General features: G+C 46.4%; 112 protein-coding genes and 2 tRNA genes (2 of these 114 only partly in view). 61 read left to right on the forward strand and 53 right to left on the reverse strand.

All coding sequences use genetic code 11. The annotated features are described in order from the left end of the window. A protein-coding gene (locus ACYQ2L_RS05690; protein ID WP_460052354.1) for an adenylate/guanylate cyclase domain-containing protein crosses the window boundary here: on the reverse strand, window positions 1–737 show its beginning. Its footprint begins 1,126 nt before the window's first position; 737 of the gene's 1,863 nt are visible here — the first part of the coding sequence; its start codon is at window positions 735–737; the stop codon falls past the left edge of the window. A 246-nt stretch (window positions 738–983) separates the two neighbouring features. Here ACYQ2L_RS05690 and ACYQ2L_RS05695 point away from each other — a divergent pair, with 246 nt between their 5' ends. After that, complete coding sequence (locus ACYQ2L_RS05695) at window positions 984–1,649, forward strand: hypothetical protein (RefSeq protein ID WP_460052356.1); 666 nt, start codon at window positions 984–986, stop codon at window positions 1,647–1,649. A 17-nt stretch (window positions 1,650–1,666) separates the two neighbouring features. Continuing rightward, complete coding sequence (locus ACYQ2L_RS05700) at window positions 1,667–2,062, forward strand: hypothetical protein (protein WP_460052361.1); 396 nt, start codon at window positions 1,667–1,669, stop codon at window positions 2,060–2,062. On the opposite strand, the gene ACYQ2L_RS05705 is transcribed toward ACYQ2L_RS05700, so the two are convergent. Continuing rightward, window positions 2,025–2,876 carry an Rpn family recombination-promoting nuclease/putative transposase gene (locus tag ACYQ2L_RS05705; RefSeq protein WP_460052365.1) on the reverse strand — a complete coding sequence of 284 codons (852 nt, stop codon included), beginning with the start codon at window positions 2,874–2,876 and terminating at the stop codon, window positions 2,025–2,027. The two genes, ACYQ2L_RS05700 and ACYQ2L_RS05705, sit on opposite strands and share 38 nt — an antisense overlap. Before the next feature lie 499 nt (window positions 2,877–3,375). Further along, window positions 3,376–3,825 carry an integrase core domain-containing protein gene (locus tag ACYQ2L_RS05710; protein WP_460052368.1) on the reverse strand — a complete coding sequence of 150 codons (450 nt, stop codon included), beginning with the start codon at window positions 3,823–3,825 and terminating at the stop codon, window positions 3,376–3,378. 164 nt (window positions 3,826–3,989) lie between these two features. On the opposite strand from ACYQ2L_RS05710, the gene ACYQ2L_RS05715 reads away from it, so the two are divergent. From ACYQ2L_RS05715 to ACYQ2L_RS05730, 4 genes are all read left to right on the forward strand, one after another. Beyond that, window positions 3,990–4,130, forward strand: coding sequence for a hypothetical protein (locus tag ACYQ2L_RS05715; RefSeq protein ID WP_460052371.1), 141 nt, complete (start codon window positions 3,990–3,992; stop codon window positions 4,128–4,130). Between the two features lie 304 nt (window positions 4,131–4,434). After that, on the forward strand, window positions 4,435–4,518 hold the full coding sequence (locus tag ACYQ2L_RS05720; protein ID WP_460053213.1) for a hypothetical protein: 84 nt from the start codon (window positions 4,435–4,437) through the stop codon (window positions 4,516–4,518). 188 nt (window positions 4,519–4,706) lie between these two features. Continuing rightward, on the forward strand, window positions 4,707–5,054 hold the full coding sequence (locus tag ACYQ2L_RS05725) for a type II toxin-antitoxin system RelE/ParE family toxin (RefSeq protein ID WP_460052373.1): 348 nt from the start codon (window positions 4,707–4,709) through the stop codon (window positions 5,052–5,054). A 15-nt stretch (window positions 5,055–5,069) separates the two neighbouring features. After that, window positions 5,070–5,387 (forward strand): helix-turn-helix domain-containing protein, encoded by a 318-nt coding sequence (locus tag ACYQ2L_RS05730; RefSeq protein ID WP_460052377.1) that lies wholly within the window; start codon window positions 5,070–5,072, stop codon window positions 5,385–5,387. Window positions 5,388–5,583: 196 nt separating this feature from the next. Here ACYQ2L_RS05730 and ACYQ2L_RS05735 read toward each other — a convergent pair whose 3' ends face one another. From ACYQ2L_RS05735 to ACYQ2L_RS05755, 5 genes are all read right to left on the reverse strand, one after another. Next, window positions 5,584–6,369 (reverse strand): Rpn family recombination-promoting nuclease/putative transposase, encoded by a 786-nt coding sequence (locus ACYQ2L_RS05735; protein ID WP_460053218.1) that lies wholly within the window; start codon window positions 6,367–6,369, stop codon window positions 5,584–5,586. Between the two features lie 386 nt (window positions 6,370–6,755). Next, window positions 6,756–7,937, reverse strand: a complete 1,182-nt coding sequence (locus ACYQ2L_RS05740; protein ID WP_460052381.1) for a GAF domain-containing protein — start codon at window positions 7,935–7,937, stop codon at window positions 6,756–6,758. Window position 7,938: 1 nt separating this feature from the next. Then, complete coding sequence (locus tag ACYQ2L_RS05745; RefSeq protein WP_460052384.1) at window positions 7,939–8,622, reverse strand: hypothetical protein; 684 nt, start codon at window positions 8,620–8,622, stop codon at window positions 7,939–7,941. Further along, window positions 8,619–9,386, reverse strand: coding sequence for an energy-coupling factor ABC transporter ATP-binding protein (locus tag ACYQ2L_RS05750; protein WP_460052386.1), 768 nt, complete (start codon window positions 9,384–9,386; stop codon window positions 8,619–8,621). Before ACYQ2L_RS05750 ends, ACYQ2L_RS05745 begins: the two co-directional genes overlap by 4 nt. A gap of 5 nt (window positions 9,387–9,391) precedes the next feature. Then, complete coding sequence (locus ACYQ2L_RS05755) at window positions 9,392–9,982, reverse strand: biotin transporter BioY (protein WP_460052390.1); 591 nt, start codon at window positions 9,980–9,982, stop codon at window positions 9,392–9,394. 72 nt (window positions 9,983–10,054) lie between these two features. On the opposite strand from ACYQ2L_RS05755, the gene ACYQ2L_RS05760 reads away from it, so the two are divergent. Then, on the forward strand, window positions 10,055–11,386 hold the full coding sequence (locus tag ACYQ2L_RS05760; protein ID WP_460052392.1) for a D-alanyl-D-alanine carboxypeptidase family protein: 1,332 nt from the start codon (window positions 10,055–10,057) through the stop codon (window positions 11,384–11,386). Between the two features lie 21 nt (window positions 11,387–11,407). Here the strand turns inward: ACYQ2L_RS05760 and ribA are convergent, their stop codons facing one another. From ribA to ACYQ2L_RS05775, 3 genes are all read right to left on the reverse strand, one after another. Next, window positions 11,408–12,010 carry a GTP cyclohydrolase II gene (gene ribA / locus ACYQ2L_RS05765; RefSeq protein WP_460052395.1) on the reverse strand — a complete coding sequence of 201 codons (603 nt, stop codon included), beginning with the start codon at window positions 12,008–12,010 and terminating at the stop codon, window positions 11,408–11,410. Window positions 12,011–12,087: 77 nt separating this feature from the next. Beyond that, the gene (locus ACYQ2L_RS05770; protein ID WP_460052397.1) at window positions 12,088–14,085 is read right to left on the reverse strand and encodes an ATP-dependent helicase; all 1,998 of its coding nucleotides are present in this window, start codon (window positions 14,083–14,085) and stop codon (window positions 12,088–12,090) included. A 32-nt stretch (window positions 14,086–14,117) separates the two neighbouring features. Next, complete coding sequence (locus ACYQ2L_RS05775; RefSeq protein ID WP_460052400.1) at window positions 14,118–14,966, reverse strand: RsmB/NOP family class I SAM-dependent RNA methyltransferase; 849 nt, start codon at window positions 14,964–14,966, stop codon at window positions 14,118–14,120. A gap of 31 nt (window positions 14,967–14,997) precedes the next feature. Here ACYQ2L_RS05775 and ACYQ2L_RS05780 point away from each other — a divergent pair, with 31 nt between their 5' ends. Continuing rightward, complete coding sequence (locus ACYQ2L_RS05780; RefSeq protein ID WP_460052404.1) at window positions 14,998–16,815, forward strand: phospho-sugar mutase; 1,818 nt, start codon at window positions 14,998–15,000, stop codon at window positions 16,813–16,815. 2 nt (window positions 16,816–16,817) lie between these two features. Then, window positions 16,818–17,384: a 3'-5' exonuclease gene (locus ACYQ2L_RS05785; protein ID WP_460052407.1), complete on the forward strand. Its 567-nt coding sequence runs from the start codon at window positions 16,818–16,820 to the stop codon at window positions 17,382–17,384. A 9-nt stretch (window positions 17,385–17,393) separates the two neighbouring features. On the opposite strand, the gene ACYQ2L_RS05790 is transcribed toward ACYQ2L_RS05785, so the two are convergent. After that, window positions 17,394–19,529: a hypothetical protein gene (locus ACYQ2L_RS05790; protein ID WP_460052411.1), complete on the reverse strand. Its 2,136-nt coding sequence runs from the start codon at window positions 19,527–19,529 to the stop codon at window positions 17,394–17,396. 93 nt (window positions 19,530–19,622) lie between these two features. Between ACYQ2L_RS05790 and ACYQ2L_RS05795 the strand changes: the two genes are divergently transcribed. Genes ACYQ2L_RS05795 through ACYQ2L_RS05805 form a run of 3 tightly spaced genes read left to right on the forward strand, consistent with a single transcriptional unit; the run spans window position 19,623 to window position 21,774 of the window. Beyond that, window positions 19,623–20,216: a hypothetical protein gene (locus tag ACYQ2L_RS05795; RefSeq protein ID WP_460052415.1), complete on the forward strand. Its 594-nt coding sequence runs from the start codon at window positions 19,623–19,625 to the stop codon at window positions 20,214–20,216. Between the two features lie 33 nt (window positions 20,217–20,249). Then, the gene (locus ACYQ2L_RS05800; protein WP_460052418.1) at window positions 20,250–20,975 is read left to right on the forward strand and encodes a hypothetical protein; all 726 of its coding nucleotides are present in this window, start codon (window positions 20,250–20,252) and stop codon (window positions 20,973–20,975) included. A 28-nt stretch (window positions 20,976–21,003) separates the two neighbouring features. Then, window positions 21,004–21,774 (forward strand): SanA/YdcF family protein, encoded by a 771-nt coding sequence (locus ACYQ2L_RS05805; protein WP_460052420.1) that lies wholly within the window; start codon window positions 21,004–21,006, stop codon window positions 21,772–21,774. An 18-nt stretch (window positions 21,775–21,792) separates the two neighbouring features. Here the strand turns inward: ACYQ2L_RS05805 and dgcA are convergent, their stop codons facing one another. After that, window positions 21,793–22,848: a diguanylate cyclase DgcA gene (gene dgcA / locus ACYQ2L_RS05810; protein ID WP_460052423.1), complete on the reverse strand. Its 1,056-nt coding sequence runs from the start codon at window positions 22,846–22,848 to the stop codon at window positions 21,793–21,795. Window positions 22,849–22,939: 91 nt separating this feature from the next. On the opposite strand from dgcA, the gene ACYQ2L_RS05815 reads away from it, so the two are divergent. The 4 genes from ACYQ2L_RS05815 (at window position 22,940) to ACYQ2L_RS05830 (ending at window position 26,233) form a co-directional block, all read left to right on the forward strand. After that, window positions 22,940–24,517 (forward strand): methyl-accepting chemotaxis protein, encoded by a 1,578-nt coding sequence (locus ACYQ2L_RS05815; RefSeq protein WP_460052426.1) that lies wholly within the window; start codon window positions 22,940–22,942, stop codon window positions 24,515–24,517. 29 nt (window positions 24,518–24,546) lie between these two features. Then, window positions 24,547–24,618, forward strand: a tRNA-Gly gene (locus ACYQ2L_RS05820). A 132-nt stretch (window positions 24,619–24,750) separates the two neighbouring features. Beyond that, window positions 24,751–24,999 (forward strand): hypothetical protein, encoded by a 249-nt coding sequence (locus tag ACYQ2L_RS05825; protein WP_460052430.1) that lies wholly within the window; start codon window positions 24,751–24,753, stop codon window positions 24,997–24,999. A gap of 1 nt (window position 25,000) precedes the next feature. Beyond that, on the forward strand, window positions 25,001–26,233 hold the full coding sequence (locus tag ACYQ2L_RS05830; RefSeq protein WP_460052434.1) for a tyrosine-type recombinase/integrase: 1,233 nt from the start codon (window positions 25,001–25,003) through the stop codon (window positions 26,231–26,233). 209 nt (window positions 26,234–26,442) lie between these two features. Here ACYQ2L_RS05830 and ACYQ2L_RS05835 read toward each other — a convergent pair whose 3' ends face one another. From ACYQ2L_RS05835 to ACYQ2L_RS05865, 7 genes are all read right to left on the reverse strand, one after another. After that, a complete protein-coding gene (locus ACYQ2L_RS05835) occupies window positions 26,443–27,288 on the reverse strand; it encodes a phage major capsid protein (RefSeq protein ID WP_460052437.1) in 846 nt (281 codons plus the stop codon). A 2-nt stretch (window positions 27,289–27,290) separates the two neighbouring features. After that, on the reverse strand, window positions 27,291–27,812 hold the full coding sequence (locus ACYQ2L_RS05840) for a capsid assembly scaffolding protein Gp46 family protein (RefSeq protein ID WP_460052441.1): 522 nt from the start codon (window positions 27,810–27,812) through the stop codon (window positions 27,291–27,293). 2 nt (window positions 27,813–27,814) lie between these two features. After that, the gene (locus ACYQ2L_RS05845) at window positions 27,815–28,009 is read right to left on the reverse strand and encodes a hypothetical protein (RefSeq protein ID WP_460052443.1); all 195 of its coding nucleotides are present in this window, start codon (window positions 28,007–28,009) and stop codon (window positions 27,815–27,817) included. Further along, on the reverse strand, window positions 28,006–28,284 hold the full coding sequence (locus ACYQ2L_RS05850) for a hypothetical protein (protein ID WP_460052448.1): 279 nt from the start codon (window positions 28,282–28,284) through the stop codon (window positions 28,006–28,008). Before ACYQ2L_RS05850 ends, ACYQ2L_RS05845 begins: the two co-directional genes overlap by 4 nt. 1,045 nt (window positions 28,285–29,329) lie before the next feature. Then, window positions 29,330–29,515, reverse strand: coding sequence for a hypothetical protein (locus tag ACYQ2L_RS05855; RefSeq protein WP_460052451.1), 186 nt, complete (start codon window positions 29,513–29,515; stop codon window positions 29,330–29,332). Window positions 29,516–29,663: 148 nt separating this feature from the next. Further along, window positions 29,664–31,688, reverse strand: a complete 2,025-nt coding sequence (locus ACYQ2L_RS05860) for an AAA family ATPase (protein ID WP_460052456.1) — start codon at window positions 31,686–31,688, stop codon at window positions 29,664–29,666. Then, complete coding sequence (locus ACYQ2L_RS05865; RefSeq protein WP_460052459.1) at window positions 31,681–31,878, reverse strand: helix-turn-helix domain-containing protein; 198 nt, start codon at window positions 31,876–31,878, stop codon at window positions 31,681–31,683. Before ACYQ2L_RS05865 ends, ACYQ2L_RS05860 begins: the two co-directional genes overlap by 8 nt. 329 nt (window positions 31,879–32,207) lie before the next feature. On the opposite strand from ACYQ2L_RS05865, the gene ACYQ2L_RS05870 reads away from it, so the two are divergent. From ACYQ2L_RS05870 to ACYQ2L_RS05880, 3 genes are all read left to right on the forward strand, one after another. Next, a tRNA-Gly gene (locus tag ACYQ2L_RS05870) sits at window positions 32,208–32,301 on the forward strand. 145 nt (window positions 32,302–32,446) lie between these two features. Next, window positions 32,447–32,638, forward strand: coding sequence for a YjfB family protein (locus ACYQ2L_RS05875; protein WP_460052464.1), 192 nt, complete (start codon window positions 32,447–32,449; stop codon window positions 32,636–32,638). A 197-nt stretch (window positions 32,639–32,835) separates the two neighbouring features. Further along, complete coding sequence (locus tag ACYQ2L_RS05880) at window positions 32,836–36,339, forward strand: PPi-type phosphoenolpyruvate carboxykinase family protein (RefSeq protein ID WP_460052467.1); 3,504 nt, start codon at window positions 32,836–32,838, stop codon at window positions 36,337–36,339. 17 nt (window positions 36,340–36,356) lie between these two features. Here the strand turns inward: ACYQ2L_RS05880 and ACYQ2L_RS05885 are convergent, their stop codons facing one another. Next, window positions 36,357–37,469, reverse strand: a complete 1,113-nt coding sequence (locus ACYQ2L_RS05885; RefSeq protein ID WP_460052470.1) for a CobW family GTP-binding protein — start codon at window positions 37,467–37,469, stop codon at window positions 36,357–36,359. Between the two features lie 85 nt (window positions 37,470–37,554). Between ACYQ2L_RS05885 and cyaB the strand changes: the two genes are divergently transcribed. After that, a complete protein-coding gene (gene cyaB / locus ACYQ2L_RS05890) occupies window positions 37,555–38,076 on the forward strand; it encodes a class IV adenylate cyclase (RefSeq protein ID WP_460052473.1) in 522 nt (173 codons plus the stop codon). Window positions 38,077–38,081: 5 nt separating this feature from the next. Here cyaB and ACYQ2L_RS05895 read toward each other — a convergent pair whose 3' ends face one another. Then, entirely contained in the window at window positions 38,082–39,059 is a 978-nt protein-coding gene (locus ACYQ2L_RS05895; RefSeq protein ID WP_460052476.1) for a DUF6765 family protein, read from the reverse strand. A 62-nt stretch (window positions 39,060–39,121) separates the two neighbouring features. Between ACYQ2L_RS05895 and ACYQ2L_RS05900 the strand changes: the two genes are divergently transcribed. Continuing rightward, window positions 39,122–39,709: a MarC family protein gene (locus tag ACYQ2L_RS05900; protein WP_460052479.1), complete on the forward strand. Its 588-nt coding sequence runs from the start codon at window positions 39,122–39,124 to the stop codon at window positions 39,707–39,709. Here the strand turns inward: ACYQ2L_RS05900 and ACYQ2L_RS05905 are convergent. Together ACYQ2L_RS05905 and ACYQ2L_RS05910 are read right to left on the reverse strand one after the other, a co-directional pair. Beyond that, window positions 39,694–41,739, reverse strand: a complete 2,046-nt coding sequence (locus ACYQ2L_RS05905; RefSeq protein ID WP_460052483.1) for a putative bifunctional diguanylate cyclase/phosphodiesterase — start codon at window positions 41,737–41,739, stop codon at window positions 39,694–39,696. The genes ACYQ2L_RS05900 and ACYQ2L_RS05905 overlap by 16 nt on opposite strands. A 50-nt stretch (window positions 41,740–41,789) precedes the next feature. After that, a complete protein-coding gene (locus ACYQ2L_RS05910; RefSeq protein WP_460052486.1) occupies window positions 41,790–43,556 on the reverse strand; it encodes a DUF255 domain-containing protein in 1,767 nt (588 codons plus the stop codon). Window positions 43,557–43,689: 133 nt separating this feature from the next. Here ACYQ2L_RS05910 and ACYQ2L_RS05915 point away from each other — a divergent pair, with 133 nt between their 5' ends. The 4 genes from ACYQ2L_RS05915 to ACYQ2L_RS05930 all read left to right on the forward strand — a co-directional run bounded on the left by ACYQ2L_RS05915 (window position 43,690) and on the right by ACYQ2L_RS05930 (window position 46,825). After that, a complete protein-coding gene (locus tag ACYQ2L_RS05915; protein WP_460052489.1) occupies window positions 43,690–44,199 on the forward strand; it encodes a hypothetical protein in 510 nt (169 codons plus the stop codon). 105 nt (window positions 44,200–44,304) lie between these two features. Further along, window positions 44,305–45,708 carry an MFS transporter gene (locus tag ACYQ2L_RS05920; RefSeq protein ID WP_460052493.1) on the forward strand — a complete coding sequence of 468 codons (1,404 nt, stop codon included), beginning with the start codon at window positions 44,305–44,307 and terminating at the stop codon, window positions 45,706–45,708. Beyond that, window positions 45,705–46,286 (forward strand): macro domain-containing protein, encoded by a 582-nt coding sequence (locus tag ACYQ2L_RS05925; protein WP_460052496.1) that lies wholly within the window; start codon window positions 45,705–45,707, stop codon window positions 46,284–46,286. Before ACYQ2L_RS05920 ends, ACYQ2L_RS05925 begins: the two co-directional genes overlap by 4 nt. 77 nt (window positions 46,287–46,363) lie before the next feature. Then, window positions 46,364–46,825 (forward strand): chemotaxis protein CheX, encoded by a 462-nt coding sequence (locus ACYQ2L_RS05930; protein ID WP_460052499.1) that lies wholly within the window; start codon window positions 46,364–46,366, stop codon window positions 46,823–46,825. 24 nt (window positions 46,826–46,849) lie between these two features. Here ACYQ2L_RS05930 and ACYQ2L_RS05935 read toward each other — a convergent pair whose 3' ends face one another. Continuing rightward, window positions 46,850–47,869 carry an OmpA family protein gene (locus ACYQ2L_RS05935; RefSeq protein WP_460052503.1) on the reverse strand — a complete coding sequence of 340 codons (1,020 nt, stop codon included), beginning with the start codon at window positions 47,867–47,869 and terminating at the stop codon, window positions 46,850–46,852. A 79-nt stretch (window positions 47,870–47,948) separates the two neighbouring features. Beyond that, on the reverse strand, window positions 47,949–48,449 hold the full coding sequence (locus ACYQ2L_RS05940) for an asparaginase domain-containing protein (RefSeq protein WP_460052507.1): 501 nt from the start codon (window positions 48,447–48,449) through the stop codon (window positions 47,949–47,951). Between the two features lie 107 nt (window positions 48,450–48,556). Here ACYQ2L_RS05940 and ACYQ2L_RS05945 point away from each other — a divergent pair, with 107 nt between their 5' ends. The 9 genes from ACYQ2L_RS05945 (at window position 48,557) to ACYQ2L_RS05985 (ending at window position 56,556) form a co-directional block, all read left to right on the forward strand. Continuing rightward, window positions 48,557–49,165, forward strand: coding sequence for a hypothetical protein (locus tag ACYQ2L_RS05945; protein WP_460052511.1), 609 nt, complete (start codon window positions 48,557–48,559; stop codon window positions 49,163–49,165). 23 nt (window positions 49,166–49,188) lie between these two features. Further along, window positions 49,189–50,169, forward strand: a complete 981-nt coding sequence (locus ACYQ2L_RS05950) for a lactonase family protein (RefSeq protein ID WP_460052515.1) — start codon at window positions 49,189–49,191, stop codon at window positions 50,167–50,169. A gap of 89 nt (window positions 50,170–50,258) precedes the next feature. Beyond that, the gene (locus tag ACYQ2L_RS05955; RefSeq protein WP_460052518.1) at window positions 50,259–51,065 is read left to right on the forward strand and encodes an ABC transporter substrate-binding protein; all 807 of its coding nucleotides are present in this window, start codon (window positions 50,259–50,261) and stop codon (window positions 51,063–51,065) included. Between the two features lie 19 nt (window positions 51,066–51,084). Beyond that, window positions 51,085–51,756: an amino acid ABC transporter permease gene (locus ACYQ2L_RS05960; protein ID WP_460052521.1), complete on the forward strand. Its 672-nt coding sequence runs from the start codon at window positions 51,085–51,087 to the stop codon at window positions 51,754–51,756. Continuing rightward, the gene (locus ACYQ2L_RS05965; RefSeq protein WP_460052526.1) at window positions 51,749–52,471 is read left to right on the forward strand and encodes an amino acid ABC transporter ATP-binding protein; all 723 of its coding nucleotides are present in this window, start codon (window positions 51,749–51,751) and stop codon (window positions 52,469–52,471) included. Before ACYQ2L_RS05960 ends, ACYQ2L_RS05965 begins: the two co-directional genes overlap by 8 nt. Further along, entirely contained in the window at window positions 52,471–53,595 is a 1,125-nt protein-coding gene (gene iadA, locus ACYQ2L_RS05970; RefSeq protein ID WP_460052529.1) for a beta-aspartyl-peptidase, read from the forward strand. The genes ACYQ2L_RS05965 and iadA overlap by 1 nt, the downstream gene beginning before the upstream one ends. A 51-nt stretch (window positions 53,596–53,646) precedes the next feature. Then, window positions 53,647–55,131 carry an NfeD family protein gene (locus ACYQ2L_RS05975; RefSeq protein ID WP_460052533.1) on the forward strand — a complete coding sequence of 495 codons (1,485 nt, stop codon included), beginning with the start codon at window positions 53,647–53,649 and terminating at the stop codon, window positions 55,129–55,131. Between the two features lie 25 nt (window positions 55,132–55,156). Then, a complete protein-coding gene (floA, locus tag ACYQ2L_RS05980) occupies window positions 55,157–56,155 on the forward strand; it encodes a flotillin-like protein FloA (protein WP_460052535.1) in 999 nt (332 codons plus the stop codon). Then, window positions 56,152–56,556 carry a hypothetical protein gene (locus ACYQ2L_RS05985; protein WP_460052537.1) on the forward strand — a complete coding sequence of 135 codons (405 nt, stop codon included), beginning with the start codon at window positions 56,152–56,154 and terminating at the stop codon, window positions 56,554–56,556. The genes floA and ACYQ2L_RS05985 overlap by 4 nt, the downstream gene beginning before the upstream one ends. A 20-nt stretch (window positions 56,557–56,576) precedes the next feature. On the opposite strand, the gene ACYQ2L_RS05990 is transcribed toward ACYQ2L_RS05985, so the two are convergent. Genes ACYQ2L_RS05990 through ACYQ2L_RS06010 form a run of 5 tightly spaced genes read right to left on the reverse strand, consistent with a single transcriptional unit; the run spans window position 56,577 to window position 62,043 of the window. Next, window positions 56,577–58,946, reverse strand: coding sequence for an ATP-binding protein (locus tag ACYQ2L_RS05990; RefSeq protein WP_460052539.1), 2,370 nt, complete (start codon window positions 58,944–58,946; stop codon window positions 56,577–56,579). After that, entirely contained in the window at window positions 58,943–60,067 is a 1,125-nt protein-coding gene (locus tag ACYQ2L_RS05995) for a metallophosphoesterase family protein (protein ID WP_460052542.1), read from the reverse strand. Before ACYQ2L_RS05995 ends, ACYQ2L_RS05990 begins: the two co-directional genes overlap by 4 nt. A 7-nt stretch (window positions 60,068–60,074) precedes the next feature. Further along, window positions 60,075–60,515, reverse strand: coding sequence for a hypothetical protein (locus tag ACYQ2L_RS06000; protein ID WP_460052544.1), 441 nt, complete (start codon window positions 60,513–60,515; stop codon window positions 60,075–60,077). A gap of 23 nt (window positions 60,516–60,538) precedes the next feature. Then, complete coding sequence (locus ACYQ2L_RS06005) at window positions 60,539–61,567, reverse strand: FecR domain-containing protein (RefSeq protein ID WP_460052547.1); 1,029 nt, start codon at window positions 61,565–61,567, stop codon at window positions 60,539–60,541. An 11-nt stretch (window positions 61,568–61,578) separates the two neighbouring features. After that, window positions 61,579–62,043 carry a hypothetical protein gene (locus ACYQ2L_RS06010; protein WP_460052551.1) on the reverse strand — a complete coding sequence of 155 codons (465 nt, stop codon included), beginning with the start codon at window positions 62,041–62,043 and terminating at the stop codon, window positions 61,579–61,581. A gap of 105 nt (window positions 62,044–62,148) precedes the next feature. On the opposite strand from ACYQ2L_RS06010, the gene def reads away from it, so the two are divergent. The 3 genes from def to ACYQ2L_RS06025 are packed head-to-tail and all read left to right on the forward strand — an operon-like array spanning window position 62,149 to window position 64,672. Continuing rightward, entirely contained in the window at window positions 62,149–62,637 is a 489-nt protein-coding gene (gene def / locus ACYQ2L_RS06015; RefSeq protein WP_460052556.1) for a peptide deformylase, read from the forward strand. Then, the gene (fmt, locus tag ACYQ2L_RS06020; RefSeq protein ID WP_460052559.1) at window positions 62,637–63,593 is read left to right on the forward strand and encodes a methionyl-tRNA formyltransferase; all 957 of its coding nucleotides are present in this window, start codon (window positions 62,637–62,639) and stop codon (window positions 63,591–63,593) included. Before def ends, fmt begins: the two co-directional genes overlap by 1 nt. Then, complete coding sequence (locus ACYQ2L_RS06025; protein WP_460052562.1) at window positions 63,590–64,672, forward strand: PASTA domain-containing protein; 1,083 nt, start codon at window positions 63,590–63,592, stop codon at window positions 64,670–64,672. Before fmt ends, ACYQ2L_RS06025 begins: the two co-directional genes overlap by 4 nt. Before the next feature lie 28 nt (window positions 64,673–64,700). Here ACYQ2L_RS06025 and ACYQ2L_RS06030 read toward each other — a convergent pair whose 3' ends face one another. Both ACYQ2L_RS06030 and ACYQ2L_RS06035 read right to left on the reverse strand, forming a co-directional pair. Next, a complete protein-coding gene (locus tag ACYQ2L_RS06030) occupies window positions 64,701–65,852 on the reverse strand; it encodes an FAD/NAD(P)-binding protein (RefSeq protein ID WP_460052564.1) in 1,152 nt (383 codons plus the stop codon). A gap of 2 nt (window positions 65,853–65,854) precedes the next feature. Continuing rightward, window positions 65,855–67,681 carry a hypothetical protein gene (locus tag ACYQ2L_RS06035; RefSeq protein ID WP_460052571.1) on the reverse strand — a complete coding sequence of 609 codons (1,827 nt, stop codon included), beginning with the start codon at window positions 67,679–67,681 and terminating at the stop codon, window positions 65,855–65,857. Window positions 67,682–67,730: 49 nt separating this feature from the next. Here ACYQ2L_RS06035 and ACYQ2L_RS06040 point away from each other — a divergent pair, with 49 nt between their 5' ends. Beyond that, the gene (locus tag ACYQ2L_RS06040) at window positions 67,731–68,771 is read left to right on the forward strand and encodes a metallophosphoesterase family protein (protein ID WP_460052578.1); all 1,041 of its coding nucleotides are present in this window, start codon (window positions 67,731–67,733) and stop codon (window positions 68,769–68,771) included. Between the two features lie 9 nt (window positions 68,772–68,780). On the opposite strand, the gene ACYQ2L_RS06045 is transcribed toward ACYQ2L_RS06040, so the two are convergent. Further along, entirely contained in the window at window positions 68,781–69,653 is an 873-nt protein-coding gene (locus ACYQ2L_RS06045) for a M14 family zinc carboxypeptidase (RefSeq protein WP_460052585.1), read from the reverse strand. 105 nt (window positions 69,654–69,758) lie between these two features. On the opposite strand from ACYQ2L_RS06045, the gene ACYQ2L_RS06050 reads away from it, so the two are divergent. Together ACYQ2L_RS06050 and ACYQ2L_RS06055 are read left to right on the forward strand one after the other, a co-directional pair. Beyond that, a complete protein-coding gene (locus ACYQ2L_RS06050; protein ID WP_460052591.1) occupies window positions 69,759–70,739 on the forward strand; it encodes a metallophosphoesterase in 981 nt (326 codons plus the stop codon). A gap of 9 nt (window positions 70,740–70,748) precedes the next feature. Further along, a complete protein-coding gene (locus tag ACYQ2L_RS06055) occupies window positions 70,749–71,189 on the forward strand; it encodes a DUF3592 domain-containing protein (protein WP_460052594.1) in 441 nt (146 codons plus the stop codon). Here ACYQ2L_RS06055 and ACYQ2L_RS06060 read toward each other — a convergent pair. From ACYQ2L_RS06060 to ACYQ2L_RS06085, 6 genes are all read right to left on the reverse strand, one after another. After that, complete coding sequence (locus ACYQ2L_RS06060; protein ID WP_460052598.1) at window positions 71,148–72,293, reverse strand: aminotransferase class I/II-fold pyridoxal phosphate-dependent enzyme; 1,146 nt, start codon at window positions 72,291–72,293, stop codon at window positions 71,148–71,150. The genes ACYQ2L_RS06055 and ACYQ2L_RS06060 overlap by 42 nt on opposite strands. Beyond that, a complete protein-coding gene (locus ACYQ2L_RS06065) occupies window positions 72,253–74,184 on the reverse strand; it encodes a two-component system response regulator (protein WP_460052604.1) in 1,932 nt (643 codons plus the stop codon). Before ACYQ2L_RS06065 ends, ACYQ2L_RS06060 begins: the two co-directional genes overlap by 41 nt. 61 nt (window positions 74,185–74,245) lie before the next feature. Then, window positions 74,246–75,691 carry a nicotinate phosphoribosyltransferase gene (locus tag ACYQ2L_RS06070; protein WP_460052609.1) on the reverse strand — a complete coding sequence of 482 codons (1,446 nt, stop codon included), beginning with the start codon at window positions 75,689–75,691 and terminating at the stop codon, window positions 74,246–74,248. Further along, window positions 75,688–76,326: a bifunctional nicotinamidase/pyrazinamidase gene (gene pncA, locus ACYQ2L_RS06075; RefSeq protein WP_460052616.1), complete on the reverse strand. Its 639-nt coding sequence runs from the start codon at window positions 76,324–76,326 to the stop codon at window positions 75,688–75,690. Before pncA ends, ACYQ2L_RS06070 begins: the two co-directional genes overlap by 4 nt. 70 nt (window positions 76,327–76,396) lie before the next feature. Then, a complete protein-coding gene (locus tag ACYQ2L_RS06080) occupies window positions 76,397–77,755 on the reverse strand; it encodes a PFL family protein (protein WP_460052619.1) in 1,359 nt (452 codons plus the stop codon). A gap of 11 nt (window positions 77,756–77,766) precedes the next feature. Beyond that, on the reverse strand, window positions 77,767–78,036 hold the full coding sequence (locus ACYQ2L_RS06085) for an ACT domain-containing protein (RefSeq protein WP_460052624.1): 270 nt from the start codon (window positions 78,034–78,036) through the stop codon (window positions 77,767–77,769). A 72-nt stretch (window positions 78,037–78,108) separates the two neighbouring features. Here ACYQ2L_RS06085 and mnmL point away from each other — a divergent pair, with 72 nt between their 5' ends. From mnmL to cmoB, 5 genes are all read left to right on the forward strand, one after another. Beyond that, window positions 78,109–79,041, forward strand: coding sequence for a tRNA modification radical SAM protein MnmL/YtqA (mnmL, locus tag ACYQ2L_RS06090; protein WP_460052628.1), 933 nt, complete (start codon window positions 78,109–78,111; stop codon window positions 79,039–79,041). Between the two features lie 69 nt (window positions 79,042–79,110). Continuing rightward, window positions 79,111–81,597, forward strand: coding sequence for a cation:proton antiporter domain-containing protein (locus ACYQ2L_RS06095; protein WP_460052632.1), 2,487 nt, complete (start codon window positions 79,111–79,113; stop codon window positions 81,595–81,597). Continuing rightward, entirely contained in the window at window positions 81,581–82,528 is a 948-nt protein-coding gene (locus ACYQ2L_RS06100) for an alpha/beta fold hydrolase (RefSeq protein ID WP_460052637.1), read from the forward strand. Before ACYQ2L_RS06095 ends, ACYQ2L_RS06100 begins: the two co-directional genes overlap by 17 nt. Next, a complete protein-coding gene (cmoA, locus tag ACYQ2L_RS06105; RefSeq protein WP_460052643.1) occupies window positions 82,525–83,265 on the forward strand; it encodes a carboxy-S-adenosyl-L-methionine synthase CmoA in 741 nt (246 codons plus the stop codon). Before ACYQ2L_RS06100 ends, cmoA begins: the two co-directional genes overlap by 4 nt. Next, window positions 83,262–84,296 carry a tRNA 5-methoxyuridine(34)/uridine 5-oxyacetic acid(34) synthase CmoB gene (cmoB, locus tag ACYQ2L_RS06110; protein ID WP_460052646.1) on the forward strand — a complete coding sequence of 345 codons (1,035 nt, stop codon included), beginning with the start codon at window positions 83,262–83,264 and terminating at the stop codon, window positions 84,294–84,296. Before cmoA ends, cmoB begins: the two co-directional genes overlap by 4 nt. Here the strand turns inward: cmoB and ACYQ2L_RS06115 are convergent. Continuing rightward, the gene (locus tag ACYQ2L_RS06115) at window positions 84,274–85,275 is read right to left on the reverse strand and encodes a tRNA dihydrouridine synthase (protein ID WP_460052649.1); all 1,002 of its coding nucleotides are present in this window, start codon (window positions 85,273–85,275) and stop codon (window positions 84,274–84,276) included. The genes cmoB and ACYQ2L_RS06115 overlap by 23 nt on opposite strands. A gap of 111 nt (window positions 85,276–85,386) precedes the next feature. Between ACYQ2L_RS06115 and radC the strand changes: the two genes are divergently transcribed. Next, window positions 85,387–86,070: a RadC family protein gene (gene radC, locus ACYQ2L_RS06120; protein WP_460052653.1), complete on the forward strand. Its 684-nt coding sequence runs from the start codon at window positions 85,387–85,389 to the stop codon at window positions 86,068–86,070. A 4-nt stretch (window positions 86,071–86,074) separates the two neighbouring features. Here the strand turns inward: radC and ACYQ2L_RS06125 are convergent, their stop codons facing one another. Beyond that, on the reverse strand, window positions 86,075–86,452 hold the full coding sequence (locus tag ACYQ2L_RS06125) for a response regulator (protein ID WP_460052657.1): 378 nt from the start codon (window positions 86,450–86,452) through the stop codon (window positions 86,075–86,077). 538 nt (window positions 86,453–86,990) lie between these two features. On the opposite strand from ACYQ2L_RS06125, the gene ACYQ2L_RS06130 reads away from it, so the two are divergent. Then, entirely contained in the window at window positions 86,991–88,667 is a 1,677-nt protein-coding gene (locus tag ACYQ2L_RS06130; protein WP_460052661.1) for a glutamine--tRNA ligase/YqeY domain fusion protein, read from the forward strand. Window positions 88,668–88,782: 115 nt separating this feature from the next. On the opposite strand, the gene ACYQ2L_RS06135 is transcribed toward ACYQ2L_RS06130, so the two are convergent. After that, window positions 88,783–89,454: an MBL fold metallo-hydrolase gene (locus ACYQ2L_RS06135; protein WP_460052666.1), complete on the reverse strand. Its 672-nt coding sequence runs from the start codon at window positions 89,452–89,454 to the stop codon at window positions 88,783–88,785. Between the two features lie 49 nt (window positions 89,455–89,503). Between ACYQ2L_RS06135 and ACYQ2L_RS06140 the strand changes: the two genes are divergently transcribed. Continuing rightward, entirely contained in the window at window positions 89,504–90,595 is a 1,092-nt protein-coding gene (locus tag ACYQ2L_RS06140; RefSeq protein ID WP_460052669.1) for a hypothetical protein, read from the forward strand. Here ACYQ2L_RS06140 and ACYQ2L_RS06145 read toward each other — a convergent pair. The 10 genes from ACYQ2L_RS06145 to ACYQ2L_RS06190 all read right to left on the reverse strand — a co-directional run bounded on the left by ACYQ2L_RS06145 (window position 90,559) and on the right by ACYQ2L_RS06190 (window position 101,635). Beyond that, window positions 90,559–91,053 (reverse strand): metal-dependent transcriptional regulator, encoded by a 495-nt coding sequence (locus ACYQ2L_RS06145; RefSeq protein WP_460052672.1) that lies wholly within the window; start codon window positions 91,051–91,053, stop codon window positions 90,559–90,561. The two genes, ACYQ2L_RS06140 and ACYQ2L_RS06145, sit on opposite strands and share 37 nt — an antisense overlap. Further along, window positions 91,050–91,460: a response regulator gene (locus tag ACYQ2L_RS06150; protein WP_460052675.1), complete on the reverse strand. Its 411-nt coding sequence runs from the start codon at window positions 91,458–91,460 to the stop codon at window positions 91,050–91,052. Before ACYQ2L_RS06150 ends, ACYQ2L_RS06145 begins: the two co-directional genes overlap by 4 nt. 58 nt (window positions 91,461–91,518) lie before the next feature. Further along, window positions 91,519–93,510 carry a DNA topoisomerase IV subunit A gene (locus tag ACYQ2L_RS06155; protein ID WP_460052678.1) on the reverse strand — a complete coding sequence of 664 codons (1,992 nt, stop codon included), beginning with the start codon at window positions 93,508–93,510 and terminating at the stop codon, window positions 91,519–91,521. Beyond that, a complete protein-coding gene (locus tag ACYQ2L_RS06160; protein ID WP_460052682.1) occupies window positions 93,510–95,336 on the reverse strand; it encodes a toprim domain-containing protein in 1,827 nt (608 codons plus the stop codon). The genes ACYQ2L_RS06155 and ACYQ2L_RS06160 overlap by 1 nt, the downstream gene beginning before the upstream one ends. Before the next feature lie 42 nt (window positions 95,337–95,378). Beyond that, window positions 95,379–96,554, reverse strand: a complete 1,176-nt coding sequence (argE, locus tag ACYQ2L_RS06165) for an acetylornithine deacetylase (protein ID WP_460052686.1) — start codon at window positions 96,552–96,554, stop codon at window positions 95,379–95,381. Between the two features lie 2 nt (window positions 96,555–96,556). Continuing rightward, window positions 96,557–97,627 (reverse strand): 3-deoxy-7-phosphoheptulonate synthase, encoded by a 1,071-nt coding sequence (locus ACYQ2L_RS06170; protein ID WP_460052690.1) that lies wholly within the window; start codon window positions 97,625–97,627, stop codon window positions 96,557–96,559. Further along, window positions 97,617–98,453: a metallophosphoesterase family protein gene (locus ACYQ2L_RS06175; RefSeq protein ID WP_460052694.1), complete on the reverse strand. Its 837-nt coding sequence runs from the start codon at window positions 98,451–98,453 to the stop codon at window positions 97,617–97,619. The genes ACYQ2L_RS06170 and ACYQ2L_RS06175 overlap by 11 nt, the downstream gene beginning before the upstream one ends. Continuing rightward, window positions 98,450–99,574 carry a glutamate 5-kinase gene (gene proB / locus ACYQ2L_RS06180; protein ID WP_460052698.1) on the reverse strand — a complete coding sequence of 375 codons (1,125 nt, stop codon included), beginning with the start codon at window positions 99,572–99,574 and terminating at the stop codon, window positions 98,450–98,452. The genes ACYQ2L_RS06175 and proB overlap by 4 nt, the downstream gene beginning before the upstream one ends. Continuing rightward, window positions 99,571–100,884, reverse strand: coding sequence for a glutamate-5-semialdehyde dehydrogenase (locus ACYQ2L_RS06185; protein ID WP_460052703.1), 1,314 nt, complete (start codon window positions 100,882–100,884; stop codon window positions 99,571–99,573). Before ACYQ2L_RS06185 ends, proB begins: the two co-directional genes overlap by 4 nt. A 142-nt stretch (window positions 100,885–101,026) precedes the next feature. Continuing rightward, window positions 101,027–101,635, reverse strand: coding sequence for a DbpA RNA binding domain-containing protein (locus ACYQ2L_RS06190; protein WP_460052708.1), 609 nt, complete (start codon window positions 101,633–101,635; stop codon window positions 101,027–101,029). A 362-nt stretch (window positions 101,636–101,997) separates the two neighbouring features. Between ACYQ2L_RS06190 and ACYQ2L_RS06195 the strand changes: the two genes are divergently transcribed. The 13 genes from ACYQ2L_RS06195 to ACYQ2L_RS06255 all read left to right on the forward strand — a co-directional run. After that, window positions 101,998–103,239 carry an OmpA family protein gene (locus ACYQ2L_RS06195; RefSeq protein ID WP_460052711.1) on the forward strand — a complete coding sequence of 414 codons (1,242 nt, stop codon included), beginning with the start codon at window positions 101,998–102,000 and terminating at the stop codon, window positions 103,237–103,239. Window positions 103,240–103,398: 159 nt separating this feature from the next. Next, complete coding sequence (cysK, locus tag ACYQ2L_RS06200; protein WP_460052715.1) at window positions 103,399–104,322, forward strand: cysteine synthase A; 924 nt, start codon at window positions 103,399–103,401, stop codon at window positions 104,320–104,322. A gap of 56 nt (window positions 104,323–104,378) precedes the next feature. Then, window positions 104,379–105,665 carry an O-acetylhomoserine aminocarboxypropyltransferase/cysteine synthase family protein gene (locus tag ACYQ2L_RS06205; RefSeq protein WP_460052720.1) on the forward strand — a complete coding sequence of 429 codons (1,287 nt, stop codon included), beginning with the start codon at window positions 104,379–104,381 and terminating at the stop codon, window positions 105,663–105,665. 142 nt (window positions 105,666–105,807) lie between these two features. Next, complete coding sequence (locus ACYQ2L_RS06210) at window positions 105,808–106,371, forward strand: TetR/AcrR family transcriptional regulator (protein ID WP_460052725.1); 564 nt, start codon at window positions 105,808–105,810, stop codon at window positions 106,369–106,371. A gap of 7 nt (window positions 106,372–106,378) precedes the next feature. Then, window positions 106,379–107,143, forward strand: a complete 765-nt coding sequence (locus ACYQ2L_RS06215; RefSeq protein ID WP_460052728.1) for a 16S rRNA (uracil(1498)-N(3))-methyltransferase — start codon at window positions 106,379–106,381, stop codon at window positions 107,141–107,143. Between the two features lie 20 nt (window positions 107,144–107,163). Continuing rightward, the gene (gene glgX, locus ACYQ2L_RS06220) at window positions 107,164–109,314 is read left to right on the forward strand and encodes a glycogen debranching protein GlgX (RefSeq protein WP_460052733.1); all 2,151 of its coding nucleotides are present in this window, start codon (window positions 107,164–107,166) and stop codon (window positions 109,312–109,314) included. Between the two features lie 69 nt (window positions 109,315–109,383). Beyond that, window positions 109,384–110,409: an aldo/keto reductase gene (locus tag ACYQ2L_RS06225; RefSeq protein ID WP_460052737.1), complete on the forward strand. Its 1,026-nt coding sequence runs from the start codon at window positions 109,384–109,386 to the stop codon at window positions 110,407–110,409. After that, the gene (locus ACYQ2L_RS06230; protein WP_460052741.1) at window positions 110,409–110,831 is read left to right on the forward strand and encodes an OsmC family protein; all 423 of its coding nucleotides are present in this window, start codon (window positions 110,409–110,411) and stop codon (window positions 110,829–110,831) included. The genes ACYQ2L_RS06225 and ACYQ2L_RS06230 overlap by 1 nt, the downstream gene beginning before the upstream one ends. A 41-nt stretch (window positions 110,832–110,872) precedes the next feature. Next, entirely contained in the window at window positions 110,873–111,139 is a 267-nt protein-coding gene (locus tag ACYQ2L_RS06235) for a ribbon-helix-helix domain-containing protein (RefSeq protein ID WP_460052746.1), read from the forward strand. Then, window positions 111,129–111,905 carry an ABC transporter permease gene (locus ACYQ2L_RS06240; RefSeq protein ID WP_460052750.1) on the forward strand — a complete coding sequence of 259 codons (777 nt, stop codon included), beginning with the start codon at window positions 111,129–111,131 and terminating at the stop codon, window positions 111,903–111,905. The genes ACYQ2L_RS06235 and ACYQ2L_RS06240 overlap by 11 nt, the downstream gene beginning before the upstream one ends. After that, window positions 111,905–112,648 carry an ABC transporter ATP-binding protein gene (locus ACYQ2L_RS06245; RefSeq protein WP_460052754.1) on the forward strand — a complete coding sequence of 248 codons (744 nt, stop codon included), beginning with the start codon at window positions 111,905–111,907 and terminating at the stop codon, window positions 112,646–112,648. Before ACYQ2L_RS06240 ends, ACYQ2L_RS06245 begins: the two co-directional genes overlap by 1 nt. Further along, on the forward strand, window positions 112,645–113,688 hold the full coding sequence (locus tag ACYQ2L_RS06250) for an MlaD family protein (protein WP_460052760.1): 1,044 nt from the start codon (window positions 112,645–112,647) through the stop codon (window positions 113,686–113,688). The genes ACYQ2L_RS06245 and ACYQ2L_RS06250 overlap by 4 nt, the downstream gene beginning before the upstream one ends. Further along, on the forward strand, window positions 113,675–114,016 hold the 5' portion of the coding sequence (locus ACYQ2L_RS06255; RefSeq protein WP_460052767.1) for a tetratricopeptide repeat protein. It continues 537 nt past the right edge of the window; only the first 342 of its 879 coding nucleotides appear in the window; its start codon is at window positions 113,675–113,677; the stop codon falls past the right edge of the window. The genes ACYQ2L_RS06250 and ACYQ2L_RS06255 overlap by 14 nt, the downstream gene beginning before the upstream one ends.

A 114,016-nucleotide genomic window follows, 5' to 3' on the forward strand; every position in this document is an offset into this window, starting at 1 on the left:
CCCATGAGCATGGTCCGAAAACTGATGATTACACAGAACAGACTGAAAAACAGCGCGCTTTTTTCCTTGTTTCGCAGCATGAAAATCATGAAATGATACAGACCGATTATGCCGAGTATGCCGACGGTAATCATCTCTGCCATAATACGGCGCTCGCGAAGCTCTCCAATCTGCCCGGCCCGTCCGATAAGCAGCGGTTCGGCGAGACCGCCTTTGCTGTGTTCGTAGTTTGACATGCGCAGGGTAAAAAGAACCTCGGGACTATCCGACTGGAAATATACCGCCTGCGGCAGATATTGCGCCCTCGCCGCATTTGACTCGCTGGAAACGATTCCATTGGAAGCGATCAGCTCCCCATTCGCATAGAGTTCGTAGGCGGTATAGACATGAGTGATTCGCAGGCCAAGGACCTTTCCGACAGCAGCTTCCGGCAGCAGAACACGCAGCTGCTGGCTGGCATACCCGATACCTCCAAAGTCCTGCCCCGGTATCCGGTTCCATATCTGGGGCTGTTCCGTTAGCTGTCCCGCACGGAACACATAAGGATCCACCAGCTCGTTCCAGTGGAACGACCACTCACCATTCAGCTCCACAGCCCCGTCTACGGTAAAATCCCGGTCACGGAGATCAAGTACAGCTCCAAGGGCACGCACAGACCCGGAAGCAGAAAGTACAGCCGGCAACAGTAGAAACAGCAGCAAGCTGGTAAGAATGGTGGAACATCGTGTTGGTCTCATGTAGAACTCCGGTCAAATTATAGTCTGAAACAGCGGAAAATAACAGTCTTTTCCAGATGTCTGAGCCTGGATAGCGCTGGTTGGGGGATTTCTACTGGATGGACTATACTCTCCCGAAACATAAGGAGGTTTTAAGTAGAGCCGTGGGCTCAGGAATTTAATGCTTGTATGTATTATGCGACAAGTGGCAGAACTGAAAAACATGTAGTACAGTAGAAATCAAGTCAGTATGGTAATGGAGAAAAAATGATTAAAAGTGTATTTATATGTGTTTTGCTAAGCATTGGTCTAGCCGCTTGCGCCAGCCTTCCGGAGACCGCCAGTCGAATCGACATGATTATTGATGACCAGCAGGTGAGGGTTATTGATGACTCAGCTAATACCGGCACGTGTCTGGAGCAGACTATTGCTGCTGATGACCTGTATGGAACCTGGCAGATAGTAATCCATGAGGTTTATGACCGACGGGCTGCTAACACCTATGATTTGGTATTTTTAGATCAGAATGAACGTTCGCGCAGATCTACCAAGCAATGGAAAAGTCAGGGGTTCCAACCTATCGTTACTTCGGTTGAGCATCTGAAAACAATGGAGTTCAAGGAAGATGGTACCATGTTGGTAGCAATGCAACTGTTGGTTGATGGGGAACCAGCAAGCCAGACACACACACCCGACTGGCCATGGACATGGGAACACTCCGATGATAACACCCGCGTTCTGGAATTTCGCTACCAGCTGTCTGAGAAAGGGCTGGAGGTCAAACCTGTATCGGCTATCGGCTTTTATCCCCGACTTCACACCAGTAACGAAAACGACAGCGAATTCTATACCCAACGCCTGTGTTATCGGCAGTACCGTGGTGAAACCTACCTGTACATCGGTGGATACGGATTGCTGTCTCGCCCTGAATAAATCGACATAATGATTGCATGGCAGCAGAGAGACTGGGTGTATTAAGTACTGAGGATTATATGAGTATTTGGAAATTCCTGAATGCTTTTGTGTTCATCGTAGCGATTGCGATTCTGGCATCATGTATGACTGCGTCGCAACAACTTCACAAACAGGTATTTCTGAGGATGCGAGCAGCGAATCCTTATGTTTTTCCGGGAGAGCTGCCGCTTCAGCAGCTGGTTTTCAGCAAGCAGCATAAAAAATGCTGCTTTGCGCCGGGAGCGGGACAGGGAGAAGAACAACAGAAAACGGATGAATACACTACAGAAGAACCCATACATATTGGTTATCGTAATGCACTGCTGGCAGGTACGGCAAGAGTCCGGGAGGCTTTTACAGGTCGCGGATTTCTTCCTCGCTCAAGCCGGTGATGTCAGCAATGTCTTCGATAGAAAAGCCGCGATCCCGCATTTTTCGGGCATCCTCTATCCGAGCTTGTTGTATGCCTTCTAATTTTGCATTATGCAGTCGAGAGTCTACATCCCGGCGCCACTTTTCTCGGGCTTCAGCCATATCCATAAGTTCATCGTTTGCGGTGAAGTCCTTATAGACTCTGTGGGCCTTTCCGATTGCCGGATTATCTTTTAACAGTACAGTCATTTGATCCTCCTCTATGTTCCCTTCATTTTCAAAATAAAAAATCCACCCATCCAGTTTGTCTTTTACATCACTGGCATGTTCCCGATGGTTTTTGGGCACCTCAATAAAGTGAATCTGGAGGTGCTCGGTTAATACAAACTCCGGTGCATCCTGTTCGGTAATATGGAAACAACTGTGGTAGCCAGGTAGTTGCGGAAAGATCTCGAAATTCAGCAGATTAATGCAGATGGTTGGAGCAAGTTCCCGATAGAAGTTTCCCGATTTGAGCTGATCGGCATAGTTTTTGGCCCAGTAATACAGGCTGCGGTTGGCAAAGCTGCCATTATCATCGACCTGTACTTCCACATTGATCCATCGGCCGGTCGTGTCTTTCGCCTTTACATCGAGAATGCTCTCCTTGTCGCCCCGTACTACTGCCAGATTAAAAGGATTCCTGATCTCCAGTTCAACCACAATCTCATGACCTTTCTGCACAAAGACGGCATTAATAAAATCAATGAGAATATCCTTGTTTTCTTCCGACCCCAGCAGATAACGAACAAAAATATCTGCCATGGGATTCAACGGACGGTCTTTGGTGCTCATAAGTAGATTGTACTCCTATTCATCTGCTGAATCAACTGAGAACAATGGGCCAATAATGCGAAACCACGATAAGGACACGGGTTGCGCGACGGATCGCAGTGGAAAGCCCGCAGTCCGGGGCAATCGTCCGGGCGTAGGTGACGAAGCCCGAGAGCCGATTGCCACTCCATACCGGTAATCCTTGCAGGGGAACCGGTACATACTGCTCTGTCTGAACAGCCCGAGCGAGGACTTGCAGCGGAGAGCCGGGTACCGGCAGGGATCGACTCCCGTGCTACCACAAAACTCATAACCCGTGCATTATCCGGCAAATGAGTGTAGTTGTCACAGTATTTTTGTAAAATATTTGTTCTTTTACAATATCAGAGAAGGAGACCTTTGGTCATATTGCAGTGAATCAGACTAATTTCGGGTTTTTTCTTGATCTGAGAATACAGCAAGGTCATGGATTATTTTGATGCACGGTGAGGAGCTGTAACTATCAAGGAAGTTATTTAGCTCAGCCAGCTTTCCGGTAGTAGTTATGGTACAGACCGAAGAGTACCGGTTCGCTGTGGATTTCTCCATGAGCTTGTGGTGGTGCTCTATTTGGACACTGGTTCCCGATTCCCTGATGCGGCCGGTGAGTGTTATACCAGCTGACATATTCGGATATTACAGTATGCAACTGACGGCGGCTGAAGATAAGCATCTTGTTGAGGATTTCTCGACGGATAGAGCCAATAAAGCGTTCAGCAAATGCATTCATATTCGGTGAATGAGGTGTAATAGCTACATCCGAAATTCCCAGTTTCTCGTAATCAGTCCATTTTAACTCACCTGAGTTGTCGTGAACAAGCCATGTAGTTTCACCACAACGGTCATACATGAATCCCTTGAGCTGGTTCTGGACAAAGGCCATGTTCGGGGTGGTAGTTATACCGAACTGTTTGATTGATCTCGTTTTCAATTCGAGAATGAAGAATACATACATGCGCTTGAAGCAAAGCGTGTCTACTGTAAAGTAATCGCAGGCCAAAGGAAATTGCACTTACTATTGCAATTTCCTTCTCGCATAGGTGGGGAATTGTTAATTAGTTTTATAAAACAACTTAACAATTTATGATCTTGCGAATGCTCTTGCAGAATGTAATTTTGCAAGAAGCTCAGCAGGCTATTATAGTGCAGTTCAAGAAAGCGCTTCCAGCTGCCGGTTGGCTTGAGGTCACCGGTTTTGTAGCCGTCGTTCAGAATTCTGCGTATTGTTTCGTCTGAGACATCGATCGCCAGTTTCTGCAATTCTCCGGAAATGCGCAGAGAGCCACAGGATGGATTTCTGGATTTGATGTCCAGAATAAGTGATCGTATTTTTTTGGATACTGGAGGTCGTCCGGGGGTAATCTTGCGGGGATGTGTCCAGTGTTTTTTCAGTTGATTCTTCCATAGTTTCAGCACAGTATTTGGACTGACAATGGTCAGGTGCTTTTTAAGACCGGGAAAGCATTGCAACAACTTCACAAACAGGTATTTCTGAGGATGCGAGTGCGAATTCTTACGCCATTTCTGCGCGACACACCTGTTGGAAGCCGAGGCTGACGTGCGCACCGTCTCGGAGCTCCTGGGTCATTCCTCGATTAAAACCACGCCCGTTACACCCACGTGAGCTCCGAAGGCTTGAAAATACAGTTCAAGCGTTACCAACCGAGAGAAAACGAACTGTACCGGGAAACCAGCGAAGAGTACCAAACAGCGGTGGCCAATCTTAAGGAAGCATTGTTGTGGAAATGGCGGCTTTGGTAAAACAAGAACTATTAGCTTGAAGGTATATTACATAGAGGTTATATTATGTCAATGGGAGCAGTAGTAGAAAGTACGAGAGAATACCTGGACTGGTTCATAGCTCAAGAGTCGCCGGTACAGGAGGCCGTCCGGGCCTATGTGAAGCTGCTGCTTGAGAAAGGGCCGTCATTGGGGCGTCCCTATGTGGATACGCTGAAAGGCAGTAAGTACCCGAATTTAAAGGAACTGCGGGTCCAGGCAGGCGGGAGAAAGTACCGGATTGTGTTTATCTTTACCGGTGAACGTGTTTGCCTGCTCTTAATTGGTGATGTAAAAGGCGGAGCTGAAGATAAACGGTTCTATAAGAAATTGATAGCGCGTGCGGAAGCGTTGTATGAAGAATATTTGGCCTCACGGTAATTGGAGGAGGATGATATGGCAATTATAAAAGATGCGATGAAAGCGATGGAAAGCGTGATGTCCGAAGATTCTATCGCTCGTTCCAATGAGTTATTTGAACGGGAATTGTTGATGCTCAATCTTGCTGAACTGCGGGAGAAGTACAACATAAAGCAGGCGGATATGAAAGGGTTCTCTCAACCGGCAATCTCCCGGATTGAAGGACGTACTGACATAAAGTTGTCTACTCTGATAAAATATCTAAGCCAGATGGATCTTGAAATGGAAATAAAAGTACGTCCCCGGCATCCTAAACACGGAACCCCTTCGGAAGTGATGCTTTTGCATACCTAAGACTAAGGAGTAGCTGTTATATTAAACGATTAGGTCTTTTACCTTACTCACCATCTTTATGGTAAATGCGTGTAGTTGTCACAGTGATTTTTGGGAGAAGAACAACAGAAAACGGATGAATACACTGCAGAAGAACCCAGACATACTGGATACCGTAATGCACTGCAGGCAGGTACGGCAAGAGTCCGGGAGGTTGTTATAGCTCGCGGATTTCTTCTTCGCTCAAGCCGGTGATACGAGAGATCAATGCTATTTCCAGTCCTTCATCCCGCATTTTTCGGGCATCCTCATGCGCTTTTTGTTGTATGCCTTGTTGCATGCCCCGCTGTTCTCCCCGCTGTTCAATCTTGTCTACTACTTCTGCTAACATAGTCTTAACCTCCGTTAATTGCTGTACCTTGTCGATTTCGCTGTTTCCGAGTGAGCCGCGGAACATCCGGTTGATCCAGTGACTGAACTGACGCAGCTGCTCGGGTTGTTCCTCAGCGATCATGTCGATGGCTGTGTCTATTGTCTGCCGTAATTCTTCATCATCATTCTGCTGCTCCAGATACATGATCGCTGCTACCAGCCCCTTGATACGCTGCAACTTTTCCGATGGTATGTCGCGCTCAATGATGGGGTAGTACTCAAAGCTTGGGATGTACTTTGCCGGGATTTCAGGGGCAATCAGTTTGCTGATGTTACCTGGCACGGTCCAGTTACGGCTGCCGTTATACAGGAGAACCGGACACACTGCCGGCAGTACTCCCTTGGTGCTGCTGCGAAACAGCTGGTCATACAGCTGCAGGATGTACAAAAGCATGCGGACCGGAATGGTTTTTCCCGGGGTGGACTGGAACTCCAACAACACATAGACATACACCTCACGGCCAGGCAGATCGATTTTGTAGATAACATCACTCTCGCGATCCAGAAGCTCGTCGCTGACAAAGCTCTTGTCCACCAGCTCGACATCCTCAACACGTAGGCGCTGTCCCAGGACTTTCGTTCAACCATGATAGATAAGAATACAGCTTTTCAGGTGTTGAAACAATGAATAATGGTGCAAAGCTAACGAGTTGCGCGACGGATCGCAGCGGATAGCCCGCAGTCCGGGGGCAAGCGGCAGGGCGAAGGTGACGAAGCCCGAGAGCCGATTGCCACTCCATACCGGTAATCCTTGCAAGGGAACCAATGAATGATGGTGACTCCGAACAGCCCGGACGAGGACTTGCAGCGGAGAGCCGGGTACCGGCATGGAGTCGTTCAGTTGGAATAGCTGAGAAAGGTACTTCAGGCGCACGACCTCGGTTTGCCGGTACGCGCCAGCAAAGATAGATACACTGGTCCTGACATTATTATTTGACCCGTCAGTCCTGACAGCTGTTATTGATTCCTGACACTATCCATCGCAATTGCGGCCTGGTTGGCAAAGGCTTTGAGAATCTGGAATTCCTCGTCGTCGATTGCTTCCTGGCTCCGGTCTATTCCCAGAACGCCGACCGTCCGGCCTCTTAATACGAGCGGAGCAATCGCAAAGGGATTCAGACCGATTTTTTTGGCCAGTTCTCTGTTAATCAGCTCGGATTCTTCAGGTTTCTTGATGTTATAAGCTTCCTGTTCAAGGGCGACTCTGGCGGTCAGTCCGGCATCAAGGCGGAGCGGAATGCTCAGGCTCACACTGTTGTCGGTTTTTCCTCCACGTGTACGCACCATCATCAATCGCAGCTCACGGTTTGCTTCGTTCAGATACAGCAGGGCGCGGTCCAGATTCAGGAAGCTCATCAGCTCATCCAGAATGTATTCTGCTATCTCATCTATATTGGTATGCTGATTCATGGCCTCAGCTGTTCGGTAGAGTAGAAGCATCTTGCTGTTCTTGTCCCGGAGCATATGGACAGAGTCCTTCAGTTCCTGCTGGCGCTTATGGATAAGGCCGGTCAGGAATCCCGCCAGGGCTGCAAATGCATACATGGAACCTATAGTGAAGCCTATGGTCAGCAGGACATATGCCTGGTTATCAGCAATGCCGCTCATGGGGCTGAAGAAGGCCTGGTGTGGAATTATTCCCTGGTGTTCAAGTATCACCATTGCAGCAAACAGCAGTGATGAAATAGTTGCGGTCAGGTAGGCGGTGCGGGAGCTCACCAGCAGGGCACCGGAGAAAATCACAAAAAAGTACAGGAAAGAGAATGGACTGGTTATGACTCCGGTCTTGTATATGGTGAACGAGAAATGGACTACATCTATAAATAGCTGAAGCAGTACGAGTGGGCGGAGATCCTTCACTTTGCGTGATAAGACCAGATACAGAAGATTCAGAATGAGCATGATTCCCATATTGACTGCATTAATGTAGATGTCATCCATGGAGAAGTCGCTGCGGCTGGTCATGCCGAGGAATCCGGCAAGCATCATAATGGCAAGGATGCTGGGAGACACGAACCAGCGGATCCGGATAATCAGCTTCAGGTTGCTGCGGATTTCTTCCTGGGAGTCCCGGAAAACGATTCCTGCTGCAGAGAGGTCAAAGGGGTCAAAGCCAGCTGTTTTGTGTTCGGTGCTCATATCAGGCAGAATACAGGATCGCAATGAATATATCTACTGCGGAAATGAGTAAGAGGGGGAGCAAGGAAAGATGTCGTTGTCGGTCTCCGGATATTTCAGTCATGGTTTCAGGATTCCAGCCGCGGAGAATCAGGGAATCGGCTGTGGATAGGGCAAGTTCCGTCCCCAGGCGTGTCATGCTTCCGGCCCGATAGCGGACGCTGTGAATGCTGAATCTGCTGCAGCGCAGACTGACAGCCTGATTGGCAGACCGTGCAATTCCACGCAGGCGATTGAACAGGCTCAGTGCAACAGGAATAATTGAAATAAAAGCTGCAGTAAGACTCCCGGCGCGGTGTCCTGCGAGTTTTCCGGTAAGTTGGACTGGAGTCTGCAGTATAGCGCTCAATTCTGCAGAGGACATGCTGCGGCTAATCCATACCCCGAGGGATAACAACAGGAAGTAGCTGCTTCCGGTATCGATGGTTGAGGTCAACAGCTCTTTCAGACTTTGGTCTGCCGCAGGAAACACCCGTGCGGCAAGGATTATCAAACTGAAGAAAACTGCTATTTTCAGAGGAGGGCTGAGGTACTGTATCCGCAGTTTGCTTAGCTTGAAAAGAACCGGCAGATAGACAAGTGCGACCGCCTTGGCCGGCAGTGAAAGAAAAGCGATGCTTATGCTGAACAGCATGAACAGTATCACGGATATCTTCCTTTAATGTCCAGAAAGACCGGTTCCAGAAGCAGGTGTTCCGGATCTGTCTGCTGACTTGTCAGAAATTCATCGCGGCTGCCTTCAAAACGTTTTCCGTTTTTATGCATGACGATGCAGTGGTCAACGTGCCTGATTATCTTTCCCAGATCGTGAGTGCATACCACTAGTGTGTAACCGGCTTCTTTCAGTCTGAGCATGTGACGGATCAGACTGCAGGCTCCAGGGAAATCAAGCCCGGTGAATGGTTCGTCAAGCAGCAGGCAGCGCGCACCGGAGGCCAGCAGACCGGCTATGACCGTTCTTCGCTGCTCTCCGGATGACAGGCTGTAGGGGTCGCGGGATAGCAGTGTTTCAAGCTCCAGCATTTCTACTATTTCTCGGGATGCTTCGACCGCCTCTGTGTGGCTCTGCCCCTGGCTGCGCCGACTGAGTATAATGTCATCCAGGACAGTACGCTCTACCAGCTGGTACAGGGGATTCTGGAACAGGAAACCGACTTCCTTCCTGATCTGTCTGCCTGATTTTTCAAGCGGGTGTCCCCGATAGCTGCAGAGGCCCTTCCAGCTGCGTATGAGCCCGACCAGTGTCTTGAGCAGCAATGTTTTTCCGCTCCCGTTCGGACCGGTGAGCAGGGTAATGCCTCCCTCGGGAATAACTGCGCTGAACCCGGGTAGAATCTCTATACCATCCTCGTTGAAGATTCTGAGGTCGGAGATCCGGAAGAGTTCCTGCGTTGTCTGATCCAGGTTCATCGGCCCTATATGCTCCAGCGTTTGAGGATCGGCCGCATGAGAGCTGCGCATGATACTGCGGCAGCAATTTTCAGGGCGTCTCCGAGCAGGAATGGCATCATTCCGGCATTTACTGCCTGTGTCAATTCCATTCCGGTGACCTGTGCCAGCCGCAGAACTCCGCCTGTGTAGATTACTGCACTTGCAGCGATTCCGGCTGCTGTATTCTGCACTACAACAATACCTCGGGCTTTAGAAGGCTTGTCAGCTCCAATACTACTCAGCAGAGATGCCAGGATTGCTGCCGGGAGAAACGACAGAATGTAGCCGCCGGTAGGACCCAGCAGATGACCGATGCCACCGCTGCCGGCAGAAAAAACCGGGAGACCGATTGTTCCCATAAGCAGATAGGCGCTGAGTGCGGTCAGTGACCATAGCGGCTTGAGTATGAGTCCGCAGAGTATTACAAACATTGTTTGCAGGGTAAACGGTACCGGACCAAGCGGAATACTCATATATGAACCGGCCGCTATTGCGGCCGAGAAGAAGGCTGCCATTACAAGTCTGCGGATTCGAATATCCGCGGCTGCTTCACTCGAACTGAATGAGCTGTGCATAAAATCACTCCTTGAGAAAAATGGTTGCAGCATAGTACCAAAGCTCGCGTCTTTATGCTACAATCCGCTGCTATGCGATTCCTACAACATTTTGTGAGTACTGCAGCTGCGTTATTTTTACTCTGTGTTTCAATTATGCCGACAGTCGCGGATGCACCTGCAGCATTATCGGCACCATCACCATTACCAGCGACAGCCGCTCCTCTGAACTGGAGCAGCAGTGTTTTTCAGCCTGCACATGCCGAGGTCGATGCCAGGGCAGCTGTTCTCATGGATGCACAGACCGGTGCAGTACTCTATTCACATAACCCGGATGAAGTCCTTCCTCCTGCTTCAATCATTAAACTGATCAGCATGTATTTTCTGCTTGAGGAAGTTTCTGATGGCAGACTTGATCTGCATGGGGATATTCCGATTCCTGTTGCTGCCTGGGCGCGCAATGCTCCACCGCGATCCTCTTTAATGTTTCTTGGGCCTGGTCAGCGGGCAAGCCTGCATGATCTGCTTCTGGGGCTGGCTATACCCAGCGGCAATGACGCTGCTGTAGCTGCTGCTCTGTTGTTGGCCGATTCTGTAGATGAATACGTTGATCTTGCCAACCGCCGGCTTGCCGGGATGGGATTTGAACATACCCGCATGGTCGAACCCTCAGGCTACAGCAGGGACAATACAACCACCGCCATGGAAATGGCGCAATTTGCTTTTCTGTACGTTAACAGGCATCCGCAAGCGATCGCTTCCTATCATTCCATCCGGAATTACGGCTTTCCGCTGCAGGAGAATCTCCTTCCCGGGCATTTCGAAAATCCCATATATCAGCAGAATTACAATCGTCTGCTCTGGATTATGCCAGATGCCGATGGACTGAAGACCGGAACCACCCCTTCAGCTGGCTTCAATCTTGTTTCCACTGCCGAGCGCGGTGGCCGGCGTCTTATCGCCGTTGTACTGGGGGTTGAGGCACCGGATTCACGCAATGGTAATATCAAGCGGGCCGAGGTCAGTCGGGATCTGCTTGAGTATGGGTTCAATGAATTTACCAATGTAGAACTGGATATTCCTGATCCTGGTACCGTCAGGGTCTATGGTAGCCGTTCAGCTGAAATCCAGTTGTATGTAGATGCTGAGTGGGCGTCCTCCGGTACTGCAATCAGCCTTCCACAAATTAACATGGATGATGTTTCGGCTTCATTTCAGGTCGAGCGCAGGCTGCGTGGAGAGTTTGATGCCGGGACAGAGCTCGGGCGTCTGGTGTTTTATTCAGGGGAGCAGGAAATCTTCAGTGCCCCCCTACGTGCCTCTGACGCCGCTGAAAAAGCTCCCTGGTGGATCAGACTGCGGGACTGGTTGATTGTGCTTTGGGAGCAGATCCGTGGTATGGAAAAACCTTTGCTCCTGGACTAACTGGACTAATAGATAGTGGGACTAATACATGTGCCCCATGTGATCCCTCTTGGTTCCCAGGTAGCGCTCGTTATGACTGTTGGGAGCAATAACTATGGGGATCCTGCGGCTGATCTCGATACCCTCGGCTTTCAGCTTTTCGATCTTGTCGGGATTATTTGTCATGAGCGCTACTGATTCCACGCCCAACAGGCGCAGCATATCGGCTGCTACTCCATAATCGCGGGCTTCCGCAGGGAATCCAAGGTGAACATTTGCTTCAATGGTGTCCATGCCCTGATCCTGCAGCTCGTATGCCCGAATTTTATTCACCAGACCGATTCCCCGGCCTTCCTGTCGAAGATACAGTACTACACCGATTTCTTCAGCAGCAATGTATTCAAGCGATGCCTCAAGCTGTTCCCGACAGTCACAGCGCAGAGAGCCCCAGATATCACCGGTATGACATTCCGAATGAGCACGTACCGGGCAGTCCTTCGCCCCCTGGACATCTCCCTTTACAACTGCAGTGTGCTCCTTGCCGTTGGCATGGTCAGTAAAGCCGTATAATGTAAAAACTCCGAACTGGGTCGGGAAGTCGGCCTTTGCGCAAAGTTCTATATCGTTGATTCGTTTCTTTTCCATGAGATCGATAGTATAGCAGGCTGAGGTCGCAAGCTCAATCTGCCTGCAGGAAGTATTCAGGGACTTGCATGCTTTGCTCAGCGTGGAGTCCCGAGTTTCTTCCGCATGAGATCAAAATAATCCGTAGCCTCTTCGACCGCAATATCCGTTGCTTCCTGACTTTCCACTATCAGATGTGCCGGTAGTTCCTGAAGAAAGGGTGAAGGGGCACATTCCATGGTGTCTCTCATGATTTTTCTGGTCCGGCAGGAGGTCATGATCAGTCTCTGTTTGGCTCTGGTAATAGCAACATAGAACAGCCGGCGTTCTTCTTCGATGTTGGCCGGATCATCCTCAATCGCACGGGCATGCGGAATTATATGACTCTCGACTCCAGCCACAAAGACCACCTCATGCTCAAGACCCTTGGCTGAATGAATGGTCATGAGGTTCACCTTGCCCTCGTCGTCATCCGGCTCATCCTTGGTATTCAGGCTAATTCTGTTCAGATAGTTGAAGAGACTTGGATTCATGTTATCGGGGTGTTTCTCATAGTCTTCAATACTCTGAATAAATATTTCAATATTGCGCCATTTCCAGGTTGGAATTTTTTCGTCCCCGTCATGTTCATTCATGAGATATTCCCAGTAATCGATCGCTTTCATGAGTTCGGTCAGAGTAGGGGCGATTTTTCTGGGAGAGAGTATTTTGGGCCTGAAGGATTCAATCAAGGTCAGGAATGCCCGCAGATCTGTTTTTGCACGCTCGTTGAAGGGACTGTCAGTGGCATATACAGCCGCCTGAATCGCGGTATGCAGGCTCCAGTCATGCAGATCGGCTATCTTTCTCAACTGCTCAAGGGTCTTCGCTCCGATTCCTCTCCTGGGTACATTCATTATGCGCAGCAGGCTGACATCATCTTCGGGATTAGCCAGAATTCTCATATAACAGATTACGTCTTTTATTTCCTTGCGCTGATAAAAACTCGTTCCACCGCTCATCTTGTAGGGAATATTGTCAATCAGAAACATCTCTTCAATCGCCCTGGACAGGGTGTTCGTACGGATCAGAACTCCGAACTCACCGTACTTCACCTCGTCCCTCATGTGGATCGCCTTTATCTGCTCGGCAATGAATCTTGCTTCATCACGCTCGTTTTCAGGGTAGGCAATTTCGATTTTACTCAGACCCTTGGTACCGGTCCACAATTCCTTACCTTTCCGGTTGGTATTGTTGGCAATCAGGGTGTTTGCGGCCTCAAGTATGGTGTCTGTACTGCGGTAGTTCTGTTCCAGTTTGATTTCTACCAGTTCAGGATAATCCCGCTCGAAACTTATAATGTTCTCGTAATTCGCCCCGCGCCAGCTGTAGATAGACTGATCATCGTCTCCTACCACGCAAATGTTTCGGGAGCCATCTGCCAGCAGTTTCATGAATCGGTACTGCACCATGGATGTATCCTGAAACTCGTCAACCATTATGTAGCGGTAACGTTCGGTGTACTTGTTCAGAATTTCCGGGTTGTTGTCCAGAATCTGCATCGGCAGCACAATCAGGTCATCAAAATCAACAGCATTATAGAGCTTCAGATGCCTCTGATAGCTTACATACAGATCCTTGTAATAACTGGTGACCGAATCCCAGTCATTTCTGTTTGTCTTTATTCTCGAAAATATTCCGAGAATATCCTGGGTGTTTTCACCGTCCATATCAAAATCGATTTCGCGGGCTGATTCCTTCAGTAGCGATGCCTGGTCAACCGTGTCATAAATAGAGAAGTTTTCCTTGTAGCCGATTGAGGTAATCGTTTCGCGCAGAACCTTTACACCGAATGCATGAAAGGTTGAAACCGTGAGCTGCTGAAGTTTTTTTCCGGTCAGCTCCTTGACCCTTTCCTGCATCTCGCGGGCTGCCTTGTTGGTAAAGGTCAGAGCCAGAATCTGACTCTGATGTATCCCCTGATCCAGCATATGAGCTATTCTGAAGGTAATTACCCTTGTCTTTCCGGAACCAGCTCCGGCTATAATCAGCACGGGGCCTTCGATGGTTGATGCGGCTTTATATTGTCGTTGATTCAGTTCGGCTTTCAGATTCATGGGATCACCTTTATAAACGTTCGGAATGATTTCTACAAGGGCGACTTTCTCAGAAGACCCGCGAAAATAGGACCGGCACCATCACAACTGTCGGGCAGGATCTGTGCTCCGTATTGACTTGTCTCGATCCCGGGAATCCAGTGCGGAACAGAATCTTTCAGATTGATTATTTCTTCAGCCACAACTTCTCCCTTTCGGCGTTTCAGGACGCGTTCGATCACTCCATCATTTTCTGCTTTGTTTACCGAGCATGTGCTGTATAGAATCCATCCTCCAGGTGTAGCAGCATCGACAGCAGCCAGAAGAATAGCATAGGCCTGCTGAGCCAGTCGCTTTGCACGTGCAGGACTCCACCTTGCCAGGTGTTCCGGCGAATTTGCTACATGACGTTCGGAGGAGCAGGGGACATCGGCGATAATCAGATCATAACTGTTTTTCTCATGCAATCCCCAGCGGGATGCGTCGTGCCCGCTTATCCTGACCGATTCACGTACATCAGCGGGGAGATGCTGATCCATAACCGAATGCAGTCGCCGTCGCCGCTGTGAACTACGGTCATTTGCAGTCAGGTGGAAAGCTATGCCGGCAGCTGCCAATCGCTGAATCAGTACCAGTGATTTCCCTCCAGGTGCAGCGCAGAGGTCGAGAATGCGGCAGGCAGCCTGATTATTTTCGGGTAGTGGCAGCAATTCTGCAGCCCAGACAGAAGCTGGATCCAGAAAATAGCTTTGCCGCAGGCCTTCATGAAGATCAAAGTAGATATCATCCATGTTGAAAGCGGCTCGGATCGATGCCCAGCGCTCTGCCCATTGACTGATGTAAAAACTGTCAAAGTCCAGCTTCATTCCGGCATTTCCGGGAGATTTCTGTTTCTTTCCCATACCTGTAAGTGGTAGCAGAAATCAGCCTGAGATGATAGAGTTTTCTGAAGCAAACAACGACATGGAGGATATGGTGGACCATAACGCTATTCTGGCACGTGCCCGGGAATATATTGAACTTGAACAGAATGAAACCTTTCGCGCTGAGGTGGAAAAACTTGCTGCGGCTGGCATGAGTGACGAACTCTCGGATCGTTTTTATACCGACCTCGAATTCGGTACCGGTGGACTTCGAGGTGTTATCGGTGGTGGCTTTAACCGCATGAATACTCTGGTGCTCCGTAGAGCGACTGAGGGACTTGCCCGGTATGTGGAAGCAAATGCAGGAGTTCCTGCACCGAAAGCAGTGATCGGACATGATTCACGCAGATACAGCAGGGAATTCGCTCTTGAAGCAGCCCTGGTTTTTGCTGCTCATGGAATCAAGACCTATCTTTTCGAGGATTTGCGCCCGACTCCTCAGGTATCTTTTGCTGTACGTGAGCTGGGAGCAACTGTCGGAATCATGATTACTGCCAGTCACAATCCCCCTGAATATAACGGCTACAAGGTGTACTGGAATGATGGCGCCCAGGTGGTTGAACCGCATGACAAGGGAATTATCAGCGAGGTTCAGGCAGTAAAGGGAGCAGTTACCGTCCTCGACAGGGAAGAAGCTATCGAAAAGGGACTGCTGGAATACCTTGGTACAGATTTTGATGAACAGTTCTTTGAAATGGTACTTGAGAATGTTGTCTCTCCTGATCTGCTGAAAAAGCATGGCAAGGACCTGAAAATAGTATTCACACCTCTGCATGGAACCGGTGCCTACCCATCTGAATCAGTACTTGAAAAACTGCATGTTCCGGTCACCACAGTACCGGAGCAACGTGAACCAGACGGGGACTTCCCCACAGTGGAATCTCCGAATCCGGAGGAAGCAGCCGCACTGGACATGGCTGTTTCACTGGCAAAGAAAACCAATGCGGATATTGTCATGGGAACCGATCCCGATGCGGATCGCCTTGGTATTGCTGTTCCCGACGGAGATGACTGGGTACTTCTGAATGGAAACCAGCTTGGAACACTCCTTGTGGATTATGTATTCTCGGCCCATGCAGCTGCCGGAACCCTTCCGGAAAAACCAGTCTTTGCAAACACTGTTGTCACTACAGAACTACAGAATAAAATAGCTGAGTCTTATGGTGCGGATACCTATCGTACACTCACCGGATTTAAACATATTGCGGGACTGATCCGCGAACTTGAAAAGAATCCCGGCAGCGGAACATTTATTATGGGTGATGAGGAAAGCTACGGATTTATGTTCGGCACCAGGGTTCGTGACAAGGATGCAATCAGCGCCGTTGTCCTTACTGCAGAAATGGCCTTGTTCCACCGCGTGGCCGGCAAGTCTGTTATGCAGCGCTTGCGTGAAATTTATCGCGAGTATGGCTGGTACCGGGAGATTCTGGTTTCGAAATATTTCAAGGGTCAATCCGGCGTAGGCATAATGAACGGTCTCATGGAACGCCTGCGCAGCGAACCGCCGAAAAATCTTGGTGGAGCCGTGGTGACTAAAATGATCGATTACCGCAGCAGCGAGACCATTATTCCTGAAAGCGGCGAACGCGTGAAGAATATCGATTTACCATCCTCAAATGTACTGCAATTTTATGGAAGTGACGGTACCGTGGTCAGTGCCCGCCCATCAGGAACCGAGCCCAAAATCAAGTTTTATGCTTCTGTTCACACCGATTCCGGTGTGGATGACATTACCGCCGAGAAGCAGCTCGATGAGCTTGTCAGCAAACTTGAGTCAACTATCCAGGAATGGATTAGCGAAGCAGAATTATCTCAAACGGAGTAGAAATGGATTTACAGACACCTTTGGCAGACATCATGTGTACGGCTTTTGATTTTGAAACTACCGGCCTTCGGGCCGGTTCTGACAGAATCGTTGAATTCGGGGCGGTTCAGTTCAAGGACGGCCGCCAAACGGGCGTTTTCGAAGCGCTCTGCAATCCTGGTATGCCTATCCACCCGGATGCTGCCAGAGTAAGCGGAATAACGGACGACATGGTTTCCTCCGAGCCGCCGGTTCTTGAGGTATTACGGCAATTTATCGATTTTATCGGCGACAGCGTTCTGATTGCACATAATGCTTCTTTTGATATCGGATTTCTCAGAGCTGCACTGCTGGAGCATGGCCTGCCGGATATTCAGAACAAGGTCATTGATACCCAGAAACTTGCCCGCAAGGCCTTTCCCGGACAGAAAAGCTATTCCCTGCAGAATCTGATTGCATTTCTGAATATACCGCCGAATACCGCTCATCGAGCCAAAGATGATGCCTATATGTGTATGAAACTCTTCCTTGCGGCTGCTGAATCCATGAGCTTCATGGGAGATATCAGCATCGGTGAACTAATGGACTGAGACTCTGTCTCAGCCTTCTTTCAGATATTTTGTAATGGTCAGGGCTATGAAATCCTGTAGTGACTTCCTGTCACGAATGGTATCAAATACGTCCTGACCACTTATATTCTCTGCCAGGGCTATTATTCTTTCGACCGTTGGGGCACCGCTTCCGCGTTTCTGCAGGATCTTCCGTGCCTGATCCCTGGCAAGACTTTCAACATCTATGGTCAGATTTTTCCTGTTTTTTGGATCGATTATTGTATTCCACTTCTCGAGAGTTTTTGTGCGGGCTTCCTCAAGGCTGCTGTATCCGTCACTCAGGCGTGTTTCCAGTTTCTTGACTGCAGCCTGCATTCGTTCTTTGGATGATTGCTGTGCTCCGACTGTTTTCTGCACAACAGCTTTTTTTTCGGCGACAGCAGGCTTTTGTCTGGTTGGTTTGCTCTTCTGTACAGGTGTTTCTACCTGTACTGTTCTGGAAACAGGTGTTTCAACTGGTTCCGGTTCCCGTATAGAGGTCCTCTGTCTTCTCTGCTTTTTCTGATGCGTTAATGTAGTACTGCGGTTCTCCTCCAGCAGGCGCAGCCGTTCTGCTTCTTCATGTCGGTCTACTCCAATAAACATCTTTTGAAGAAATCGCAGCAGACCTGAAAGCCCGGGGATAGTTTTCCAGACCGGCAGAAGCAGTTTTGCATCAGCAAACATCCGTACCCGATCCAGGTCAAAAAATTCGTATAATGGTTTCAGTTCAAGTTTTTTGGGATCCAGTATTTTTCTCAGATCTGCTTTGGTCTGTTCGGTTACCGGTGCTTCCTGGCTGACGAGGTACAAGGTGCTGAAATCAAGCATTACAGCAAGCACCGGATCAAGCTGCTGCAGTTTCTGGTTGATCATCGCTTCAAAGGCATCCTGATTCTGCATCTCGAATAGTTTAACCCCGAGGTTCAGAGCAGTGCTCCACTCACTGATGATTTTCTTGCTGACTTTTTCTCCTGCCTCCCTGGCGTGCTGAAAAAAATACATAAGATATAAATCCTTACGGATATACTCCCTGTGGTTATTCCTGGTGTGTATTTTGATAAGCGAAGGAATACGCTCTGATCCTTGAGGAATCTCCTGTTGTTCAATGAATTTAATTATATCTTCCCTGCTGACCTTTTTGGTTATGAGAACACCTTTCTTGTCGGTAAACTCAAAAATATTCTGAAGAGTGAAGGCATAAGGAGCGGTGCGGAGCTTACGCTCAATTTCTTTTAATGCAGCGCTGCTGTCAGAATCTTTTTGGAGCAAAGCCTTCCTGTGCGCCAGGAGCATACCGAGGATTATAGCTGACTGGGTGTAATTCTGTTCATTTATGGTTTTTTCTTTTTTTTCACTATATTCCTTGCTGATACCACTGGTGAGCTGGATCCAGAAATAATAGGAAAACTCATTTGGCTTCCAGATATCCTCCAGAATTACCTCTGGTCTGCTCAGTATGGCCGTAAATGTTTCTTCAACCATTTTCTCTCGATGACGGAAAAGCCCCATCATTTTTTGCCGCATGTATGACTGGTTTCGCTCGTTGCGGAGGTAAAATCTGATCTTCTGCAGGCAGACAAGTGCAAGTTCACGGAACGAGTAATGATAGGGTATAAGTACTGGTTCAATATCCGGTGAAAAAATCAGTCTGATTACACGGTTATCATGTTCAGTAAATTCTTCTTCATTATTCTCACGGAAGGCTTCCTCTTTTTTTTCAAGAAAGGAGATTAATTCGTCTTTGGCGTTTATGACTGTCACCATTTTTTCCGGTATGTCCAGAACAAGAGTTGAAACAGTCGGCAGGGGAGTCTCCGGGTTCTTTCTGAGATCATGCATTCGCTGCTTTATCTTCCGGATATAGTATCCGGAAAAATTAACGCGTATTATGGCACTGCCTTCCCGGCTGAGAATAACTTCGCCGACTTTTTCTGCTTCAATCAGTAGTTTGAGTACCATTGACGGGACTGGTCTTAAATTGGGCTCAGGGAATCTTGCTGGATTATGACGGATATAGTTAATTACATTCTGAACCAGTGCTGTAGTCAGTATTACGGGGTTGTTTTCCTTCTCACTATGATTAAAAAGAACCTGCAGTATATCTTCAAGGAATAGTTCCACCCTTCCATCTTCAGATCTCATTTTCACCTTCCCGATACAGAATATCCTACAAGTCTTGACTCTGCAACAGCAGAGTTTGACAAGGGCTATAGCTAAGCGTACAATGCAGTCATAATGAAAAGCGAATTTAAAAAAAATACGAAAAGCGTTCTCATTACAGTTCTGTTGACCTGTATTCTGCTTCTGGCTTCCTGTGCCAGTGAAGCGGTTCCGGCTGGTAGCGAGATTGATGTAACTGGTCAGAATGTTGAGGCCGATCAGCCTTCCGATAAAGGGAAAATTACTGCTGATGAAGAACCTGTCGACAAGCCGGGAGAACCCGAAATCTACATTGTTGATGACGAAGTATATGAGCAGACCTTTGACGAGGTAGATGAGGTTATCCGGATTCTGAATGGACTGATTGCCCGGAGAAGCTATGCTGAGTGGCTTGAGTACCTGACCCCTGAATATATCGAAAGTATTCTTGAACCCGAGCATCTGGATGAATTGAACAAGTCTTCTATCCTTCAGCGCAACAACATAACAGTTGAAAACCTTGAAGATTATTTTGTTCATGTTGTTGTGCCCAGTAGATCGAATCTTCGACTTGATGATCTTGTTTTTATTGACGATAATACAGTACAGGTTATTATGTTTGTTCGGGACCGTCCGGTAATCCTGTATTTACTGCGGCGAATTGATGGTGAATGGCGTATCAGTGTGTAGAAACATGTCTGATATAAAAAGGAGATATTATATATGAATGCAAGAAATTTTTGCAGGACATTCGTGCTTGTACTTGCAGCCGCGCTGCTGCTGCCTCTTGTTGTAACCGCACAAAACAGCGGTCCTGCAACAATTGAGGAACTATATCTCAGTCAGGATATTGATCTGCAGGTTGCACGTAGTCAAGCTACTGCAGAGAGCCGTGAGATGAAGTTGCTGGCACTGCAGACTATCCGCAGTATGATAGACGAAGGTATGGCAAATACTGCAGGTAATGAGATATCTGCAATACTTGGAGTACTTGCTTCAGAAGGAACAATCCGTCAGGTGCGTACCGGGAATAACACAGTTGTCAATAACTTTCCCGATATCCGGAGACAGGCGGTTGAACTCATCTGGCAGGTAGGGGGGCCGGTTGCCGAGGAATCAATGAAAAACGTGCTCTCAAACGATCCGGAACCAATGGTACTAGCCGAGGCTGTCTATGGACTTGGAATGATAGAGCTTGAAAATCCTGCTGCAACTGCTGACCTGCTGTCCTTTCAGTTGCGCCGCTGGAACGCTGCGCCATCACCGGATAATAATCTTGCCTTTGCATCTTTGTTGACAATCGAAAGAATTGCAAACCGATATCCGGAAGTCGCAGCAAACCCTGAACTCCTTAATTCACTTCTGGGGATTGCAGCCGGAAACTACATCCGGGAAGTTCGTCTCAAATCTATAGATATAATTTCAAGTATACGAAACGTTGGACGCTGATTCGTTTTTGGTGTATATACATCTATAGATGAAGCTGCAAACGAAACGTTCACGACAGTCCGATAAAACGAAGGAGAAGCAAGCCGGCTGGTTTGCTTCTTTTTTACGGATCACAACTCTGACAGTCAAACTCGGGATTATATTTGCTGTTCTTTTTACCGCATATGCAAATCTGGATATGGCCAGGCGGGCAGACAGGCTTTTATACAACTCGATTCAGGATGTGCCTCCACACAAGGTCGGTATTGTCCTCGGTACGAGCTGGGCTTCCAGATCAGGCACGACCAATAGATTTTTCACCTATCGCATGCAGGCTGCTGCTGCATTGTATAAAGCAGGAAAAATAGAGTACATACTTGCCAGCGGGGACAACCAGTATCATTCCTATAATGAACCCCGAAGAATGAGGCGTGAACTTATAGATCTTGGGGTTCCACCTGAACACATCTATCTTGATTATGCCGGATTTTCCACACTGGACAGTATCTACAGAGCAAAATATATATTTCAGCTTGAGGACGTTCTTGTAATCAGTCAGGATTTTCAGAATGAAAGAGCTATATTTCTGGGATCTGCAATTGGCATGAATATTCACGGCTTCAATGCACGTTCAGTTGGCGGTTACGGCGGGATTATGGTCGGTCTACGGGAGTATTTTGCCAGATCAAAAGCATTTCTGGATGTTTACCTACTCAACACACAACCAAGATTTCTTGGGGATGTATTGTCGATTCCTGGAATTTACAGAGAATCTCCGGATATTGATTATAAAATACAGGAATCCGATGATGATACTTGATAATTCCTGCAAATGCGCTCAGACGGTAATGGTTACCTGATTTCTGCCGCTTCTTTTTGATATATACATTGCTTTATCTGCTCGTTCTATCAAAAGCTTGGTGGAGCTGTCTTCCTTGTTTTTGAGCATTGCTACACCCAGGCTGATAGTCGTTGTAATCACAGTCCCTTCATGATACAGCTCAATTTTCTCGGTGTTCTTTCGAATACGTTCAGCGATGTTTCTCGCTGTCTCTGTGTCCGTATTAGGAAGCATGATAATAAATTCTTCACCACCATAACGGGCAGCAACATCAGTCTGCCGAATACTGCTTGAAATCGTATTGGCAACGGCTTTCAGCATCTGATCACCGCACAGATGGCCATAGGTATCATTGAGGGGTTTAAACTTGTCTATATCGCACATAATGATTGCCAGAGGCTGTTGGTTGACATTGGCCTCGACTTTGGCTTCCAGCAGAGTAGACTGAAAGTAATGTCGAAGTTTCAGTCTTGTCATCATGTCGGTAGTAGTAATCTCATACAGAAATGCATTATGGACAGCAATACCAGCTAATATAGCAATATTCAGTAAATATTCTTTTTCTTCTTTAGAAAATTCCTGATCACCAATTCTATCTCCCAGAACAATTATTCCGTTAACTACGGTTTTAGCGCGTAATGGAATAATCAGCGAAGGATTCATTTTGGACAGTCCAGGGATATCATCTATGTCTCCAATAGAGTCTTTTATTTCATCGAAGGTATAACATGCGAAATTCGATGTCAGAAATGTAATCAGTCTGTGATTTCCCGGAATAAAATAGGACAATGATTGATCAAGTTCGAAGCCGATGTGACTGCGATGAAGACTGAGATCCGGTTCGTAAATGTCACGCCGTGTGAACAACCCGGCTTTCATTACCTGCATCTGCCCCATACAGGTGTACAGAATTGATTCGATCAGGGCATGGAAATCCAGCGTTGAGTTCAGACTTTTGCTGATCTCTATTAACTGTTTCAGATCGAATATCTGTTTTTCATATCCTGACACGAGATCCTGAATATGAATATCCTGTATTTCCTGTTTGTCCATGCGCTGATAGTACTCCAGTAGTAATAATTATCGGAAAGATAGTAACTAAGCTTGACGGTTCCGATTCTGCACTCGATAATACCAATATAGTATGAAGAAAGAATTCCTGTTTTTTACAACCACAGCTGTTATTTTATGTGCCTTATTTTTCGGCGCCACTGCATCAGCCCTTTATTCTGTACGTTTTGAACGTACTATGCAAGCTTTTTTTTCTGAAAATATTCAACAACTATCCGATTATCTTCATGACGCAGGATCGATTCTGGATTCAGGAACCTCAACCAATCGTGGTGAATTTCTGAACCGAACGAATATGCTGGCTAATAGGTTCCCGGATTATCCAGCTGTAGTACAGAATTTGAGACAATTCAATCAAAATCTTGTTTCAGCAGCGGCGGGCGACAATCTTGCCGCAAGCAGGTTACAGAGCAATCTTTCAGGAATAGAAAATTTTTTATCGCAGCAGCTTATGGAGGAAAGGGCTGCTGCAGCAAAGCTCAGACAGACAGAAACACGACTGATTATTCTGTTGTTGCTTGCTGCTGGTATTTGTTCTATCGGTATATTTCTGGCAGCCGGACGTTTCCGCAGAACCATAAGGGCTGTCAGCAAGGGAAGACTGACACCTGAACTGAGTGAGCTTCTGAATGCTGCTGAGGATTGTCTGCGGCTTTTAACAGAATCCTTCAGATCACTTGAATCAGACCCCTTACTCAGTTCGCTGCCAGATCAGGACATTTCCCCGGAAACTGCTTCGCTGCCGGATATCCAGAAATCTGAAGACAGTCCTGCCGAAGTGATCCGGGAACGACTTGATTACATTACTAATTCTATCACCAGACTGGAAAGTACTATTCGGGAACAGATGTCCAATCAGCAAATATCAAAGACAGAGTACTCATCAGCATCGGAAGCCTTGCAGAATGCAGTAACAGAGTCAATTGAACTTGAGCAAATGCTTCATGAGCTTTCATTCATGATGAAAAACGGCAGTACAGCAATTGTTCAGGAACTGGATGAAATCCGAAGTATTGAGCGTGAAATCAGGGGTATACTCGAGCTGATTCCAATTATCAATACGCTTGCAGAACGTACCGCACTTCTATCAATGAATGCATCAATCGAGAGTGCCCATGCTGCAGAACATGGACTTGGGTTTGCTGTTGTTGCGGAAGAAATTGGTAAACTTGCGGTTCAGGCCGGAGAAAGCACTGAGCATATCGGCAGTTTCTTGCAGAAAACCATAGAAAGGGTTGAGTCTGCCTTTGCATCCTGTGAACGCAATGCAGGCTTGTTTGATAATTTTCAATCCAGGGTTGATGAATTAGATACATTGTCTTCTGCAGTCTCAAATGAGCTTTCCGCCTCGCTTCACCAGGTGAGTAGTATTGATCAAAGAGATCATGAACTGTTTGACAGCCTGGAATCTATACAAAGACTGGTCTCTACACTTCAGACATCCGTCAGTACCATTAACAGACACCTGGAACGAACTGAGACTTCCATGGATGCAGATACCCTTCAGCAATTATGTCACATAATTGAAAGCAGCAATGAGTGCTTGTCTTCTGCACACAGAAAAGTCATTCAGAGAAATGTTGAACTGAGAGCTGTAAAATCAAGGGTAGCTGAAGTTATGAAAAATATACCTGATTCTCTTGACATATAATCCAGCCTCTGGTATTAATATGCGCAAGCGCGTCCGTCGTATAATGGTTATTACCCCAGCCTTCCAAGCTGGTGATGTCAGTTCGATTCTGATCGGACGCTTACTTGTAAGACTTTACGTTGTATAGACTTACAAGGCACAATCTGCCGAGTGAAGCCAATAAAACGGCTTAAACAAGGCATTTTGTCGCGAACAGTGTCGCAAGTTTCATATGCCACCTACAGGGGGCAATTATGGAATATCGCACACAACAACAAGAAATAACCGAATTATCGGAAATTTCTGTTCTGGCTTCGGTGGTTCTCACCTACGCACAACCAACCGACCAAGGTATTTTGATTAACGGCAGCGGCATTTATGCTTTGCATGAATTAGCTAAGCTGATTGAAAAGCGCCGTGAAAACAACGGCCTGCCATCAATAGCGTTAAATAATGCCGAGTTAATCAAGCTGCTTGAACGTGACTTACTGGCAGGGTATTAGAATGGCAGAAGCACGCTACCACCTAAATAAACGCCAACTCAAAGGTAAATCAATCTACTACGCTCGATTCATTGGTGATGAATTAGACGACCGCGGCAGACCGAAATACAAGCTGACACTATGCACCAACGCAACCCGAAAAAGTGAAGCAATCAAGATTGCTGAAAAATGGCTCCGTGATGGTACGGTGTCGGATTCACGTTCTGACATAATCCCATACCTGGCCGAGTTCTGGCAGCCTGATTCTGAATATATCCGCACCAAAGAAATAGATAGCGGACGCACAATCAGCCCTGAATATATCCGGCTGAATCATCGGCATCTGGAACGGTTTGTAATCCCTTGGCTTGAGCGTCACCATATACGGCAGCTCAACCAGCTGGACCATAATAAACTGCTCAAGTGGCGTAATGATCTAATAAGCGGCAAGATCAAAGGCGCTGAAAACCTGACCACCGTCAGCAAGAACAAAGTCAGGCAAGCGCTGTGGGTAGCCCTGAATTGGGCAGTTGAAACCGGCTTACTGGACAAACACCCCGGCGCGAGAATCAAGCGCGCAAATGAACACCAAGAGAATAAAGCCAGCGGTATGAAGCGCGCTCATGCTGTCCTGACGCTGCCTGAATTGGCTACACTATTCAAGCCTGAATATTGGCGTGATTCATACGGTGATTATTTTATATCTCGCGCATGTGCTTTGTTCTGCGTCAGTGTCGGCGCTCGGCAGGGTGAAGCCCGTGGGCTGGTGTTTGAGAATATCAATCTTGAAACCGGCATAGTGGACATACGCCAATCATGGCAGGACGGGCAAGGTATGAAACCGCCAAAGTGGGGTAGTGTGCGTGTAGGTCTGCCGCTTGGTGATCATGCACTTACTGCCATACATGAAATAGTCGACCGCTACCCATACGATGAAATAAACCCTGATAGTTTTGTATTCCCGAATCTGCATAACCCCGAAATACCCACCAACAAGCATACACTGAATAAAGCCTTGAAACGCGCATTGTCAGCGTCTGGGCTTGCCGACACGCGCCCTGCAGTGGGATTCCATGACCTACGCCATACATGGGCAAGCCATAGCGCCACGGCCTTGCCTGACGCTGTGAGAAAGTACGCGCTCGGCCATAGTGGGGGCGATACCACCGACATATACACCCATGTTACCGAACAGTATGCCGCTATGCTTCGGGAGTTCCAAAGTAACCTAATTCCAGCATACCCAGCTTTATAGGCTGGTGTACAATCATTATAAGCCGTTACATGGTAGGTACTTACTGCCCTGTACGGCTTTTTTTGTCGCTGATAGTGTCGCAAGTATAAAAAAACCGGTGGCCAAGAGAGTAACCACCGGAAACATAAGTTTTTTGCAGGGAGTGCCAAGGGGTGAATTAAGTCCCTCGGCTAATTCATGGCCGAAACAAGATGCAACGCATCTCGAATCTATTTAAGTTTTACAACTGCTTTGGCAAGTGATTCAGGTTCAATAACCTTACTGCCATACAGGAATAATCCGCGTACTGCAGAATGGAAACTACCTTCAAGGCGCAAACCTTCAATCTTTGCAATCTGTGAAGCAAAGGCGGTAGAATAATCATTACCGGCAAGTATTACATCTTCGCTGGTATCCTTCGGGCAGTTGTTTGATTTCAAAACATTGAAACCAGCGACACGGCCAACAACGCCATTGTCAAAGGTTGTGCTATTGCTGGTGTCCAGTAGTACGCGGTCAAGGACAAGCTGCCGATGAAACCAAGGTGGCACGATGATCCAGCGACCGCCTGCAGGGGCATTGGCTTCGTCCATCTGCTGACCAATCAAAGTGATAAGGTCGATGGTGTCGCCCTCGTCGATCTCGAGTGGTGCGGCTCCGGTTCCAAGTCCTGTGGTGATACCGGCTGCAGCATCCATAACGCCAGCAATATACTGATCAACCACATCGGCCATTGCATAGGCTGCGCGCTCGGTAGCTGGTCCAATCAATGCCGGCTCTGACTGTACTGCGTCAATGTCGGAAACCTTGAAACCGAAACTCTTAGACTGGTTGATTACCAAGTCCTGGGTGTCGCCGTCAAGATCCTCGTATGAAAGTGTGGTGGTTCCGTCTACATAATCGGAAACACTAATACTACCGGATAGCTTCGGGATTTTCACGGTGTCGCCCGATGATTTAATATTGCCCTCATAATTGGTATTTACTCGGCTACCGAAAACAAGTGCTTTGTCTAAGTGTCGCTGTAGAACGCCTGACCATAGTGCTGGAATGAAATCTGATACTGAATTACTCATTGTTATCTCCTAAGATTATAGTTTTTTTGAAAATCGGGATTGTCCCAATTCTTAGCAATGTCTGCCGCGCTCATCCGTCTTACGTCATAATCAGGCTTAGGATTCACCACGCCAGTGGTAGGCACGGCATTTCCTGCAGTCGCTGTTTTGACTGTCCGTATGTGGCTGTCGATTGCTGCAGCCAACTGGTTAGCTTTTGAAATGGTGGTATCTTCATCATCACCAAGGGCAAAATCTGCCAGTTCGCTTGGTAGCCCCCGTTTGCTTAAAAAGTCCTTTGCAAGTCCTTTCCGCTGTGCGGTTGCCTGTTCTGCTTTCATAGCTTCAATCTGTTTAGCAAGCTCGGCCTTTTCTGCATCCTCTGCAGTCGGCTCGGCTGCCGGTTGATTGAAACCATTTTCAGCGTATTTACTAAGTGCCGAATTCACCCGAAAATCTGCATACGATTCAGCCAGTTTGACCGCCCCGTCTGCGTCTCCGTTTGAAATCAACTCTTTAATTTTTTCTAATCTTTCATCTGCCATAATTAACCCCTTGGTACATCGTCTATAATGATTGGCTGATACATCTGGCCAACCTGTTCCAGTTCAAATAATCCGTCATGCTCTGGCTCAACAATTTTGTATAGTCCATCCTCTGCGGGCTCTACGATTGCAGGGCGTTCCTGTGGGCCAAGGCTTCGGCAGATTGATTCTATACGGCGCTTGGTGGTTACGGTCATTTCCTGCCCCTTAGATTGGATTCAATTTCATCAAGCCGCTTTTCAAGTTCAAAATCTTTTTCACTTTTCAGGTATGTATGATAGTTCTGGAATGAATACAGCATAGTTTTGAAAAACTGCTCGTCTATGTCACCAGCGGCAAACTTGCGGATCAGGCGCGCCAATGTACGGCGTGAAGCCTGTAAATCTTTCAGGTCAAGCCGTGGCAAATAGCCGCTTTTCTGCTCGCTCGGTGCGGTAATCTGTTCATCCTTTGTCACTGCTCTTAGTGCCATAACAACCAATCTCCTTAACACTTATTCAGTGTATGATTTATCATACACCTCAATATATGCGATGTCAAGGGGGTAATCCGGCCTAAACACTGCATATTGTGTAAATATAGGTATTTTGTCGGGGTGTCGGCGCTATATGTGTGGGTGTTCAAGGGTGTTGTGTTTTGTTGAAACCCCCACCAAGGTGGATAGTATCCACTAAGGGGGTGTTTATTTGACCACCCCTTACACCAAAGGGGGTGTATAGTATGAGCCCCCCTTAAGGGGTACGGAACTATCGTATACCCTTCATATTAGTAAGGGTGAATTATGGTGTCGGAATTACCGACCCCATGCCGACCGGAATACTGTTCCGGTCAGGCTGGTGCAAACATTGTTTGTATCAGGTGTTACTACTGGTTATATCTGACCCCTATACTATAGGTGTCAGGCTGGTATCAGTAATAATGAAGTCAGATATAGATACTATCTATATCTCTATTTCTTCTAACCGTGGTAATAACAGGGTGTCCACAAGACTGGACGCCCTAAGTTTTTTTTAGCTCGTCACCTATGTGCTTACTGAACACATAGCAAGATCATTAATAGTGACCTTGGCGACAAAATGTCGCTGACCACCGACAAAATGTCATAGGCGCAAAATCTGCGTTAGTAAGCGCATTTATTGCGTCCAGGCGAACACGGTTCGGCAGCTGGTGAATATAGTTCGGCATGGTGTATCTACTGCATATAGCATCTGCCTGTAACAATAATACAAGCAGGCTCTGCATATTATGCAGACCCCTGTGCATAATACGTGTATGTTACGGAAATACATTCCGCGACCACGGAACGGCGTTCCGCTACGGACAAAATGACCGCAAGACTTTTCACCAAAACGGGGGTAAAGTCTAACCCCAATAGTATTGGTATTACCACCATATGGTGAAAATTACCCATCTGCGACACTAACCGCGACAAATGACAAAAAAGCCCGTCATATATAATGACAGGCTATAGACTTAGCAATCATAAACACCAGCGTATGATGCTGGTGTAAGCTGTTTTAGTCTTTTTTTGCTGGTGTTTGAAACAATGGATTAGGACAATCAATCATAACATGCTCATCGCCAATATGGATCGTTTTCCAGCCTACTGGTGTAGGCAGCTCACCATTATTAACGGCCTCAATAACCGTATCCCAAAAATCTTTACCATCGTCTGCATCTAATAATTCCCGTAATGTTTTCATAATAATCTCCTTAATTTGTTCCTTGTACTGTACTCGGTACCTGTACCTTGTACCCCCTCTATAGAGGGGGGTACAACCGGTACATCGGTACAAACTCTGTACCAGTGATAAATCTGTACCGGTACAAGCCGGTACAACCGGTACAACCTTAGAATATTTCCAGTTCCTCCACCTCTGGTGTGTTTTGTACCGTTGGTGGCTGTTCGTAGTCGCTTAGGATGAAACCGCCCTCAACCTCTGCAATGTACCCTTTTTTGAATAGATCATCATGGCCATTGTAATACTTTGGCCGTGGGTAACCTTTATCAATCCATAGCTGGATTAGTTTTTCCTTGGTGGTTGGTGTTGCACCACGGATGATATGATCGGACAACGCCCCTGTTTTTTCTGCAGCCGATTCATTGAGTATATCAAGCAATCTCTGCCCGTCTGCCTTTGGTTTTGGCAGCTTTTTACCCTCTGGCTGTTCGTCAGTAGGCACAAGCACGGATTCAAAAAGCTCTTTGCCTTTTTCATCTTCACCAATCAGCACCTTGGTGAATTTCATATTGATAGTATCACCCTGGGTGCCGCGTGCTTTGTTCTTTAGGTTAGTCATGGTACAAACACCATTCTTTGCCATACTCACACTAAACCTATGATCGGCAGCCGCTTTCAACTCACTGCCGCCACGCTCGCGGCCTTTGTCGGCATGGCCGGTATGGTGGATACTAACCACGGTACAACCGACAACGCGCTTAATAGCTTCAACACCCCTAACATATAATCCCATTTGGCTATTAGGATCAGCCGATCCAAGCGCCCTTGCAACGGTATCTATTACAATCACCTTGGGCGGCTCCGGCATATTGCTAATGGTGTCGAGTATTAACTTCTCAACTTGTTTTTCGTTTGTTATTTCAGTAGCGCCAGGCAGTACATGATAAACAAGATCTGCAGGGTCGATGCCGTGGTGAATACAGTTTGCATATATACGCCGCCGGTAGCCTGCATCATCTTCTGGTACAACTGCCAGCACCGCGCCCTTTTGGGTAGGCTTGCCGTTGAACGGCAGCCCTGCAGCAATAGCAAAGGTCATAGATACCACTGCATGAGTTTTACCTTCAAATTGATCGGCGAATATAACACACTCCGATCTTGCGGAAAGTGTATCCTCTATCAATTCATCAATATGCAGTTTCATACCATCCATAAAGTGAACAATCTTTGCACCGCTTGCCCGCTGCTTTGCCTGCTCTATCTTTTCGTGTATTTCACGCTGCAGGCGTATAGGCTCATATTCAATGCGCGCTCGGTCGCGGGCTTCGGCTTTCATGCGTTCCAGCAATTCGGGATTGTCGGTGGTGTCCATTGGTCGACATACCACCCAGCCGGTGGCCGGTATCGCGTGTACTTCGTATTCATGCAGGGTGATGGTGTAGGTGTCGCCGGTTTGTTCATGTTCAGGTTTATTGATTACATAATCATAAGTATAGTCGTCGTCCGTTTTATCATCTTCTGGACGTTCAACGATTGTACCGGCTTCCGGTACGGTGCTACTGTACAATAACCAATCAACCACCTGTAAAGGGTAGTCATAATCATACGCCCCTTTTTCAGTTTGGATCCAACCAGCATAACCGCTTTCACGGTCGCAATGGATCGCCGCTGTATGGCTTTTTTCGTTAGGTTCGCCAACCTTAAAAAAGATTAGCCCCCTGTGCGCTGGTATAGCCTTTGGCTGCTCTGGCATTGGTTCAGGTACAAAATCAGCAAGCGCGCAACTACCATCATATATCTGGTTTATCGTTTCATTTATGCTGACACCTTTTGCGGTTCTGTACTCATAGATATATGATTTATCATAATCTGCCGGATCATCAATAGGGCGGTGCGGCCAAGCCCCTCGTATGATCTGACCACCAATCTTTACTGGGTCAAAAAAGTGCTTTGGTATGGTTCGGTCGGGGTCTACTTCTGGCAGATATTTCATAAGCTGCTCGGCGGTAATATCATTGGGCAGTATTGCAATATCGGCAGCCAGTTCTGCGCTTTGGTCAATGTGGATACCATCTACTTTCACGCTATTGATTGGCGCTGCATTATGGTGTATACTACTACCTATCGAGTTTAGCCGCTCGTCTTTTTCTTCGTAAACCCCGGTTGCCCCCGGGGCTTTTTTTTGCTCAGTCATGTTTAGCTCCTTGTGGTTCTACCTTCTGCGATTCAATCCAGTCATTTATTTCAGACTGCTTGAACAACAATGTTTTTCCGTTTACCTTATAAAAAGGTACCTGCTTGCGATGTGTCCAGCCGTACACTGTACTGGCTTGAACACCCAGCGAGTCAGCCAACTGGCCAACACTTAGAAAATCATTTCTCATAATCTTCTCCTTAATTTGGTGTCTACTTTAGTATACAGTAAAAATCTGTATAGTGCAAGTGTAAAACCAAAGAAAACCGAAAAAAACACTATTTACATGGGGCGTGTTCAGTAGACACCCCCATATATGGTGGTTTGTCTCAATTATGAGTATAAATTGCCGCATACACTGGGCTGGTGATAGTGGTTAGATCAAACCTGCATCACTATATATATAGGCTGGTGATGTTCAAGTGTCGCAAATAGTGTCGCAAACTGCGACACAAGAGGTGTAAAAGTGTCGCGAAACCTGTAAAAACGTGTTAGGCGGTATTGCAATAAATCTATACTGCATCTATAATTAGTGTTAAAAGGTGTATGAAACTGTAAACCTAATTCCCAGCCTTCCAAGCTGGTGATGTCAGTTCGATTCTGATCGGACGCTTATAAGCCCAGAGCATTTATGCCCTGGGCTTTTTTTATATAGCTCGGAATCGAACGTGACGAGCATGCGCTAAGACCTGGAGCGCTGAGGCGCAGGAATTTGCAGATCTGTAAGATTTATAGTATACTAAAGATCAGGAGGCAGTATGAATATTGCAGAAGCATCAACAGCTCTCCACCAGGCGAGGGTTCAGGAACAGGCTGGCATGCAGGTTCAACGTATGGCAATGGATCATGCAGAGCTTCATGCTGATGGTCTCGAGAAACTGTTGGAAGGTGCCGCCTTACAGCCATCAGATGCTCAGCATCTGGGGAACTCCATAAATATCCTGGCGTAATCTTCCTTTCAAAGCTTGTTATTTTGGGGCTGCCCCCTATCGGGCAGCTTTTTTTTCGTAATTTTTCCGACACGTTTAGAAGTTACACGCTATGATTCATTTCCTTGAATCAGCTTGACCAATGAAAACGCAATGACATACAATTAAAATGCATAATTATGCACGCGGTGCATTTCTTTCAAAAAAAAGGAGAAAAAATGGTAAAGACTCAACTCGATACCGGACTGGACAAGAATATTGCTGAGCCTGAGGAGCGTGCACGAATAGAGCGCTATATCAACCTGAAACTTGCGTCTCTTGGCCTTCCTGTGGCCGAGGCGATACAGTCGCAGGATCTTGAAATAGCTCATGACCTCATTGAACACTATATTGAAAAAAATCGACTTCTTGCAGGTTATCAATGCCCTGTCGATGCCCGAATTCAGGCATACCTTGATGATCTTCTTGATGGGGTTTTGTCGGAAAAACCGACGATTCCAACGCAGACTGTCATCCTCGATCGTTATGGAATTGCGCGCACACTTTCATTGCCGCCCGATAAAGATGAATATATTACAGATATAGTAGAAAGTTATCGAGTGAAACAGGGCGTTCTTCATAATCCTAAACATGACCGACGAACTACAAAAGGTTCGTTCCATGTTGCAGAAGGTGGACTACCTGTTCCTCCCGATAAAAAATCTGTTCCACTTGAGGCTTACGGTAGACTTCTGCATAAAGCTTTTGATCCTCCACATGACCTGATGGAACTTCCATTTACTTCCAATCAGGACAATTGTGCGCGGACGCTTGTTTCACTGCTGCTTAAGCCAATGGTAAGTCCTGAAGTTTCGGGTTATTCCAACCGGAAATATATGGAGGTAAGATTTATCGCACCTGGCAACCTTGTCAGTAATCTTGATTTTGTTGAATCCATTTTCGGGAATGCAGGGGATCCGTATCTCCCTGAAAATGATTCCGGAATTGATCCAGAGCACTGGACCGGTCATACCGGTATGGCGGTTCTGGCGCCTCATCTGCTTAAGATGACCAAGAAAGAACTGGGTCTGCCTCATATCAAGGACGCCAATGAACGACAGAAACGTGATGGTATGTGCTGGGAAAAGCCGGATGAGCTCTATAACGGGGGACAACCTTTCAAGATTACAAGCCGGGATGATCGAGGGGTAATTGTTACAATTATCGCCGATAACTATTTTGGGTACTCCAAAAAGGAAGTTAAGGCTCAGATAAGCTATTCTGCAAATCTCAGCGGCATGTATGAAGAAGAACATGCCGGGGGAGCACTGGCCTTCGCAAGCTACAATCTCGGTGTCCGTTTCCTGCCGGATAGTTTGACCAAGACTAATGGTCAGAGGTTCAAGGATGTAGTTCGGGTAATGGGTGACAATATAGACGTTTTTCCTGAGGGATATGCACAGGATAAACACTATCCAGGCGTGTTTTACCTGCCAGAGGATGCAAGGATATATCTGGATAGCCAGGAGGCTGTCTGGAAGCATAAAGGCAAGGAACAGCGTCTGAGGGTCCTTGCAGGGCATGTATATCTGCACCCAAGCGGGTATAAGGTCCGTCTTGAGAAACACCCGGCTACTCCTTCCTGGAGGCTGGTGGGTACTGATGCAGAAGGAGCACTGTGTCATAAACCCTGCACTGTCAGTGGTGGAGGGAAATCTGAAATTTCCAAATCTATATGGGATGCTATCCAGTTTGGACCCATGTTTATAGCCGATTTCGATTCAGATATGGAGCAGGTGGAAAAGATATTCAATTATGATTACACCAAGCGATTCGATCCCGAGACGGATCTTGGTTCTTTGCCTCCTGAAGCCTTTCCAAGGTTCCCCAATGCTGAGAAGGTATTGTCAAAACCCAATGGTCTACTGGATCCGTCAATCAGTCTTGGTTTTGTAATCAATCTTTTAAGTCCATCTTCAGCCTGGAGTGATGAATACAATCAATTTATTGCAACTATCCCGAATAACATTACTGCACTCGTTTTTCTGGTCAAACGCTTTTACCGCCAGAGCTGGGGTGATGACTGGAAAAGTCATTTCAGTGTAGACACAATCAACGGTGTGCCAGGACATGAGATACGCTATGCAGGCCGCAAGCTACAGGGTAGCTACCTGCGTATAGGAAGCAGGGAAGACGGCAGCGGTTGGACCTTTAAACTTCGACAGGACTGTATGCCGGCAGATAAGGTGCAGTGGGAGGATGATATTTCTGCGTCTATTGTGGTGCCTGCAAATCAGATTGAACATCTTAATCCGATATTTACAAATCAAAGCGTCAAATTCGTTGAGAATTGTGAATACCGACTTTTTCAGAGACCTGATGATGCTATACATCGCGGTTATGACAAGCAGACAGAATATGATATGTCCCGTAATGGAAACTTCATCTGTAATTTCGCTCCATTGAAGTCATCAGAAGCCAGGGATATGGTCGAAAATGCTGTTACGTTCACAGATTATACCTCACCAATGCAGAAGTTTATCAAAAAAGCTGCATCCGAGAAGGATGATCGATACTTTGTTGCCAGCAGTCACCCTAGAATCGTTGATGGTTTGCCAACCAAGAATCCACGCTATCTGCAGATGAACCCTAATCTTGTCCGTCCTCGGGATCGCTATCTGGCAGATGTTTCTGTACGACTTGCTCGTCTCGTGCCCTACAATAAACCAGTACATCATCCAGTAAACGCAGTACTGCCAGGCAGGAGGAATAATCCCGTTGATCATAAAGCTGGAATCCGTCCGCTGGCAGTGTATAACCCCATACATTTTCAGGAACTACCTGAGCTGTTTATGGATTTTGTAGCCAGCTTGACCGGAAAGAGTCCCTCTACAACGGGAGCAGGATCTGAAGGTCCTCTGACAAAGGGCCCTTTCAATGCCCTGGTTCCAACAAGTGATCTTAACAATGCTCTACTTAGCTATATCCTGACTGGGTACAATGCCTTTACAACGGCCGCCGGTTACATCGGCCACAAGTTCAAGGTAGACCATGACATCAGCTTGCTGATACCGGAAATCTGGTGCCGAATGACTCCCGATGAACTTGACCCGAAACGTCTTATCTCACTCGGGTACATGGAAGCAATTAGTGATTTTGAGCATAAGGGCAAGAAGGTTCCTGCCTCACGGCTCGGCTATAGAATCACACAGGATTTCTGTAATGCGTATCTTGGTCGTATTTTTGATCACCCGGAGACCGTTTTCAGTGAAGAAATGTTGAAACCCGAGTTGCAGAATCTTGATGATTATGTAGATGGTATTGCTAATATAGTTGAAGCACAGCAGAAAGTAGCACAAAGCTTTCTCGATGACGGTTCTGTAGAGGCTGCTATACCACCGCTCAAGGCTTTGCTCTATATTATGGCAACCGGCAGCTACGAAGGTAAAGATGAACATGATCCTGAGATCCGTAGACTTTTTGATCGTGATTACGTTATTTCTTCTGACTGGTATCAGAATAGACTGGAGCTGCAGCAGAAATCCCGTGTAGACATGTATAACAAACATATTGCATATCTCAAGGATTTTCTGAAACGTGAGCGCCATGAAGACGAGGTGTACAGACTGAAGATTCATGAAAGAATCAGGTTGGCCGAGCAACATCTTGCCCGGGTAAGCAGTTCTGACTTTCTTGATTCCATTCAGGGGACAATCGGACTGGATCCATTATACCGCGCTTAGTATAAAAAAAAAGCGGCTCATTTGAGCCGCTTTTTTTTACTTTTTAATTGTATAAGTTGTTTTCTGAGGGCCTCGTGCATCGGGTCATTCACTACGGGATCAGCGAAGCTGTCAGTCAGTAGAGTTTTGAGTTCACTGAAGATAGCCGCGGTATCAAGGTTTTCGCCTATAAATACCAGTTCCTGTTTACGATCACCGAATTCACCGCCTGCAGATATTATTTCCTCAATCACTGGATCTGCTGGTCTCTTATCCTCTGGAAGACTATGCCACCAGATGCCTTCTATGCCAATTTCAATATGCTTTTCTACGACATCAAAAACCAGAATATATTCAGGAAGAGTATCTATGTAGAAAAAGCCTTTGGCGCGTATAAGTCCAGGGGGAGGGTTTTCAGTAATCTCCTGAAGCCAGTTATAAATTTTCTCTGAATTAAATGGTTTTCTATCGTGAAACACAGCATGTTTCAGTGCAGGGATTTCAGAAGCTTTTACCTGGGCCGGGTTGATTTTCGGTATATGCGGCATAGACTGCAGCAGTTCGTTCAGAGAAATTCTTCCGTATCTTGTCGCGCGTATAGGTGCATCCGAACCGCAGTCGCGGATTAACCGTCTGGCATGCGCCTGCATTCCGCTTCGCTTCATGATCGGAACACGATCGATCTTGTTTAATAGCAGCAGATCAGATGAGCAGAGAGTCTCGCAGATTCCGGGTGTGAGATGATCACTTTCTTCAATCGAAAGCATGTGTCCGGCATCAAGAATCGTTATACTGCCTGCATATCGAAGTCCTTTGATTTCATGGATTCTGCTGTCTGCAATTACTGTACTTAACGGATACGCACCGCTACTCTCGACGATAATTGCATCAAAATGCTGTCTGTCAGTCAATTTTTTCAGGGCTTTGTATACAGAATCGGTTACTGGTTCTATCCATGGCTGTGGAACAGCATCCAGGGTTTCACCTCCCTGAAGGAGCCCCAGATCAATATTGGAATCTGCTAAATCCTGCACTGCTACACCAACTGATCCATGTTTTCTGGAATCAAGTAATGAAGCAATTGTCGTGCTCTTACCGGCCCCTAGAAGTCCGGAGACAAACACTACAGGGATTGTGACTACTGTACTCATAATACTGATCATAGTCGCAGTTTGATTTTCACACAAGGTAAAATTAACTATTGTTTTTATGCTACGCATTGTTTACGCTTGCTCTATGCTGGAAATCGAATTAAAAGCCAGAATAGATAGGCCTGAGCATCTGAATATGCTCCTTGAAACCAAAGCCGAATTTCTTCATTCCTACCGCAAAGAGGATCTGTACTTCAGAATTCAGGATGCTCCGGATATTCGTATTAGAGTGCTCAATGATGGAAGCGGTCTGCTTACACGCAAGACCAAGGAAATTATTGATGGTATCGAAACAAGTATTGAGGATGAAAGCAAGGTTGATAGACCTGAATTCTTTTTTCAGTTATGCAGGGATCTCGAGCTTGAGGTACACTACAGCAAAGTTAAAACCGGGAAAGCATATCGATACAAGGGAATGCTGCTTGAATTCAGTGAAATTCAAGATCTTGGTTGGTATCTGGAAATAGAATGGACCGGGGAGTGCAGTGACGATTCAGAGGTAGAGAGGCAGAGAACAGCGTTACAGATTGCTGCCTCTGACTTCGGAATCACGCCGGAGAATTACGAAAGTCGTCCGTATTCCGAGCTGCTTTTATCCAGAAAATAATTAACTCAGGAGCTTTTTATCATTTCCAGTACTACTGATCGGTGCGCTTTAGCCGCCTCATTCCATTTAAACCAGTGTGATTTGTAGAATCCCGGCGCTGCCTTTGCCTGCACCAGTTTTTGCTTACCGGCCGCGACCTGTATCTCTGTTCCGAACCACCGGATTTTTTCCTGAAGAGCTTCGGTTTTGTCGTTCATAGGGTTATCTAACTGCATGGCTTCATTTCTCCATCCATGCCTTTGACTAGGTGCTATGTCATAGGCTATCCGGTAATCCAGCAAACGCTCTTCAACTGGTTTTTCTCTTCCTGCCGCTCCGATTATTTCTTCGATTGTACTTCTAACCAGTGGCCATCTTTCCCAGTCATTCTTGTTATATGTACAGAGGTAACGGTAGATCATTTCGGCAGCTTCAAAAAAGCGCGATCGATTTGATATTCTGCGCTCAGGTTCAATCAAGCGCTTGTCCTCCCAGGTTTTGTCAAGAATATCAGGCAGCAGTCGATACTGGGCATGTCCAATAGCTGGCAGAACAGAGCCTTCCGGTAGCTGATTGGCTGAATGTCGGAAGGCGCTGAAGTTCTGATGTGCCCATGTATCGGCATAGGCATGCAGTGCGATACCGATGCGGTAGAGGTTGCGTGTTTTCAAGGCCTCAATGAACATTTTCTTTGCAAGGGGAGAGTGAGGAGTAACCGTCATGGGAGCCGGTTTTCCGTCAATCCGAACCTGTGTGGCTTTTTTAGAATCTCCAGGTACAAAGTGAAAGGGAGCCAGTATTTCCCGGTGTGCGTGCTCATTCCAGAATCCGAAATGGTGGGTGCTTATGCTTTTATAGACATTCTGTTCTGTTATCACCCGGATTTGCTGCAGATTTTCATCTGGATACTGAGATGCAATCGCAAGGATTTCAGATGATTCGGCAGAGAATCCGGCTTCAATAGCAAGTATATATATCCAGTAGTAATGGAATTCCCCATTCATTTCTTTACTCCGCAGCTACTATACGTCTTGAAATACAATAGATTCAAGTGTAAAAGGAATGCATGTTTATCAGCACTGCAATCAGCATGTTTTTTCTTCTGACTCCATTTTTTGTACTTTCTACTTTTCTGGCTATGACACAGGATTACATTGCCGGTCAGCGAAGGAAGCTGGCTATAGAGGTTATGATTGGAACAATGATTGTAGGCACCACTATTTTTCTGCTCGGGAATTATATTTTCGAGCTTTTTGGTATTAATCTGCATTCCTTTCGAATGGGAACAGGTATTCTATTGATGCTTTCGGCAATAAGTCTGGTGCAGGGCGGTGACAGTTCCAGAACCCGAGGGCTTGATCGTCAATCAATATCAGTCGTTCCGCTCTCAATTCCAATAACAGTCGGGCCTGCAACCATAGGTTACCTTATGGTTCTGGCAAGTGAATATACTACAACCCGTGAGGCATTAATTACTCTAACTGCATTCTGGCTGGCAGCATCTCTGGTAGGACTCATGTTGTTCGTATCTCCGTGGATAGAGAAAATGCTTGGAAAATCCGGTATCATAATTCTAAGCAAGATTACCGGGCTTATTCTTTCTGCCCTGGCGGCCCAGATGTTTATGCTTGGATTCACTCAATTTGCAGTGTAATATCTGTTTCCTACCGGTTCTGCATGATTCTTGACAAACAGAATAAAGTCCTCAGCCTGAAGAGGCTTACTGTAGAAATATCCTTGAATGCAGATCGGTGCGTTTGCATGCAGAAAACTGACCTGGCCTGCTGATTCAACACCTTCGGCAATCAACTTCATACCGAGACCCCCGACCATCGATATTATCCCGAGAACAAGTGATGCACTCTTGGAGTCATCAGGAAGCTCCAGGAAGAAACTGCGATCTATTTTTACATAATCAACGGGTAGTTCTTTAAGGTAGCTGAGACTTGAAAATCCCGTACCGAAATCATCTATTGCAATAGAGATTCCCAGGGAATGTATGCGATGCAGTATGGCAATAGCTGCTTCTGGATTATCCAGCACGCTGCTTTCTGTTATTTCTATGTGCAGTCTTGAGGGGTTCAACTCATAACGCTGCAGGCATGTGTGTATGTGAGGAACCAGGTCCTCCGATCTGAGCTGTTTGGCAGAGAGATTCACTGCGACCGGAAATTCGGGAAGTCCCAGGTGAGACCAGTAACGTGAAGCCGCACAAGCCTGTTCAATTACCCAATTACCGATGGGAATTATAGTATTGGATTCTTCTGCAATGGGAATAAACTCTACAGGACTTATGCTGCCCAGTTCCTGGTTGTTCCATCGAAGCAGTGCTTCAGCTCCTATAATATGGCCATCTGGGGAAATCTGCGGCTGATAGACGAGATGAAATTCCTGTTCCTTCATGGCCTGACGCAAATTTCTCAGGATTTTCATTCTGCGGATTGCTGTAAGCTGCATCTGTCGGGTATAGAAGCGGTATACACTGCGCTCACTTTTTGCCTCTGAAAGGGCGCTGTCCGCCCGGATCATGAGTTCATCAGCGGTATCTGCATCCTTGGGGTATATGCTGATGCCAATGGTACAACCTAAATACAGGGGATCCTTTTTAATGACGAAGGGCTCCTCCATGGATGCAAGTATTTTCTCTGCAACTACCGCTGCATCAATTGCCTGCTTCAGGTTATGCAGAATTACTGCAAACTCGTCACCTCCGGTACGGAAAAACGAATCCGTAGTACGAATTCTGCTTTTGATTCTTTCGGCAAAGGCCTTCAGGATACCGTCGCCGACATCATGACCGATACCGTCATTAATACGCTTGAAGTGGTCAAGATCGATAATAAGCAGGCCACAGCATTGATCGCTTTCTGATCTCCTGGTAATAGACACAGCTCTTTCGAGCCTTCCATTGAGTGCCTGTCTGTTCAGGAGTCCTGTCAGTTCATCATGGTAAACAAGGAAGCTTAATCGTTCCTGGGTCTTGTTAAGCTCTATATCCTTTCGGATAAACTCAAGTATCACAGCTGCTGCGCTGAAAAAAACCAGAATTGTAAGTGCGACAGGCAGCATACGTACAACTCCATATAGCTCAACAGAAAGACTCAGGCCAGTTAAACTATCTGATATATAAGCAGCAACTATACCTGCGATCCCTGTGAGTATCAGACCGATAAAAGCCCATCGATGTGAACTGGATAACTCCATTGCAAGCAGAAACAAGGCAGAGGTACTTGCAAGAATAACCAGGAAGCGGTCAAGCTGCCAGAGGATCCCTGTCTCGCCTGAAGACCACAGAAGATTGCTTTGTGTTAATGTCCCGATTACGATAATTCCAAGTAATAGTCCAGATGTGCTTAAGCAGAATTTACTGATTGTGCGCTGCCGCGAATCAGGACTCAGTACGTCGCTCACAAATAACAGTAAGAAAAAGATATTTACCGCCGAAATCAGTTTCTGAAAAATAAATATCTGCTCGTACATACCGGTGTTGCCATTTTCTAATATTATAGCGAGGAAAATCTCTGCTACTACATACATAAGAGTGCTTGCTGAAAGCAGTGTCAGCGAGAGGTAACACTTTCGTGATATACGTGTAGCCAGGTAGAGAGCAAGCACCAGACATATCACGCTTACAGACAAAGACATGTACAATGGCATTTCAGGTAATAAGAGCCGTAAACCCATGGGCTGAATTGTAATCCCAGCATCAGCTCACTGCAAGCTTTCTGCCCCGATTATATAGATTTTTCAGTTTTTCTGGCTGGAAGCACCATTGCATTCATTGGAATCCGCATTGTATCTATTTCATGATCAGAATAAATAGCAAGCAGACCGCCTCTGCGGATCATGCTGGAGATATTTATAAAATCCTGTTGAAGTCCTGGGTGATAAGGGCTGCTGCTGTCTAATCTGTTATGTCGTACTTCACGCCGGGCTTCAACCATTTCTATCAGGCCCAGGGTAGAAGGGTAGGGATGATCAAATGAGGATGCCGGCAATGGCAGAAAATCCGGTGAGGATGCTTCCATCCATTTTCTGTCACCTGAATAGAAAGGCATAAGAGTACTGAAGGCGGAGTTATAATACTGCTCCATTGCAAAGGACTGTTCAAATAAATAGTCGGCAAGCAGAGTAAAAGAGGCTGCATCGCGGGCGTAACGGCTGGGCATCAAATCGCTTGTTGAGCTGCTGCTGTGATACAGCCATGATCTCCTGTGCATGGTTCTTTCAAGTGAAAAAAAGATATCGAAAGCTCTGTTGGTCAAATAGGGTATTTTAAGATTCCTTGATGCGATGATAAAGGCAATACCTAAAATGGAATTAACATCTGTCAGAACTGTACTGTCAAGTTCGATTCTAGGTTTTCCCTGCTTAACCAGTCTCATGTGCTCTCTCAAAGCAGCCTGAGCTGAATTCCTGTTATGTAGATTTTTCTTTGCAGTAATGAGGTATCTGTCTATACCCTGGAGCGGGTTGGTAAATTTATATAAATCATTCAGCACAGTTCGCTGTTGATTGCTTATGTGTGCTGCAAGTTCGTCTGCCGACCAGAGTATCCTCCCACCTTCGATTCCTTCGGAAGATGCATCAATGCTGGTGCCGTAGCAGCTGCCAAGTCTGAATTGATTTTCCAGAGAGCGGATTACTCCGAATGCAACTGCTGCATAACCCCTACCCGGAAATCTTCGTTCTGCAAGGCTGTATATCCACAGATTCAGGGCCTGATCAATCAGAAGCTTTTCAAACTGTGGCTGCATCCATTCTCTATCGGTGCAGTACCTGAAAAAACCGCCGTTTATATGGTCATGCAGGCCCCCCATAGCCATTGCATCCAGTGTTTTTGTAAGTATGAAGTCAATTTCACGATCCTGTTTTTCCGGGCATAAATACAGCAGAAAGAGCAGAGTAGAATACGGCGGGTACTGCTGACCATAACCGAACCCACCATGAACCGGGTCGAAATCGCTTTTGATTGCAGCTACAGGATCCTGGCTCGTTTTTGCCTTATGTGAATCCCACTCAACGGTGAACCGGCTTAGCTCACTGCTTCTGAATTTATACAGGCGTAAAGTGTCCTGTATCATGTCAAGGATCTGCCTGGTATTTCTGCCTTCATCGGGACAGGTTTTGCAGAAGGCATGTACAGGTTTAATTTCCGGACTGAGAAACACATGATAGGGGTATGTAATATTTCCCGTACTGGCGAGGAGAAAATCTGCCAGATACTGATCGATATCCGGCCTTTGTTCACGGTCAATCAGAATACAGACACAATTGTTGTTGAGGACAGCCACAATGTCAGGGTCGGTGAATTCTGTAGCCAGTACTTCGTGGCATAGATGGCAGCTCGAATAACCGATAGTAGCGAATATCGGCTTGTTCTGCATTGCAGCAGTTTCTACGGCTTCAAGTGACCATTCCTGCCAGTGTAATGGCTGCCTGGAATGTTGCCTGAGAAAGCGGGATGCAGATGTCTCAAGTGTGTTTCGAGCAGTATCCATACAAACAGCATAAGCAATGCTATGTACAGACTGCAATAGTTAATTAGATGATTTTGTAATTATATACTTGATCCAATATAGAAAATATTATATATTGCACTCTATCCAAAAATATTTATATAGGAGTATTTATATGAAGCACGGAATCTCAATCGATCACGAGACTGCAAAAAGTGGTAATATATTGAGGATGTTGTCGGCTGGTATTGCCGCAGGTATGATAATGGGAGTGTTCGGCTTTTCATTTCATATATTGGGTTGGATGCAGAAGAGTGGAATGTTGATTAATGCCAGCATGGTGCTACCTTCACATCTACTGGATACAGCCTTGATGCCAATCGCAGGTATGACTGTACACATGGTTTTTTCTGCAGCGTTTGCCGTCGTATTCTATATCGGATTTGTTGTATACCGTTACCTTGCTCTACCGGGGAATATCTATCTGCTTGGGTTTCTATATGGCATAGTATTGTTCATTGTAAATGCCGGGATCATTGCTCCAGTAATGAATCTTCATGCACCATTCTGGCAAATGCCTGCTGCCGGAGTGTTGAGCTCGTTTGCCGCCCGTTTGATTTACAGCATGCTCACCGTTCTGTTCCTGCGAAAATGGGTGCTGTTTCCTGAGTTTGCGAAGAAATAACAATCCTGAATCGAAAACAGTAGCGATTGATGCGGGAGTATTCATAGAAGTTTCCAGCCGTAGAAGAGTAGTAGAGCATTCTGCGCTTATGATAACATGAGACACATGAACATCAAGTTTACAAAAAATAACTCAGGCATACCTAGAAATATTGTGTTTGCAGTTGGCATGGCTGGATTACTTATGACTATTCCGGGGCAGACTATTGGTGTCAGTGCTTTTATTGACTACCTCATTGATGCTGTGCAGATCAGCAGAGATCAGATAAGTCTGGCCTATCTTTTCGGCACACTGACTTCGGCTTTTTCACAACCCTATGCCGGAAAGCTCTATGATCGAATCGGAAGCAGAAAAACCGGCTTCATTGCTGCAACAGGACTCGGCCTCAGCCTGCTGACGCTTGTAACAATTCCGCAAATTACAGACGGACTGATATATTTAGGTATAGCCCCTGCTGTGTCAGTCATGATCTGTTTCTGGTTCGGTTTTTTTCTTATACGGTTTTTCGGTCAGGGTTTGTTGACAAACACAAGCCGGAATATGATTTTAAAGTGGTTCGATGATCGAAGGGGATTTGCGAATGCACTGTTAGGTATAGGGCTTCCTGTTGGATTTGCTGCTGCACCAACGGCATTGAATTTTTTGATTATGAATGCCGGCTGGCAAGGTGCCTGGTTCATTTTAGGATTGCTGCTGTTTCCGGTTTTTGCACTGATCGTACTTTTTCTCTATTCTGATCCTCCCGCAATAAACTCGCGGCATCCGGAAAATGACGCAGTTATGCAGGAAGAAATCAGGAATGAATCATACGGTGTAAATACCGCACCCATACCGCTGGTTCTGAAACCTATAGCTGTGTTTCTCAGAAGATTTGGTCTGAGCAGGACGCGGGAGGGTATGAGACCAAGAGTCGATATTTCATTAGCAGAGGCAAGGCGCAGTCTGAGTTTCTGGGTTTTCCTTGGCACCATAAGCCTCTCCAGTCTTCTGAGTACCGGCTTTACATTTCATGTTGTTGCCATTCTTGGTGAGGCAGGTATAGGAAGGGTCCAGGCTCTAGCAATATTTTTGCCGGTGTCTTTCATTCAGATCATCGTACACTCAATAGGCAGTATGGGGAGTGATTTTGCTAAACTGAAATATTTCCTCATAGCTCATTCATTTTCCATGCTTATGATACTGCTTTCCATAGCGTTTCTGAATATTTTGCCAGGTGCATACTGGATGCTGGTACTGTTTTCGGGAATCAGTATTGGTTTGTTTGGTATTAATTCAGCAGTTGTATGGCCGCGCTTCTATGGCCTGAAATACCTGGGGGAGATCAGCGGAATGGCAAGTGCCTGGGTTGTTGCCGGCAGTGCCCTGGGACCTTATCTATTCAGCATGATGTATACATTGAGCGGTAGTTTTCACACTGTGCTGTACGTACTTGGGCCGATCTCACTTATTCTTGGAATCCTGGGGTTCAAAGCTGACAATCCATCAGCCGGTCAGGATAAACAGCAATGAAGGTTGTATATCGTACAAGGTCTGTTTCAGGAGAATTAAAAATAGAACTTGAAGTAATACATACTGATATTTGTACTCTTGCTGTCGATGCTATAGTGAATGCTGCAAACAGTTCCCTTTTGGGGGGCAGCGGAGTAGATGGAGCTATCCACCGTGCTGCTGGTCCTGAACTTCAGGAAGAATGCAGAATGATCGGCGGATGTCCAGTAGGTGAGGCTCGACTCACCAGCGGATATCAATTACCGGCATCACATATTATTCACACGGTCGGCCCGGTCTGGCAGGGAGGCAGTCGGAATGAAGAATCCTTGTTGTATTCCTGTTACATATCCTGTCTTGAGCTCAGCCAGGAGCATAAATTCTTTTCTATTGCATTTCCGGCTATCAGCACTGGTGTTTACAGTTATCCGAAAGAGCTTGCTGCCCGTACAGCACTGACAGCGGTTTTAGACTTCTACAGCAATTACGGCAGGGAAGAAAAATCCACTGAAGATATATTTCCCGGAAAAATAATATTCTGCTCTTTTTCAAAAACAGACAAAGAAATTTTCAGCAGCCTACTTCTTGATTTGAGATGAATAAGTATTCCCGAAAATGATGTCATTTATGCTTGTTTGGTGACTACTCTTGGAGTATCATTGAACCCGGGGGACATATGCAGGCAAAAGCAATTAATCCATTTCTTACAGCAGCCATGAATCTTTTCAGTGAGTCGTTCGGAATAGAAGCCACTCCTGGCGATATCTATGTCGTTGGAGATCAAATCAATCATCGATGGGAAATTTCCGGGGTGTTAGGCGTAACCGGTGACCATCATGGAATTATAGCATTCAGACTTCCACGGGTCCTCGCAAACAAGGTGCTTGATAAATCGGGTGTACAAACCGGCAGTGATCAGGAACGTCGCGAGATGGTAAACGGCATGGTAGGCGAACTTACGAATATAATAGCCGGCAATGCAGCCAATTCTTTTAATGACGGGCATATTGATATTTCTCCCCCGATTGTAGTTCTCGGGGAGAATCATGAAATAAGCTGGCCCAAAATCGGCCCGGTACTGGGTATTCCCTTTCGAACAGCTCATGGGCCTTTCGAGATTGATGTCTGCCTTCAGTAGAGATCTTCTCATGTGTGCTTAAACTCAGTTTTCAGGTTCAGTGCTGATTTTTATTTCAACCCTACGGTTTTCATGCTGCCTTTCACGATCTCTGGTCACTGGATAGTTCGGACCATACCAGGCAGTATCGGCTTTTCCTTCCGGAGTCCATCCTGCATCAGTCAGAAATTCCAGGGTGTTGATAACTCTGAGACGGCTGATCTCAAGCTGTTCTTCGTAGTTTCCATAATCAGCTGTATGTCCCTCAGCGCTGATGCGCACCTGATCACTCTGCTGCAGTTTGTCCGCAAGTGATGTAAGAATTTCCTCGGCATCAGCTGTAATATATGTCTGATTCGGACTGAAATAGATTATATAGATATGATCAAAAACAGGTGCAGGACTAGCCTCCTCAACAATCCCGGATTGTGAATCTGGATCAGCCTCGTCTGTTGTGAGGGCTTGAGGGTCCTTAGGTTCTTCATGCGCTTCAGCGGGCCCTACGGGCTCTACGAGTACTTCCGGTTCAACCTGGCTTTCCTGTGCAGAGGGCCTTTCCTGCGCAGGCGGAGCATCCCTTGTTACTGCAGACTGCAATGCAACTGCGTACTCTGTGTTTCTTCTCATCGGTCTGCCGAGCCCCCGGAAAATTGCTGTTCCTCCTCCAATGAGGACAATGAGAAGCAGTACTGCTGCCAGCGGAATTAACCAGGGTACAGTCCTGTCAGGGCGGATGCTAAGCATGGCCGAGTCAAGTAACTGGTTCTGGTATAGTATATCGATTCTTGCATTTCTATACCCGTCATAGCGGCTTCGGATTGATAGCGATATAGCTTTATCCTGCTCGATGGGCAGGTTTTTCAGATGGAAATGATGCAGAATTTTCAGGGATCGGTATTCCAGATCTGCTGTTTTTCTGATCAGATGGATCTCAACATCAGCCTCTTTCTGGCCTGGGCTGAGAGTCATGAAATGACGTGTACGATCCTGGGCACGATTTAACAGAGACAGACGTGCATAATCATACCTGGGATGGGTAATTTTTACTCCAATACTTGTGTTCATACCAATAGACACAGTATAACCCGGATCGCCCTTTTATTTCCAATGTAAAATTACATGTTGCGCAACCTTAGTCATGCGCCTATGTCTCAGAACGGAACATACCGGCATTTAAATCCTTGTAGACCGATTCCCAGGTAAATGTCCGTCCGTTCATTGCAATATAAACACCAGGCGGGAGACAGTTAACAGCTGCAAAGGCCGAGCCTAAATTAAACAGGGCATCTGTACCGGTGAATTTATAGGGCACCATTGCTCCGGTGAGTACAATAACCTTGGGAATATGGTGCATCCCGAGATACCGGGCTGTTTCCGGCATTCTATCTGTTCCATGGGTAATAATTATTCTATTCTCAACAGCATTGCGGCAAGCAGTCAGAATATCCTCCCGGTGGCTGTCTGTCATACTGAGACTGTCAATCAGTTGAAGAAGCTGGAAATTCACTGCATCATGAATTCTCATGTGGGAGATTATATCCGGGAGATGGGAGTCCTTGAATGTTAATTCTCCCTTTAGTTCATCGTAATGCTTGTCAAATGTTCCGCCAGTAATTATCAGCCGTATCTCGGCACTCTCTTTCATCTTTCCAAATATAGAAAAAAAAGAGAAACTGGTACAGGACTTTTGATTTATACCGTACTTGAATGCTATATTGTTATCTGCCCAGAGGGAAAAAAGGAAATATCACAATGAAGAAATTATTGGTTGTGGCGTTAACACTTATGCTGCTGACGCCGGTTTCATTACTTTTTGCGGAAGAAACTCTTCCAGCGTATGTAGAGAATGCTAATGCATTAGGGGTTCAGGCAGGTGAAGTCAGCGGTATAGGGCTGTCGTATCACAGGTGGGGCAGTAATCTCGGAATTCAGGTAAGCGGAGGCGCGCTCTACCAGCCTATTGATGACGATTCCAGGTATAGAATCTGGGACAAGGTACTGGATTACAACATCGGTGTTGAATTACAGTGGGCTGTTTTCTCTAACAGTGTCAACCTGCTCGGTCATTTTCCTTTTGATGGACGCTTGTACATCGTGACTGGTCTCCTTCACAGGGGAATGATAGATGCCATTGAAGGTGAGTTTTCTGAAGAAACATGGTCCCACTCCTATACGATGGGGTCTTATGTTCCGGTATTTACGAGCGGATTTGGAATAGGCTTTGATTTTATCTTTTTTCGGCATTTTTCGATTCCGGTTGAATTTCTGTATGCCTTTTCCTGGGCCGGCGTTCAGGGTAGTCTTGCTGAGCAGTTCGCGATATCTCCAGCACCACAGATTGGTTTTCGTTATCGTTGGTAGCCTGCAAAGGACATGGATTTAGTATGACACAAAGATTTTATGCCGCTGGTTACAGCGGCGGTATCAGATTACTGGAACTGAGAGAATCAGAGACTCGAGATCACTCTTTACGTGAGCTATATCGTTTTGATCCCTGTTCGCAGCCAGGCTATCTGCTCTACGATAGCACACGGAAGCTTATGGTAGTGGCGAATGAAGATGCTGAGGATAGCCGGCTGATGCTCTTCGATGTTACTGATCAGCAAAAACCGGTTGAGCTTGCAAATATAGCATGTCAGGGTAGAGGTCCTTGTCATATAACCATGTCTGGTGATTCCTTGTGGCTTAGTCATTATGTCAGCGGCTCAGTCGAGATTTTCCATATTTCAGATCGAGGTCTCCAGCAGACGGGATATTTCCAGAACAGCGGTCAGGGTAGGTTTCCAGACAGACAGGAAGGTCCTCATATACATTCCTGCATATTCAGTCCCTGCGGTAGATTCAGCATTGCTGCTGATCTTGGTACAGATGAGCTGCTTGTATTCAGCACGGAAACGCATGATTTAGTACAGAGATTCGGATGCCCCCCAGGCAGCGGTCCCCGCAGTATGTGTTGGGCGGCCGGAATGCTTGCAGTAAGCTTTGAGCTTGGAAATGCATTCGGTCTATTCAGCTGGGAGGATGACCGTATAAGACAGCTGGTTTATTCGGCTGAATCAGGAAATACAGATAATAAGAGTATTCAGAACTTTCCTTCGGACATCGGGTTTCAGTACGGCAGGCTATATGTCGGCAATAGAGGCTGTAACTGTATTTCAGTTTTCAGAATGGAAGAAAACGAGGCGGTACGAGAGAAAGATATTCCAAGTCATTCTACATATCCACGTCAGATTATTATTCTTTCTGATAATTCTTTGCTTGTGGCTAACCAGGGTGGGGGACAAATCAGTTTTGTTTCCGGTGATTCATCTGCTTTGCTGGATCTACCCGATGCAGTGAGTATTACCGGACCACTTAATGTCTAAAAAAATACCGGTTTAAGAGTCTGCATACTTGTAATTGCCGTGTTATTAAAATACATTTTATCAGTATTTTTATTCATTCAGGAGATATTATGAAAACGAGAATGCTGATAGTTGTATTGGCAGCACTGATGCTGTCTTCATTTGGCTGTAGTTCACAAACTACTCTTTCCCGCATCGAAAAGAACGGAAAGCTTGTACTGGGAACGTCTGCCGATTACCCACCTTACGAATTTGTAATCATGCAGGATGGCAGAGCGACAATTGTCGGTTTCGATATTGAAATTGCCCGTCAGCTGGCCAGTGATATCGGTGAGCACCTTGGGCGCACTGTAACCCTGGATATACAGGACATTGGTTTTGACGGTCTTCTGCAGGCTCTTAACAGCGACAGGGTCGATATTGTAATTGCAGGCATGACCCCTTCAGAAGAACGGGCTAAAAGCGTTGATTTTTCTGATATATATTATGTTGCACAGCAGGGGATCATGGTACGGACAGAAGATGTTGAGCGCTTCACCAGCCTGGAATCTCTGGCCGGCCGCACTGTGGGCGCTCAGCTCTCCACTATTCAGGAAGAACTTGTAACTGAAGAGCTTCCGGACAGCCGTCTTGTAAGTCTTGGCAGAATACCTGACCTCATGCTTGAACTGAAGAATGGAATGATCGATGCACTGGTAGTCGAACTGCCCGTGGCAGAAGGCTATGCTCGTGCTAATGCTGACCTTGTAATCACAGATATTGCCATTGGTGATGCTGAAGGCGGTTCAGCAGTTGCCATCAAGAAAGGCAATGATGACCTGGTCAATCTTATTAATCAGAGTCTGCAGCGTATGATAGCTGACGGAACAATTGACAGATTTGTTGCAGAGGCTAATGAGCTGGTAGTCAACAACTAACAACTACGCGGAGGTCCTTTTGGATTTTTCATTTTTACTGGTTTACTGGCCGATTTTTCTCCGTGGAGCCGCCAACACAATAGTGTTGGCGTTTTTTACGGTTATTCTTGGAAGCATAATTGGAATGATAGTAGCTCTCCTGAAGCTCAGTCCCTCAAGACTATTCAGGTTTCTTGCCAGTGCATACATTGAAGTTGTCCGCGGCACACCACTGCTGGTACAAATTTTTATTATTTACTATGGGCTTCCTTTTAATATTCCATCGGCAGTGGTGCTTGGAGTTGATCTCTCGAGGTTTATTCCCGGGATTATCGCGTTATCCATAAATTCAGGGGCTTATGTTGCTGAAATAATCCGTGCTGGTATTCAAGCGGTGGACAAGGGGCAGATGGAAGCTGCACGCAGTCTTGGTTTTAATACATCCAAGGCTATGAAACTTGTTATTCTACCACAGGCTGTAAAGAATATTTTGCCAGCTCTGGGAAATGAATTCGTCGTCATTATCAAAGAATCGTCTATTGTTTCTGTAATTGGAATATCAGAACTCATGTACAATTCTTCTATCGTTCGGGGAGTTACATATCGGCCAATGGAGCCGTTACTGGTAGCAGCTTTGCTGTACTTTATTATGACTTTCTCCCTGTCAAAGGGACTCGGTATTGCAGAACGGAGGTTAAGAAGCGGTGATTGAGGTAAAAGGACTGGACAAATATTTCGGAGATCTGCATGTACTGAAGAATATAGATGTTACAATCGAACAGGGTGAGGTTGTGGTGGTGATCGGTCCGTCAGGATCCGGTAAATCGACTTTTCTGCGCTGTCTTAACCGACTGGAAGATCCAAGCGGTGGAAAAATAAATTTTGAAGGTGTAGATATTACCAGCTCGGATAATAATATCGATGCACAGCGACAGAAGATGGGAATGGTATTTCAGAATTTTAATCTATTTCCCCATATGAACGTACTTTCGAACCTGATGCTGGGCCCCTGCGAACTGAAGAAGATCTCAAAGGAGACGGCTGAGGCTGAGGCTCGTGTACTGCTCAGAAGGGTCGGTCTTGAAGACAAGGCGCTTGAATATCCTTCCAAATTGTCTGGAGGGCAGAAACAGCGTATTGCTATCGTCCGTGCTCTGGCCATGAATCCTGATGTTATGCTTTTTGATGAACCAACTAGTGCCCTTGATCCCGAAATGGTAGGTGAGGTTCTCGATGTCATGCGTGCTCTTGCCCGTGAGGGTATGACAATGGTTGTTGTCAGCCATGAAATGGGATTTGCACGTGAAGTAGGTAGCCGGATCCTTTTTATGGATGATGGCCAGATTCGCGAAGAAGGGAGTCCGGCAGATATATTCTCTTCACCCAAGCATCCGCGGCTGAAAGATTTCCTTGCCAAGGTTCTCTAATGAGCAATAAACCGTTTTTTACTCTGATCAGGAATGTCAGGCTCTGGAATCCCGAGAATTGCGGCATTTCCAATATTCTTTTTGCGGGTGATAGCATTGCAGCAACAGGGCCTGATCTTGATCCTGTGGGACTAGAAAATATCGAGTATGTCGAAGGCGACGGACTTCATCTCGTTCCCGGATTTGTTGATTCCCATATCCATCTTGCCGGCGGAGGGGGAGAAGGTGGCTTTTCAACACGAATCGCTCCAGCCAGTCCAGAACATGTCCGTCAGAATGGCGTATGTTCTGTAGTAGGATTGTTAGGTACAGATTCCATAACCAGGAGCCTGGAAGATCTTTTCGCATGCACCCAGGTTTTTTCCGAGGCTGGCTTATCGGCCTGGATGTACAGCGGAGCTTATCGGGTTCCCTGTCCTACAATTACCGGATCGATTCAGAAAGACATTGTACTCATTAAGCCTATTATTGGTATAGGTGAAATAGCAATCGGTGATCATAGGTCTTCACATCCTGATTTCGGTGAATTGCTGAGAATTATCTCGGACGCCAGAATCGGCGGCATGATCAGCGGAAAAGCAGGTATTACACACTTTCATCTGGGCAGCCATACGTCGGCTGCAGAGATGCTGCTGCGTATATTGAAGGAATCCGCCATTCCTGCATCCCAGCTCTATCCGACACACATTAATCGTAATCGGGATGTTCTGGAAAGCATGAAGACACTTGTGCGTGCAGGTATTCCACTGGATATTACCGCAGGATTTGGCAGTGACGATTCAGAACTGAATGCCGGAGATGTGCTGGAATATTTCATGGAACATGACCTGCCATTCCACCAGCTAAGTCTGAGTTCTGACAGTTATGGATCCATACCGGTGTTCAATAGTAAAGGCGAGCTCGAATGTATCCAGGCAGCAGGTCCTGAACTGCTGCTTGATGAACTACAGGCACTGATTGTTGCCGGTTACGATTTTGCCCGCATCCTTCCCCTTGTTACCAGTAATCCTGCGAGAATTCTCGGGCTGCCACGTGTAGGTATGCTTCGTCCCGGATATCTTGCTCATGCTGTTCTTTGTACCGAAAGTCTTGAAATCATTCGGGTATGGACATCGGGCCGCTGACAGACAATATTTTACCTTTATTTATCCAATTAGATGGCGTACACTAAAGGTATGAAGAGCATTATATTTGCCGTTCTGCTTCTCTTCTCCTTTCCCTACCATGCTGCCGGAGAGTCGGCACAAGTCTTTGTTATACCAATCAAGGGAGATATCGAGCCTTCTACCGCTATTTTCGTTCAGCGTCGCATTAACGAAGCCCTGGAACGAAATGCAGATATCCTGATATTCACAATTGATACATTCGGAGGCAGAGTTGATTCTGCTCTCCAGACAGCCGCAGCTATTGGAGCAGTCAGTCAGGCTGAAACCATTGCGTTTGTTACCTCTGGCTCCGGGAGCATGGGGGTTAGCTGGTCAGCAGGCGCATTAATTGCAATGGCAAGCTCAGCGATTTACATGTCTCCCGGTACTTCTATAGGGGCGGCTGCTCCGGTCATGGCATCACCGGACGGTACATCAACAATGGCCGATGAAAAAAGTGTCAGCGCAGTCAGGACACAGATGGCTGCGCTTGCCGAGAAAAATGGATATCCCGTTTCCCTTGCACTGGCAATGGTTGACAGTGATATAAAGCTCTTCGAAACAGAAATTGACGGTCGTGGATACGCATTACCGGAAGATGAAATGAATATCCTGCTCAGGCAACATGGAATGGAAGAAGATCAGCCTCGACTACTTATCGATTCCGGGAAACTCCTGTCCCTTACAGCAGGAGAAGCAGAACGTTTAGGTTTATCCTCAGGATCGGTATTCAGTATCGATGAACTGCTTCTCGCCAGAGACATACAAAGCAGTGTACTGGTTGAACTGCGTCCTGACACAGCCGATAGGGCTATCGTAATTCTGTCGTCTGCGGTAGTTCAGTCCTTGCTGATCCTTATCGCTCTGGTAGCTGTTTTTATGGAAGTTAATGCCCCTGGGTTCGGACTTCCTGGCGCAGTAGCCATAATCGCATTTTCACTTTTGTTTGGCACTTCAGCACTGATGGGTACTATGGGTTCCTTCGAGATTATCCTGTTCCTGCTCGGACTGTCCTTGCTGGTAATTGAGATATTCGTACTGCCAGGTTTTGGTATTGCCGGTATCGGTGGTCTTGCTCTGCTTTCTGCTTCCATTATTTTGTCCATGCAGGCTTTTGTAATTCCTGATACAGCATGGGAATGGGATATTCTGATTCGTAACTCCAGGACTGTAGGCATCGGACTCGGGCTTGGTTTTGCCGCTATTGCCCTGCTGGTAACTTTCGGGGCAAAACTTCGTCTCTTCGACCGACTGACACTCAAGACTTTCATCAGTGATACAGCCTCGGGAAGACAAAGTACAGAAGATCATGGTGTCGGAGAGTTTAGTGAAGAGGGACTCAAGAATGGCGATCAGGGAATTGCCATCAGTACCCTGCGCCCAGCCGGCACTGCCAGATTCGGCGGAAAAAATTACAGCGTGGAAAGCATCAGCGGTTTTCTGACTCAGGGTACTGCTGTTCGTGTTGCAGGTTTCCGGGGTTCGGTAATCTATGTTGAATCTCTGGAGGATTAATAAAACAGCATAAGGAGGCATACATATGTATTGGGTTGCGGCTTATACAGTAATGGGGCTGTTTGCTCTCGGCTTGCTCTTTCTATTCCTGAAGTTTTTCGGCTTATGGTTCAGGGCAATGCTTTCCGGTGCTTCTGTTGGTATGAGTAAGCTTATTGGAATGTGGCTGCGGCATGTCAAACCTGCGGTTATTGTGGATGCCCGGATCATGCTCTCAAAGGCGGGAATAGAGATCGATTCTGATCTTCTGGAAACTCATTTCCTTGCAAGAGGCAATGTAGCCCGGGTAAGTCAGGCTCTGGTCGCGGCGAACAAGGCTAGTATTCCCCTGCCGTTTCAGCGTGCGGCAGCGATAGATCTGGCTGGGAGAGATGTGCTGGAAGCAGTTAAAACCAGTGTAAATCCAAAAGTCATAGACTGTCCTGATCCCTCCAAAGGGAAATCAGCAATTGATGCAGTTGCCAAGGATGGAATACAGCTTCAGGTCAAGGCAAGGGTAACGGTTCGTGCCAATATCGAACGGCTTGTTGGCGGTGCTACTGAAGAGACAATAATAGCCAGGGTTGGAGAAGGGATCGTAACGACGATTGGTTCTTCTGAATCATACAAGGCAGTTCTGGAGAACCCGGATCTGATCTCCCGCAGGGTCCTTGAGAAAGGCCTGGATGCCGGAACGGCCTTCGAGATATTGTCCATTGATATAGCCGATATTGATGTAGGCGCGAATATCGGAGCAAAATTGCAGGCAGACCAAGCCGAAGCAGACAAGCGGAGATTTCAGGCTGAAGCTGAAAAACGACGGGCAGCTGCGCAGGCACAGGAACAGGAAATGTTGGCCAGGGTACAGGAAAATAGAGCTAAGGTTGTTCTGGCAGAGGCTGAGGTTCCGTTGGCTGTGGCAGAGGCTTTCAGGAAAGGGAATTTAGGCGTCATGGACTATTACAGGCTAAACAATATTCAAGCCGATACAGATATGAGGAGATCGATCGGCGGTGAGAATCAGGAGCCGGGTAGGGATCAATGAGTGACATTTTAGAGCTGATACTTGTGCTTGTTCCGGTTGCAGGAATCATATTCCTGCGTTTTTTTATCAAGCAACGTAAACCAGCTGAGGAAGAGACTGTAAAAAACATCAGCCCGCCGGTAAAGAAGGTATTCATTCCTGAGACGCGTGCTGTTTCCAGAATTCATAGCAGCGGAATTAATAAAGCGTCAGAAAAGTCGTCCAGTTATTTCAGGCAGTCACAGGATGCAAATCATCATTCTATTTCTGAGTCGGGTGCGGGAAGCGATTCCTTCGGTTCCCGGAAGCAGCTGATTCCGGAGAGACTTCGCCGTATGAGTGAATTGCAACGTGCAGTTATCATGTCCGAAATACTTGGTGCACCTAAGGCGCTCAGACATACACAGGAAGGTGGCCGATAGCAGTCCTCTGTATCACCGAATCAAGTCCTGGACAGGCAGTGACTCTGCATGCTCAGGCCATTGATTTCAGACGCAGCTGTGATGATTTCTGATGCCAATTCTGTATCCTTGGTGAAAAACAGGACTTGATGTCTCGTTTTTTCAAGAAATCTGAATAGTATGCGTACTGCCTGCCGGCTTCGTTCCGGATCCAGATATACACAGGGATCATCAAGAATAATGATACCCTCCGGTAGGTCTGACTCTGCAACCATAGCGAGGCGGGCTGCGAGATAAAATGCATCACGAGTGCCGCTGGACAGCTGTTCCACAGCCCTTGCTTCCCCCCGGGCATCTTGAATTCTAATCTGGCTGTGTTCGAAGCCCTGAAAATCAACGCTGCGGCTTACACCGAGAATGTCTCCGAACCAATCGGATACCTGTGCACTGAGCTGGCCAAGCTGTTCACCGGTATCTGAATGAAGTTCCTGGATTATTTCTGCAGCAGCAGCTGCTGCTGTACGCTGAAGCTCGAGCTCTGAAATATTCCTGTTTACCATCTGCAGCTCTGTTTCAAGCTCAAGAAAACGTCCTGGCAGGGAAGAAAATCTGCTTTCGTAACTGGTCCGGTTCTTTTCGAATGAAATCTGAAGCTGCTGCAGTTTATGCTGTAGCTCTTGGGCCTGCGAAACAGAATCCTTGAGTTTCTGCTCGGTTTTTCTACGCTGCAATTCACCGGGATCTTCTTCTTCTATCTGCTGATACAGACTATCCAGTTGTCGGTTGATTTCAATTTTAAGCAGTTCATTATTATCTATATCAAAGTGATATCGGGCTTTTTCGAGTCGGGATTCTATTTCCTGAAGCTGCTCACGTGACCGTTTATCTGACTGGAAAGCATTTTCCAGTTCACGGATGCTCTTCACTCCATATTTTTCAAGTACAGACTCAAGATTTCCTGACAGCTCAATCTTTTGGCTTGTTGCTGTTTCTATACGTATCCTGACATCCTGTATACGATTTTCTGTGCGTTGTATCTGCTCTTCACAGTTTTCTATCTGCTGCTGCAGTTTGAGCTCTCCTGTCTTCAGGGACTCGAGGCCTGAAATCAGGTTCAATGTGGCCTGTTTAAGCCCGGAGTTACTCATTGACTCGATTTGTCCTGGGTTTAGCTCAAGTTTCAAAGCAATTGCTGCTTCTCTGTGAAAGTCCTGTAGTTTTGCCTGTAATTCCAGTACCTTCTTTTGTGTATTCGATTGTAGATTTTTCTTCCGGTAGAGCTGGAATACCAGTAATGCGGCGGAAATAATAGACAGGCTGATACCACCAAATAAAAGAGGTAATCTCCACACACTCTGCTGAACGAGTGCTGATGCAGCGGCTGTACCCAAACCAAGCAGTATGGCTACAGAAATCAGGATAAGACCCGTAGACGCAAGTCCATTTCTCGTTCTTTCAGAACTTTCTTCAATTCGGGATAGAGTCGGCAGAATCTCCTGTACGCGTGTTAGCAGACTCTCTGCTACAGCCGATCTCTGGGAAGCGGCAACTTCATCTATTCTGAGATTCCCGAGCTTTTTTTGCTCCTGCGCCAGATCATCCTCAAGACCAGAGAGAAGTTCCCGTGAAAGCAGCAACTCCTGCTCACTTTTATGCAAAGCTGATTGTAGATTCTGGATCCCGGGAAAGTCTGACTCCTGTGGCACCTGCATTTGATTTCTGCTTTTACGCAGTTCTTCCTCTTTCTGTAAATCCAGCAGCCAGTTTCGCAGTCCCTCACGTTTTGAGATTGCATGGTACTGTTTTACCATTGATTCAAGTTTCTTTTTCCTGGTTTCTACTTCTGTAAGCTCCCCGTGCAGTCTTGAGATTTCGGATTCATCTTTCTGAGCCTGTTCAAGGGACTGGAGGCTTTCATTACGCTTGTACTCGAACTCGGCTAATTGCTGTTCAATTTCGTGCTTCCGTGCAGTCAACTCTTTCAGCTCTCTGTTGTGCTTCAGACTGCCTTTTCGGGAAGCCATCGTCTCCAGTCTCTCAAGTACAAGGCCTGGATTAATTCCACCCGCAAAAAGCTGATTTCGAATTTGAGCCATCCATCCATCTGCGGCCTCAAAGCGAGGAGCTTCTCTCAATGCAGAGATCGAACAGATATCCATAAAATCATTTTCATTGATCTCATAGGGATCAGCATCCCAGATTAGTTCTGATTCACGCATAGTCCCGTATCGGAACTGCATTATCTTTCCGTATCTGCCGCTGGCTTTTGGACGGCATAGAGCATCAAATAGTGCATCAAATATGGTGGTTTTTCCAGCCTCATTCGGTCCCTGGAAGACCGTCAGTCTGCCAAGCGGAAAGCCTGTATTCCTGAACTTACCAAATGACAACAGCTTTATTTCGCTGATCATGTCTGCCCCTGTAGTATCTGATAGATTTCCCGGAGAGCGATAATTCTGGCTTCCTGCAGTACCTCTATCTGTTTTTGTGCACCACTGATTCCGGATTCAAAATCGGCTTTCGCAGACAAGAGTTTCTCTGACCAGTTATTTTCAAAGCGCTCTACAAAACTGTTTGTCCGTATGCCTTTCAGCTCTAAAACATGCTTCTTCGCGACCGAAATTTTTCTCACATTGATCTGTTTCTGCAGATCTTCCAGATATTCAGAAACTGCATCCAGATTTTCTACAACACCATATAAATCAAGCTGTATCCAATCGGCAGGGTGTAAGCCGGAGATCTCAAATCCCGGGGGAAGACTGCATTGTCCATCAGTACCTACATGTACATTGACAGTTCTGAACTGACCTGCCGCTTGCAATACGATCCGATCATGCCGAATGCTGCCTTTAGTGATATCAAGCCGTAAACAGCCTCGAGTTCCTTCTTCATGCTTCCGCCAGACCCGTGCCGATCCCGGGAAACACATGAGAATATTGCGGTACCTCTGTTCTGCAGCTTTGTGTATATGACCGAGAGCTGCATAATCTGCCTGACAATGGGAAAACAGCTCAGGATCAAGAATGCTCCCGTTTTCCTCTTCCTCAGGTCCGAGAAAATGCATGCCGCTAACGGCTGCATGGGCCATAGCAATGCGCCATGTACCCCTACGGGGCGGGATCTCCCAGGATGCATAATCTCCGTAGTCAGCCTGGTGTGGTATGGCAATTATTTCACCATCCTCATGAGGTATAATCGAGAAGGGGAGCTGGTCAGCCAACATAATTGATCCCCAGTTACCAGCTACTGCCATAGATGCTCCTGCCGGAGCCCGCAGTTCCTCATGATTTCCCGGGAGCAGAATAATTTTGAGACTTCCGTCATTCATTCTCTCACCGCACATAGACTGCACGGTGGCACAGAAAGTCTCCCGGAGTTCTGTCATATCCTGAAATGAGTCAAAGGTATCGCCACAAAAGAGGACAGCGGAGCAGTTTTTGGTATTTTCCAGTAATTCAGTAAGAACTGACACTCCATAGTCCCGATCTTCACGGGACATATGGAGGTCAGCACAGTGTAGAATAGATGTCATTCAGCGATTATTGCAGAATATTCTGGCCACGAATGCTAATACTCAAGATCATGGCATCTCCATCGTCATTTAGTCTGGTATTAAAAACAATCGCAACACCGTCTTCATAGGTGCTAGTGGATGTAAGTGTTGCGGTAACTGTACTTCCTGATGCCTCGACATCACTCAATGCATAGCTGCCTGTTTCGCCTGTCGGAAAGGGAATATTCCAGAATTCAGCACCTTCCTCACCGATCTGATCATATGCACCTGCATCTTCATGTATATGCGCATCTCTTACTCCGGCCCGATTGGTCGAGTTCATTGCTGTAATAAAGCTCTCAGCCCTTTGCTGTGGGTTTACAGTGAAAAGACTGTCAAGCAGATCACAGCCTCCAAGTGCAAATAACAGCCCTGCTGCCAGAATACCGATTACCAAAAAGCGTGAAATACTGATTTTCCTGTTCATTGTGATTCTCCTTGTAGCTTGCATTAAATATCACCGTCCTGAAGACGGGGTACAATTCTTGATTCAAAGAACTGAACGAAATAGGCATGATCTTCCAGATAGTCGGCCCACTCACTGTCTGGGTCAAGCAGTGCACGTGCCTTGGCGTGAACATAAAGACTGCCGGCTACATGCCTGCGCATAGAGAGCGCAGAGAGGGCATAGTATCTGGTGTTCAGATACAGGTTGCCGGTATTAACCATAAGAGGGAAGACAATCTCATCACGGTATTCCCGGAAAGCATCTACATCTTCTTTCTGCAGTTCATACATATATGTTCTTGCAGCTTCCAGCTGTTCGCTGCTTTCCCGATAGCTCATGTATGTCCTTTCCATACTGGTAGCAAAGCGTGCCAGCTGATCAGTAAGGCCGTAAAGGCTTCCCTGTGGGTCCTGCAGGAATGCATCAAGACGCTCACCATTCCAGTCAGAAAAGTCCAGGGTGCGTCCCACCCAGCTTATTACTTCTCCGGGAGGTTCGTTCGGTGCTACCTGAACAGCCTGGTTTGCAAGCAGGGTAACGCTCTGTCCCATGCTTGCAACCTCCACTTCCCCTTTTTCAACCAGGTAGAAAGCTGATCCATCAGTGCCGGCAAACATTGTGAACTCTGTTCCCCGCACACCGGCAGCTGTAGTAGCAGTTCCAACTCTCCTCGAACCACCTGGCTGGGAGAAGCTGAAACCAACAGCTCCTCTTGATGCTGTCAACTGGCGTTCGGTTCGACCCTCGACAGCGATTTCCCGTACGGTAAAGACTGTGTCTGGGTGCACCCTGATGGTGTTGCCAGCTCCCTGCTCAAGATCAACAAGATCATATATGCCGGTGTAAATACTGTCTCCTCCCTGGAGTTCCGTACCAGGGAAGATAAATTCCGAGCGTGAACCCCTGCGAAGTTCCGGATCACCTTCGGAATAAATGACACGCTGATTCTCTGCTGGAAGAATGACAGGGAAGAGCAGGAGAATCATTGCTGCTGTAAGAAATCTGATTGTGCTGTTGTTATTCTTTTTCATTATTGCATTCATTATAGCGGCCCCTTCCAGCCGAACATAAGTGGCAGACTGTTTCGTCCTCCAATACGGTCAGCAAAAATAAAGCGATAGGTTTTATCTCCCGCTCTGATCTCGGCAACTGCAGCATCCTCAGAAAGGTAGCGTTCAAAAAATACCCGCACTTCCATAGTATCACCAAACAGCAGGTAACTGCTATCGGAGACCGGTTCAATACCTATGATCTCCGGTGAAGGGAAGCTGAAAGCCCTGGAACCCAGTAAGTTCCATAGCACTGCTATATCACTATGAGAATCAATAATCTCTGCATCAAGCAGGAACGGTGTTCTGCTATGCTGCAGGAGCTCGTCGGCTTGATGCTGCTCCAGCATCTGCAGAACAGTCAGTACCGAGTCTTCCTGTTGTGACGGTGGAATGCTTGCACAGGAAGCCAGCAGCATTGTTATCAAGGCAAAGGCTGCTAATCGTGGTTTGATCATCTCTGTCTCCTCGTAGGATAATAATAACACAATGAAAATACATTTCCCAGCATACGACAATGATTGGGTTGGCGAAAGCCTTTTTTTCGCTTACTATTAGGAAAAATGAAAAGTTTAGTATTGCTTCCAGATGACAGATTATTTGAACGTTCGGTTCCTGTTGACAGTATTAATGATGAAATTCGTGAGCTTGCTGATGAAATGATCGCTACGATGCGGGCCGCCAGAGGTATCGGGCTTGCTGGTGTGCAGGTAGGCGAGCTGCGGCGGCTTTTCGTCTGTCAGCTGCCGGACGAGGAACCAAGGGTGTTTATTAATCCCAGTATTATAGAAACCTCCATGGAGGAAATTAAATACGAAGAAGGCTGTCTGAGTATTCCCGGAGTCTATTCTGACGTCAAGCGACCAGCATCAATAAAGGTGCAGGCATGGAACGAACGCGGCAGAAGATTCAATCTTGATGCTGATGGCATGCTTGCCCGGGTGATTCTTCATGAATATGATCATCTGAATGGTGTAATATTTTTGAGCCATTTATCCGAGCGCAAACGGGACAGACTGCTCAAGCAGTATAATGCCCGGCGGAGTGAATAGTGAGAATACTTTTTGCGGGTACTCCGGAGTTTGCGCTGCCATCATTAAAAGCAGTTCTCGAATTGTGTTCCGGCAAGGAATACGAGCTGACAGCAGTTCTGACCGCACCTGCACGGCCCAGCGGACGCGGCAGACAGCCCAGACAATCACCTGTTGCACAGGCTGCAGCTGAGGCAGATGTCCCGATTATCTGTCCTGCCCGCCTGGGAAGTGATGCCCGCAGCCAGATTGAAAAATTTAAACCTGATCTACTGGTATGTGTTGCATACGGCAGAATATTCGGGCCCAAAATGCTGGCACTTTTTCCATATGGCGGAATCAATCTGCATCCGTCCTTGCTGCCTGCGCACAGAGGACCTGCCCCGGTACCTGCTGCCATTCTGAATGGTGATTCTGAAACAGGTCTGACCGTTCAGAAACTGGCCCTGGAAATGGATGCGGGAGATATCCTGATTCAGGAGCGCCGAATCCTGAATGAAAGCGAGACGAGCGCTGTCCTGAGCCAATGGGCTTCGGAACGGGGTGCAGAACTGCTGTGCAAAGCCATTGTCCAGATAGCTGAAGGACAGGTACATTCAATACCCCAGAACCATGATAAAGCCAGTTACTGTAGTTTGCTTAATAAGGAAGATGGTAGAATTGACTGGAATCGCTCAGCAATTGAGATTGACCGACAGATCCGTGCTTATAATCCCTATCCCGGTGCATTCACATACATGGATTCGCAGAAGCTGACAATCTGGAACAGCAGCGGTGTGTACAATGATGAATCAGAAAGTTTCAGGCCCGGTACTGTATTGAAGATGGACAGGGACAAAGGTATTCTGATACAAACAGGTTCAGGGCTTGTAGGTGTAATTGATCTGCAGCTTGCTCATAGAAAGTCACTGGATCACAGAACATTCTGTAATGGTTCAGGTGATTTGGGCGGTAAAGTCTTAGGAGAAATAGTATGAAGCATGTGTTACGAAATATTCTGGAATCGTCAAAAAGTTCGGTCAGGAAGACCAGGGAAATACTTCCTTCCAGGGATGATGAGCCGGAGAACCGTGTCTACAAGGTTATTTTTGTTACGGTGATTTGTACTATCATGCTCATGGTAGTAAGCGGATTGCTGGTATTCATGATCTCGCTGGAAGGTGATACCCAGACTCTGGTACCCGATGTAGTCGGAATCTCTCTGGTGGATGCTATGATGGAGCTTCAGGATAAGGACCTCAGACCCAGCATTCAGCAGCGTTATTCAAGTGATCCTGCCAGTAAAGGTCAGATACTGGAGCAGACTCCTGCCGCTGGCAGTCTGGTTCGTGCTGGACGCAGTGTCCAGCTGGTTGTGAGTCAAGGCGCGGTAGTTGACAGTGTGACGGATTTTATCGGTGAGGAACTCAATGATGTCCGTGCATATCTTCGGACTATATCTGCAACTTATGAGCCGCTTATGCGGATTGCTTCGATTTCCTATGTTTTCAGTGAGTCTGAACCCGGAACTGTTATTGAACAGTCACCCGAGCCAGGCACATCACTGACCGCATTTACTGACCTGAATCTTATTGTCAGCCGTGGTCCCGACATAGCAAGAGCTCCTGTGCCAAACTACATTGGAATGAATTATGCCGATGCCATGCAGATGATTATGAACCACGGCAGGGTATTCGAGTTTGAATTTGCAGATGCCGAGCCATCTGCTGCTAACCCCCCTGGTACTGTTGTCGCCCAGAATCCGCCTCCAGGTGAGGAAGCCGCTGAAAGAGGCCGAATTGTCATGAAGGTAATTCCCCCTGCTGATGATGCCGATGCGGAAACTGATCAGGATGAGTTTGTCCTGGATATGTTCAGGCGCACACTGCCGTTGTATCCTATTCGTGTGGAGCTCAGTCTGCAGAAAATCGGCAGCGATGGCAGTCTTGAGACCTTGGTGGAAGGGCCGCATGACGGAGGTGTTTTCTCGGTTCCATATTATAGCCGTCCTGGCGACACATTAATTCTGTCCAGAATGGGCACCGAGATCATACGGTATGTTGTATCACGCCGGTAAGTGAATCAGGCATCACTATCGTATGATTCTATTCTGCCTGATGGCAGAGTTTCATTCTTCGCGATGCCAGGTGAGCTCCGATAATATTAGGTGCCGCCGGACCAATTCCGGTCTGTGCGGCAGCCCCGGATACAAATAAACCCGGATTCCACTGGCATCTGTCGTCAAGCACCGGGAAACCCTGATTATCCACAAGCAGTTGACAATTCAGTGCAGTCTGTCTGATTATCTCCGGCAGTGAGTCCGAAGAATCGTGAAATCCGGAAGCAAAAACACATAAATCGTAATTACCTGTAAGCTCTGTCCTTCCTGCATCCTGTTGAATTAAGCGTATGCGTCCTGTTTCCAGTTGTGCGATCAGTTTTTCTGCTATCTCTGCTGGAATGCTACCTTTATTCCTGGCTGCAGAAATGGATTTCCTTTTTTCATTCTCATTCAGCTCGTGAAAGCGATCCAGCTTCTTGGGACCTACAAAACCCGGGTCAAAATCAAAGAGACATATGTTCAGATCATTCTTGTTGAATAAATCAACATGCAGAGCAGGGTAATTCTCTATTATTGAAAGGGCAAGGTTCACACCGCTTATTCCTCCTCCAATAACTGCTGTGTCTGTTTTTCCTGTTTCAGTCAATCTGTCTAGTTCGGTTTTTACATCCACATCGGGGTTGAGTACGTGAATATAGCGTGTTCTGCTATCACGATTACTGACCCATGAAGGCAACCGGGGAATACTTCTGCCTGGACAGAGAATAATATTACGTGCATACAAGGTTTCGGTACCGGTGCTGACACTATAGATGGTATCCTTGGTGATTCTCTCTGCTTTTACTTTCATGTGTATCTGTTCAAGGCGGTGTTGCAGGATATAGCTGCGCGAATACCGCATAAACAGGTCAAGACTTGGGCGCGAATACGGCTGGAGAAAATCTTCAGCTGAGCAGCCTGTCTTTTTGGCGAACATTCTCAGTGAGCGGAAGTCTGTATGCAGGCAATGGCTGCTGTTTGAGCGTAAATATGACATACCGCAGTTTCTGGTCTGCTGTGCCCACTGGCCGAGTAGATTATCGCCAGGATCCAGGATTTTGATAGAGCCTTCTGACAAGCCGCACTCGCGCAGCAGATAGCCTGCATGAAAAACGCCATGGATACCGCCTCCGATTATTAGAAAACTGTATATCACAATCAGTCCTTCAGGCTGTCTCCAAATTTTTTCCAGGCTTCTTCCTGCTCGTTGACATTGTAGGTGCGCTTTTTTGCTGGACTGCTCACCTTCTTGATGGCGCTCCGTCGTCCCTGAGCTGCTGATGTCCTGGACCTGGAAGCCTTGCTGCTATCCGCTCTCAGTGACAGTCTGTTTCTGTCCTGATTGTTACGTTTCATATTCGGTGCACCCTCATCAGTATTTACAGGCAAGAAGTCCTGTCTTGCTTTAAGCTCATCTTTCATAAGTCTTTTATAACTGGTAAAGGATCGTCCTATATATTTTTCTTCAAGAGCTCCGTAGCGTCCGGTTGCGCGTATAATTATCTGCCGCCATAAAGGAAGTCTTAAAAAACCGTTCTTGAATATTTCCCCAAGATTAAGATTGAAAATTTCGGCTAAAGGAAGAAACATAAGATTCCGGGCATGAAAAAAAACTATGAGATGTGCGCGTAGGTCGTCCGGTGACTGCACCTTTCTGCGCGTTTTCAGATAATGAACCATTGCTTCACTAATAATATTTGGACGTTCAAGACAGTCAGCTGCAAAAGGATCCATCGTTTTTACTGTACTCAGAATATCCTGCTCAAAATTTTCCTTGCTGAAAAATATCTCACTTCGGGCACGGTTTTTTCTGCGCAACTGAGTTTCCATCTGTTTTACATAATACTGCTGAAGCTGCGGTCTCAGGAGGTCGAGTCTTGAGCTGAACAACAAATGAAGGTTGTCGATATGCACCCATATGTTGCCGATACTGACCAGCTGAGGCAGACCATGGCTTGACTTCGTATAGCGGCTGAGAAACTCAGCCTTGAAATCAGGGAACTTCTTGCCATACTTGTCCTTCAAGCCGTCTATGATTGCTGTTAATTGATCATCAGAGAATGTCTTGCTGCTGTCATCCTTGACTGCCTGTACAATTGATTTCATGTCCAGGTCGCGGTCTTCCCGTTCTTGACGCTGCTCCTCTGCTAACTGCATCTGGGCTTCAACATATCGATAGATGAAACCACAGATCTGAAAGAAACGTTTACCTACGCGGATAGACCGGTTGTTCTTGATGGCCTCTTCTTCTGCGAGCAGTGAGGTTGTTAAATCCTTCCAGAAATCAGGATTCCTCGTATTCAGTCGTTGTTTGATTTCCAGCAGACTGGTGTTCTGTATCCTGGCCGCAAGTGCAAGATAATTCGGATTCGAGAAGAATGCCCGTAATTTACCGATTGCTGCATGAATAAGCCATCTGAGTGAGCTTGCTGAGGCCAGCAGCGCATCTCCGCCAAGCAGCTGTATTCGGTAAATACCGGACGCAATATTTTCCTTTTCTGCTGTCATCCGCAAAAGTTCGAGATATGTCAGGTTCAGGTACTCGGCAGAGCCGATATGCGGGTACTGTTTGCTGAGGTCACTCTCGAAAGGCAGTGGTTCAGCCAGACTCTCCTGAAGCCTTACGTAATATTCATCGATCATTCGGGCATAAAAAGCCGTACCGTCCTGTGAAGAGAGGGTAATAGATTCAGGTTTACGGATTCCTTCTTCTATCTTGAAGTTGAGGATAGCCATGCGCTGTTTCTGTAGTTTGGTTATCAGACTGTTCAGATCACCGGCTGCATTCTTGATGTCAAGATTGTGCAGAAAACGCTGGTATTTGATTTCCGGTTCCCACCTTTCACAAAGGCATCTGAATATAGTTCTTTCCTGAGGTGTGAAATTTCCTAACTGTGAAAGAAATTCTTCTCTTGCTAAATCATCTTTATGTATAAAATCCGGAGCCGGATATGTATATATTTCTTGTTTGTCCTTCTCACTCATTAATCATTTCCTAACCAATACATACTATTATGCACATAAGAGGTGCTAATTGAATAGCTTTAGTCTTCAAAATCTGGATGATTTATACAAGCGGACTGAATCAGAAGAGCTTCCTGGTAATCCAATTGTCATTTTCAGCGACTTTCACCTTGGTGACGGCAGCATCAAGGATGATTTTGCCCACAACTCAGAGCTGACAATGGCTGTGCTGGAAGAATATTTCCGTTTGGACTACATTCTGATTCTGAATGGAGATGTCGAAGAGCTTCAGAAATTTGAACTCGGAAAGATAATGAAGCGCTGGAAATCTCTGTATTCTATTTTTGATCGTTTTGAGAGAGCAGGAAGACTGATCCGACTTGTTGGTAACCATGATCTGGCCTTACTGTTAGGGGAAGGTTTTGGAATTCCGGTGCGTGAGAGTCTGTTGTATAAAAGAGGGAAGGACGAGATTTTTATTTTTCATGGTCATCAGGCTTCACGACGTTATGCAGTGTATAACGAGTATGTTGGATTGCTGTTAAAATATCTGGTTAGCCCTTTACCTGTTCGAAATATTTCGGTCAGCCATGACAACAGGAAGAGGAAAAAGCTTGAAGAGCGCGTGTACAGATATTCAAGCAACAAGGGCTTGCTATCAATAATCGGGCATACACACCGTCCGCTCTTTGAATCATTGTCGAAAACTGATTATGTAAAATATAACATTGAACGGCTTTGTCGTCAGTACGCATTGTCAGATGACCGTGAGCGCTCTTCAATTGAGTCGGAAATACATGATCTGAAGAAACATCTTGTTCGGACATTGCCTGACAAGAAGAAGGATTTTGGCAGTATCTATCATGAGGATTTTGTGGTGCCCTGTATGTTCAATTCAGGCTGTGTACTTGGAAAACGGGGAATAAGCTGTATTGAACTCAACCAGGAAAACATATCCCTTCAGTACTGGTTTGATAAGGATCGCTCGAAGCGATATCTCAGATACGACGGCTATGATACGAGTCAGCTTTCTGGCACCACTTTTTTTAATACCCTGATCAAAGATGAATCGCTTGACTATGTATTCAGTAGAATCCGCCTGCTTACATAAGTCCGACACTTATTCGGCAGCCATTTCCGGGAGCGCGTTGAATAATTCAATCATGCCTTTGTGAAAACGTTCAAAATGTTCTGCTCCTTCAGGATCTGCCGGTGATAAGCTGCCGGCCGTCGGAAATTCAACATCAAAAGCTATAATGTCATGTTTTGCAGCCCAATGAATGGCCTCTCCTGGTGTCTCATAACCACCAGGCCATGATTCGATCAGGATGAAGTCACCGGCTTCAGAAAAGAGACTTGCCGCTTCTAATGATTTCTCATGCAATACTTTAGTGCCATGAACGAAAAAATATGCTGGCTGTACAAGTCCCTGTTTGATTGTCGTTTTGGCATCTGGATCCATTCTGAGGGAATGAAGAAAGACCACGGTTAATTGATAATTGGTGTGGCTTTCCTGAACGGCAAGCATTAAATTTCTGGCTGCTACTGTTTCCGGTTCCGAAAAAGGTGCTGACCCACCTTCACCGCGCAGCAGGCTCCAGATGCCCACTACATCCTTTTTCCAGTCGGGAGTGTCCCAGTTTCTATTTAAATCAACCCGATTTGCGTTGTGCCGGGTTCCCAATATATTGCCATCCGGATTAAGATTAGGCACAAAATATATTGAAATATCAGGCTTATCAAAGCCGGTTTCAGGAAAAACCTGCTCCATGAAACCGGTGACAGCATCTATGGTGTTGGCTTCATATCCAGCATGTATTGCTCCGATCAGAAGCAGCGGGACATCGCCACTGCCTACCCGGTAACTTCGGATCGGCCGATCCTGGGTGCTTAATCCGATAGTGCCGGCTGAAAATGGACCTGGCAGGGAAAAGGGAACCAGTTGTAGAATACCGAGCAGCCAGAATGTACTGCGCAGCATGATGCGTTGCATGTTGCCTCCCGGAGTTTATGCAGCTATGCCGCATAGGTTAATATCTGATATGACCGGAGTCAATATCCTCACCGGTTTAATGCAGATTTTGAGGAAATACTTTAAATGATATATGACATAATTGGAGATGTTCACGGATATGCAGATGCTTTGTGCGCACTGCTTACGTATCTCGGGTACAAAAAAAAGCAATCAGGGTATACACACCCAGATAACCACCGGAAGGTTATTTATGTCGGAGATATCGTTGACCGTGGTCCTGATATTCCTGAATCACTAAGGATCGTGCGCAGCATGGTCGACGCAGGCTCTGCCGAGATAGTGCTGGGAAATCATGAGTATAATCTGCTGGCGTATACAACACGCGATAAATCAAATCCGGACAGATTTCTTAGAAGTCACAGCGATGTTCATGAACGACAGTCCCGTCAGACATTCAAGCAGTTTGAGTCCGACAATCGGATTCTGGATGATTATCTGTCCTGGTTCATGCAGATTCCTCTCTTTCTTGATTTACCGGAATTGAGGGTAGTGCACGCAGCCTGGCATCCTGAGGCAATCTCGGAAATCCGCAAGAAATCACCGGAAAAGAACTGTCTGACAGTTGAAATGCTGCAGGAGAGTGCCCGACCTGGCAGTCCAGCTTATAATGCAATAGAATACAGTTTGAAGGGTCTTGAAATACAACTGCCAAATGGCATGTCGTATGAGGACAAGGAAGGTTGTCGCAGGAGTCGAAGCAGAACTGCCTGGTGGTATTCTAAAGACACACAGGATCAGCATTCCCTGTACGATCTTGTATTTCCCGAAGGTCTGATTCCTGCTGAACTTGCCCGCACAATATTTCTTGATTCATCAAGTATCCGGCATCTACCTGGATATGCTGGTGATAAACCCGTGTTTGTCGGCCATTACTGGTTGAATGGAAAACCGGCATGTATTTCTCCTTCAATCGCTTGTGTTGATTACAGTATTGCAGCTGGGGGAAATCTTACCGCATACAGCTATGAATGCAGTCCGGGAAGTCCCTCGAAGCTGTATAACTCTGCTTTTATGCAGGTGGACGCATCTGGAATTCTTCAGTAAATTCAGGATATGAAAATTTCGCACAGTGTTGCTCGTATATTCTTTTATCTTTCTGCCGCTCTTTTCGTAGTAGCTGTTGTCACCGGGGCTTTTTCGCTGGCCTTTCATCTTCGAAGCAACCCGGCTACAGCTATTGTGAGTGGCTATGAAACCAGTGATCGGTCTATTCAGCTGGGAATTGCCCAGGATGGCGGAATCCACTATTTCCCTGTATTCACTTTTGCTGTTGAAGACGGGAGAAACGTTGAGTTCACCTCGGGACGTGGCCGAATGGTCCGCGAATACATAGAAGGAGAAGCTGTCCCGGTTCGTTACATACCGGATAATCCCGAAAATGCCCGTACAGCAACCCTAGGCGGCTTATATGGAACATCACTGGCCTGGACGGCAGTTGCCGCATTGTTTCTTCTATGTGCCCTGGTTTTTCGCTTTCGCTTCGATGAGAGATAGACGCATCCATGCTTTTTTCTGAAGTTCGAGAGGGACTATGAGTGAGATTACCCAGTGTGGGTATTTCCCCTGGCTGTGATCATCCATGCCATAAAGGTAGGCCGGCTGCACTGCCGTATCTGTCTGTTCCAGCCAGTGCAGTGAGCGTGTTTCATCGTCCTGATCACTTTGCCCGGCACGAATCATTGCATGTATTCCCCCTGAAGGGTGCAATATCTGGATATCTTCAGGAAGAAGAGATCCGAGAATATCCAGTACAATCGAGGTATGTTTCTTGACCTCAACGGCAGGGAAGCTCTGCATTTCGAACAATGCCGGAACACAGTGTTGAACAGGACTGCTGACCGTTAAAAAGAGATCGTTGATCAGCAGCATCCTTTCGAAGCATTCTCCTGTCTCTGAAGAGGACAGCCAGCCCAGTTTGAGTTCAGGAGCAAGGAAAGGCTTTGATATGCCTCCCAGAATATATAGAGGGATTCCTGCCTGTATGAATACCTGAGGTGTTGCAGCATCAATTGATTCATCTCTGTTGTATTCGGCAAAGACCTCATCCCAGATCAGGGATAAATTGAATTCTTTACAGGATGGTATCAGTTCCTCAAGTTCATATCTTGATGCCGTCCACCCAGTTGGATTATTGGGCGAAACAATGACAAGCAGCCGGCTTTCAGGTCCTAACACATCCTTTACAGATTCTACACAGAGCCGCCAGGTACAGGTGTTTTCATAATCGTAGCGGAGCTCATAGAATCTGGGAATGCGGCCATGCAGCCTGATAATATCCTCAAAGAGAGGATATGAGGGGAGGGGGAGGAGTACTTCCTGGCCTGGTTCGGTAGTCGCCAGGAGCACCAGTCTGAATGCTTCGCTCGTACCTGCTGTAAGAATAAAATTCTCAGCCGGCATATCCAGTTTTCTGTTTGCATAGTAGCGTGAAAGACATTCCCGTACTGCTTGATCTCCGGCAGGATCTGGGTTGTAGTCCGGGTTCTGGAGATATGACTGGAAACCGTTCTGGATCTGCTCAAGAGGAGGTCGCCAGCCGCAACCGACAAAACTGCTGTTACTCAGATCTATGAAAGATTCTTTCTTTTTGGCCTTCATGAAAGCCCGGGAGTATAAATTCATTTTGTATTACGCCTTCTTCTGTTTTAACAGATTTATGATGCGCTTTCAGTTTTTCGGCTAGCAGCTCAGGACTCAATGGGCGGTAGAAATAGAAGCCCTGACCGTTGATACAGCCCAACTCCTGCAGCAGGAGCACCTGGTCAGGAGTTTCAATGCCCTCAGCGATGGTATTGAGCTTTAATCCCCTCGAAAGGGTAATGATGCCTTCCAGTATAGTCCGGTGATTCACGTTCTGACTGGATTCATCATGCTCGGTAAGTCCGCATGACACACACTGATCGAGAAATGATTTGTCAATCTTTACACAATCAATAGGCAGGTCACTCAGGTAGCTGAAGGATGAATATCCGGTACCAAAATCATCAAGATGGATCATTACACCTGCTTTCCGGAGTTTTTGCAGCACATATATCGAGCGCTTGCGGTCTTCCATAAAAGCTGTCTCGGTTATTTCAAGTATTATTCTCGAGGGATGAATACCTTCAGCTTTAAGCAGCTTCAATACACTGTCGGCAAAATCTACCGGCACAAGCTGAACCGGGGATATGTTAATAGCTACTGGAGGAACACGGAGATTCTGATTATCCCAGCTGCGGATCTGTCTGCAGACCATGCTTATAATCAATTGTCCAAGCTCATGAATCATACCAGTCTGTTCTGCCAAGGGGATAAAAGCTGGGGGTGGCAGCAGGGTTTTACCATCCGGTTTCCATCGGAGCAGTGCTTCTGCGCCAATGATTTCTCTGGTGTTCAGATTCACTTTTGGCTGATAATCCAGGAACAGATCCTCGTTCAGAATAGCAGCCCGAAGGGCGTGAATTCTTTCTATGCGCTCTCTTGCATTTTGTGCCATGCTGTTCTGAAAGCGCTGCATCCGGTGACTTTGCTGGATATGTTTTTTTGCCTCGTTAACAGCCATTTGTGCACATTGCAGTAACTGTTCTTCATTACTGCTGTCATCCGGGAATATGGCGAATCCAATATTGGCGGGAAGATACATTTCTGTTTCCAGCAGCAGAAACGGTTCCTGCATTGCTGCCAGGAGGGCTTCACCTGCCTGTATGACCGAGGCTTCACCGTCAATCTCTTCAATCAGGACCACGAATTCATCTTCCCCGCATCGGTACAGCACGGAGGAATTAATGTCGAGGCTCCGCCATTCAATTATAACCTTGTTCAGCCTGTCTGCAGCAAGCTCTATAAGCTCATCTCCCGTGTGATGTCCAAAACTGCGGTTGATTTCTGCAAAATCATCCAGATCTATATAGAGTATAGCAGCGGATTGCCCTGGACTCTGGCTGGTTATTCTGGTTAGAGCTTCATGCATAGCGTGTCGGTTTGGCAGCTCCGTGAGGCTATCATGCATAGCCAGAAAATGAAGTTTTCTCTCGTTCTGCAGTATTTCCCTTGTTCTGTCGGCAACATGCTGTTCCAGCGTAGAACTCCATTCGGCCATTGTTGTGTGAGCCTGCTCCAGCTTTCGTCTGGTTTCCAGAAGGTTCAGCTGGGTCTGAATTCTTGCCAGTAATTCTTCGTTCTGATACGGCTTGGAAATATAATCGACTCCTCCACTCTGAAAGGCCTTGATTTTATATTTTACAGCGGTTTGTCTGCTCAGAAAAATCACCGGGGTACCGGCTGTCTCCGGATTTTTTTTCAGTATACTGCAAATTTCATAACCATCGGTTTCAGGCATGCTTGTGTAGAGAAGCAGCAGGTCAGGCTGAAAATCATGGACAGAATCAAATACGTCCTGCGACCTGCTGATGGATCTGGTTTCATATCCTTCAGCTTCGAGGAGGCTTGCGAGTTCTGCCAGGTCATCCAGGTTGTTATCAATCAGCAGAATTCTTTTTGCCGCAAGCATGAAATCATTGTAGCAGTAGTTTCAAATAAATGTAAACTGATTAATGAAACTACCTATTATATCATAAATCTTTCTGCATCTGAGTTTTCAGATCGCGGAGTTCAGCCGAGAAAGAGATCTTGTAGCGGTGAGGGTTCAGCAGCCTCTGATGACTGGGGTGCAGTTCTGCAAGGGAAGTACGAGTATATGACTGGATTTCTGTGATCTGAGGCAGATCACGGCTAATTCGGCCGTCTTCCATCCATGGCTCAAGCAGGGCTTTGCAGGTGGAGAATTCCGGTAGATCATAGTGACCTGTGGAAATTAAGGGGTGATACAGCCTCAGTTTTTGGTTTTCAGGCGCCTTTTCGGAATCCAGCGATATCATATCAGCGAGCATAATGCCCTGTCTGTCAAAAAAACGATATACCTGCTTGATGCCGGGATCGGTGGTTTTTTCCGGATTATTCGATAGTTTCATAACAGATGTAAAGCTGGACTGCCCTGGAAGCAGTTTCGCACATAGCTTATAGACACCTGTCAAACCTGGATCACCTTCGCCGCTTACCATGCGTGTTCCCACTCCCCATGCATCAATGGGGGCTTCGTCCGAAACCAGCTGTTGTATAATTTCTTCATTCAGCTCATTTGACACAACAATTTTTGCACTGTTATGGCCATGCTGATCGAGAGTTTTTCTGACTTCCTGGCTGAGGTATGAAAGGTCACCGCTGTCAAGCCGCACTCCCCAGGACTTACCCTTTCTGCTGAGTGTCGCGCCGACGCTCATAGCTGCCTGTAAACCGCTGCCGAGAGTGTCGTAGGTGTCTATAAGGAATATGCTTGAATCAGGATACAGATCGGCATATGCCTTGAAAGCGCTGAGTTCATCGGGGAAAGCCATCACCCAGGAATGGGCCATAGTTCCCCGTACTGGTATCCCGTAAAGCTTGCCGGCCAATGTGTTACTTGTAGCCCTGGCACCGCCGATAAATGCAGCACGGCTGGCAGACAGGGCGCCATCAGGTCCCTGGGCTCTGCGGAGGCCGAATTCGAGTATCGATCCGTTCCGGGATGCATGCGTTATCCTTGCAGCTTTTGTAGCTATCAGCGTCTGGAAATTGATTGTGTTCAGGATCAGACCCTCAAGAAGCTGTGCTTCTGCCAGTTTTGCATGTACACGGATAATCGGTTCTCTCGGAAAAACAATACTGCCTTCTCTGGCAGCATATATAGAGCCGCTGAAGCGGTAGTTGCTCAGGTAGGAAAGGAAATCATCTGAAAACATCTTCAGGCTATTCAGGTACTGGATATCGTCATTGGAAAATGACAATCTCTCGATGCTGCGCAACAATGGTTCAAGCCCGGCAAAAACAGCATAACCGCTATCAAAAGGGGCACGCCGGAAGAAATATTCGAAGACTACTTCCGGATTATGGTCCTGCTGTAGATATCCCTGCATCATTGTCAGTTCGTAGAAATCAGTAAAAAGTCCTGAGACTGGATTTTCCGGCTGCGATGAAATCATGTAGCAGCGGTGCCAATCTGTTTCAGGAGTTCTCGGGAATGAATATATCTCACTCCTCTTGCTTTGAGTTTAGCCCTTGTTTGTTCAGCTATCCCTGCAGGGGTATCTACGGCTGCTGTTGCATCGCTAATGATAGTTACCTGGAAACCGCAGTCAGCAGCATCTTCGGCACTTCGGAATACACAGACATCCTCTGCCAGACCGCACAGGTAAACGTCCTGGACATCATGTCCTTTGAGAAATGATTCCAGACCGGTCGGCGTGGTCCCGTCATTCTCGAAAAAGGCTGAATAGGAATCAAGTCTGCTCTTGGTTCCTTTGTGAAGAATAAGATCCACAGGTGCAAGGTTGAGGTCAGGGTGTAGCTCTGCACCTTCAGTATTCTGAACGCAATGTACTGGCCAGAGCATCTGCTGCAGTCCATGAACGGAGATTGTATCGAAAACTTCAGCTCCTGGATGATTTGAACTGAAGCTCACGTGGTTTTTGGGATGCCAGTCCTTGGTTGCTGCAACCAGATCGAAATGCGGACTCAATCGGTTGATAACCGGAACAACTGCATCTCCCTGAGGAACTGGAAGTGAGCCTCCTGGACAGAAATCATTCTGAACATCGATAATCAATAATGCTTTCATACATAATCCTCCATGTTCTGCTTGTACAGATAAGGAGGAAATTGCGCTGATTTCCGCAATTTCCCCTGATTTAATTCTTGAATCCGGTAATTGGGGGTGGAATCAACCCGCCGCGCTTCATCAATCGTTCACAACTGAAGCGATTGACCGGCATGACAGGTGCTCGACCAAGCAGACCGCCGAATTCAACCCATTCACCGGCCTTCTTTCCAGGTGCTGGTATAAGACGGGCTGCGGTTGTTTTGTGATTCATTATTCCAATAGCCAGTTCATCCGCAATAATTCCGGAGATGGTAGCTGCACTGGTATCGCCGGGAATTACAACCATATCAAGACCTACCGAGCAGATTGCTGTCATAGCTTCAAGTTTGTCGATACTGAGGGCCCCGATTTCAGCAGCTTCGGCCATTCCTTCATCTTCACTTACCGGGAGAAAGGACCCGCTCAAACCGCCGACCCTGGAGCTGGCCATCAAACCACCTTTTTTAACCGCATTGTTCAACAAGGCGAGGGCTGCTGTAGAGCCGGGGGCTCCAGCATGATCAACACCCATTTCTTCAAGAATTCTGGCCACACTGTCACCGACAGCTGGGGTTGGTGCAAGGGAGAGGTCTACTATTCCCTGGGTGACATCCATCCGCCGTGTAGCTTCGCGTGCGACTAATTGCCCGAGTCTGGTAATCTTGAATGCGATTGTCTTGATTACCTCGGCCAGTTCATCCATGGTTGCATCGGGATGATTCTTGATTGCAGAATAGACAGCTCCCGGCCCGCTGACTCCAACATGCAGAGAGTATTCAGGTTCGCCAAAGCCGTGGAATGCACCTGCCATAAAGGGGTTATCTTCGGGGACATTGGCAAAGACAACGAGTTTTGCACAACCGAATCCAGCCTGGTCAGCAGTGTATTCAGCAAGGTTCTTGATAACCTGTCCAATATGAGCTACCCCGTCCATATTCAGTCCTGCTCGACTGGTTCCAAGGTTAACGCTTCCGCAGACTCGCTTGGTCCCGCCGAGTGCTTCCGGTATCGAATTGATCAGGCGTAACTCTCCGGGGGTAGTTCCCTTGTGGGTCAGTGCGCTGTAGCCTCCTATGAAGTCTATGCCGCAGGCGTCCGCAGCGCTGTCCATTACCCTGGCAAAACCTGCCGGATCCATGTCCTGACAGGCTTCTGCGATGACCGAGATAGGAGTTACAGAAACACGTCGATTGATGATTGGTATTCCATATTCATTGCTGATATCTTCAGCACAGGACACCAGTTTTTCAGCACCATGACAGATTTTGTCATAGACAGCCTGTCTGGTAGCTTCAACACTGCCCCGGATGCAGTCAATAAGATTGATTCCAAGGGTTGTCGTTCTGATGTCGAGATTCTGTTCGGTGAACATCTGGAATGTCTGCTGAACCTCAAAATGTGAAAACATGTAAATACTCCCTATACCCGGTGCATGGAACGAAAGACATCCTCATGCTGCACGGTAATCGTCAGCTCAATTCTTTCTCCGAGTTCCGACAGATTGCTGCGAAGCTGCTGAATAGAAACAGGCATGGAAGAACAGTCAGTCAGCATCATCATGGTAAAATTTCCCTGCAGGATGGTCTGACTGATATCCAGAATGTTTACACCGCTTTCCGCCAGCAAAGTACTGACTGCGGCGATAATGCCGGACTTATCCTTGCCGACAACGGTAATAACTGCTCGCATTTGCGCCTCCATCCAGGATTGTATCGGATTGCAGGAATTGTTGAAAGCGGGGAGGCATGGTAATCTCTGGCTGTGAGCAGCTTACCGTATTACAGTATGGGAGAATTTCTGAAGCAGCGTTTCGGAAAAAAGGTCTTCAAGATCGGTGTTGACGGCGGGTTTAGCTGTCCTCACCGTGGTTCAGACCGTTCCCGGGGCGGCTGCAGCTTTTGCAGTCCTCATGGCTCGCGTTCTCCGCTCATTGGCAGCTCCGATTGCATTGAAGTTCAGATACAGACCAATGCACAGTACTGGAAAGAACGCTATCCTGATTGCGGCCTGCTGCTTTACTTCCAGGCCTACACCTCTACGCTGGCTCCTGCGTCGGTACTACAGCGTATGTATTCCTCGGCTATAGAAGCAGCCGGAGAATCAGTACTTGGGTTGATTATCGGTACCAGACCTGATTGCCTGCCTCAGGAAATAATCGAATTGCTGGCCACTTATAAATCGGACCGACTTGAGGTTTGGGTTGAGCTTGGACTCCAGTCCGCCCGTGACAGCTCCCTGCAGCTATTAAACCGTGGGCATGATGCTGCTTCATATGCTGATGCCGCCAAACGTTTGCATGCTTCAGGAATTCCGGTTATTCCTCATCTTATTTTTGGAATCCCCCGGGAAGATGCCTCTGACAGAGATTATACCCTCAATTGGGTTCAGCATCACACGCCCGGTCTCCTGGGAATCAAGATTCATAATCTGCTGCTATTACCCGGAACAGCACTGTATACAGAATTTCTTGCCGGTAACATTCCGGTCTATACCATGGATGAGCATATAAAGGCGGTAGCATCAGCCCTGTGTCAGCTGCCGCCCGATCTTCCTGTTATGCGATTAACGGCTGATTATCCTGGTGATCTTTCGCTATTGCCAGGAAATCCCTGGAAAACTACGGTGTTTACAGGCAAGCTGCAGAAGTATATGCAGGAAAATGGAATGAAACAGGGCCTGTACTATTATCAATGACATTTAATCCGCATATATGCTTCTGCAAAACGTTTGCTTTTCTGTGATTTTGAGTTTAGAATCATGCCCATGAAACTACCATTTTCTGATCCAGTATTGATTTTTGCCACCGTAATGGTGCTTATTCTGCTTGCTCCATTACTGGCCAGGAAAATACGCCTGCCTGAAATTGTAGGGCTTCTCATTGCCGGAATGCTTTTCGGACCACATGGTCTCGGTCTGCTTGAACGCGATGCTACCATTCAGCTCCTAGGTCAGGTTGGACTTCTGTACATCATGTTTCTGGCGGGACTGGAAATCGATCTGCATCAAGTCAAGAAACAGAGAAGTCACAGCCTGGTTTTTGGAATCATGACCTTTGCAATACCCTTGGCACTCGGAACCTGGTTGGGAATAAGTGTTCTTTATATGGCTATACCTACTGCGATTTTGATGTCGACTATGTTCTCTTCTCATACATTGCTGACATTCCCAGCGGCAGGTAAACTTGGATTAACCAAAAGCAGATCAGTAACTACAACAATTGGCGGGACTATTATTACAGATACCCTGGCGCTGCTTGTGCTGGCGGTAATCGCTGCATCAACAGCCGGCGAACTGGGTCTACGATTCTGGGTGGAAATTTCTATATCAATGTCTGTATATGTAGTTGCAGTCATTTTTCTTGTCCCGATCATCGGACGCTTTTTTCTCCAGAAATTTTCCTCTGATGAAAATGTAGAATTTGTATCGGTACTGGCAATTACTTTTCTTGTCAGTTATCTGGCACATGTTGCCAAACTTGAACCGATCATCGGGGCATTTCTTGCTGGTCTTACACTTAATTCACTGATTCCCGAGAAAAGCGGCTTGATGGCCAAGATTCATTTTACCGGTAATGCCTTGTTTATTCCTTTCTTTCTGCTTTCTGTCGGTATGCTCGTAAATATCGAGCTTCTGTTTCAGGGACTGGATACATGGCTGGTTATTGCTGTTATGGTCGGAGTCGCATTGGTTTCCAAGCTCGCCGCAGCCTATGCTTCGGGGTTTTTACTGCGATACACTCGTCATGAAAGCGGGCTTATATACGGACTTAGCGTGAATCAGGCAGCCGCTACCCTGGCAGCTGCCCTGGTCGGGTATGAAATCGGATTGTTTAGTGACAGTGTAATAACCGGTACGATCGTCATGATTGGTGTTACCTGTTTCTTTGGTCCTATTATTACTGAATTTTTCGGTAGAAAAGTTGCAGAGGAGCAGAGTCGTAAATCTCTTAAGGAGAGTGAAGGGGCTCCACACAGGGTTCTGCTGGCTATCGATCGCCGTGAGTTTGCCAAAGAAATGCTTGAACTCTCATTTTTCCTGAGAAGCAGTTCATCACATGAGCCGATTTATCCCGTCCATGTCGTCCCCGATGGGGGAGATACCGAGGAAATGGTTGCAAAAGGGGAAAAACTTCTGGCTCATACCGTTGTGCGGGCATTATCTGCAAATGTACCGGTCAGCCCTTCAACAACGGTAGATGTAAATATTACATCGGGTATTCTGAGAGCGGCCCGGGAGAACAGGGTTTCTGTAATCATGTTGTACTGGGATGGCCAGCCAGCTGGAAGGGGTCGTTTGTTCGGTAAAAGTCTGGATGCTGTCGTAGAAAACAGCAAACAGCTGGTACTCGTAAATCGTATTGTTGAGCCCTTTAACACATGTAAAAGGATAATTCTGCTCGTTCCACCACTTTCTGATAGGCAGAGTGGTTTTGCTGATGCTGTAGCAAGCATTAAAACTCTGGCAAATCAAAGTGGTACAAAACTCATGGTGCTCATGGATAGCAAAACACCAGGAATGGTAGATGACTTTCTGCAGTCTGCTTCTCCGGCAGTACCAATAGAGATAACTAAATATGATGATTTTAAAGCCGCGGCTGCCGGACTTGATGAAATATCCGGTGATAATGACTGGTGTATCGTTTTTTGTGCCCGTATCGGTCTGATATCATGGCAGCCGTATCTTGATCGACTCCCTCAATCGCTGGTGACTCGTTTGCCATCCAGAAATATCAGTTTCATCTTTGCTCCGGAAGAGACCCGGGAATACCGGCAGGCAATGGAAAAGTTGGTTGACCGTGGGTTTTTTATGCGGATATTCAATGAGAAGCGCTGTCGGCTTCAGATTAATACATCTTCGATTGAAACGCTCCTGGAAAAACTTCTTTCTGTAGGAATAGCAAAGCAGCGTCTGCCAGTTATTGTTCGCAGGCTGCATAAAATCAGTCAGACTGAACCAGTCGAGTTGATTCCCGGAGTAATTCTGCTGCACGATCATATTGCCGATGTCGATGAGCCTTCGGTTTATATAGGTGTTTCAAAAAAAGCATTGAACGTACCTATGGTCAGGACACCTTCATATGTGGTCGTAGTCTTGCTGGCTCCTGCAAGCCAGGATCCAGCAAGACATCTTGCTACATTGGCTGATATTGCGCGAATAATAAGAACAGCAGGACTTGTAGATCATTTGCGTGACGCTGGAACCTATACTAAACTGATTCAGAGGGTAACAAACGATGAGCAGGAGCACTGATTTTCGGATTATTTCCGGTGTAGATGGAGCAGCACTCCAGGCATACCGTTTCGATGCTGATTCTCCATGTGCAGTTGTTATTATGGTTCATGGACTTGCTGAACACGGTGTTCGTTATACAGAACTGGCAGATTATCTGTCCCGCAGAAGAATAGCATCCATTGCCTACGACCACCGAGGGCATGGGAAATCACTGACAGCTTCTCCGGGAATTGGCTCCTTTGCTCCAAAGAATGGTTGGAATGTACTTCTGGGTGATTTACAGTCAGTTTCAGATTTTGTAAAGAAGGATTTTCCTGACATACCTGTTTTCCTGCTTGGGCACAGCATGGGTTCTTTTCTTGTCAGAACTCATCTTGCCCTTCAGAAATCCCGCTATAGTGGTGTAATAATTTCCGGTACTGCCTCGGATCCCGGAATCGCAGGAAGGGCCGGTTTGCTCCTCGCCAGGATTCTGTGTCTCATGGGGGCATCGCTGAAGCCTTCTCCGCTGCTTAACAGCCTCAGTTTCGGTGCCTTCAATAAAGCATTTGCACCGGCTGAGAGTGATTTTGACTGGCTTTCGAGAGACAGCGAAGAGGTCGCAAAATATATTCATGACAATATGTGCGGTTTTGTTCCTACTGCAGGATTGTTCCGTGACATGCTGGCTGGCCTGATTGAATCAAACTCAAAACGTATCATCACTCAGACAGAAACTGATTTACCCAAGTTGTTTTTTTCCGGTGGAAGCGATCCGGTAGGTCGCGCAGGGAAGGGGTTTTACCGAGTGCTGAAAGTATACAGAAAATGCGGTCATGATCTGATTAATGCGAAGCTTTACCCTGACGGTCGGCATGAGATGCTACATGAAGTAAACAGAACAGAGGTTTATGAAGATGTCGTTAGCTGGATGCTGGAACACATATCTGCGGGGAAGCAGCAGGGATGATCAAATCCAGGGATTCAGAAGACACTATCTACAGGAATAATGCAGGTCCTGATCCTTTTCTCTTCAATGAGCAGGTGGTACGTGTATTTCCTGATATGATCAACCGTTCTGTTCCAGGCTATGCCGATATTCTCCAGGGAATTGGTTTGTTAACAAGAAGGTATGTTCAGGAACACAGCCGCTGCTATGACCTCGGCTGCAGTCTCGGTGCTGCAACTCTGCAGATGCGCCATAACATTGTAGTTCCAGGAGTTGAGATTGTTGCCGTAGACAGTAGTCCGGCCATGATACAGCGCTGCCGAAGCCTGGTGGATGAGGATAGCTCGGTCAGTAAGGTTCTCCTACTCGAAAAAAACATTGAAGATATAGAGATATCACGAGCCTCGGTCGTGGTCAGTAATTTCACTCTGCAGTTTATTGCTCCAGAAAACCGCTATCCTTTAATGAAAAGAATATTTGAAGGCATGCTCCCCGGTGGAATTCTACTGATCTCCGAAAAGCTTTCTGTTCCCGATGAGGCAGAGCGTTTGTTCCTTCAGGAAATTCATACTGATTTCAAGCGTAGGAATGGCTACAGTGATCTTGAAATTGCCAGAAAAAGGCAGGCCCTCGAGAATGTGCTTGTTCCATGGTCTTCAGAAGAATATACTGCTGTCATGAAAAATGCCGGATTTGGACTTGTTGTGCAATGGTATCAGTATTTCCAGTTTGCAGGATTTGCAGCAGTTAAACTATGATACAAAGCTATTCCCAATTGATTTCCTCAATTTGCGGTCGGACTGATATTGCCAGTGATTTTTCCTGGCTGATGAAGACTGCTATCAATGCAGATGAACAGGTGAAGAACATGAAACAAAGCGATTTACAGCGCTACCGTACATGTCTTCAACAGATATATGATCTCCAGTTTACTTCTGCTATGCCGGAGTTCAGTTCAGGTATGCATCCATTTCCCGATGAGGATGGCTCAATCTGTGTTCCTGGTTTTGAAGAACTTCACAGTAATTCCAGACAAAGAGGGCAGCTTGAAGGTATTCTCAAATCACTAAGACCATGGAGAAAAGGCCCCTGGAACTTCGGCCCGATCCATATTGAGACTGAATGGCGCAGCGATATCAAGTGGAATCGACTCAAGGATCGGATCAGTCCATTACAGGGTAGACGAGTTCTTGATGTTGGCTGCGGCAGTGGGTATCATCTGTGGCGGATGATTCACGAAGGAGCGTCAGCAGCCTTCGGACTTGAACCTTTTTTACTATATGCTGCGCAATTCTATGCTGCTGCCGGAATGCTCCACCGAATACCCGGAAAGGCATGTGCCTTGTTTCCCCTCAGACTTGAGCAAAGTCCAAGAGAGCCCTGGTTCCACACCGTTTTTTCAATGGGGGTGCTGGGGCATCGGAAAAGTCCTTTTGACCATCTCCAGGATTTACGCTCCTGCCTTCTGACCGGTGGAGAACTCGTGCTGGAAACTCTGTGCATTGATGCCAGGCATGGTTCTGTTCTTGTTCCAGGTGAGCGTTATGCAAAAATGAGGAATGTGTGGTTCATACCAAGTCCGGAGGAGCTGCAGCACTGGTTATGCAGGGCAGGGTTCAAGGATCCGGTAATAATAGATGTCAGTAAAACCGAAACAATAGAGCAGAGGAAAACTGACTGGATGGAATTTGAAAGTCTTGGGGACTTTCTTGATCCTTCGGATCCAGAGAAAACCCTTGAGGGTTATCCAGCCCCTGTCCGTGTGATTATGACCGCTCGGAATCCGTAGTTTCTTCAATAGTGGACAGTAATCCTTCGAGCATTTCTGTCGCTTCCTCATAACTGTGAACCTTCATCAGCCGTGATAGTTCGGTTTCGCTACCCGGGTAACTCTGAAGATAGCACTTGAAGAATTTCTTGAGAATCTCGAAATTTCTGCTGCTCCCATAGGCCCGCCTGAACCTTTGCGTGTGCTCTATTGCCAGATTAATTTTTTCTTCCCTGCTGCGAACTGCCAGCGGAGCTGCTGAAGGGTTAAATATGTAAGGATTATGAAATATTCCGCGACCTATCATTATTCCGTCTGCGCCTGTGCAGGCTGATAATTCTGCAGCAGTGCTCAGATCCCGGACATCACCGTTTCCTATTACAGCTGTGGATAGCTGCATGGCTGTACGCTGTTCAGCCAGATTCCTGATCTGTGTCCAGTCTGCTACTCCATCCGACTGCTGCTCAGCGGTTCTCGGATGAAGGCAGATTGCATCCAGGTTCTGTTCCAGTAAATGTCTGCACCAATCCTGGTGCATGTCTGTGGTAATTCCGCTTCTGGTTTTTACGCTTATTGGTATACTTGATCCGGTAGATCTTATCCCTTCCCGAACGGCATGTATAAGTTCGGAACTGAGGCTTTTATTTCCTATCAATCCTGCACACGCGCCTTTCCTGATTATTTTTTTAGCCGGACATCCCATATTTATATCGATACCATTATAGCCGTATTCAGTTAGCAGTACGGCAGCATCGAAGAATGATTCAGGATCCGTTCCCCATATCTGGGCAATTATCGGCTGCTCGTTCTTCGCAAAGCTTAAAGCAGCCATAGTTGTTCTTCTTTTGGCCTGAAGGGCAAGCGCAGATATAAATTCCGTATAGAATATATGAGGTTTTGCCAGGTCTGCTATCAAAGATCTGAACACGCGATCCGTTACATCTTCCATAGGAGCCAGGGCATAAAAAGGTCTTGGTAAATCAGAGAATGAAAACTGCATGCAGGGTTTATATCAGAAATCACAAAAAAAAACGATAAATCTTTAAAAAATCATTCACCTATCCAAGACCAGGAGAAAAATCGTGAGTATATGAGAGTAGGAGGTTGAAACATGCAATTATCAGCAGCAGAAGAGGTCCTGTGTATAAAAAACCTGGATAGTGATAATCGGCCGCGGGAACGCCTGCAGAGATGCGGAGCAGAAAATATATCTGATATAGAACTGATCAGTATCCTGCTCGGCAGTGGAGGCACAGGAAGATCGGTAACAGCAATCTCACACGATGTCATCACAATGCTTGATAGACTGAAGGGTAGAATAGATCCAGAGATATTATCACAGATAAAGGGTCTGGGACCTGCCAAGAGCGCTGTTATCTCGGCTGCCATAGAACTCGGGCGACGGCAATTAAATCTCGACAGGAGAAAAATACGTCTCCCACAGGATGCCCTGCCGGTTCTCCAGCACTATGCGGACAGAATGCAGGAATTGTTCCTCTGTATGACATTGAACGGAGCTCATGAGGTAATCAGAACGCATGTTGTTTCAATTGGATTGGTGAACCGAACTATGGTTCATCCGAGAGAAGTCTTTGCCTGTGCTATCGAGAATAGAGCAGCAGCAATTATCGTTGCTCATAATCATCCATCAGGAAACTGTACACCCAGCACAGAAGACAGAGAGGTTACCAAACGATTGAGCGAGGCTGGAAGAGTAATAGGGATATCATTGCTGGATCACATAGTCTTTACAAGAACAGCTTATTATTCATTTCTTGAACATGGGGAGATGTAGAATGCTATAAGATCAGTAATCCATCACCAATTCTGATTGAGAGTTTCTCTTTAATCGGCTTACGAATGGTTGCTGCAGGCTGCAGGCTCTGTATTTCACTATGAATATCCGGGTCATCTGTCGCTGTAAGAAAAGCAAATGAGGTTTCTGGAAGCTGTTTTTTCAGCCTTCTGGCGACATCTATGCCCGATGCCTTTCCCGCTAATGATATATCCAGCAGAACGATATCAGGGCGCTCATTTCTGGTTATCTGGAAAGCCTCTTCACCGGTGGCTGCAATTCCTGTTACTGTGTGACCATTAATCAACAGGCGTGTTTTGAGATTCATTGCAGTTGCTGGTTCATCCTCTACGATAAGGACAGAGAATTCCTTCTTTTTCATATGTACCCCGAATGTTATTCTGCTCTTATTGTAGAAGGTTTCATGCCCATTTGCAAATAGCATGTAGTTTGTTTGCGATTTCCGCAGTGTGCAGATAGCGGATTACGCATTTTATTTGCGGATACAGCAATTACAGATGCTTGTTATCTGTTCATGAAATTGTCAGTAAATTATTTACAATAATAGTTGCAATTTTAATTGCTTTGCTGACAAGTATTTAAAAAATTATTACTTTTTTTTAAAAAATGTATCCTACTTGGCACCTAAGTTGTATATAAGATAGAGTATCGGGAGGCCAAACACTCCATACCATACCAAACCAACCCTCCGCTTCGGCGGAACCCTGGTCCCCGATACTGCATACCATCCTCCATTGCGGGGCAGCACCGACCCTTCTCCTCCTCCAACCCCCAGGTGCTGCCCCCCATTTTTTGGGGTTTTCCGGCACGCAGGTTCCTCCTTTACCTGCGTGCTTTTTTTTACTTCTTGATCATGACCGATGTTATTTATTTTATACTTATGTTATATTCGGGGTATTATGAGTGAAACAGCCAAAAACTTTCTGGAACATATTATTGAACAGGATATTACAAATGGACTGGAAACAGTAGTAACCAGGTTTCCACCTGAGCCGAATGGTTACCTGCACATAGGACATGCGAAATCGATTACTCTCAATTTCTCACTTGCCATGCAGTACGGAGGCCGTTGTCATCTGCGTTTTGATGATACCAATCCCAGCAAGGAGGAACTGGAGTTTGTTGATTCAATTAAAACTGATGTCAAATGGCTTGGTTTTGACTGGGGTGAGAATGAATTTTACGCATCTGATTATTTTGAGCGTCTGTATGAGTTCGCAGAATTTCTGATTCATAAGGGAAAAGCCTATGTTGACAGTCTGAACGCAGATGAAATCAGGGCTTATCGAGGAACTCCGACTGAACCCGGGAAGAACAGTCCCTACCGTGAACGTAGTATAGAAGAAAATCTTGAGCTCTTCAGGAAAATGAGAGCCGGTGAATTTGCAGAAGGAACACATGTTCTTCGTGCGAAAATTGATATGGCTCATCCTAATATCAATATGAGGGATCCATCCCTGTATCGGATCAGATTTGCGCATCATCATAGAAGCGGCGATACCTGGTGCATTTACCCTATGTATGATTTTGCACACGGACAATCCGATGCAATTGAGAAAATCAGTCATTCAATCTGCACACTTGAATTCGAGAATCACAGGCCCCTGTATGACTGGTTTATTCAGGAACTTGAACTTGAGCATGTACCGCATCAGTATGAATTTGCCCGCCTGAATCTTACGTATACTGTTATGAGTAAAAGGAAATTACGTGAGTTGGTAGAGAAGGGCTACGTTCAGGGCTGGGATGATCCAAGAATGCCGACAATATCAGGCATGAGAAGACGGGGTTATCCGCCTGAGGCAATTGTATCTTTCTGCAGGGATATTGGTATCAGTAAGACAAATAGTACAATTGATCTGTCACATCTTCTCTTCCACATACGTGAGCATCTGAATAAAACAGCCCTTAGAGTTATGGCTGTTCTTGATCCTGTAAAACTGGTAATTACAAACTATTCCGAAGGAACCGAAGAATTTCTTGATGCCGATAATAATCCCGAAGATCCATCAGCCGGCACTCGTAAAATTCCTTTCTCAAGGGAACTGTATATCGAGAGAGAAGATATCTGTGAAAATCCTCCCAAGAAGTGGTTCAGGCTTGCGCCGGGAATGGAAGTCAGATTGAAACACGCATATTTTGTAAGTTGCGATTCTGTAGTCAAGGACAGTAATGGCGAGATAATTGAAGTGCATTGTACCTATGACCCTGAATCGCGCGGAGGTGCAAGTCCTGACGGCCGTAAGGTCAAAGGTACTCTGCATTGGGTTTCTGTCCGCCATGCAGAAAAAATTGAGGTTCATAACTATGATCATCTCTTCAACGAAGCCTTCCCGGAAAGTGCTGCTGAAAATGGTGACTATTTAAAGTCTGTCAACCCTGATTCTTTCGAAAAAATCACCAATGCTTATGGAGAACCCGGTTTGATTGAGGCAGTTACCGGACAGCGATATCAGTTTCTGAGAAAAGGCTATTACTGTGTTGACTCTGTTTATTCTTCGCCTGGAAAGCCTGTATTTAACCGCATTGTGGGTCTTAAGGATTCATGGGCAAAAATAGCAAAATCCGGAAGCTGATAAATAAGGAAATATGGACGGGCAGGTATTTATATCGACGGCTGATTAAAGAAGCAGTCGTCGGTATTCCGTGAAATCAATGAGATAATCTGCAGATTTCCGGGCTTATGGCTTATCAGTCGGGATTACGAAAAACCGGGTTGTTCCTGAGTTCCCGTTCGATTGTGGTGCGGGGGCCGTGTCCAGGAAAAACGACTGTCTCCGGTGGTAGAGTAAATAACTGTTCTTTGACACTTTGCAGCAGCAATTCTAGATTTGATTCAGGAAGATTTGTATTACCTACAGCCTTAAAGAGCAGTGTGTCACCAGTGAACAGAATGTTCTGGCTTTCTTCATAAAAGCAGACACTGCCTTTTGAACGTCCCGGTGTATGAATGACTTTCAGGTTTGATTCAGGAATAAAATCGCCTTCGCTGTAGGTGAAATCAGCAGTTGGTAAATCAGCCTTCAGTTCTTCATACAGATCGCTGTTTCCGGTCTGAGTGAACAGAGCACATTGCAAGGCAAGCCCTTCGTTACCTATCAGATGCTGGTCATCCACATGTATGCCGACTGGTATTTCTTCACTGAATTCGATATAGGCCTGAATTAGGCTGCATGCTGCGCTAATATGGTCCAGGTAGCCATGAGTAAAGATAATACTTTTGGGTTTCATGTTGATTGCATCCAGTTTCTGACACAGAAGCTCCGGGTCTGCACCTGGGTCAATTACGATACATTCTTTTTTGGAGATAGAATATATATAGGCGTTTGTGTGAAGTGGACCAACAATAATGCGTTCAACCATAAACAGCAGTCTACGGGAAATACTGGCTTTGAGCAAGTGAGCGAAAATAATGCTTTTACAGACACTGGTTGCACTTAGTATTCTTCTTTTTTTCATAGTCGTTCCGGGAACCGGAGCACTCATAGTACGTCAGCGCTGGCGAACTCTCAGGGCGCTGGTGCTCGAATCTTTTTTTTATCCACTGATCAGTTACAGTGATCAACGCCCCGCTGCCGGCAGCAAGGAGTCAATGTTTCTGGGAAGCAGGAGAATGATCGCTACAGTTGATGCTCTCGAGGATGACTCTATTCTCTGGGTTTCCAACGGGCGCTTCTCTACGGCTGTCGAAATGAAAGGACAGAATCTTGTGCTGCTGTCCGGTACCCAGGATGATCTTCTGTCTGGAAATCAGAACGACGCGGCCCGATCACCCGTAATGGTGCCCTGGAAACGGATGTTCACCATCAATCAAGGTACCCAGATATACATCGCAGGTCAGCTTTGTGTGGAAAACCAGCAACTCCGGTTCCGCGGTTCAAAGAATGAACCTCTACTGATTATTCTTTTTGAAGGTGATCCCCGTCTGGTCCTGTTCAGAACAATCTGGAATGCCAGACAGAGAAATGAGTATTATAATCAGCTTACTCCTGGCAGCATGACTCTGGGCAGTGTCGCGCTCTTATTACTTTCATACCTGTTATTTGCAACACCTGGCGGGCGTTTATGGGGGCTTGGTGCGCTCACTTTCAGTTTCAGTCCGGTACTACCTTTACTTCCTCCTTCTGTGGCAGGCTATTATATATTCAGACGATTATGGAGAAGGGCTAGAGTGCTTCGTTCCCAACGTGACGTTCTGAAGGTAGCTCATGCATGTTGCAATTCCGGCACTTTCAACTGTAGAACTGCCCGGGAGGATGATCCGGCAGAGTTCAGAATCCTTACTGATTTCGATCTTTCCGAGAGAATGATAGTTGAACTGCAGCAGGGAGAATCAGATGAGATTTTCAACTACTCTCTGGAGACGAGTACGAGTCCTGAGATGGTCTTGCGAAAGCTCGGGAATACTGCTCGTATGATCGAAACAGCAGCAGTAGTGATATTTCTGTTTGCTCAGCTTTTTACCAGTTATTTACTGTTTGTAGCGCTTTCATATGCTGTGTAATTACAGTTTATGCAGTCATCACCTTTCCCAAAGCATTCAAAGCCGATTGGGTCCTTCCACACAAATCGCTGTTCGACACAGGATTCAACAAAATTGATGAATGCGACCAGTCTTGCTTGCACCAAGGGAGAAATATGATGTTCGAGGGCATCTGCATTCTTTTCTGCAATTTCTTCAGGTATACCTAATACCTTTTTGAAAAAATCCCGAAGCAGAGTATGTCTATAATGTATGGCTTTTGATAGTTTGAGTCCTTCTTCGGTGAGTGTAATCGGCCGGTATGGTCTGTAGGATATCAATTCCTTTTCTGCAAGGCTTCTTAGGGCTCCGGTCACACTTGGTTTTCGAACACCTAAATGCTCCGCTATTTCTGTCGTATGTGCATAACCTTCAGCGTCCCGAAGCAGATAGATTGCTTCGAGATATGTCTCAAGGCTTGAAGAAATCAACTCACTCATGTGTTTCTCTGCCCCTCTTTTGTTCCTGTACCGGAATCTGCCTGAAGCAGTATATGCACAGCAGTAACAAATTGCTGGTTTGTAAACGGTTTGGGAAGCAGCATATCAGCACCGGATATTTTTGCAGTTTCCAGATGAGCCATGACATATGGTTGATTCCCACCGGAAATTGCAAGGATTTTGTGCCGCTTTTTTTCACGTTTTCTGATTGACTGTATCAGTTCAATTCCGCTTTTATAGGGAATGACAATATCAGTGATTATTAAATCAAAATCCTGCTCCTGACTGCATGCAAATCCATCACTCCCATTTTCTGCAACGGTTACATCGTGACCTTTATTTTCCAGAAGCTCTTTCAGTAGGTTATGCAGGCTCCGGTTGTCTTCCACAAGCAAGATAGATGCCATATACCAAAGTATACGAAATCAACTCTATGAACACAAGCCTTGAGAAACCAGCAAAAAATTACTTTTTCTTGCTGGTTTTTCTGGTTTTAACCGATACCACAGACTGTGGAGATGCTTTTGTGGCTGGAGCAGGTTTTCCGGACCCTGCTGTCAGCAGACGGCAGCGCTTGAGCTCTTTGGTGCTTAATCTTGTGCCTCCAGCTTTCACACCTTTTATCATGAAATCACCAAGAGGGAAATCCTGTTCGAGAACACGCAGGTTGGGTTTCGGTTTATACTCCAGCTGAATCACAGCGTCCTCTTTGGTGGTAAGCAGATGAAGGTTGTCTGTTTCGTCTGGTAGTATCGAGTAATCGCGATCCTTTATAAACTGCTCGATTTTAAACCTCTTGATATAGGTTTGTTTTTCCTTGTTGCTGTAGACAGCAGAGAATACCAGCTTTGTCAGTCTGTCTTTCTCTGCCAGGCCACAGAACCAGATGTCTCCCGCATACAGTTTATCCGGAGCATCGACCACGGTATATGAGCCGTTTTTCCGTACTATGAGGATCTTGTCAAATTCAGAGATCTTTCCAAGTTCTATGCCATCTTCGACCTTCATGCCTACATATCCGCTATCCTTGTGGAAACGGAGAACGTGTTCGCGGTTGGCGACATCCTTGACATCGACCTTACTGAAGCTGGTGATTCTGGTTTTTCGCTCATGATCTACCGGAGCTTTCGCCAGCAGTTCATCAAGATAACCCACAGCATATTCCACTATATTTTTCAGATGCCGTGCTATTTCCTTCAATCGGTCACGTATCTGGGCCATTTCCTTTTTTGCTTTTTCAATGTCATACAGGGAGATTCGCCGGATAGGAATGCGTAGAAGCCGTTCAACGTCTTCGACCGTGACTTCACGTTTGATAATGTCCATGAAGGGGATGAATCCATCCTGAACGGTCTTTATAACGCCGGAGGCGGTTCTTTCCTCTTCAATCCGCTTGTAGATGCGCTCCTCGACAAATATCTGTTCCAGTGTGCGTGCATGCATGAGATCTTTCAGATGCTTCTGCTCATTCTGGAGCTCCTGCCTAAGCAGTTCAACAAGTTTCTGTGCATGATATTCAATAATCTCTGTGACCGTCATATTGACCGGTTTCTCATTATGTATTACCAGGAGATTTACTGAAATTGAGTATTCACAGTCGGTATGTGCAAAAAGTTGATCTACAAGATCCTTGGTATATACACCTTTGGGCAATTTGATTTCGATTTCAACATTTTCGCCGGTATAATCATCAATAGAAGCAATCTTGAGCTTGCCTTTTCTTGCTGCGCCCTCAATAGATGCAATCAGACTCTCTGTTGTTGTTCCAAACGGAATTTCCCGTATTACGATTTTCTTGGGATCTTTGGTGTCCAGGAGTGCACGGGTAAGGATCTTTCCGTGTCCGTCCTGATAATCAGAGACATCAATCAGACCTCCTGAGTTGAAATCGGGAAATAGCTGGATGTGTTGCCCCTGAAGCTTGGCCTGAACAGCATGTACAACCTCATGGAGGTTATGAGGCAGAATTTTTGTAGACATTCCGACGGCAATTCCTTCAGCGCCCTGCACAAGAATCAGCGGGATTTTGGCAGGAAATACCAGCGGTTCCTTGTTTCTGCCGTCATATGAGGGCTCAAAGCTGGTCAATTCAGGATTATAGAGCACTGCCTTGGCAAATGGAGTGACACGGCATTCAATATAACGTGCTGCTGAAGCCTGATCGCCGGTAATCGGATTACCGAAGTTACCCTGTTTATCTATCAGGATATCTCTGTTGGCAATGTTGACCAGTGCTTCATAAATTGATGCATCACCATGGGGGTGATATTTCATACAGTGTCCGACAATATTAGCAACTTTATGAAATTTCCCGTCATCAACCTCAAAGAGCGAGTGTAGTATTCGGCGCTGTACAGGCTTTAATCCATCATCAACGTGAGGTATTGCCCGTTCTTTTATGACATAAGATGCATAATGCAGAAAATTGTGTTTGAACAGAGCGTCAGCATAAGGCATTAGACCAGATTCTCCATAATAAAATCCCGGCGGACCGGAGTGTTTTTACCCATATAAAATTCCATATCGTGATGTACAGAGCTGAGGGATTTAATATTTACCTCAACAAGCCGGATGTCAGGCCCAATAAACTGCCCGAATTCATTCGGTGAAATTTCCCCCAGGCCTTTAAAACGTGTTACCTCAGGGGAGCTGATTTCCTTCAAGGCTTCATCACGTTCAGCATCTGTGTAACAGTAGCGTGTAACTTTCTTGTTTCGTACACGGAACAAGGGTGTTTCAAGAATATATATCCGGCCATCCAGTACCAGTTCTTCAAAGAATGAAAAGAAGTAGGTGAGAAGCAGGTTCCGGATATGGAATCCATCATGGTCGGCATCAGTAGCAATAACGATGCGGCTGAATCTCAAACCTTCAAGTCCGTCTTCAATGCCAAGGGCCTGCATCAGGTTGTAGAGTTCTTCATTTGTATAGATTTCTGTCCGTTTTTTTGCGAACATATTCTGAGGTTTACCACGGAGGCTGAATATTGCCTGAAGGTAAGGATCGCGGCTGCTCACCATTGAGCCGCTTGCAGACTGGCCTTCGGTAAGAAAGATTGTACTGTTTCCTTCTTCTTTCTTGTCACCCCGGTGATATTTACAGTCCTTGAGTTTCGGGATTTTTAGAGCGATCTTTTTGGCTTTTTCCTTGGCCTGCTTCTTGACTGTATTGAGTTCTTTTCTCAAGCGCTCATTATGGGTTATCTTTCGTTCAATCGTTTGTGACGAATCCTTGTTTTTATGGAGAAGATCGATTACAGCTTCACGGACTTCCTGGACAATCCATGCGCGAATATCCGTATTTCCAAGTTTGTTTTTTGTCTGACTTTCGAATATTGGATCTTTCAGTCGCACCGCAACCGCGCCTGCGACCCCTTCCCGGACGTCTACTCCACTGAATGCCTTTTTATAGAATTCGTTCACTCCCTTGAGAATTCCTTCGCGGAACGCACTGAGATGAGTTCCTCCATCATTGGTATATTGCCCGTTCACAAAAGAAAAATGGGATTCACCGTAGGTTTCCGTGTGTGTCAGAGCGAACTCGAGCCTTTCACCCCTGTAGTGAAGAATGGGGTAGAGTGGTTCGTCACCGACTTCTTCAGCGAGCAGGTCCTTTAGACCGTTTTCCGAGATTATATCTTTTCCGTTGAATCTTAATGTAAGACCAACGTTGAGGTAAGCATAGTTTCTGAAGCGCTGCTCAAGAAATTCAAGATCATAATTATACTCACCGAATATTTCAGAATCCGGAACAAAGCTGACACTGGTTCCAGTCGGCGCTTTCGAGCTGCCCTTCTTTTTGTCCTTCAGTTTACCTTTTTCGAAGCGTGCCTCAACGTATTGTCCCTCACGGCTTGATCTGATTATGAAGTCCTGCGAGAGGGCATTGACTGCCTTTATACCAACTCCATTCAATCCAACGCTGAACTGGAATACGTCATCATTATATTTTCCACCGGTATTAATTACCGAAGCGCATTCTATGACCTTGCCAAGGGGGATTCCTCGTCCCCGGTCACTGACTTCGACCCTGTTGCCGTCGATCTTGATTTCTATCCGTGAACCATGACCCATTATGCATTCGTCGATACTGTTGTCAATAACTTCCTTGATCAGGACATAAATGCCGTCATTGAAGTTGCTCCCGTCCCCGAGGCGACCAATATACATTCCTGGCCTGAGACGGATATGCTCGAGGGAGCTTAAGGTCTTGATAGTAGATTCATCGTAGGCTCGGCGGGCTTTTGATGCTGGCGCCGTTGAAGCAGTATTAGTTTTTGTCATTGATTTTATCCCAGTGAACTAATGTTAGCACAGAGAACTGTTTTAGTACATGCTTTTCTGATGCCCGGACTGCAGCCGAAAGATATTCCGGATCATTTCTTCAGAGGATTCCAATTGAGAAATCTGTATCCACTCATTGATTTGATGAGCCTGCTCAATGCTGCCGGGACCAAGTATGACTGTTGGCAAACCGGCTGTCTGATATTGACCAGCCTCAGTAGCATAAGGTGCCCATTCAAGGGGACATTCTCCGCACAGCATCCCTGCAAGTGAAATAGCGGGATTGCTGACTTCAGGTTCCAGTGGAGGTACATCACAGCTTTTCTCAGTCTGTATGGCATCCTCAGACAGTCGGTATTTTTTTATAATTGTGCGTCTTGCCTGTTTGATTTCATTCTCGAAATATGTTCTGTCTGCTGAATAAAAACTTCTCAAATCATAACTGATCATGCATCTATCGGGTATAACATTGGTAGCACTTCCACCGCGTATTGTGCCAACCTGAACTGTGGTATAGGAAGGTCGGCAGCTTTCAGGTGCTTCCGGCAGGGACGCTGGCTGATTTCGAAAGAATTCAGCGATTTTCAGCAGGCTGCTGATATATTCATGGGCAAGTTCAATAGCATTCAGACCAAGCTGCGGCTTGCTTGAATGTCCTGATATTCCTCTGAATTCTGTTCTGTATTCAGCGATGCTTTTATTAGCTGTAATTGGTTTCATGGAGGAAGGTTCTCCAACAATCACAGCCTGTGGTTCATGAATCAAAGGGAGTGAGGCCTCAATCAAGGAAGGAGCAGCCAGGCAGCCGACTTCTTCATCGTAGGTAAGCGCAAGAAACACGGGTCTTTCTGGTTTGGGAGCCTGTGCTGCAGCAGAGATAGCAGAGGCAATAAACCCCTTCATATCCGCGGTGCCCCTGCCATAATATCTACCTTTTATCCGAGATAGAGTAAATGGGTCATTATGCCAGCCTTCTTCAGGGGCAGGAACGACATCGGTATGTCCAGACAGAATGATACCCCCTGGGGCATCCGGTCCGAATCGCAGCATTACTGATGCCTTGCTGCCGCTGTTGTCGGGCAGATATACTAATCTGCTTCCGAAAGAATCGCAGTAATTGCAGATGAAATCGATAAGTTCTGTATTCGAGCGATTTGAAACCGTAGGAAATGAAACGAGTTTTTCCAACAGGTAATACAGTCTGGAACTATCTGTCATATTTACTCAGTTTCAGTCAGCTTACGACGGGTTTCTACAGCCTCTGCAAGATTTTCAAGTATCTTTTCAGTCGTTTTAATATCGATGCATGCATCTGTAATGCTCAGTCCGTATGTAAGCTTTCCGGGATCCTCAAGTTTCTGGCTTCCAGCCTTCAGATGGCTTTCTATCATAACTCCGAAAATATTTCTGGATCCTCGTGCGAGTTGGTCTGCTACGTCCCGCGCCACAATTGATTGTCGCTCATGGTTCTTGTTGCTGTTTCCGTGGGAACAGTCAACCATCATAGAACTATGGAGACCGGCTGCAGCAAGTTTTTCTGCCGCCCTGCTCACAGATTCTTCATGGTAGTTTGGTCCGTCTTTAGCACCGCGGAGGATAATATGACAGCTCGCGTTTCCTCTGGTTTCCACAATTGCTGCGATTGACTGTTTGGTTACAGAAAGAAAATGATGCGGAATGCTGGCTGCATGTACTGCATCTATAGCAATATCGATATTCCCGTCGGTTCCGTTCTTGAATCCAACCGGCATGGATAATCCAGATGCCAGTTCTCTGTGTATCTGGCTTTCTGTGGTACGCGCCCCGATAGCCCCCCAGCTTACAGTGTCCGCAATAAACTGCGGACTGATTGTATCAAGGAATTCACAACCAATTGGCAGTCCGATATGTGATATATCTACCAATAGCTGTCTCGCAGTTCGTAGACCGAGGTTGATCTGAAAGCTTCCATCGAGCAGGGGGTCATTTATAAGTCCTTTCCACCCGGTTCGGCTTCGCGGCTTTTCGAAGTAGACACGCATAACAATTTCGAGTTGTGTCTTGAATTGATTTCTCAGTTTAATCAGCTGCCCGGCATATTCCATAGCTGCAGCGGGATCATGAATGGAGCAGGGCCCGACAACAGCAACCAGTCTGTGATCTTTTTCCTGAATAATACTTTCAATCGCGGATCTGCCACGTTCCACAGTTTCTGTCCCTTCTTCGCTCAGAGGGAAATCCTCCATGAGGATTGCAGGTGGAATCAAAGGCTTCAGTTGCTGAATTCGGGTGTCGTCTGTATTAAATCGCATGTTGATTTTGTAGCATGTTTTCCGATAGTTCTTCTACTGTCCAACTGAGGGTTTTGCCAGGATAGACTCTGGCATATCCTGCGTTGTAGTTGAGAATCCGATGAACATCGGATTCCGGATCTATGGTGTACAGTGAAGAACTGACCATTGACAATGGAACTGCCGGATCCGAGCTATCATAGCTAATATGGTAATGACCGCAGAATATCCTGCTCAAGCCGGGTATTTTCTGTATTTCCGACAGGATTTCCGCCCTGTTCAGAAGCGGGAAATTGCTCTCCATAAATACAGATGGTACATATGCAGGAGGATGATGCATAAAAACTACCGTAGGTCTGTCGGCAGGAATATCCGTACGGATAATTTCGAGCCAGTCGAGCTGTTCCCTGCTGATCCTGGCATCCCAGCTGTTCAACCAGAATAAATTAATGCCTGCGAGATCAGCCCATCCACAATAGGGATCAGTGGGGCAGATGCCGATTTTGGCTGCTCCTGCGATTTTCATATTGTACTCAGGTAAGCTGAGGTATTTCTTCATCAATTCGGGGTCATCGTGGTTACCCGGGATTGCTAATACAGGTATGTTGAGTTTCTGTATAAGTTCCGCAGTTTCCTTATATACAACAGGATCAGGGTCAGTCGCACATATATCACCATTCAGTACAATCAGTTGAGGCTGTTCCTGTTTACAGAGCAGTGATAAAACTTCCCGGAATTTAGCGCCACTGTCAACAGAATGGTACTTCTCACCCAGGGATGTCAGGTGCATGTCATTCAGAACCAGGAGTCCAGCCTGTGCGGCCGTACGCTGTGTTTGTATTTTCATGATAGTGACTCCATTTTATTCAATGCAATAATATCATCGGCCTGAGCAACAACATCACTGCCGGCTCCGGCACCAAGTATCGAGCGGATACTACTCGAGTGAAGCCCTTTGATCTGCTGTATTTTCTCACTGTCCAGACGGCAGATGGCATGGAATTCACCATTTATAGAGATTATATCTCCACAATGAAATGTACCATGTACAGTAACAATACCGCTTGGCAACAGGCTTTTTCCGGCATGCAGGGCCCTCAATGCTCCGTCATCAACCTGGATTCTGCCTTTCGGAGCTGCATTGGCAATCCATCTGAGTCTGCTTTTCATCCGCTCTCCCGGAAGAAACAGGGTGCCGAGCTCTTCATCATCAAGCAGTCGGAGCAGAACGTCAGGGGTATTCCCGTCCGCGATTACAACCTGTGTGCCGGCTCTTGCTGCAATCTGGACGGCTTCAAGTTTTGTTTTCATGCCCCCGGTGCCAAAGATGCTGTTGCTCCCGCCTGCGAGCTGGAATATGTCCTTGGTTACTTTTTCTATCAGGCTGATGGGTTTGGCTTCAGGGTTTTTCCCGGGATCTGCTGTGTATAAGGCATCTATATCGGTGAGAAGAATCAGAAGATCTGCATTCAGCTTGCTGGCTATATGAGCACTCAGATTGTCATTATCACCGAAAACAGGCCCTATTTCAGCCACTGAAACCGAGTCGTTCTCATTACAGACCGGAACAATGTGTTCCTGCAGAAGGTTGTTGATTGTGGCCTGAATATTCAGGAATGATTCTCTGTCATTCAATAAATCTCTTGTGAGCAGTACTTGAGCAATCGGTACATCACATGCTCGGAACATTCTGTCGTATTCTGCCATGAGCAAGGGTTGCCCTACTGCAGCACAGATTTGACGCTGGGTTATTTTTTCGATCCGACCCTTTAAGCCCAGGCGATGTGCTCCAAGTCCTATAGCTCCTGAGCTAACCAGAAGGATCTCTTTACCGGCCAATCTGAGCTTTGCGGTTTGCTCCGCGACATGCGCTGCAAAATCAGATCGAAACCCCTGACCACCTCCGGCCAGCAGATTTGTTCCGATTTTTACAACGATGCGATTGGCATTTTTCAGGGATGGTCTCATGTAATATCCCGGTGAGTGAAATTTTTCAGGCCGCTGGCATATGGTGCGGAAATATGTCCATTTCCGATAAGTTGCCACTTGTAGATCATAAGGCCTTCTATACCCACTGGTCCTCTGGCATGAATTTTACCCGTACTGATTCCTACCTCCGCTCCAAGCCCATAGCGGAAGCCGTCTGCAAAGCGGCTGCTGGCGTTCCAGAAAGCATTGGCAGTATCAACTGTATCAAGGAATTTCATTGCCTGCTCGGCATTGTTGCTGATAATTACATCAGTATGTCCGGAGCCATAGCTGTGAATATGTTCCAGGGCGGCGTCGAGATCATCAACAATGCGGACGGAAATAATGGCATCCAGATACTCTGTTTTCCAGTCCTCTTCTGTTGCCGGCAGAGCAGGAACAATTTTGCAGGTAGCTTCGCAGCCTCGGACCTCAACCCCTGCATTACTGAGCTCGGAGAAGATGCAGGGCAGTAGTCGTGTGGCAGCGTTTTTATGCACCAGCAGTGTCTCTGCAGCGTTGCATACAGCAAGGTATTGTGTTTTTGAATCGAGAGTCACATTTACAGCCATGTCGCTGTCAGCTGATTCATCAATGAACACGTGACATATTCCGTCAGCATGTCCAAGAACAGGAATAGTTGTGTTGTTCATTATGTATTGCACAAATTCATTACTGCCGCGTGGGATCAGTAGATCAATATTCTCATGACAATGAAGAAGCTGCTGAACATCTTCACGGGTTTCCACCAGACTGATCCAGCCTTCGGGCAGTCCCGATTTCTGTCCGGCTTCGTCAAGAATTCCGGCTAATATCCGGTTTGATTCCATTGCCTCTCTGCCGCCTTTCAGGATCACTGCATTTCCGGATTTTGCACACAAGCCGGCAATCTGAACCAGGGCATCCGGACGGCTCTCGAAAATCATGCCGATTACGCCTATAGGGCAGGAGGTTTGTTGAAGTACAAGTCCATCATCAAGTTCCCTGCGTAGCTTTATCTTGCCGAGAGGATTCGGCATTTGCGCTAACTGTCGAAGACCGGCAGTAACCGAATCCAGTTTTGCCTGATCGAAGAGCAGACGTTTTATAAGCGGTTTGGATGTGTTTTCCTCACGACATCGCTCAATGTCTTCGCTGTTGGCAGAGAAAATATCTTCTGCGTCCGCTTCTAGTGCATCAGCCATTGCATTCAAGGCTGAAGAAATCACTTCTCCCGGACAGCCGGAAAGTTTTTTTCCTGCGATTCTGGAACGGCGGGTCATCAATTCAATTTCACTGGATTTCTGCTGGTTTTCGGCTGATTGCATCATGCATGTAGACTACTGAACTTGAGCGCGTTTGGCAATTACTTATGAAAGTAGATACACAAGGGATCACCGACGCTGTCTGTTGCCCGGTGGCCGGCAAACAGACAGTCAGTGATTATTACCGGGGGCAGGCTGCTGCCTGTCCCTAGTTTTTCTTACGGGCGAAGTTGACAGTCAGCTTTCGTCCCCGGTAATCATGGCTATGAAGCGCAGTAATTATCAGCGGCGCAATTGAAGATTCAACACTTACGAAAGAATAGTTATCCAGTATCCGGATATCACCGATCTTTTCTGGATCAACACCATCAATACTTGCCATGAGACCAATAAGATCTCTTGGAAATACGCGTCGGTTTTTTCCGATGCTTATAAAGATTGTGTTGGGATCTTCCTCATCTGTAGGTATTGTCGAAGCTGGAGTGTCAAAAGTCTCGGTTTTGTCAGCTGATTTCTTTTCAGGTCGCTGACGTTTGGGTTTTTCAGGCTTCGGCTGTTTTTCTGTTTTAACCCTGGTTTTACGTTCGCTTTTTCCGGGCTTACCGGGGCCTGCAATACGTATTCCCTGACTCTTTGCAAGTTCTCGAAGCAGCAGGGCGCTGAAATATGAACGGCGAAAAATCGGGACGTTCTTCTTGAATAATCTGCGCAGCAGATCCATTTCTTCCGGGTCTTCCTGATACTGAAGTCTCTGCATCAGTTCAGCAATTTTTCCGACCAGCAACTCAGTTTCCTGTGAAGGGAGTTCACGTGCCATGGTCTTATCTCCTCAAGTCAAGCACAAACTTGTCTGCAGGCCGCATCAAAATTTAAAATGCGCTCACTTTTTTGGAGGGAGAAATGCGGCTGCCGAACGGCCACCGTAACTGACATGCTTATACATATAATACCAGGTTATACTATTTCTTGGTCCGCGCCTGATACACATGAAAAGCGCAGTCATCCCATTTCAGCTCGTTGTCTCCCGCTAAGGTAAACACGCATTCCAGAACTGCAATAAAACAAAAATTGCAGTTCCTCTGCTACCATCCTGCAGACTGTAGTTTCAATCTAATTCTGCAGTAGGCCTTTGTCAAGGCAAAGTACTGTTTTGCCGACTATTTAACTATGAAACAATACATGAAATCAGTATTTCGCGGATTACTTCTCGTTCCTGCCTTGTACTGTCTTGTAGTTCCAGTGCTACTGAACAGCACTGAGATGCCTGATGAGGGAGTCGTATTAGCCTACCAGTATCGTGAAGGAGACCGATATCGCATTCTCAGCACCGTCAAACAAAATATTTATGTCGATGGCAGATTCTCACATTCAGCAGAAATTCTTAACAGAATTCAAATAAATGTAAAGAAAACAGAAGATTCAGCTGTGGGGCGACGAGGCTTTATTGAAGTTGATTATGAATCCGGAGAAATGGTTGATTTCGCACCCGGAGTGTATCATCAACGCGGCAGATACCACTCTGAATTCTGGAGAGATACACGCGGAAGGTACGAAATAGAACCCGGCTTTTTTGTTCCTGTGGTGCGTGACGTTCCCGTCTGGCCTGAACATGCTTTAGTCCCTGGTCAAACCTGGAATCATGAAGGATATGAGGTCCATGATTTCCGGAATCCCTTCGGAATACCTGAGCCATACGAGTTTCCTGTGCAGGTGAATTATCGATACAGGGGAAAAACCATGTTTGAAGGAAAAGAGCTCGATCTCATAGAAATCAATTATACTGTTTTCTACAGATCCCCACGTAGAACACAGGAAATTTATCCTTCAGTAGTAAGCGGCTACAGCAGTCAGCTGCTCTATTTTGATAATGAGAAAGGTCGTCCTGCCTACTATGAAGAAGAGTATGACCTCGAGATTCGAATGAACAACGCATCGGTCTTCAGATTTGCCGGTGAGGCCGATGCCAGGGTAATAGAATCGGGAATCCTTGATCGTGAGCAGGTAATTGCAGATATTCAGAGTGATCTTGATTCACTGCAGTTGACAGATGCCAGGGTAGGATCTGATGAGCGGGGAGTAACAATCAGTTTGTCGGACATTCAGTTTCCCCCTGATTCAGCCAGGCTATTATCCAGTGAACAGCAGAAGCTTGGGTATATAGCAGAAATCCTGAAGCGTTACCCTGATTTTGATGTCCTGGTAAGTGGTCATACAGCCCTGGCTGGAACCGAAGAAGGACGCCAGCGTCTGTCGGAAGAGCGGGCAGCTGCAGTTGGACGGTATCTGATTCAGCTCGGTGTAAGGGATGCGGATCAGTTGATATATCAGGGATATGGAGCTGACAGACCGATAGCTGATAACAGTACCGAAGATGGCAGGCGGCTCAATCGCAGGGTAGAGCTTACGATTATAGATGAATAACAGATGATTGACTGATGATAAATGCAGTCTGTTCATGAATTCCTGTGAAACACTATCATCATACTTGATTTTTTTATTGAAACTTCTTAATATTCAAGTAAGTCAATAAGATTACATAAGTTTGACAGTGAGTTTCTATAACTGCTGCAGGAGGATTGAATGGCAATGTATAATTCCATGACAGAGCTGGTTGGTAATACACCTATGCTTAGGCTGCAGCGATACGGCGAACCTCTGCAGACCGAGATTATTGTAAAACTCGAACAATACAATCCTACCTCCAGTGTGAAGGACAGAATCGGATTAGGAATGATTGAAGCTGCTGAAAAGAGTGGAGATCTCACGCCTGGTGGGACAATCGTGGAAGCAACCAGTGGTAATACCGGCGTTGCTCTTGCTTTCGTAGGTGCCGTAAAGGGGTATAAGGTTCTACTCACCATGCCGGAAACCATGAGTATAGAACGACGCCGGCTTCTGAAGGCACTCGGGGCTGAGCTTATTTTAACGCCTGGTCCTGAAGGGATGAATGGTGCAGTAAACAAAGCCAGAGAAATTGCAGAAAGCAATCCCGATGCGTGGCTACCCGGTCAGTTTTCAAATCCTGCGAATCCGGACACTCACAGGCGAACTACAGCAGAAGAAATATGGAAGGATTGTGAAGGAAGAGTAGATATTTTCATTGCGGGTGTTGGTACCGGGGGTAGTATCAGTGGAGTATCAGAACGACTTAAAGAATTGAATCCTGAACTTCATGTTGTCGCTGTAGAACCCAGAAACTCTGCTGTACTGTCCGGAGGCGCTTCAGGACCGCATAGAATCCAGGGTTTGGGCGCAGGCTTTATTCCGGAAATATTAAGAACAGATCTTATTGATGAGATTATCCAGGTTTCAAATGAAGATGCTACAGATGCTACCCGTAAACTGGCCCGTACTGAAGGGCTGCTTGGCGGAATCAGTACCGGAGCAAATCTGTGGGCTGCTGAACAGATATCGAAACGGCCTGAAAATGCAGGAAAGCGTATTGTTACCTTTGTCTGTGATACAGGTGAACGCTATCTGAGTACCTGGCTTTTTGATGAGTAGAACGAATTAAAGATATTTGAGGAATGAAGAAGTAACTGATTATAAGGAGATGATATATGTCGAATTCAAGCTACAGACTTGAGACTCTGGCGCTGCACGAGGGACAGAGCCGAAATTCTGAAAATCCGAGTCGGGCAGTACCCGTTTCGAGGACCGTTGCCTATAATTTCCGTGATGCAGAACATGCTGCGAATCTGTTTGGACTGAAGGAACTTGGCTACATTTACAGTCGAATCCAGAACCCCACCCAGGATGTTCTTGAACAGCGCATGACTGCACTTGAAGGCGGGGCCGCCTCATTAGCGTTGGCTTCGGGTACGAGTGCCATATTTTATGCAATTATCAATATTGCAACCTCCGGAACCGAGATTGTATCCAGTAACCATCTCTACGGTGGTACGTTTACCATGTTCAATGATATTCTGCCTGACTATGGAATAACGACCAGATTTGCTGATCCACTTGATCCTCAGGCCATAGCAGCACAGATCAACGACAAAACAAGAGCTGTGTTTGTAGAATCGATTGGTAATCCGACTCTGAGCGTTCCCGACTTTGAGGCTATCGCTGAAGTTGCTCATTCGCATGGACTCCCATTGATCGTCGATGCAACTTTCACCACCCCAGCACTATTTCGTGCAATCGAGCATGGTGCTGATATTGTAGTTAATTCTCTGACGAAATGGATTGGTGGCCATGGAGTTGCAGTAGGCGGAATAGTCACTGACAGTGGCCGGTTTAACTGGAAGACAGCAAAATTCCCGACACTGAATGATCCTGAACCGAGTTATAACAATATTCGTTTTGCACATGATCTTGGAGACTTTTCTCCACTGGCCTACATTCTCCGGATGAGGGTAGTGCCACTTAGAAATCTTGGTGCAGCAATTGCAGCTGACAACGCCTGGGCTTTTTTACAGGGTATAGAAACACTGGCATTGCGCATGGAACGACATAGCAGTAATGCACTTGCAGTTGCTCAATATCTTGAACAGCATCCTCAGGTCAGCTGGGTACGTTATCCAGGACTGCCCTCTGATCCTTCTTATGCAAATGCTTCGAAATATTTCAACGGCGGTTTCGGCGGCATGATTGTGTTCGGTGCCAAGGGCGGGGCAGCTGCCGGAGCAAGGTTTATTAACGGTCTTCAGCTTTTCAGTCATGTAGCCAATGTCGGTGATGCAAAAAGCCTTGCCATTCATCCTGCCAGTACAACTCATTCTCAATTGAATGAGGACCAGCAAAGATCTGCCGGAATTCCGCCGGAGATGGTCCGCCTTTCCATTGGCATCGAACATATCGATGATATCATCGCCGATATTGATCGAGGTCTCAAGGCTTAGAATAGCCTATATCTTTCTATTGCCCGGACTTGGCTGATCTGTATCATTGACAGATCAGCCTTCTTCGGATAATCTGTATCGGTCGGCAACCGAATTTATCTGTGGTTGTGCAATGGAGCAGACAGGAAGAAAGGGTAAGGCAATGGCCAAAAAACGTGCCAGTTCAGAAAGGAACAAAGAGCGTATAATAACAACAGCTTCCCGGCTGATTGTTGAAAAAGGCGTTGCTGATACAAGTCTCGCAGATATTGCACGTGAGACCGGCATCAGCAAGGGAACACTTTACTATTATTATCCCAACAAAGGGGATCTGATTTTTGACATCAGTGAACGTCATCTTGACCGTTTAACCAACAAGTTGTTTGCCTGGATTGAACGCAGCAGTGAGGATATTACCCCGGAACTGGTTCTGCGTGTTATGTATGATATTATTTTAAAGTCTACAGCCAAAGGTATTACTCATCTTTATCTGATTCAGGAAGCGATAGCACACCACCCGCCTTTGAGGGATAGATTCCGCCAGGAATATCCGCGCTGGGTTCAGATGATCAGTGAGGGATTAAAGAGAATAAGTCCACAACGGGATGACCATGAAATACTTGCGAGCATCCTTATGGCTTCAATTGATGGGTATCTCATTCAGAAACTCCTTGGGGTTGAAAGAGTCTCCGTGGACAAGGTAGCCAGATACCTGTCTGACTTCTGATTTCTTTATGAACAGAGCTCTTTTTGATCCTGCAGAGCTGATCAGTGATCAGGTTTTTCTTCCTTCTCATGACCGACGAGCCAGCCATTTATTGAAAATATTGCGTGTTCAGCCTGGAGAAAGTGTCGAGGTAGGCATCATTAATGGGCTCCGTGGCCATGCTGTAGTTGAATCTATCGATTCAGAAGGAATACTTCTGGGTTCATTTTATCTTGAAGAAGAAGCTGACTCTCTCTATCCAGTTGAACTTATACTTGGACATCCCAGACCGATAGTACTCCGCCGCATTCTCAAGGATGCAGTAACTGCAGGGTTTTGCAGGATTTCTGTACTTTGTACAGATCTTACCGAAAAATCATATATGAAGAGCAGTTTCTGGAGTGAGCCGAAAGATCTGAGAGAGCTCCTGATTTTAGGGGCGGAGCAGGCCGGTGGAACTGTCCTGCCACAGCTTGAGCGTCATTGGAGCGTTAAACAGTATCTGAAGAATATTACTGACAGTTGCTCTGATTCCAACCCGGTCAATATTCTGCTTCACCCTGAGAATGATAAGGCTGCTGGTTTACGGCATATTGATATTAAGCAGAAATCAGAACAGACACAGCTTTTACGGATCGCCGTAGGGCCTGAAAGAGGCTGGAGTGACAGTGAACTTTCTCTTTTCTCGGAGCACGGGTTCAGGACGGCACATTTCGGATCCAGAATCCTCCGGACAGAGTCTGCCGTTCAGTGGGCGATTGCACAGCTTGTTTCTTTGTATTCAGTGCACTGATACGCTACAATATACTATGTATGAGCATTCAACAATTTCGAGTCTGGCCAGGTAAACCTTATCCGCTCGGCGCAAGCTGGGATGGATCCGGTACAAATTTTGCAATTTTTTCGGCACATGCTGAAAAAGTAGAGCTTTGTCTATTCTCTGAAACCGGAAAACGTGAGATTGCCCGAATTGTAATGCCTGAATATTCACATGAAATCTGGCATTGTTATCTCCCGGATGTCCGCGCCGGACAGCTGTACGGTTATCGGGTGTATGGTCCATATGATCCTTCAAAGGGTCATAGATTCAATCATCACAAGCTTCTGCTTGATCCTTATGCAAAAGGATACAGCGGCAGTCTGAAATGGCATGATTCACATTTCGGATATATCCCCGGACATGCCAGAGCAGACCTTTCATTCAACAAACAGGATAACTCTCGATACATGCCCAAATGTAAGGTTATCGATCCATCTTTTACCTGGCGTGAGGATTATTTTTCAGGCACTCCCTGGGACCGAAGCATAATATACGAACTTCATCCGCGTGGTTTCACAATGCTGCACCCTGATGTTCCTGATGGTCTCAGGGGGACTTTTGCCGGTCTCAGTCACCCCTCGATTATATCGCGCATCCGGAAACTGGGGGTCACGGCTGTTGAACTGCTTCCTGTTCATACCTTTATTCAGGATCGGCATCTGGTGGATCGGGGATTGTCTAATTATTGGGGTTATAATTCCATAGGATTCTTTTCCCTTCATGCTGATTACCTGCATACTGGTTTGATTGATGAGTTCAAGACATTCGTCCAGCTAATGCATGATGCCGATCTTGAAGTGATCCTGGATGTCGTATTCAATCACACAGCTGAAGGGAACCACCTTGGTCCGACTCTGTCTTTCCGTGGAATAGACAATGCGTCCTATTACTACCTTATGCATGATAATCCAAGATATTATAATGATTTTACCGGTACGGGGAATGCCCTGGAACTTCGTCACTCAATGGTTCTGAGGATGGTGACGGACTCACTCCGCTATTGGGTACAGGAAATGAAGGTTGACGGCTTCCGTTTTGACCTTGCTACCACTCTTGCAAGAGAAGGTGGAATCTACGATCAGGATTCGGGATTCCTGGATGCAGTCGCACAGGATCCGGTCTTATCCAGCTGTAAACTTATTGCAGAACCATGGGATACCGGACCAGATGGATATCAGCTCGGTAATTTTCCTCCTGGTTGGGCGGAATGGAATGACAGTTTCAGAGATACTGTGCGACGTTTCTGGAAAGGGGATTCAGCTCAGGTTCCTCAGCTTGCATCCAGAATTACTGGTTCATCAGATATTTTCGACAAACGGGGAAGAAGACCATGGGCCAGTATTAATTTCATTAGCGCCCATGATGGTTTTACACTGTACGACGTGGTTACTTATAACAGGAAGCTGAATGATGCAAATCTCGAGGGTGGAAAAGACGGTCACGATCATAATTTCAGCTGGAATCATGGTGTAGACGGACCGGTTGATGATGAGGAAATTCTGGATGCACGATTCCGTCACATGCGGAATATGATGGCGACCCTGCTTCTTTCTCAAGGTGTGCCGATGATCACAGCTGGTGACGAAATCGTCAGAACACAGGGTGGAAACAATAATCCATATTGTCAGGACAATGAAATCAGCTGGTTTCCATGGGGGAATATCGATTCCAGGGCAATGTCATTCCTGGATTTTACATCAGCTCTTATCAAACTACGAAAAGATCATATAGTTCTGCGCCGTTCAAGGTTTTTTCTGGGACAGAAGATACCCGGTGCAGCAGCGGAGGACATCTGCTGGCTACGTCCCGAAGGGACAGAAATGCAGGAAGAAGACTGGCATCAGCAGGAGGACAGATTCCTCAGGTGCTATATAAACGGAGAAGCCGGGAACAGATATCTGACAATCCGCGGCGAGCCTGAGCCTGACTGCAGCTTTGAGTTTTTTATGAATGCTTCCAGAGACCGAATAGAATGCAGGTTGAGAAAACTTCATGATGATAGGCCAGAAATCGTTCTGGATACATCCCGGGATCAGCAGGGTAACACCTCGTTACGGCTCCACGGTAATACGACTGACATTATATCCATTCCTCCCGATACAATGATTGTAATCAGATACCGGCCAGCTATCGGTACATCGTAGTGTTGTTTCTTCTGATTATTTATTAGCCATCGTATTGTAGGAATGCTCCAAGTGCATTAGATTTTTACTATGAAGTACACACAATTAGGCAGAAGCGGATTGATAGTATCGAGGGTATGTCTCGGAACTATGGTATTTGGAGAGACAGGAAACCGGGGAACACCAGTCGCTGAAGCAGATCAGATGATACATCGTTTTCTTGATGCAGGCGGCAATTTTATTGATACAGCTGATGTGTATGCAGGCGGGCGATCAGAAGAGATTATTGGAAAAGCAATCAGCGGTAAGAATCGTGATCGTCTTGTAATGGCCAGTAAGGTCCGTTTTCCAACTGATACAAGGGATCCAAATGCGGCTGGCTTGTCCAGGAAGCACATGATTTCTTCGGTAGAGAACAGTCTCAGGCGATTGAATACTGATTATCTCGACATCGAATATCTGCATATGTGGGATCCAGTAACCCCGATAGATGAAACCTTGCGCACAATGGATGATCTTATCCAACAGGGTAAGGTCCGTTATTTCGGTATAAGTAACTTCCGTTCATGGCAGGCTATGAAAATACAGGCAGGGGCATCTGCAATCGGCATACCTCTTATTGCAGCTCAGTATCAATACAGCCTGGTTGTCAGGGATATTGAATACGAGGTGCCAGGTTTCTGTGAAAGTGAAGGCCTGGGAATTGTTCCCTGGGGTCCTCTTGGAGGAGGGTTTTTATCCGGTAAATATTCCGAGAACAAGCAGCCGTCTCAAGGAAGACTCGCAGCGGCTTCGAGTACCCAGGAGGAAGCATGGAATAGACGTGCTACTGAACAGAACTGGCGGATTCTTAATGAGGTCAACAAACTTGCCGAGCTGTACCGATCCACCACATCACAGGTCGCACTGGCGTGGCTGCTCTCCAGGCCTCAGGTCGATTCCATCATCATTGGCGCAAGGACTGCTGAGCAGCTGCAGGATAACCTATCATCGGTTGACCTGCAGCTCAAGCGTGATGATATTACCAGACTGGATACTGTCAGCCGGGCTCCAGATCTGTACCCCTACCGGATGATAGATGGATATGGAATAAGAAATTTTGATGAGGTTAATTAATGAGGATCGATGTTGAACGTGTGAATATGGCTGTCCATTTTCGGGCGAGGAATATAGATGGACAAAGTATAGATATAGATGGTTCTGAAAAAATCGGAGGTACCGCTTCCGGTATGCGTCCGATGGAAGCACTGCTGTCAGCCTTAGGTAGCTGCGCGGCTATGGATCTTGTCAGTATACTGAAAAAGCAGCGTGCTGATCTTCGCGATATCAAGTACTCGGTCGAAGGAAGACGAAATGACAACTCCGTGCCAAGTCCATTTTCGGATATAAGTCTGCATTTTGATCTGTACGGAAATATTGATGAAAAGAAAGCAGCTCGTGCGGTTGAGCTTTCAGTTACTAAATACTGTTCAGTTGGTGCGAGTCTGAAAGAAGATATTGATATCCGTTACAGTTTCAAGGTTCATACAATTGATTGAGTCATTGACTCAGCTCAGACAGAAGATTATTCTTTAGTCATATGGAGACTCGAAAAGAAGAGATAATTACTTTCAAGGTTGATTCAGGACTGGCCGAGAAGCTCAGAAGTGTGCCCAATCGTTCAGAGTTTATCCGGCAGGCTGTGTTGCTGCATCTGGGGAACGAGTGTCCATTCTGCCATGGAACAGGCACACTGACTGCGCATCAGATGGCGCATCTCCAGACTTTTCTTGAACATCATGAGATGCAGCAATGTGATGAATGCGGTGAAACCCACCTTGTCTGTGAGAATGGGCATGAGGCTTAGGCGCAGCAAGGTAGTCCGGGATTATCTGTACCCAATGGGGTACTTTGGATCGGTTATCCGTGAACTGCTCGGATTCTGGCGACAGAGAAATATAAGTCTTAAGGTGCTCATTCTTCAGGTTTACTTTACCGGGATTGAAGCATTGGCAACAATTGCCATGATCTCACTGCTCATTGGTGCAATAATTATCATTCAGGGGGTTTCACTTCTACCCCAGTTTGGTGCCCAGGATGTAATGTATACACTTCTTATACTGATTATTACCCGTGAGCTTGGACCATTGCTGACAGCTTTTATTGTAGCAGCTCGATCCGGAAGTGCGATCTCCACACAGCTTGGAAATATGGTTGTCTCTCATGAGGTGGAAGCCTATGTAGCCGTAGGAATCAACCCGATTTCGTATATTGCTGTACCAAGGGTAATTGGTGTAACTCTTTCTATCCTTGGTTTGAATATCTATTTCAATATTTTCGGACTGATCGGGTCGTATTCTGTGGTGCGTCTCTTCCAGGATCTTCCTCTTGATGAGTACCTGTATAATCTTACGAATCAGATGGCCGCCTGGGATCTTCTTGCACCTATTCTGAAATCTCTGGCTTTTGGAATAATTATCGGTACTGTATCCACATACTATGGATTCCAGGTTGAGCGGGCAATTACCGAAGTCCCTCAGAAAACAATAAAATCAATAGGAAATTCCATTGTTTTGTGTATATTGGCTAATGGAATAATAACCATTCTCTCCTACATGGTAAGGATAGGATAATGCTGAGACTTGAAAATATCTGTGTATTCGGTGGTGGACAGGAACTGATACATTCAGTGAGCGAGATTTTTGAAGAGGGGAAGGTTACAATTCTTATTGGCGGCAGTGGCTCCGGAAAATCACTGCTCCTGAAAACAGCAGCATATATACATCCACCAGCAACAGGCGATGTCTGGTATAGAGATGAAAATCTTGGAAGGATCAGTGAAGATCGCATGAAAAATTTGCGTAAGGACTGGGGCTTTATGTTTCAGGACTCTGCTCTGTGGTCAGATATGTCTGTATATGAAAACCTCGCACTACCTTTGAGATTTCACAATCCTTCATTGAAGGATGCAGAGATCAAGGAGAAAATTGAAAGGCTTGCACGGGAAATTCGTTTCACCGCAAAACTTGATCAGCGACCGATAGCTTTTTCGGCCGGTAAACAGAAAGTCCTTTCATTTATGCGAGCGGTTGTGAATGATCCGCAACTACTTTTTCTTGATGAACCTTCAACATTTGTTGACAGATCCGGTTTTATGCCGATCTTCAGAAAGCTGGAGACCTATCGCAGACAAAAGAGGACTGTTATGATGGTTACTCATGAACTGGATCTCGCCCGCAGTCTTGGTGATAACCTGATGGTGGTACGGGATGGCAGAATAATTGCACATGGACCAATGGATGAACTGCTGGAATCAAAGAGGTCCGATATTCAGCAGGAGATTCTTGACAGCTTCCAGCAAGGAGAGCAGGAGTGAAATTCAGATTACGGCATGCTGATAAATTTGTTGGTGTTTTTTTTATTATCGCCACTGCCTTCATCATTACAGCATTGATTATTGTTGGTGGCAATCAGCGCTGGTTTTCCAGAGATTATACCTTTTATACTCAATTTCCGACGGCTGCCGGAATTTCCAGAAATCTCTCCGTACAGCTAAGCGGTTTTGAAATCGGTAAGGTTATCGACTATCAACTGAATGATGACAACATGGTAGACGTGACCTTCGTAATATACGATACATATTATGACAGGGTACATCCGGGATCCGTTGTTGAACTTAAAAGCAATCCTCTTGGTATTGGGGGCGGACTTGCCTTTTACCCGGGTATTAACAGGGAGCAAATTCTTGAAGATTTCAGCTTTATTCCGAGAATTAATTCTCCTGAAGGCCGTCAGCTTGTGGAAAGTGGACAGGTGGTGCTTCTCGGTGATATTGATCCTATAGCCGCCATTCTTGACCAGGTGGAGCCGATTCTGACTGGTGTTCAGGAGACGGTTCAGACATTGAATAGAACACTGGCTTCAGTTGAAGAAATGTCTGTAGTTGTTCTGGCTTCGCTCAAGGGAGAAGGCGAAGGGCCTGTTACTGATACCCTTCAGAATATTGCAGCGGTGACGGCTTCTGTTGATATTGTTCTACAATCAGCCCAGGTGATACTCGAGTCAGTCCAGCTTCTCGCAGCCGAACTCGAGAATCCTGACGGTCTGTTACCAAGAATTGTAGGTGCTGAAGGATCCATTGCGACTTTCCTCAATGATGACAACCAGCTTTTTGATAGTGTATTTGGCAGTATTTCAGCCGTTGAAGCGTCACTCGAAAATGTAGAGGAGATGACCAGGAGTCTTCAGAGAACATCTCCCCAGATTGGAGTTATGCTCATAGAGGTGCAGGCTGCAATAGAAGAAACACGCCAGGTATTGGAAGGGGTCAGAAATAATCCTCTTTTGCGTGGCGGAATACAGGCTGAGCGAGCACCTTCAGTCCATCAACCGGGGTATAGAAATGCTGACTTCTAGAAATACAGGGATAATCTGGCTTACCACAGTAATTGCAGCGATCATCATCTTTTCAGGATGTTCTACTACTGCAAAACTGCCGCAGGAGAGCAATGCAGTCAAGAATCAATCGCTGGATTACAGACAGCTCGCTGAGAGGAATCTACTTAACCAGAGGATTCAGGAGGCTGAGATTCTGTATAGAAACGCACTTTTTCTCAGTCAGAGTATCGATCATCAGTCAGGAATTGCTCTTGCCTTGATCGGTCTGGGAAATGTACAGAAAGCCGCGGGGAATATGCCTGATGCTGCCAGTTTATACAGACAGGCTGAATATATTGCAGGCAGA

It is taken from the genome of Spirochaeta dissipatitropha, assembly GCF_054657935.1.

What these genes read in the sequence shown, in the direction of transcription:
- ACYQ2L_RS05725 (WP_460052373.1), top strand. Translation starts at nt 4,707, where the DNA reads ATGGGAGCAGTAGTAGAAAGTACGAGAGAATACCTGGACTGGTTCATA.
- ACYQ2L_RS05705 (WP_460052365.1), bottom strand. Translation starts at nt 2,876, where the DNA reads ATGAGCACCAAAGACCGTCCGTTGAATCCCATGGCAGATATTTTTGTT.
- ACYQ2L_RS06115 (WP_460052649.1), bottom strand. Translation starts at nt 85,275, where the DNA reads ATGCAGTTTTCATTCTCTGATTTACCAAGACCTTTTTATGCCCTGGCT.
- ACYQ2L_RS05825 (WP_460052430.1), top strand. Translation starts at nt 24,751, where the DNA reads ATGGAATATCGCACACAACAACAAGAAATAACCGAATTATCGGAAATT.
- floA (WP_460052535.1), top strand. Translation starts at nt 55,157, where the DNA reads ATGTATTGGGTTGCGGCTTATACAGTAATGGGGCTGTTTGCTCTCGGC.
- ACYQ2L_RS05945 (WP_460052511.1), top strand. Translation starts at nt 48,557, where the DNA reads ATGAAGAAATTATTGGTTGTGGCGTTAACACTTATGCTGCTGACGCCG.
- ACYQ2L_RS05805 (WP_460052420.1), top strand. Translation starts at nt 21,004, where the DNA reads ATGAAGCTGCAAACGAAACGTTCACGACAGTCCGATAAAACGAAGGAG.
- ACYQ2L_RS06170 (WP_460052690.1), bottom strand. Translation starts at nt 97,627, where the DNA reads ATGCGATTTAATACAGACGACACCCGAATTCAGCAACTGAAGCCTTTG.
- ACYQ2L_RS06155 (WP_460052678.1), bottom strand. Translation starts at nt 93,510, where the DNA reads ATGCCTTATGCTGACGCTCTGTTCAAACACAATTTTCTGCATTATGCA.
- ACYQ2L_RS05905 (WP_460052483.1), bottom strand. Translation starts at nt 41,739, where the DNA reads ATGGGTTTACGGCTCTTATTACCTGAAATGCCATTGTACATGTCTTTG.
- ACYQ2L_RS05985 (WP_460052537.1), top strand. Translation starts at nt 56,152, where the DNA reads ATGAGTGACATTTTAGAGCTGATACTTGTGCTTGTTCCGGTTGCAGGA.
- ACYQ2L_RS06150 (WP_460052675.1), bottom strand. Translation starts at nt 91,460, where the DNA reads ATGGCATCTATCTTGCTTGTGGAAGACAACCGGAGCCTGCATAACCTA.
- ACYQ2L_RS05990 (WP_460052539.1), bottom strand. Translation starts at nt 58,946, where the DNA reads ATGATCAGCGAAATAAAGCTGTTGTCATTTGGTAAGTTCAGGAATACA.
- ACYQ2L_RS05875 (WP_460052464.1), top strand. Translation starts at nt 32,447, where the DNA reads ATGAATATTGCAGAAGCATCAACAGCTCTCCACCAGGCGAGGGTTCAG.
- ACYQ2L_RS05750 (WP_460052386.1), bottom strand. Translation starts at nt 9,386, where the DNA reads ATGAACCTGGATCAGACAACGCAGGAACTCTTCCGGATCTCCGACCTC.
- ACYQ2L_RS05850 (WP_460052448.1), bottom strand. Translation starts at nt 28,284, where the DNA reads ATGGCACTAAGAGCAGTGACAAAGGATGAACAGATTACCGCACCGAGC.
- ACYQ2L_RS05740 (WP_460052381.1), bottom strand. Translation starts at nt 7,937, where the DNA reads ATGAGCACCGAACACAAAACAGCTGGCTTTGACCCCTTTGACCTCTCT.
- ACYQ2L_RS05775 (WP_460052400.1), bottom strand. Translation starts at nt 14,966, where the DNA reads ATGGGAAAGAAACAGAAATCTCCCGGAAATGCCGGAATGAAGCTGGAC.
- ACYQ2L_RS06205 (WP_460052720.1), top strand. Translation starts at nt 104,379, where the DNA reads ATGTCGAATTCAAGCTACAGACTTGAGACTCTGGCGCTGCACGAGGGA.
- ACYQ2L_RS06210 (WP_460052725.1), top strand. Translation starts at nt 105,808, where the DNA reads ATGGCCAAAAAACGTGCCAGTTCAGAAAGGAACAAAGAGCGTATAATA.
- ACYQ2L_RS05755 (WP_460052390.1), bottom strand. Translation starts at nt 9,982, where the DNA reads ATGCACAGCTCATTCAGTTCGAGTGAAGCAGCCGCGGATATTCGAATC.
- ACYQ2L_RS06225 (WP_460052737.1), top strand. Translation starts at nt 109,384, where the DNA reads ATGAAGTACACACAATTAGGCAGAAGCGGATTGATAGTATCGAGGGTA.
- ACYQ2L_RS05955 (WP_460052518.1), top strand. Translation starts at nt 50,259, where the DNA reads ATGAAAACGAGAATGCTGATAGTTGTATTGGCAGCACTGATGCTGTCT.
- ACYQ2L_RS05900 (WP_460052479.1), top strand. Translation starts at nt 39,122, where the DNA reads ATGTTTATCAGCACTGCAATCAGCATGTTTTTTCTTCTGACTCCATTT.
- ACYQ2L_RS06130 (WP_460052661.1), top strand. Translation starts at nt 86,991, where the DNA reads ATGAGTGAAACAGCCAAAAACTTTCTGGAACATATTATTGAACAGGAT.
- ACYQ2L_RS05770 (WP_460052397.1), bottom strand. Translation starts at nt 14,085, where the DNA reads ATGAATCTGAAAGCCGAACTGAATCAACGACAATATAAAGCCGCATCA.
- ACYQ2L_RS06145 (WP_460052672.1), bottom strand. Translation starts at nt 91,053, where the DNA reads ATGAGTGAGTTGATTTCTTCAAGCCTTGAGACATATCTCGAAGCAATC.
- ACYQ2L_RS05885 (WP_460052470.1), bottom strand. Translation starts at nt 37,469, where the DNA reads ATGAGTACAGTAGTCACAATCCCTGTAGTGTTTGTCTCCGGACTTCTA.
- ACYQ2L_RS05880 (WP_460052467.1), top strand. Translation starts at nt 32,836, where the DNA reads ATGGTAAAGACTCAACTCGATACCGGACTGGACAAGAATATTGCTGAG.
- cysK (WP_460052715.1), top strand. Translation starts at nt 103,399, where the DNA reads ATGGCAATGTATAATTCCATGACAGAGCTGGTTGGTAATACACCTATG.
- ACYQ2L_RS05940 (WP_460052507.1), bottom strand. Translation starts at nt 48,449, where the DNA reads ATGAAAGAGAGTGCCGAGATACGGCTGATAATTACTGGCGGAACATTT.
- ACYQ2L_RS06140 (WP_460052669.1), top strand. Translation starts at nt 89,504, where the DNA reads ATGCTTTTACAGACACTGGTTGCACTTAGTATTCTTCTTTTTTTCATA.
- ACYQ2L_RS06125 (WP_460052657.1), bottom strand. Translation starts at nt 86,452, where the DNA reads ATGAAAAAGAAGGAATTCTCTGTCCTTATCGTAGAGGATGAACCAGCA.
- ACYQ2L_RS06060 (WP_460052598.1), bottom strand. Translation starts at nt 72,293, where the DNA reads ATGAAGGCCAAAAAGAAAGAATCTTTCATAGATCTGAGTAACAGCAGT.
- ribA (WP_460052395.1), bottom strand. Translation starts at nt 12,010, where the DNA reads ATGGAAAAGAAACGAATCAACGATATAGAACTTTGCGCAAAGGCCGAC.
- ACYQ2L_RS05700 (WP_460052361.1), top strand. Translation starts at nt 1,667, where the DNA reads ATGGCAGCAGAGAGACTGGGTGTATTAAGTACTGAGGATTATATGAGT.
- ACYQ2L_RS06245 (WP_460052754.1), top strand. Translation starts at nt 111,905, where the DNA reads ATGCTGAGACTTGAAAATATCTGTGTATTCGGTGGTGGACAGGAACTG.
- ACYQ2L_RS05920 (WP_460052493.1), top strand. Translation starts at nt 44,305, where the DNA reads ATGAACATCAAGTTTACAAAAAATAACTCAGGCATACCTAGAAATATT.
- ACYQ2L_RS05950 (WP_460052515.1), top strand. Translation starts at nt 49,189, where the DNA reads ATGACACAAAGATTTTATGCCGCTGGTTACAGCGGCGGTATCAGATTA.
- ACYQ2L_RS06045 (WP_460052585.1), bottom strand. Translation starts at nt 69,653, where the DNA reads ATGCAACGCATCATGCTGCGCAGTACATTCTGGCTGCTCGGTATTCTA.
- ACYQ2L_RS05975 (WP_460052533.1), top strand. Translation starts at nt 53,647, where the DNA reads ATGAAGAGCATTATATTTGCCGTTCTGCTTCTCTTCTCCTTTCCCTAC.
- ACYQ2L_RS06000 (WP_460052544.1), bottom strand. Translation starts at nt 60,515, where the DNA reads ATGAACAGGAAAATCAGTATTTCACGCTTTTTGGTAATCGGTATTCTG.
- ACYQ2L_RS05845 (WP_460052443.1), bottom strand. Translation starts at nt 28,009, where the DNA reads ATGACCGTAACCACCAAGCGCCGTATAGAATCAATCTGCCGAAGCCTT.
- ACYQ2L_RS05830 (WP_460052434.1), top strand. Translation starts at nt 25,001, where the DNA reads ATGGCAGAAGCACGCTACCACCTAAATAAACGCCAACTCAAAGGTAAA.
- proB (WP_460052698.1), bottom strand. Translation starts at nt 99,574, where the DNA reads ATGAGACCATCCCTGAAAAATGCCAATCGCATCGTTGTAAAAATCGGA.
- ACYQ2L_RS05800 (WP_460052418.1), top strand. Translation starts at nt 20,250, where the DNA reads ATGAATGCAAGAAATTTTTGCAGGACATTCGTGCTTGTACTTGCAGCC.
- ACYQ2L_RS06050 (WP_460052591.1), top strand. Translation starts at nt 69,759, where the DNA reads ATGATATATGACATAATTGGAGATGTTCACGGATATGCAGATGCTTTG.
- ACYQ2L_RS05840 (WP_460052441.1), bottom strand. Translation starts at nt 27,812, where the DNA reads ATGGCAGATGAAAGATTAGAAAAAATTAAAGAGTTGATTTCAAACGGA.
- iadA (WP_460052529.1), top strand. Translation starts at nt 52,471, where the DNA reads ATGAGCAATAAACCGTTTTTTACTCTGATCAGGAATGTCAGGCTCTGG.
- ACYQ2L_RS05730 (WP_460052377.1), top strand. Translation starts at nt 5,070, where the DNA reads ATGGCAATTATAAAAGATGCGATGAAAGCGATGGAAAGCGTGATGTCC.
- ACYQ2L_RS05925 (WP_460052496.1), top strand. Translation starts at nt 45,705, where the DNA reads ATGAAGGTTGTATATCGTACAAGGTCTGTTTCAGGAGAATTAAAAATA.
- ACYQ2L_RS05860 (WP_460052456.1), bottom strand. Translation starts at nt 31,688, where the DNA reads ATGACTGAGCAAAAAAAAGCCCCGGGGGCAACCGGGGTTTACGAAGAA.
- ACYQ2L_RS06215 (WP_460052728.1), top strand. Translation starts at nt 106,379, where the DNA reads ATGAACAGAGCTCTTTTTGATCCTGCAGAGCTGATCAGTGATCAGGTT.
- glgX (WP_460052733.1), top strand. Translation starts at nt 107,164, where the DNA reads ATGAGCATTCAACAATTTCGAGTCTGGCCAGGTAAACCTTATCCGCTC.
- argE (WP_460052686.1), bottom strand. Translation starts at nt 96,554, where the DNA reads ATGACAGATAGTTCCAGACTGTATTACCTGTTGGAAAAACTCGTTTCA.
- dgcA (WP_460052423.1), bottom strand. Translation starts at nt 22,848, where the DNA reads ATGGACAAACAGGAAATACAGGATATTCATATTCAGGATCTCGTGTCA.
- ACYQ2L_RS06070 (WP_460052609.1), bottom strand. Translation starts at nt 75,691, where the DNA reads ATGATTTCATCGCAGCCGGAAAATCCAGTCTCAGGACTTTTTACTGAT.
- ACYQ2L_RS06240 (WP_460052750.1), top strand. Translation starts at nt 111,129, where the DNA reads ATGAGGCTTAGGCGCAGCAAGGTAGTCCGGGATTATCTGTACCCAATG.
- ACYQ2L_RS05835 (WP_460052437.1), bottom strand. Translation starts at nt 27,288, where the DNA reads ATGAGTAATTCAGTATCAGATTTCATTCCAGCACTATGGTCAGGCGTT.
- ACYQ2L_RS05790 (WP_460052411.1), bottom strand. Translation starts at nt 19,529, where the DNA reads ATGAGATCTGAAGATGGAAGGGTGGAACTATTCCTTGAAGATATACTG.
- ACYQ2L_RS06005 (WP_460052547.1), bottom strand. Translation starts at nt 61,567, where the DNA reads ATGAAAAAGAATAACAACAGCACAATCAGATTTCTTACAGCAGCAATG.
- cmoA (WP_460052643.1), top strand. Translation starts at nt 82,525, where the DNA reads ATGATCAAATCCAGGGATTCAGAAGACACTATCTACAGGAATAATGCA.
- ACYQ2L_RS05715 (WP_460052371.1), top strand. Translation starts at nt 3,990, where the DNA reads ATGCTCTTGCAGAATGTAATTTTGCAAGAAGCTCAGCAGGCTATTATA.
- ACYQ2L_RS06080 (WP_460052619.1), bottom strand. Translation starts at nt 77,755, where the DNA reads ATGTTTTCACATTTTGAGGTTCAGCAGACATTCCAGATGTTCACCGAA.
- ACYQ2L_RS05865 (WP_460052459.1), bottom strand. Translation starts at nt 31,878, where the DNA reads ATGAGAAATGATTTTCTAAGTGTTGGCCAGTTGGCTGACTCGCTGGGT.
- ACYQ2L_RS06235 (WP_460052746.1), top strand. Translation starts at nt 110,873, where the DNA reads ATGGAGACTCGAAAAGAAGAGATAATTACTTTCAAGGTTGATTCAGGA.
- ACYQ2L_RS06100 (WP_460052637.1), top strand. Translation starts at nt 81,581, where the DNA reads ATGAGCAGGAGCACTGATTTTCGGATTATTTCCGGTGTAGATGGAGCA.
- ACYQ2L_RS06095 (WP_460052632.1), top strand. Translation starts at nt 79,111, where the DNA reads ATGAAACTACCATTTTCTGATCCAGTATTGATTTTTGCCACCGTAATG.
- ACYQ2L_RS06085 (WP_460052624.1), bottom strand. Translation starts at nt 78,036, where the DNA reads ATGCGAGCAGTTATTACCGTTGTCGGCAAGGATAAGTCCGGCATTATC.
- ACYQ2L_RS06230 (WP_460052741.1), top strand. Translation starts at nt 110,409, where the DNA reads ATGAGGATCGATGTTGAACGTGTGAATATGGCTGTCCATTTTCGGGCG.
- ACYQ2L_RS05695 (WP_460052356.1), top strand. Translation starts at nt 984, where the DNA reads ATGATTAAAAGTGTATTTATATGTGTTTTGCTAAGCATTGGTCTAGCC.
- ACYQ2L_RS06035 (WP_460052571.1), bottom strand. Translation starts at nt 67,681, where the DNA reads ATGAGTGAGAAGGACAAACAAGAAATATATACATATCCGGCTCCGGAT.
- ACYQ2L_RS05815 (WP_460052426.1), top strand. Translation starts at nt 22,940, where the DNA reads ATGAAGAAAGAATTCCTGTTTTTTACAACCACAGCTGTTATTTTATGT.
- ACYQ2L_RS06190 (WP_460052708.1), bottom strand. Translation starts at nt 101,635, where the DNA reads ATGGCACGTGAACTCCCTTCACAGGAAACTGAGTTGCTGGTCGGAAAA.
- ACYQ2L_RS05785 (WP_460052407.1), top strand. Translation starts at nt 16,818, where the DNA reads ATGGATTTACAGACACCTTTGGCAGACATCATGTGTACGGCTTTTGAT.
- pncA (WP_460052616.1), bottom strand. Translation starts at nt 76,326, where the DNA reads ATGAAAGCATTATTGATTATCGATGTTCAGAATGATTTCTGTCCAGGA.
- ACYQ2L_RS06010 (WP_460052551.1), bottom strand. Translation starts at nt 62,043, where the DNA reads ATGATCAAACCACGATTAGCAGCCTTTGCCTTGATAACAATGCTGCTG.
- cyaB (WP_460052473.1), top strand. Translation starts at nt 37,555, where the DNA reads ATGCTGGAAATCGAATTAAAAGCCAGAATAGATAGGCCTGAGCATCTG.
- ACYQ2L_RS05935 (WP_460052503.1), bottom strand. Translation starts at nt 47,869, where the DNA reads ATGAACACAAGTATTGGAGTAAAAATTACCCATCCCAGGTATGATTAT.
- cmoB (WP_460052646.1), top strand. Translation starts at nt 83,262, where the DNA reads ATGATACAAAGCTATTCCCAATTGATTTCCTCAATTTGCGGTCGGACT.
- ACYQ2L_RS05855 (WP_460052451.1), bottom strand. Translation starts at nt 29,515, where the DNA reads ATGAAAACATTACGGGAATTATTAGATGCAGACGATGGTAAAGATTTT.
- ACYQ2L_RS06195 (WP_460052711.1), top strand. Translation starts at nt 101,998, where the DNA reads ATGAAATCAGTATTTCGCGGATTACTTCTCGTTCCTGCCTTGTACTGT.
- def (WP_460052556.1), top strand. Translation starts at nt 62,149, where the DNA reads ATGAAAAGTTTAGTATTGCTTCCAGATGACAGATTATTTGAACGTTCG.
- ACYQ2L_RS05795 (WP_460052415.1), top strand. Translation starts at nt 19,623, where the DNA reads ATGAAAAGCGAATTTAAAAAAAATACGAAAAGCGTTCTCATTACAGTT.
- ACYQ2L_RS06055 (WP_460052594.1), top strand. Translation starts at nt 70,749, where the DNA reads ATGAAAATTTCGCACAGTGTTGCTCGTATATTCTTTTATCTTTCTGCC.
- ACYQ2L_RS06185 (WP_460052703.1), bottom strand. Translation starts at nt 100,884, where the DNA reads ATGATGCAATCAGCCGAAAACCAGCAGAAATCCAGTGAAATTGAATTG.
- ACYQ2L_RS05930 (WP_460052499.1), top strand. Translation starts at nt 46,364, where the DNA reads ATGCAGGCAAAAGCAATTAATCCATTTCTTACAGCAGCCATGAATCTT.
- ACYQ2L_RS05895 (WP_460052476.1), bottom strand. Translation starts at nt 39,059, where the DNA reads ATGAATGGGGAATTCCATTACTACTGGATATATATACTTGCTATTGAA.
- ACYQ2L_RS05760 (WP_460052392.1), top strand. Translation starts at nt 10,055, where the DNA reads ATGCGATTCCTACAACATTTTGTGAGTACTGCAGCTGCGTTATTTTTA.
- ACYQ2L_RS06175 (WP_460052694.1), bottom strand. Translation starts at nt 98,453, where the DNA reads ATGAAAATACAAACACAGCGTACGGCCGCACAGGCTGGACTCCTGGTT.
- ACYQ2L_RS05995 (WP_460052542.1), bottom strand. Translation starts at nt 60,067, where the DNA reads ATGACATCTATTCTACACTGTGCTGACCTCCATATGTCCCGTGAAGAT.
- ACYQ2L_RS05915 (WP_460052489.1), top strand. Translation starts at nt 43,690, where the DNA reads ATGAAGCACGGAATCTCAATCGATCACGAGACTGCAAAAAGTGGTAAT.
- ACYQ2L_RS06025 (WP_460052562.1), top strand. Translation starts at nt 63,590, where the DNA reads ATGAAGCATGTGTTACGAAATATTCTGGAATCGTCAAAAAGTTCGGTC.
- ACYQ2L_RS06160 (WP_460052682.1), bottom strand. Translation starts at nt 95,336, where the DNA reads ATGACAAAAACTAATACTGCTTCAACGGCGCCAGCATCAAAAGCCCGC.
- ACYQ2L_RS05910 (WP_460052486.1), bottom strand. Translation starts at nt 43,556, where the DNA reads ATGGATACTGCTCGAAACACACTTGAGACATCTGCATCCCGCTTTCTC.
- radC (WP_460052653.1), top strand. Translation starts at nt 85,387, where the DNA reads ATGCAATTATCAGCAGCAGAAGAGGTCCTGTGTATAAAAAACCTGGAT.
- ACYQ2L_RS06065 (WP_460052604.1), bottom strand. Translation starts at nt 74,184, where the DNA reads ATGCTTGCGGCAAAAAGAATTCTGCTGATTGATAACAACCTGGATGAC.
- ACYQ2L_RS05780 (WP_460052404.1), top strand. Translation starts at nt 14,998, where the DNA reads ATGATAGAGTTTTCTGAAGCAAACAACGACATGGAGGATATGGTGGAC.
- ACYQ2L_RS06135 (WP_460052666.1), bottom strand. Translation starts at nt 89,454, where the DNA reads ATGGTTGAACGCATTATTGTTGGTCCACTTCACACAAACGCCTATATA.